This window comes from Desulfosudis oleivorans Hxd3 (genome assembly GCF_000018405.1).
GTDB classification, from domain to species: domain Bacteria; phylum Desulfobacterota; class Desulfobacteria; order Desulfobacterales; family Desulfosudaceae; genus Desulfosudis; species Desulfosudis oleivorans.
Genome location: NC_009943.1, coordinates 171,990 through 287,332, shown reverse-complemented (window position 1 = coordinate 287,332; position 115,343 = coordinate 171,990). Strand labels below are relative to the sequence as shown.

The window sequence follows — 115,343 nt, the reverse complement described above, 5'->3', positions numbered from 1 at the left end:
TTTGAATGGGGGGTGCCGCCGGCCAAGCAGGGCGATTACGCTTACCTGCTGCACATTATCCGCTCGATGAAAAGCACGGGCAAGGCGGCCTGCATTCTGCCGCACGGCGTGCTGTTTCGCGGCAATGCGGAAAACGTCATCCGCAAGCGGCTTGTCCGGTCCGGCTACCTGAAAGGCATCATCGGCCTGCCCGCCAACCTGTTTTACGGCACCGGCATTCCGGCCTGCATCCTGGTGCTGGACAAGGAAAACGCCACGGCCCGCAAAGGCATTTTCATGATCGACGCCTCCAGGGGCTTTATCAAGGACGGCAACAAGAACCGCCTGCGCGAGCAGGACATTCATAAAATTGTCGATACCTTCCGCAAGCAAGCCGAAACGCCCCGCTATGCCCGCATGGTGCCCTTTGACGAGATCGCTGATTCCAAAAACGACTACAATCTCAATCTGCCGCGCTACATCGACGGCACCGAACCCGAAGACATTCAGGACATTGACGGCCATCTGCGCGGGGGCATTCCCGACCGGGATATTGACGCGCTTTCTGATTACTGGGCAATTCTTCCCACTGTTCGCGCCGCGCTTTTTAAGCCCCTGCGTCCCGGCTATGCGCAACTCGCCATTCCCCATTCTCAATTGAAGCAAGCCATTCTGGGTCACGACGAATTTACGGCCTTTAAAAAGACCGTGACAAAAATCTTTGACAAGTGGCAAAAGGCGAACACTCCGGCCCTGAAAGGCTTTGACAAAAAAGGACACCCCAGAGCCCTGATCGAGGCCATTGCCGAACACCTGTTGACCGCCTTCCGCGGCGCCCCGCTGCTTGACGCCTATGATGTCTACCAGCACCTGATGGACTACTGGGCCGAGGCCATGCAGGACGACTGTTACCTGATTGCCGCCGACGGCTGGGTCGCCAAACCCCACCGCGTCATGGAAGAGGTCAAGGCCGGCAAAAAAAAGGGCGAGATGAAAGACAAGGGCTGGGCCTGCGACCTGATTCCCAAGCCCTATATCGTGGCCCGCTATTTTGCCAAGGAACAGGCCGAGCTGGATGCCCTGCAAAGTGAACTGGAATCTGTTACTGCACGGATCACCGAGCTTGAAGAAGAACATGGCGGTGAAGAGGGCGCTTTTGCCGACCTGGACAAGATCAACAAGGGCGAGGTCAACAGGCGCTTAAAAGAGATCAAGGGCAATTCCGACTATGCCGACGAAGAAAAAATTCTAAAACAGTGGGCAAAGCTGGAACAGCAACAGAGCGGCCTCAAGAGCAAGATCAAGGAAGCCGATACCGCGCTCGATAAGTTGGCCTATGAAAAATACCCCCGGCTCAGCAAGGATGAAATCAAGACACTGGTGGTGGATGACAAGTGGCTGACCACCCTGGCCGTGGCCGTTCAGGGCGAACTGGATCGCGTCTCGCAAACCCTCACCTCCCGCATTCGCCAGCTGGCCGAACGTTACGCCACGCCCCTGCCGCGTCTGGTGAACGAAGTGACGGACCTTTCCGGCCGGGTTGATGCGCATCTGAAAAAAATGGGGTATCAGCCATGAAAGAATCCCAGACCATTGTTAATCCTTATCCCAGCCCGATCAGCTACAAAGGGGAATATCATTATCGCAGCGGCAGCACTAAACAGCAGCTCAAAGGGGCGGCGCTGGAAACCTTTCTGCTGCGCAAGCAGGGCCGGCATTGGGACAGCGTGCCGACGCCCTATGCCAAAGAAGAGGACCTGGATGCCAATGCCTTCAAACAATTCCGACGGGCTGCGGCCAAAAGCGGTCGCATGGATGCGAGCGTCCTGGAAGACAGCCCGCGGCGCATTCTGGAAAACCTGAATCTGATTGAAGGCGGCCATTTGCGCCGGGCGGCGGTTCTGCTGTTTCACGAAACCCCGGAACGTTTTATCACCGGCGCCTATGTGAAAATCGGCTTTTTCCGCACCGACGCCGATCTGATTTATCAGGATGAGGTTCAGGGCAACCTCTTTGATCAGGCCCGCAAAACCCTCGATCTGCTCCTGACCAAATACATGAAAGCTTATATCCGCTACGAGGGCATCACCCGGGTGGAACGATTTCTTTTTCCTCCCGAAGCCCTGCGTGAGCTCATCCTCAACGCGCTGGTGCATCGGGATTACGGCAGCGGCGCGCCCATTCAGATTCGCGTGTACGAGGATCAATTGTGGATTGCCAACGATGCCATCATTCCGCCGGACTTTACCGTCGAGCATCTGCTTTCCCGCCATGTCTCCAAACCCCACAATCCGCTCATTGCCGGCGCCTTTTTTCGCACCGGCGATATCGAGTCCTGGGGACGCGGCATCGAAAAAGTCCGCACTGCCTGCGAGGAAAACGGCACGGATTTCCCCTCCTTTCGGTTTGAGCCGACTGGTCTCATGGTCATGTTCAAAGGCCGGATTCCTGTGGAAGAAGCAACCCCAACTGAAACAGAAGCGTCGGGAAAACGTCGGGAAAACGTCGGGAAAGTGTCGGGAAAGATTCTTGATGCCTGTCGGGAAAATCCATCCATAACCATACCTGAAATGGCAGAACTGATCGGCATTACCGAACGCTCTATCCAGAGGAATATTCAGAAATTGAAGACCGATGGTTTTCTTTGTCGCGTGGGTGGCAGAAAAGAAGGCCACTGGGAGGTGACGGGCGAGAATGGAGAATTGAAAATGGAGAATGGAGAATGAAAAGCAAAGAAAATTCTCAATTCTCAACTCGCCATTCTCCATCGGTTCCGCCGGGATACAAACAGACCGAGGTGGGGGTGATTCCGGAGGATTGGGAAGTTAAGCCTCTCGCTTTTGTTGTGAAATACACAAACGGAAAGGCGCACGAGCAAAGCATCACGGATTCGGGCAATTTTGTGGTTGTAAATTCCAAGTTCATTTCAACTGAAGGTATCATTCGTAAATTTGCTCAAATGCGTTTCTGCCCAGCGGAGAAAGGGGATGTGCTCATGGTGATGAGCGATGTCCCAAACGGAAGAGCCATTGCAAAATGTTTTTGGGTAGATTGCGAAGATACTTACACTGTCAATCAGCGTATTTGTGTCCTGAATCCTTGTGGGATAGATGGCAAACTTCTGTATTACAAACTCGACCGGAATCCGTTCTATTTGACATTTGATGATGGTGCTAAACAGACGAACCTCCGAAAGGAAGACGTCCTTTCTTGCCCTCTGTCAATTCCAAATACCGAAGCCGAACAACGCGCCATCGCTGCCGCCTTGAGCGACGTGGATGCCCTGCTGGATGGCCTCGACCGGCTGATCGCCAAAAAGCGCGACCTCAAACAGGCCGCCATGCAGCAACTCCTCACCGGCCAAACCCGCCTGCCGGGGTTTAAGGGGGAGTGGGAGATTAAACGGTTGGGGGATGTACTTATGGTCCGTCACGGCAAGAGTCAGCGCGGCATCTCTGTGTCTGACGGGAAGTACCCGATTCTTGCATCCGGTGGAGAAATTGGACGAACCAATACCTGCATTTACGACAAGCCCTCTGTTTTGATTGGGCGAAAAGGAACGATTGATTCACCACAGTATGTGGACTCTCCCTTTTGGACGGTGGACACGTTGTTTTTTACGGAAATTTCTACCGAAGCGAACGCCAAGTTCATTTTTTCCAAGTTCTCTATAATCCCTTGGAGAACTTACAACGAGGCTTCGGGTGTGCCCAGCTTAAACGCAAAAACTATCGAAAATATCGAGATTTTTTTACCCTCCCCCACCGAACAAACCGCCATCGCCCAAGTCCTCTCCGACATGGACGCCGAAATCGCCGCCCTGGAACAGCGCCGCAACAAAACCAGAGACATCAAACAGGCCATGATGCAGGAACTTTTAACTGGAAAGACGAGGCTGGTATGAGCGAATTCATTTACACGGTTGAAGAAATATTCGATTCTTCCACCATGAAAGGCTGTCTTACACAACATGGGTGTAGCGCCTTCAGGATTCCATCATACCAGCGGGGGTATAAGTGGGGGTCTGAAACCAACCAGCCGGTTGAACGCCTGCTGAGCGATTTGATAAAAGCCTGGAAGGCCGGCGCAAAAGAATATCTCCTGCAAGCGATAACTGTGAAAAAAAACTCATCCGGTAATAAAAATTATTTTTTGGAAGTTATTGATGGCCAACAACGCTTGACCACGCTTTTTATCCTTCTCTATGTGCTGGAACGACAGATCGAGCCGGAAGTTTTCGGAAAAACTATTGCGGCAGACAAACTCCTCTATAGTATACGCCACGAACAACAGAGTTTGGATGATCTGATTAAAAATTGTGTTGACACCACAAAAGAGAAGGCCATCCCATTCGAAGAACTTAAAGAAAAACAGAGGGTTGAAGAAGAAACCCAGCAGGATGTTTACTATCTTAAATGTGCATTTTTTCGCTGTGTTTGCGAGTTAGATTCCATTTCAGTGGAAAACAATGGCGGCCATGACAAGCTGAATGGTCTCAAAAATTTTGTACTTACAAAAACAAAACTGCTGGTAAACGCAGTAGAACCTCACATCAGGGGCGAGGATATTTTCTGCAATCTAAATTCCAACAGAGTCTTTCTAACCGAGACCGAACTCATCAAGGGGCTTTTGCTCACAAGGGTCGCACGCGAATCAGCTACGGCTCGTCCACGACAATACCGGGAAATTTTGGAAAAGCGTATTCATCTTGGCCGGAAGTGGGACGAAATTTCTCGATGGGCCAATCAGCCCAATATTCGTTCACTCTATTTCACAGCATTCAAAAACAGCGGAGATGACCACATGCATGACATCCTGGAACTGGTGGCTTTGCAAATGAAGAACTCGTATGAGCAAACCAGTAAAGGCAGCGTGGCCGAGAATCCGCTATTCGAATATTTTCTCGAACAAGGTGAACAAGGTAGATGGGAACCCATATTTTTATTGCTCAACAATACGTATGCGACTCTTGATGAATGGTATGAATGTACTGAGGATTATCATCTACTGGGGTACTGCCTTGTTGAAAAAAACGAAACCGAACAGAAAGTTTTGCTCAAGGATCTTCTTGGGAAATCAACAAAGGTCGAGGTAAGAAAGTGCCTTCTGGAGCAGCGAAATGAGATTATAAAATCTGATTCTGAAAAACAAATTTTGGCATACGGTGAAGACAATCAGCGGATCAAGTCTATTCTGCTGGCCTTGAGCGTGTTTAGAGGACGGGAGATTGGGGGGCGGTTTGATTTCTTTGCCTATCAGCACGAAGACTGGTCTTTGGAACATATATTCCCGCAAACCCCTTTTGGCAAGGAGGCAAAGCTCACACATGAGCAGGAAAAAACGGCTTTTGATGTTCTGATCAATAACGAAGGAAATATTCTTTCAGAGGAAGAGCGCAAAAATATCGAGATTGCACGCGCTTCTCAGGAAAATGCCGAGACAATGATGGCCAAGGTTAATGAAATTCTAATAAAAGTGCCTCTTCTACATCAACTTGGCAATCTCTGCCTGCTTAGCCGCAAAGATAACACAGCAATGGGGTGTCTAATGTTTGATGATAAGCGGAAGGTGATTCGCGACCGGATTGCCCGGGGAAGTTTTGTCCCCAGTCACACATACGAGGTGTTCAGCAAAATGATTGTCGGGAAAGACACCAGTTTACAAGTATGGTCAAAATCGGATATCGAGTCCCATCAAAAAGAGATCGTCAAACGTGTGAAAGAACTGATAGAGGAGAAGAGTTCATGAGGACAGGACGCTACAGCATAGCTGAACTGTTTGGCAATCGCCACATAGAGCAACTGGTGATTCCAGAGATACAACGCGACTATGTATGGAAAGCTGAGCAGGTTCAGGGCTTGCTGGACTCGATCCTAAAAAATTTCAATGATTGGAAACAAGCAAAGGGGACTCCTCGTTTTAAAGTTGTTCCAGAAGAACCTCAGGATATTGAAAAACATCCTTCCCTGGAAAACGACTTCACGGCGTTCTATGCACAGCGGTACCATGGCACTAATATCGGATTTGTCTACGCATACAGCGATGGCGATCTTCCTGGACAATATTATCTGATTGATGGGCAGCAACGTCTAACCACATTATACCTTGTTCTTTTAGCAGTAGCCTCTCGCAACGATGATCTTAAAGAGCGATTTCGAGCACGTTATTGCCTCCAGTCGACTGATGCCAATCCTGGTGCAAAGGCAATTCCAACCAAACTTGATTATCGGTTGCGGGAACATATTACCGATTTTTTCCACCATTGCGTACCTTATCTTTTGGAAAATCCGGAGCATGCCGAAACACTCCAACAACAAAGCTGGTACCGGAAGAGACTGGACGAGGATAAAACCGTCAAAAACCTGATCAATAATTTTACTAAAATCTATTCGCATTTAGAGAACGAACTGGATAGTGATTGTTCAGATGACGCTTTCAAATACCTGGATGATCTTGTGGATTGTTGGTATTTCGATACCAATGAAAGCGTTCAGGGTGAGGAACTTTATATCTATCTCAACGCCCGCGGCGAAAGTACCGCAACGAATGAGAACAAAAAAGCGGAGTTGCTTAAGTCCCTATCTGATGAGAAAAAGGAAGATTGGGGGAAAAAATGGGAAGAATGGCAGGATTTCTTCTGGCAGAAACGTCGAAAGGGACTTGAGGATAAGCATAATAACCCCAATGCCGACCGGGGATTCAACAGCTTTCTGGCATGCATCAAAAATCTTGAGAAGCTGAAGAACAAGGGAGGCAACGAGTGCGAAGAAACATCTCTCGAAGTCATAGAAAAATATTTATCCGCACTTAAATGGTTGGGAGACAATAAAGGCAGTTTCAAGAAATTATACTCTTACTCGGGGTGGGTCGATTCATGGTTTAATGAAATATGGAGCGTTTTTAACAATCCGGCGATGACGGATTGGGACGCTAATTTTAAAGACGATAAAAAACCCACAGAACGCAACAAGATGGTTTTGATATGGGGCAGTCTTCTTTCAATCTTCAGCTATTTTGAAAGAAATGACTGGGAACCCGTGAGAATTAATATTGATGATATTGAACGTATATTTCGAACGATTAGAATTTTTTGGCTTCGATACAAAAACTATAACCGCTCCGTTGCTTCCCTACCGGCGGCTGTAAAAGACATCCTGTTTAATGACTCTCCGGAGTTTATAGGTTCCGAATCCAAGGAGGAAGCATTAAAGTGGAACCTTCTTAAAAATACGGGAGACGAAGAACGCCGTCATTTTGAAGCGGTCATATGGGAAATCGAAGACCATCCTTTTAACATAGACGGCCGCGATCTTGACAACCAGAATATCAGCCATCTCGTCGATTTGAACGAACAGTTGACATTAGAAACACTTAATAATGTCAAAGAAACATTCTACAGGCTTTTCCCAAAAGATAACAAGAAACAAGAAGAGCGCACCATTGCCCAAATATTGCTTTATTACGGTGAATTCTGGCATCACATCAGCCCATGGTATCATAAAAACTACGATTTCAGTGATTGGAGACGAACCATTCGGGGTAAAGGTAATGTTGAGCAAAATGTCGCGGCCAGCACGACGGTATTCCGACTATTTTTCCAAGACTTTATGAAGAAGAATAAGAGCCCAAACGAGTTCTTGAAGATGAAACAGGACGAATGGCCAGAGAGTATTGATCCTGTTTCTGAGACATCCTTGAGAAAAGCCCTGATATGGTATAGCCAAAAATTGCAGGATAACTTCCTTAAGGAAGGGATGTATGTGGTGATAGACCGGCCTCAATACGAAGAGAGCGATGCCAATTTCCCAAAACTTAGTCCGATCTGGAATACATCAGGTTCCTTTAAAGGTAGGAACAAAAAAATGTCGGAGCAGAAGGAAAATGGCTAAAGTGGCGGCTGAATTCAAGCATCCTGTTCGCTCCTTTGAGATGGCCAGTGCTAAGTCGGAGCCGATCAAAGCAGGTATGCCGTGTTGCGTTGATCCACAAAAGGTGTGCCATAGGCAGGTGAAACCATGACCGAACAACTCCGCCCTGAGCGGGTTACCCAGAATCGCGTGCTTGCCCTGTTTACCGACAAGTCCCGGCCGGACTGTCTTGGGTATCAACACCTGGGTGACTGGAGCAAGCGCGACAACAACCGAAATGCAAGGCCAAATAAATCAAACATTTTAAGGGGTGGAAGGTAATTCTCAATTTTCCACTCTCCATTCTCCATTGGAATTGATACAGGAACTTTTAACCGGAAAGACGGGGCTGCTATGAAAATCTCCACAATTCTCGACCACATCGACAGCGGCCACATGGCACTGCCGGAGTTCCAGCGTGGGTATGTCTGGAATCGCGACCAGGTGCGTGCCTTGTTCGATTCTCTTTACCGTCGTCATCCGGTGGGTGGCTTGCTGGTTTGGGCCACCGAATCCAGGTCCGCGACCCATCGTGGCGACGGGCCACTGGCGGCTGGTGTTGTCAAGCTGCTGCTGGACGGCCAGCAACGGATGACCACCCTGTACGGCGTGGCGAGAGGTAAGCCACCGAAGTTTTTTGACGGCAATTTGCAAGTTTTCACCGGCCTGCGGTTTCATCTGGAATCAGAAATCTTTGAATTCTATCAGCCGGTTAAGATGAAGGATGATTCGCTTTGGATCGATGTGACCGGGTTGATGAAAAACGGCTCCGCCGGATTGGGTAAATTCATTGCCACGCTCAGCACCAATCCTGAGCTGGCTCCCAAAATCGGTGACTTTGCCGGCCGGCTAAGTCAACTGCTGGGGATTCTGGAAATCGAATTGCATGCCGAGGAGGTGACCGGTGCGGACAAGCCGCTGGATGTGGTGGTGGATATTTTCAACCGCGTCAACAGCGGTGGCACCAAGCTTTCCAAAGGGGACCTGGCCCTGGCCAAAATCTGCGCCGAGTGGCCTGCGGGCCGCGATGTGATGCGGGCTACGCTCAAAAAATGGGCTGACGCGGATTATAACTTCAACCTCGACTGGTTGCTGCGTTCGGTTAACACCGTGCTGACCGGCGAGGCGAAGTTCCTTTATCTGCATGAGAAGAGCGCGGATGAGATCAAGGATGCGCTGAGCCGGGCCACCAGGCATATTGATACCTGCCTCAACTTAATCAGTGGCCGGCTCGGGCTGGATCATGACCAGGTGTTCTTCGGCCGGTTCGGCGTGCCGGTGATGGCCCGTTATCTTGACCAGCGCGAGTGCAACAAGCTCGGCTCAATGAATGAGAAGGAACGCGACAAGCTCCTCTTTTGGTTTGCCCAGGCCGCAATGTGGGGGCGTTTTTCCGGTTCAACAGAGTCTTTCATCGACAAGGATCTTGAGGCGATTGCCGACGGTGACGGCAATCTCGATCCGCTTCTTGAACAATTGCGCCTCTGGAACGGGGGGCTGCGGGTCGAGGCCGGGCATTTCACCGGCTGGAGCCTGGGCGCACGTTTTTACCCGGTGCTTTACCTGTTGACCCGTATGGGGGGATCCCGGGACTGGGGCACCGGCCTGCCGCTCAAAGCAAATTTGCTTGGAAAAATGAACCGGCTGGAAGTGCATCACATCTTCCCAAAGGCCAGACTTTACAAAGCCAAAGCCCTCGACTTCCGAAAGCCGGAGGTGAACGCACTGGCCAACTTCTGTTTTTTAACCAAAGACAGCAACCTGAAAATAAGCGACCGGCTGCCGGAGGAGTATTTCCCCGAGATAGAAGCGGCTCACCCCGGTGCGCTGGCCTCGCAATGGATTCCCGATGACCCTGTACTGTGGACGCTGGATCGGTACCGGGACTTTCTGGTGGCTCGTCAAAAACTGTTAGCCGCTGAACTGAATCACCAGATGGAGACGTTGCTTCACGGAGATACACAATGGCTTTCCAGTGGCGTCTCTCCGAAGCTGGAACCTGCCATAGTAGTGGGGGGAATCAGCAGCGAAAATGAAGAGGCCGAACTGGACAAACTTAATGCCTGGATAGAATCACTTGGGCTGCCTTCCGGCGTGATGTCATACGACTATGCCGATGCCCAGTCCGGCCGGCAGATCGCGGTGTTTGATCTGGCCTGGCCCCTGGGACTGCAAGAGGAATTGAGTCAGCCGGTGGCTGTCTTACTTAATGAGGAGCCCGCCACCATCGCCCTGGCCAGTCAGGCCGGTTTTCGTTGTTTTACCGATGGTCAGGCATTCCGCAAATATGTTGAACGTGAAATGATGGCGGGAGATGCCCATGCCTGAAAAACCCCGCCCTGAGCGGATTACCCAGAATCGCGTGATTGCCCTGTTTACCGACAAATCCCGGCCGGATTGTCTTGGGTATCAATACCTGGGTGACTGGAGCAAGCGCGACAACAACCGGCCCGTTGAGGCGGAGTATCTCCGGGCGAACCTGAAAAAGCGCGGCTATTCGGACGCCCATATTTCAGCCGCTCTGCTGCAACTGGAAATCGCCGCCGGCACCACCGGGGTGACGCTTTACCAGGCCAATCTGCGCACCTACAATCTGCTGCGCTACCCGGTGAAGGTGCTGCTGGCGCCGGGCCAGCCGCACGAGGATGTGCATTTGATCGACTGGGAACATCCTGAAAACAATGATTTTGCCCTGGCCGAGGAAGTGACCCTTAAAGGTGGCTACGAGCGGCGGCCCGACCTGGTATTGTACATCAACGGCATGGCCATTGGCGTGATTGAACTCAAGCGCAGCTCGGTGGAGGTGGCCGACGGGGTTCGCCAGCTCATCACCAACCAGGAAAAGATATTCAACGAGGGTTTCTTTTCCACGGTGCAGCTTGTGTTTGCGGGCAGCGATTCTCAAGGCTTGCGTTACGGCACCACCGGCACGCCGGAGCAGTTCTTTGTTCAATGGAAAGACGAGGAAGGCGACAGTGCGCTTGCGCCCGGCACCCTGCTTGACAAGCCCCTGGCCCAGATGTGCAACAAAAAGCGGTTGCTGGACCTGATTCGCAACTGCATTATTTTCGATGCCGGGCAGAAAAAGGTGCCCCGGCCCCATCAGTATTTCGGTTTTAAGGCTGCCCAGGAGAGAATCCGCCGGCGCGAGGGCGGCGTTATCTGGCACACCCAGGGCAGCGGCAAAAGCATCCTCATGGTGTTGATCGCCAAATGGCTGATGGAACACGACCCTGACGCGCGTATTCTGGTCATCACGGACCGGGACGAACTGGACAAACAGATTGTGGATGTAATGCGAAACGCCGGGGTGGTCGGCGAGGACGCACCTTCGCCGCGCATTACCTCGCGGGCGCAGTTTGTCGAAAAGATCGGTGCGACAACGCCGCGCCTGCTCTGCGCTCTGATTCACAAGTTCGAGACGACCGACCTGAAAGGCAACCCGCCGCCGATTCACGGGCGCTTCTACATTTTTGTGGATGAATGTCACCGCACCCAGGGCGGGGACATGAACCGGCAGATGAAACGGTGGATGCAGGACGCGATTTTTATCGGCTTTACCGGCACCCCGCTTTTGCGCCGGGACAAATTGATGACCCGGGATGTTTTTGGAACCTACATTCACACCTATAAATTCCACCAGGGCGTGGCCGACAAGGTCATTCTGGACCTCAAGTATGAGGCCCGCAATGTGCCGCAGCGCCTCACTTCCCAAAAAGCCATTGACGCCTGGTTTGAGCAGAAGACAAAAAACCTGAACAATTTTCAGAAGGCCATTGTAAGAAAAACCTGGGCCACCATGGAAAAGCTGATGAGCGCGGGCGAGCGCAAGCAACGCATTATTGCCGATATCATCCAGGATTTCAGCCTTAAACCGCGCCTGAACAATGATCGCGGCACCGCCATTCTGGTGACGGCCTCGATTTACGACGCCTGTCACTATTTCCGGCTGTTTCAAAACACCGGCTTTGGCGCGTACTGCGGCATCATCACCTCTTACGAGCCGAACGCCAACGCCATTTCCAAAGAACCGGCCAACAGCAATGAGCGCTACAAGTTTGACACCTATAAGCAGTGTGTTTTGGATGCGTTTACCACAACGGAAAAATACGAGGCGGAAACCAGGCGGCGCTTTATTGAAGAGCCGGCCAACTGCAAGCTGCTGATCGTGGTCAGCAAACTGCTGACCGGGTTTGACGCCCCCTCCTGCACCTATATCTATCTTGATAATGAGATGCATGACCACACCCTGTTTCAGGCTATCTGCCGCACCAACCGCCTGGATGGTGACGACAAGGAGTATGGCCACATTGTCGACTTCAAGGAGCTGTTCGGCGATGTGCAGCAGGCCATTGCCGTTTACAATTCCGATGAGCTGGATATAGACGAGGGCGGCGGGGGGGAGAACAACATCCACCTGAAGGACTGGCTGAAAGAGGGCAAAAAGAAACTTGATGACACCCGCGAGGCCCTGAAGTATCTCTGCGCGCCGGTTCCCGAGCCGCGTGAAATGGAGCAGTATCTTTTCTATTTCTGCGGCAACGCCGATAATCCGAACGCGCTTACCGACACAGAGGCCCTGCGCGTATCGTTCTACAAGTCAGTGGCCACGTTTGTGCGGGCGTTTGCCGCTGTTTCCCAATACCTGGCCGAGGCGGGGTATTCGGCCGCTGAAATTGCCACGCTGAACAACGAGGTCAAATTCTTCAGTGATACGCGGGCGGCCATTAAAAAACATTCCGGCGAAGAGTTGGACATCAAGCCCTATGAAGCGGACATGCGTCATCTGCTCAACACCTATATTCAGGCTGATCCGGCCGATCCACTGGGCGAAATGGACCGGTACTCGCTGGTGGAACTTATCATCAAAACCGGCATTCATGACGCCATTGCAAAAAAACTCAACGAAAAGGGAAAGCTGTCAAAGACCGCGGTTGCCGAGGGCATTATCCACAACATCCGCAAGACCATCATTCGGGAGCAGTTGGCCGATCCCCGATTCTACGAAGAGATGTCCAAGCTGTTGGATGATCTGATCAAACAGCGGCAGGATGATACAAAGTCCTATGAAGAATTTCTCAAACAGGCCGAGGCCCTGGTTAAAAAAATGTCCAAGGGGCAGCCTGGGAAAAATATTCCCCAGGAACTTCACGGAAGGCCCGAAGCAACCGTGATTTACAATAACCTGCCGGATATTCTGATGCACCTTGCGTCCGAAGACATGGTTCAGGATCCGGTAACCGGCTTCGGCGCTACCCGGCTCGGGCTTGCCCTGGAAATCGACCGCGCCATGCGGGAACACGCACCGGCCGGATGGAAGGGGGATGACACCCGGGAAAAACAGGTTTTAAATGCGTTGTTTCCCCTTTTAAAACGGAATCGCAAGGCAACGATGGCGGCGTTTGAACTCATAAAAAACATGTCGGGTTACGCATGAATGAAAATATTCGGATAGGCAACATTTCGATTGCGGTGACGCGGAAAAAGATCAAGAACGTTCACCTCTCGGTCCATCCGCCCAACGGACGGGTGACCATGTCCATTCCCGTGGGAACACGTCTGGATGTGGCCCGCGCCTATGCGATTTCCAAGCTCGCCTGGATTCGCGACAAGCAGGAGAAGCTTGCCGGGCAGGCCCGGGAAACGCCCCGAAAATTCATAGAACGTGAAAGCCATTATTTGTGGGGCCGCCGCCATCTGCTGGCCGTTGTTGAACGAAGCGCTAAACCGTCTGTTTCAGTTGACCATAAACGGATTACGCTTTTTGTTCGGCCCGGCAGCGATCAGGCCAAACGGGCCTCGGTTATCCATGAATGGCACAAGTCGCTTCTGCACGAAACCGTTCCCCGGCTTATCGGCAAGTGGGAATCCAGGCTGGGTGTAAAGGTGAACGCCTACTTTCTCCAGCGAATGAAAACCAAGTGGGGCAGCTGTAACTGCACCAAAAGGCACATTCGACTAAATACCGAGCTTGTGAAAAAACCAAAAGACCTGGTCGAATATGTCGTTGTTCATGAAATGGCCCACCTGATTGAACCGTCGCACAGCGACCGCTTTTATGCCCTCCTTGAGAAGCACTATCCTTTCTGGCGTGAAGCCCGCGCGGAACTCAATGAACTACCCCTGACGGCGGAAGAGTGGAAAAGTGATTATACCAGCAAAGTTAATCCGGTAATCCGACGGATTTATCGTTAATTTATGAGTCCGCACACGAAGGTGAGGTGGATATGAGTAATCGTAAAAACAAAACCACGAAAAGCATTGAAATGGACCCGTCAAGGGGTGAACTGCTGGTTTATCAGGGCAAGGATGGCGACATGAAGCTGGAGGTGCGGCTTTACGATGACACCATCTGGCTGACACAGGCACAGATGTCGGAACTGTTTGCCACGGACCGTAGCGTTATCACCAAACATCTTCGTAACATCTTTAATTCCGGAGAGTTAGAAAAAGATGCAGTATGTGCAAAATTTGCACATACTGCCGAAGACGGCAAGCAATATCAGGCCCAGTTTTATAATCTGGACGCCATCATTTCCGTGGGATATCGGGTCAACAGTATCCGGGGAACGCAATTTCGCATCTGGGCCACCCAGCGCCTGCGCGAATATATCGTCAAGGGTTTTGCCTTAAATGATGAACGGCTGAAAGAGCCGGAAGGCGGGCGCTACTTTGAAGAGTTGCTGGCCCGTATCCGTGATATCCGGTCTTCGGAAAAGGTTTTCTGGCGCAAGGTACTGGATATTTATGCCACCAGCATTGACTATGATCCCACGGTTGAGACCTCTCAGTCGTTTTTCAAGCAGGTGCAAAACATGATGCACTGGGCCGCCCATGGCCACACGGCGGCTGAACTGATTTATGAACGCGCCGATGCCGCGAGAACCAATATGGGAGTGACCAATTATCCGGGCAATAAACTGATCAAGCGCGATGTGGAAGTGGCCAAGAATTATTTAAACGAAGAAGAGCTGGATCTGCTCAACCGCATCGTGACCGCATATCTTGAGGTCGCTGAAATTCAGGCATTGAACCGCAACCCCATGACCATGGCCGATTGGATAGAGCGCCTGCACCAGTTTTTAACCATGACCGGTCGTGATCTGCTTTCCCACGCCGGAAAAATCAGCCATGAAGAGGCGTTGCGCAAAGCCCACGAGGAATACGAAAAGTTCAGGGTCAGACAGTTAGCGGAACCGACCGAGGCGGAAAAACACTTCGTTGAGGCGGAAAAAAAACTAAACCAGATTGAAATTGCCAATAAGAGCGGCGGCAGAAAAAAATTATAATCCTTAGCGATGGTGCCGAGCGCCTTATGTTTAAGGCCCAAAGAACAAGACGCATAAGAAAAACAAAACCACTACCGGCTAATAGAGGATTTTATAATGAGGGAACGTAGCTTACTCGGCTCTTTTAGAAACTATATAGTTGAAAAAAAAAGGATAGATCCCGAAGGTCGATTCCTGGCTATTTGTCTGAAGTCACTAATAGATGAAAACAAGGACATTTTGAACCTTTTTAAATGTTACACGTCGCATAGCAAAAAAGAGATTAAAACCATTCTAGAGGTTCCCTTTCCGGTTCTCTGGAATGATAATAAAGAAAGAAGAAGATCTGATGTTACTGTTTTCGACGAAAGTCAACACCCACTTTTGATATTTGAGGTGAAAATGGAAGACGAGCTATCAGAGGATCAGCTCGATGATTATATTAAGTATGCTTTAGCAATGAATGCTGGCTTTATATTGATCACAAAATATCCAGCCGAAGATTGGATTTGTAAAACCCTGAAAACAAAAATGAGCAGGCAATACGATATAGTGACCATAAATGATTTATATAAAAATTTGCGTCGCCTCAAAAGCAAAGGACTGTTTCAGCAGGAGTTTATAAAATATCTGGAGGAGAGTTGCATGATATACAATCAAATTTTGCCGCAAGAGGTCGGTCTTTTTTTGCAGAGTCTTTTTCTCCGAACAAGTCAACAGAACAGGGCTACTACAGAGAAAATAACAAGAGGCATACCATATGCGCTTGAGATAATAAATAGCAATCTGGAGTTTCTAGGTAATAGTGTTAGAGAAAAGATAGAGGTGCGATACAAGAAAAGGATGGTCGTTTCAGTGTTGAATGTGTTTGAGCCGTTTGTAACCAAAGAAACACTGGAAAAATTACTTAAAGTGGCTACAAAAGACGAAGATCATGAAGTTAGAGTCAAAAAATATAGTAATGAAATATACGGCTATTATTGGTTTTTTTGTTCATTGCAGCTTAATGACAATATTAAGTATGTCGGTTTGGAGTTCGGCTATGTGGCCACGGTGGAAAAAGGAATAAGCCGTAGAGATGTTGTATTTAAAAATTATGTGCAGCTGAATCCAGATCCAGATGGAGCTTCATATTTGGAAAGCCCGCATCCCTTAAAATATAAACAAAACAAGGGATGGGACGCTGGAGATGAGATCAAGGCTTTTGATTGGTTCTATAAAAGCATAAAGGTTGCGGCAGAAAGATATCTCAAACATTACAAAATGAACAAAAACCAGAAATTTAAAATTGCTTGTAAAAAAGTTGAAATGCTTTTGGATGATTAATGTTGCTAAATTTTTCCCGGGCCCCCAGGCCAGACCAGGTCTTAGCTGGTGCTGCGGCCGCCGCCGGGATTTTTTGAAGAATGCCCATATTGACCAGTTGGGCCAGGTCGCGCAAGGAGACGCAACCGTTCCAGGCGCATCTGCCCGGTTTTGGGTCATATTTTGACCCGATTATGGCGCGTAAGTGGATCATTGAAATACGATTTTCCAAATAGTCCGGTTTGCATTCTGGCTGCATGGGCCAAGGAAAACCGGCAAGCCGGAAGATTACACCAGCCCGTACATTACCTCCAGCAGCTTTACCTCGGCAAGGGTGTCCTGCCCGCAGTAGACGCGCAAGTTATCAAAAACTTTCTGCTGTTCTTCGGCGGGAAGAGCGTCTTTGAGGCAGCTTAAGTAGAGCTGGGCTGCGGCGCCGCCGTCGCTGATCTCAAGGGTGTCGTAGCGCATGTGGGGCACAAAGGCGGGGAGCACGCTTTTTAATGAGGCTGAGCCGTTCATGTCCGGGTGGTAGAGGTGGCGGGAGCGGAAGGGCACCAGCAGGTCGACCATGCGGGTGGAGATGCGGTTTAAGGCCGGTTTGAACTGGGGAAAGTCCCGGCCCAGTTCGTCGTTGATCCGCTTTTCAAAAGCCTTGTTGTAAACGATGACCGAGCCTTTGGTGCCGCAGTGGGCGATCAGTTTTTCAATAAAGGCCGGCCGGGGGTCTGTTTTTTCGGTGGAAAGAAACTCCACGTGGTTGACCGGGCCGTTTTTTTCGTTTTGAACATGAAGGGAAAACTGAAACGGCACCTGCTGATAGGGCCGGGTGCGGTCAAACAGGGGCACGGCATTGTTTATGGTTTCATAATCAAGAAAATAGAGCGGGTATTTTAAAGACAAAAGAAACTTCTGGATTTTGGCCGGGTCGAGCTGCACCTGGCCGGTTTTGCAGGCTTGGACCAGCACCTGCTGGCGGTTTGTCATGCGAAAATCGTCGGGGATTTCGCTGATCAGGGTGATGTCCCGGGCCAGAAGGGCGTTAAGCTTCGGGCCAGTGGGGAAAAGGTCGTAAACCGACCGGGGTGGATGGGTGGGCCAGCAGTGGCCGGTATAGTCGCATTCAAAGGGGGAAAAGCAGTGGTCGCCCGGGGCCACGTCCGGCTCTTTTTGTTGCCGGATGACGTCCAGGAGCCGGGCCACATGGCCGTCAACGTCGGCCAGCCGGGAGGTGACTTGCTCTGTACAGTCGGCCAGGGTAAACAGGGCCAAAAGGTCCAGGTCTCCGGACCGGACATATTGGTTGTTGATGTGCATGAGGATCGATTTTCGAATGTTGTAGCCCGCGCCGGTAAAGGCATGGCGCTGAAGGGCCATGTCGTCTACGTGGTAATCCTTGACGCCGGTGGACATCTTGACCTCGACCAGGTCCCAGGCGTCGGATTTGCCGACCTTTTTCAGGATATCGATTTTGGAGAACGCGCCATCCGGGGCTGCGGCCGTGGCTTCAAAGATATGAATGTGGCCATCGGCAACCGCTTTTTGCGTGGAGCAGATGGCCTTGTCGGTTGCCAGGTAGTCTTCGGTGATCTCGATACCGGTTTTAAAATACTGTTGGGCCAGCACGCCCACCTCGTGGCCGGCGTCAAACAGGGCCTGGCGGCCGGGTGGGGTTTCCGGGGCCAGGTCCGGGCGGTGGCGGTAATACCAAAGGGACTTGGGGCACTGCAGGCCACGAAGGTACTGGGATTTGGAGATGCGGGGGGTGTGATTGTGCATGTTTTTTTCCTTTTAAAGAACAAGATTGCTTCGTCGCGTTGCTCCTCGCATTGACGGGGAATGCGGTGGAGATTGCTTCGTCGCTATCGCTCCTCGTATTGACGTTCACTGCGGGAAGATTGCCACGTGGAGTTGTTTCTGGCAATGACGTTTTTTTTGTTGTTATTAAAAGCCAATCGGCTTTTCTCCTGTTTGCTGCTGTTTGACGGTGGCTTCCTGCCCCAGGGCGTCAACCAGCATGGTATGGGTGATCTCTTCTTTCGGATAAAAGGCAAAGCGGTCCCGGACGATCTTAAAATCACCGGGGGTCAGGCGGCGCAGGTTTTTGACGGTCTTGATGTTCCGGTCATCCGGCGCGAGTTTTGCCAGGGGTGTCAGCATTTTGTTGTAAAAGATCCAGCTGCCGTCCGGCGTGAGAAAGTCGAATCTGATTTTATGGTTAAATCGCCGGATGGCGGCAGAATCTATTCCGTTCAGCCGGTTGGTGGTGCAGATAAGCAGGCCGCGAAACCGCTCCATGGCGGTGAGCAGTTCGGCCGTGTGGCTGATTTCCCAGGAGCGGCTGGCATTTGCCCGGGGAAACAGCAGGGCGTCGGCTTCGTCAATTAAAAGGATAGCGCCCTGGTGAGCGGCCTGGTCAAATGACTGGCGGATATTTTTTTCGGCCACACCTACATATGGGCTCAAGATGTCGCTGGAGCGGCGAACATGAAGTTCCCGGTCCAGGTGTTGCGCAAGGTAGCGGGCAAATTCGCTTTTGCCCGAGCCCGGTGGTCCATGAAGGAGCAGGTTGAAATTATAGTGGGTCATATTGGTGGTATTTTTAAGGTGCCGGCTGAATTGTTCCGCCTGGAACATTACCTGCCGAATGTCGGCGGATATGTTTAACCCATCCAGAGAATACCGGTGATCGATTGCTTCTTTGGGGGGTTTTTTATGGCCGCCATTGACCAGGGCCTGGTGGGCTTCAATCCCCTGCCGGACCGCCTGAAGCATTGGAGCCCGGCCGGCATGGCCGGCTTCTTTTGCTTTTTTTACGGCCATGTCAATGACACCGGCGCTGGCATCAAACTCCCGGGCCAGTTGCCGCAGGTCTTCGGTGGTAAAAAAACGCTTGCAGCGATTTTTCCGGATCACATTATCCCAGAGCTGTTCCCGCTGTTTGCAGGTAAACGGCTCAAAATGGCGGCTGTAGGCAAAGCGGCGCGCTACAGACGGTTCTATGGAATGGATGGCGTTGACAATCCAGATGATCCGCAGCCCCGGCTTGTCCATCAGCTTATTGAGCCAGCCCTTGTCCTGCACTTCACCGCTTATCATCCAGTGGCGTTCCGTGTTCAGCAGATTATCTGCCTCATCAACGATAAAAATCGCGCCCTGGCCCCGGTTCATGCTGTTGATTGAGACCGTCAGGGAGAGGCGTCGGCTTTTGCTGTCATTCTCCTGGGAGTTGTCATGCGTGATTTCATATACCGGATCATTCAGCTTGCGGGAAAGGCCATACGCAAAGCTTGTTTTGCCGGTACCTGGCGGGCCATACAGGAGGATGTGAGTGGCGGTATCGGTTTTTCCGCAGAGCAGAGAAAGAATATGGCTGATATCGGCTTCCGGCACAAAATGGTAAGACAGGGGAAGCGCCGGTTGTTTTTTAGCGTCTTTTAAATTGGTTTTCTGAAGTATGTCGCAGGCAGGATCAAAAAGGATGTTTTGTACTTCATCTGTCAAGCGGATGGTGCTTTTAAAGCCTCCGGAAATTTCCACCAGCCCGGCAGCCGTCAGCGTCTTGCCAATCGCCTGGTTAATTTCATGTTTGGATGCGTTCAGCGCGGTGCAGAGAAAACCACGCCCCTGAAACCTGTCTGTGTGCAGATGGTCGTCGAAAAATTTCTCCGGCGTATCGTAAGCGCTGATTATAAAGAGAAAAAGGCACAGCTCCGTCTCCAGGTCTGTGAGGCGGAAGATGGACTGGAGTTGATCAAAGCTTTTTTGCAGGCCGGAATTACCGTTGCCGGCCAGTGCTTTTCGCCGGCGCTGCAAAATCTGGCTGAAAAATTGAAAGCAGTCGGCGGCGATGCTTCGGTCTTTTGAGATTTGCAGCGTTTGCACAATGGTTATACCAAACATCCCGTCATCATGAGTATCCGGGGAGAGGAATTCATCAAAATATTCCTGCTCATCCTCCGGAAGCCGGGTCAGGATGAATTTCCTGATTTCCCTTCGCTGTTCACCGACCAGCCAGCAAATGAACTCCACGGTCTCTGCATCTAAAGAGAATCGTTTTCCCATCAGCCGCAGCATATAGTCACAGCATTTTCTGACAACAAAACGTCCGTTTTTGTCCTCTACCTGGGGGCGAGAGAAAAAAAAGGCTTGGTTCATCCCCATATTCATACTCCGCTTGCGTCGAAACTGTTTTGGTATTGCCATGGTCTTTCCTCCTGAGTGTGTTCTTCAAAAAATCTACTTTCAAAGTGGGGTCGTTTCGCTTGACAGGCCCACCGTAACAGGCTATCGTTCCATAAAACGGAATGATAATGGTTTTTCATAAGGAGGGGACATGCCCAGAAAAAAATCGGACAAAACCTATGGAGAAAACCTGATCTGGCTGTTTGCCGAGCTCTATTTTACGGGAAGGCGCCGGTCCCTGGTGGACCTGGCCAAAGAGATGGATTGCTCCAAGCAGACCGTGATTCGAATGGTGGACCATATCAGCCGGGCTTATGTGCCGATAGAGGAGACCAAGGATGGCCGGAAAAGCTATTACCATATTCAGCGGCCGGAGAAGCTGCCCGGCGCGTTGAGCATGTCGCCGTCGGAAATGGTCATGCTTCAGATGTGCCTGGCCTTTACGCGGCACCTGCTGGGAAAAGACCTGCTGATGGAATCGGAAAGGGCCATTCAGAAAAGCAGCACCCTGGCCGCCGGCGCCACGGGCGCGGACCTGTTTGACGCCTTTCTGCCCGGCACCATCGACTACACGCCCCGGCAGCAGGACATTCGCGTGCTGATGAAGGCCATGGAAGAAAAGACGGTGTGCAAAATCACCTATAAGAACCCCATGGAAAGCAGAGGCAAGACCTTTTACATCAAGCCTTACAAGCTGTTTGCCCACAACAACGCCCTTTACCTGCACGCGGGCATGGCCCGGTATCCCGGCTCAAAGAAAACCGAGTTTGAGTTCGACCCGCTGCTGGCCGTGCACCGGCTGAAGGCGGTGGAACCCACGGACCGGAAGTTTGTTTTTCCGAAAACCTACAATTTCGAAAAGCATTTCAACCAGGCCTTTGGCGTGATCAAGCAGGAGACCTTCCAGGTGGAGGTGTCGCTGACCGGGTATGCGGCGGCCTTTGCAGAAGAGCGGCGCCTGAGCCCGGACCAGAAGATAGAGCAGAAAAGGGATGGGATTGTGCTGACCTTTACCGCCTCGTCCGAACCGGAGGTGGTGTCGTGGGTGATGTCCTTCGGAGCCGAGGTAAAGGTGCTTTCACCGGACTGGTTGGTGGAGGAGGTAAAGGTCGCAGCAGAGAATATTCGAAAGCGTTATCAATAATGTGGGATCTACCGACTCCGGAATTGTTGGTGCTTGCAAGGAATAACATTGGATTGCAGGGCATAAAAATACTGGCCGGGGGGCGCTTTACCATCTGCCGGAAGTGTCCGGGCAGATATTAACTTTTACATTTAAAACCTAACGCTCCGCATAACCGGCTGGGAAAAGCAGCATAGCGAAGCGGGGCTGCTTTTCCCAGTCCGAGTTGATGCGGTTGTTAAGCGCTGCTGCTCATATCTTTTATTATTTGCTTTTCTTCATCTGTCAGCCTGATAAGATCAGGATTTGCATCATCTAGTGCAAACACAATTTTTTCTTTTGCAATATTAGTGGCTTTTGTAAGCTCGATAGATTCTTCTATACTTTCAAATAGGTCGATAACATCAGACTTTTGTTCAATAGAATACGGAAGATCATGTGCTTCATATCCAGTAAAAAATCGTTCAAGACGACGATAGTTATTGCGCAATTCTTGAATTCGAAGGATCCAATTATCCAAATGTTCTGGTTTCACAGGCTTAATCAACTTTTTATGAATCAGATCATTTTGTATTTCAAGCGCTTCTTTTTTTATTTTTGAAAGAATAGACTTTTTAGTGGCTTCTTTGAATTGTGCAACAAATTGTTTTGCTCCTTCAAATGTTGCGCTGAGAGTATTCCAAGCATCAGATGGGCACCATCTCCCCCAGTAAGTTTCAATGGTGAATCGTGTTATAAATGATCGTGGCACTTCCTTTTGTGGTAGGTCGCCAAGCTGCAAAACTTGCCTCGTAAAGGTATCACCCGTTTCAAATCCAACTGCGGCCAATTCAGGAGCTATTGTTCCTTTTTCTTTTGCGAGTTCTGTCAGTTTGTATTTTATACCAACGTCCTGACTCAAGCTTCCAGACCATTTATGAAGAAATAAACCAGAAGATAACAATGCAAACTGCAGTAGATATTTTTCTTGTCTGAAAATCGCTGCTCCTATATCTACACCCAAATTTTCCCAGAGATAATCGTATGTTTTTTCAAAATTTTGAACATCCGTTTTTCTATTTGAAGCATATCCTATCTCAATATTATCGCCTTTGAATCCTGGCTTCGTAAAGTTCGCAGAGGTTATGAGAACGACCCCTCCGGATACTTTATCACCTGATCTTTGAATTAGGGAATATCCTTTGCTGTGAACTAATTTGGAAGAGGCCAATACCCTCCATTCAAAATTGATATTTATATCGTTTAGATTTTTTTTAATGGAATTAAGTTTGTCTTCTGTTTCAATGGGGGCTGCTTTATAGATTTCTGCGAAATTGAATGCTAAAAAGACTTCTGTCAGCCGGATACTCTTCAGAAGATAATCAACGTATTTTTCTATTAAATCCAAATCGATATAACATGAGAGTATCCAAAGCTCATGTCTTCTTTGTTTTTTTCTATCAAGGGTCTGCGCAAATTCCTTGATGAGCTTTCCAGCCGACTGCCCATGATCTTTATTCAGTATTTGTATGCTCATGATCGTCCTTTATGGCGCTTAACATTGATTATACGGCTGCTGTATTTTCCCCAACCTCGGCCCATTATCATGACCGGGCATGCTTCTGTCAATACAAAATTGTTTATTCATCATAGTCGGTTATTGTAGTCCGGCAGGCCTTCTATTTTTTCCACCGTGAGTGTCACAGCCCCCCAATTGGTCTCCACCGTGCCCCAGAGGAGGAAGGGGCTTCCCCTGTCGATCATGTGGCAGAACCGGGTATACGTCTTTGGGAAAAAGGTGGCTTCAAAGATGTCGGTTTCATCTTCAAAGGTCAAAAACTCCATGGGATCGCCGTTTTTCGTGCGCACGACCTTGCCGGTGATCAACCAGCCGGCCACGCAGACGCGTTTGCCCGCGTATCGGCCCAGGTGTTTGGCCTTGATGGTCTGCCGGCCCTCCAGTTCCGTCTTATACAGCGTCATGGGGTGGGTGTCACACAAAAAGCCCAAAACAGAAAACTCCTGCCGGTATCTTTCCAGCGGGTCTTCGGTTATCTGCGGGGGCGGGACCACCGGCCCGGGAGCCGTGTCAAACAAAAGGGGCGAGGACGATGCTGGCGGGCGGTTGTTTTTCCAGCAGGCCCATTGCCACCGGATCATGCTTCTGGACCGGCCCGGGCACAACGCGTCAAAGGCGCCGCTCTGAATAAGGGCCTGAGCTTCAGGCTCATCCGGCCGGACCCGGTCCATGTAGTCTTCCAGGCCGGTAAAACGTGCGGCCTTGCGGTGGGCAAGCGTTTTTTCCATGGTTTTAAGGGACAGATGACCGACAGCAGAAAGCCCCACCCGGATGGTGTTGCCGTTGCCCTGCCATCGGATGTCGCTTGCATTGACGTCCGGGGCCAGGATGGTAATGCCGGAGCGACGGGCCTCGGAGACATAGGCAAAGGTGCTGTAAAACCCGCCCTGGTTGCTGATTACGGCGGCCATGAACGCGGCAGGATAGTGGGTCTTGAGCCAGGCCGCCTGAAACGACACCCGTGCATAGGAGGCGCTGTGGGGCTTGCAGAAGGAATACCCGGAAAAGCTCATCATCATCCGCCATATCTCGCGAATCTTCTCCGGGGTCACCCCGTTTTTGGCGGCCCCGTCCGCAAAGCGCCGGTAAAAATCGGCCAGAACATGGTCCTTGTCTTTTTTGGACATGACCTTGCGCAGGCCGTCGGCATCGGCGTGAGAAAACCCGGCCACGGACACAGCGGCCCGGGACACGTCTTCCTGGTACACCATGATGCCAAAGGTCTCGTCCAGCACATCCGCCAGAAGCGGGTGAATGGGGTCCCAGGACGCGCCGTGCAGGCGGCGGAGGTATTCCTGGATATAATCATTGGCTGCCGGCCGGATAATGCTGCTGTGGATCACCAGGTGTTCAAAGTCCCCCACCCGGGACTTTTTCTGCAACAGCCGGGTGGCCGGGCTCTCTATGTAAAAACAGCCCATGGTTTTGCCCTGGGACACCGCCTCCTGGGTGGCAAAGTCGTCCTCCGGCGCCCACGTGGATTCGTCGAGCAAGTGGTTGTTTGACCGCAGGTTGTAAATGGCGTCCCGGATCACGGCCAGGCTCCGGTTGCCCAGCAGGTCGATTTTCACCAGCCCGGCATCCTCGGCCTGGTCTTTTTCCCACTGGATAATCCGGACACCCTTGGCGGCCCTTTCCACCGGAACATATTCGCAGACAGGCCGGGGGGTGATGATCACGCCGCCGGGATGGACGGAAAGATACCGGGGCGCGCCGCAGATTTTCCGGGCAACGGCCATGATCCCGGGCCAGGGCGCGGGCAGGTCCAGATCCCGGGATTCCGGGCGCTCTGACAGTTCCCGCAGGATGTCCAGGCCGGCGGTGTCCTGCCGCCAGAACCACGGCATTTTTTTGGTCACCCGGCTGATTTCCGCTTCGGTCAGGCCATATACCCGGGCCACCTCCCGGACCGCCATTCTCGGCTGCATTCGCACGTGGTTGCAGACCATGGCACAATGATCGCCAAACCGCTCGAACACCGCTGCCAGGACGGTGTCGCGTTCATCCCAGGCAAAATCCACGTCAATATCCGGGGCGTCCTTTCGGCCCGGGTTTAAAAAGCGCTCGAAATACAGGTTGTGCTTTATCGGGCAGACATTGGTGATACGCAGGCAATAGGCCACCAGGGAGGCCGCGCCCGATCCCCGGCCGCAAATCCTGGGGCTCAGCCGCACAATGTCTTGCACCACCAGAAAGTAAGCGGCAAAGCGCATTTGAATAATGATACTCAGTTCGTGCTCCAAGCGCCGTGCGACAGGCTCCGGAAGGTCCCGGCCATACCGCGCCTGAGCGCCCCGGTAGGCGGCCTGCCGAAGGGCGGAGCCAGGGTCCGTGCCCGTTTTGCTTTCCCAGGGGGGCATGACCAGGCCGAATTCGGGGCCGGTAAACGTCAGGGTTTCCGAAAGGCGACGGGTGTTGGCCAGAGCTTCCGGGCAGGCTTCAAAACGTTTCTCATACTCCCGGGGGGATGCCAGCCAGGCTTCCCCGGGCGCCGCTTCTAACGGGCCAAGCCTGTCAACCGTGGTGTTCAGGTCAATGGCGCGCAGCATCCGGTGGGCATCCATGTCTTGCGGAGAAAGAAAAAAGCTGCCGGGCGTGGCCACCAGGGGAACATTTAAGTACCTGGCGGTCTGACACAGCGGGCTGGACAGCGACATCGGCCGCCGGGGCATGGCGCCATACACCGCCACACCGGATTCATGCCACTGCTTCAAATGGCAGGGATTGCGGGTCAGCACGGCCAGGCCATCAGCATGCCGGGCAATGGCTGTTTCCAGTTTAAAGTCCGGTTCAAGGTGCCGGGCGGTTATGAGCCGGCACAGGTTTTTGTAGCCTTCCGGGTTTTTTACCAGAAGAACGGCCCGGTCTGTTGTGGCGGGGTCGGTAAGTTCCGCCCCGACAACCGGCGTGATATCGTTCCGGCGGCAGGCGTCCAGAAAATGCCACAGCCCGTAAAGGTTGTCCGTGTCGGTCAGGGCCAGGCGATCATATCCCTGCTGCCGGGCCACGCGGCACACCTCCTTGATGGGGGCTGTGCCCCACATCAGCGAATAACCGGATCTGACTGTCAGGGGGATCATTTGTTTCACGCGTAAAACAGTTGTTGCAGGCCAGGCGCCTCCATGCGGCCGGGGTAGATGGCGCTGTCCCCAAACTTTGACCGGATGTTATCCATGGCGGTCAGAAGGCGTGTCTGGCGTTCCTGCCGGTCATGGTCAAAAAGGTCCAGCTGGACCGGGGGAAAGAGCAGCCTGCGCAGCACCAGCCGGATATACCTCACCCGGACCCGGCGGACCACCGCCAGGGACAACGCCCTGCGGGCCGCCTCAAACAGCGCCGGGTCATTGGCCGTAGGCGGCGCTATGGACACCTGCCGCGCGCACCGCCTGCCGTCCGAATAGTCCACCACCACACCGGCGATCCGGGCAAAGCGCTGCCGGGCACGAAGGGCGCGGCCTCCCTTTTCCACAAGCCCGTAGAGCACCTGTTCCATCTGGTCCCGCTGGTTGGTGTCTTCGGAAAACTCATGTTCCATGGCAACGGTTGGTTCCTTTTCGCGGCCGGACGTGACCGCAGAAAGATCAATGCCCCGAATGGTGTCAAACAGGAACTGCGCCCGCGTATCAAAGGCCACCTGCAACTGCGCAAGGCTCCACGGCCGCAGCTGGTTCACCCGGCCAATGTGATACATGGCAAACGCGTCCAGGTCGGACCGCTCCACCCCGGGCAGAATACCCAGGGGCAGGGGCTCCAGAAAGGGCGCCTCGTCACCGGGGCAGACAATATATTCGCCCACCGGTTTTACCAGGCGGGTGGCCACCTTGGCCACCAGCTTATTGGCGGCCACGGACCAGGCCGGCGCCAGGCCGAAGTCTTTTTTGATCTGCCGTTCCAGGCGCCAGGCGATGTCCGGCGGCGGCCCGAACAGCCGGCTGGTCCCGGTCACATCCAGAAACAGGTGGCCATCCCCGCTGCCCTGTTCAACCACCGGGGTATACGCCCCGGCGTATTTTGCGATGGTCTGCATGGCCCGTTCATAGCGGGCCGGGTAAAGCGGCACCACCTTGCAGTCCCGGCAGGCCTTCAGGGCGCCGGCCACCGGCATGCCCTTGCGGATGCCGGACGCAAAGGCCTCCTGGCTCATGTCGTACACGGGTGTTCGCGCGGCCCCGGCCGGCGCGATTAACACCGGCCGATCCCGAAGGCGGGCGTCCAGTGTCTGCTCCACGGTCACGGCAAAATGGGCCACATTGATATGGATGATGGATCGTTCCAAAAAACGGTGGATCATTGAAACAGGCCCTGCCGTATCAGCATCTGAATAAGCTGGAGCGCGTTGTTCGGCGCCTGGGCCCGGACATGGTTATTGAAAAACACCAGGCCGGCCCCTGCCTGCGCGGCCATCCGCGGAATGCGCTGGTCGGCCCAGGGGGACAGTTCTGCGGCGGTATAATCATAGTCAAACTGCTGCTGCATGCTGCCGGCGTTCCACCCTTTGGCGTTTCTGCCGTGAAACCGGACATAAAACAGGTCCGGGTTGGTCACCACATCCACCGAGGGATAGAGCCAGGCCAGGTCCGGCACATCCACCGCCACCAGGGTGACTTTTTTTTCGGTAAACGCGGCATATACCTTGTCTGTTGCCCAGGAGACATGCCGGAACTCCACGGCCAGGGGAAGGTCGCCCATTTCATCCAGCAGGGCGGCCAGGTATGATCTGTTGGCCGGCGTGCGCTGAAACGAGGGGGGAAACTGGACCAGCACGGCGGCCAACTGGTTGGACTGCACCAGGGGCGATATGCCCGCCCGGTATTGTGCGGCTTCCTGCCGCCACTGGTTGGGCTCCACTTCATGGGTCAGCTTGCGGTTCAGCTTGGCGGCAAACCGGAAGGTCTCCGGTACATTCCGGCACATGCGCTCCACCGCCGGGGCCTTGGGCATCTGATACCAGGTATAATTCAGCTCAGTTACGGAAAACCGCCGGGCATAGGCTTCCAGCATTTTCCCGGAGGGTGTGTCTTCGGCATAAAAGCCGGCGTCTTTCCACTCCGGATAGGAATACCCGCAGGTGCCGACCAGAATCTGTGCGCCAGATGCAACCATATGGAGTGTTACCGTTTAAAAATAAGGATGTCAGACAAGCCCTTGCTGATCCCTGTGCAGGCCAATGACCTTTCCCTGAATCAGCACATCACCAAACATCAGCTTAAGGGGGGCATAGGCAGGGTTTTCGGGCTTCAGCTCAATATGGTCCTGGCGTTTGAAAAACCGTTTTACCGTGGCTTCCTCGCCGTTCACCAGGGCCACCACGATCTCACCGTTTTCCGCAAATTGGCGGGGTTCGCAGATAACCAGGTCCCCGTCTAAAATAGCAGCGTCCTTCATGGAATCCCCTTTTACCCTCAGGGCAAAAAGGTTGTCCCCGGGAAAGCAGCTCCGGTCCAGAACCAGGGTGCCCTCCCATTCCTGCTGGGCATACATGGGCAACCCGGCAGTAATGGCGCCGATAACGGGAATTTCCCGCCAGCGGTGCATGCCGGCTGACTGGTTCATGGGGTTAAGCACATGGATATCGCGACTGTATCTCCCATGACGGGTAATGTAGCCTTTTTTCTCCAGCAATTTCAGTGCCTGGGATATGGCGGTGTGGCTGACGGACAGCGCATCCGCCGCCTGCCGCAGGCTTGGCGATGCACCGGTCTCAGCGATCTCATGCTGAAAATATTCCAGTACCTGCTGCTGCCGGGCTGTAAGGGAGTCTCTCATGCTGCCTCCATGCGATCATTGATGGCTTCGTAAAAAGCCCAATATCTGCGTTGCGCTGCACCCCTCGTCACTGCGGCGTACGACAAGTACGCCTCATTCCTCGGGATTTGCGACGCCTTGATCTTGAACTTTTTACTTTGCCATTCCAAATAGACTTTTTACGAGTTCATCATCATTGGTAAACCTGTCAATCTGGAGACAACAGTACCCCCGCCATAATGTAAATGTCAATGTAAATAGTTTTATTTACATTAATGGGCCAGATAAATACTACCGATTGTTTTTCTTGACACCTTATGTTGGGAAAATTTCTAAAGACATACAGGAGATTATCCGCAAGCGGCCGCAACTGTTCGCGCAGTTGATCCGGGAATTAAAAGACGACCGATTGATTTTTTCTTTTCCGGAAGTACATCCCGAGGCAAGGCTGACCCTTCGTTTTCAAAGAACCCTTCGGATACCGGACTGAACCTGAAGGGCGCGAAATTTTCAATCAGGAAGAGACAGACCGCCGCTGTCTGGAACTCCGGATTATAACCGGGGCCCCGCGAATCGCTTTTACCAGGGCGTCACAGATCGTTTGTTTATCTTTTGCCGGCATGGGTTCGCCTTTCCTTAAATTCCATATACAATTCTGATCGTCTGGATAACATCGACAACATTCACGTCCCTCACCCCAAGACTCTTTAATATTTCCTGGCTCAATGCCGGTTGGGTTTGCCGCAGAAAAGTATCCAGATCCCGGCGCATGGCTTCCGGCGCATCTATTTTGATCTCCGGCGACAGAATCTGGTATAGACGCAAGACATCGTTTCTATGTTTTTTAATATCGCGGCTGTCGATGTTTTCACCGGCCGCTTTTCTTTGCGTCAAGTCCAGCCAGGCCCGGGCCTTGAGAGGTATAAGGCCGTATTCGCTGACAAAGGAAATCCCCCCAATCGCCCGCTTGTGTCGATGAAGAAAGTCATAATAATTATCATCCAGCAGAATAGCCGAAAGGCTGGAAGCCTCTTCACTTGTGGGGATGGGTGTCAAATGACTGTCATCATGCAGTGTCAAGGCATCCGGCCGGCGGGCAAACAGCTCCAGCATCACCGGATAATCCGGTTGCGAAGGTTTCACAAACCGGTAGAAGTTTTTCTTTCCCGTGCTTTTTTCCTGAATTTTGTATCCCCCGGCTTTTATAAAATCCCAGAAAACCGCCCCGAAATCCGGGTCCAGGGCTTCCAGGCAAAGGACAATATCCAGATCCCTGGTGGCCCGCGGCTCAATACCCGCCTCCTCCAGAATCAGCCACACGGCCGCGCCACCAATGAGCAGATACCGGTCCCGATATCCGGAAAAGTGCGCGGCAAATTTATCAAGGCCGATGATCATAAGACCTGTTCCACCATTTTTTCTGCGGCGGATTCAACCCGCTCGTCCTGTTCTTCCCGCAGGCTGAGATAGAGGGAAAACGGGTCCACCCTCCCGCCTTCGGCAAACAGGGCTGGGTCATAGCGCCAGATTTCAACGCGGCAGGTGCCTTCGTCTTCCACGGGAATGCGTTCAATGCTTTTGGCCTGTTTTTTCCAGGCCTGCCGACCGATGGCATAGACCGGCTCTGCAGGGGCGACCAGCATACTCAATTCCGCCAGCGCTGTCTGTCCGGCTTTAATGCGGCTTTTCACAGGCCATGCTTTTTCTCTTATCCGCGTTGTTTTGCGCACTGGAGATCGCAGATACGGCAAGGCGGCCTGCCACAGATCACGGCGTTCACCCGGGAAATCAAGCAGCCGTTCCCGGCCTTGGCGGGCCACCCGGCCCACGTTATTGGCCTCGATCTCATCCAGCGCCCGGGACATGGTCATGCCGGCATATCCCAAAACCCCGGCCAGCACCTTGGGCGTGACCGGCCCGGTTATTTTCCCGTTTAACGCGTAAATAACAACCGCTTGCGCGGCCGGAGACAGGGCCTCCACCGGAACTGGCATTTTCCCGGTTTTTCTGGCCTGGGCGGCCAGGCCCAGGGCCGGCCAATACATCTGCTGGCCGGGCGTGACAAAGGGAATTTGTCGTTCCACCAGGCGTCGCCGGATATACCCCGGCAAATCCCGGGCAAACAGGCAATACCCTTCCTGACCGCCGGAATCCGCCAGAAGCTGCCGCAGGTGCTTTACAAACGCGGCCGGCTTAAATTCGCTGTTGTCCTTGAGCAGGATACCCAGAAAAATTCGTTTACCAACGATAACCTCATGCAGGGCATATTGCCGGGCCAGATATTGGGGCAAAGCTCTGGGCACAGGGGCGCCCCAGGTGACGGAAAGCCCGGCCACTTTTTTGACATAATCCTCAAAATCATGGGGCAGATTTTTCATGGCGCAATAACCTTTTTTTGTACGATAACATTATAATTGTTACCGTGCAATAAAAAGTTTTCATCCTGTTATTGCTTAAATTTTATTTGCTTTTTTGTAGCTTTTTTTCTGCCAACGTCAAATGATGATCATTAATGCGGTCACCTTTAAACAGGTGATACCAAGGGGCGGATTCAACGTCCTTGCCAATGAATTTTGTTTAGTTGCCAGATCAGCTCCCACGGGCCGGAAAAGACTTTAGTTGTTCTGGTACCGTGATAGTCGGGATCATTGTGTTGCTTTAACCGTCTGTCTAGATCGTCTGTGTAGCCGCAGTAATAGCGTTGAGTTGTAGTGCTTTGCAGAATATAGACCCAATACATATGGTATCAAATAAAAAAGGCAGCAGAGATTCCTGCTGCCTCGGATGATTTGGCTCCCCAGCGCGGACTCGAACCACGGACACGGTGGTTAACAGCCACCTGCTCTGCCGACTGAGCTACTGGGGATCAGTCTATTTATCCCAGTTTCGGTGCCGGACCTCCCGGCCACCGGCTCGGTGGTTAATCCCGCCGTGGCGGGACTCTGCCGACTGAGCTACTGGGGATCAGTGGGGTATGTGTATGAAAGTTTGCGGTAAATGTCAATCAAAAAGAGCATGCTTTTTTTCCGGATTTTACCTTTGCCCGGTTGCCGGAACGCAAAAAAAGGATATACTGTTTTCATGTGTCTTATCCTGATCGCCAACCGGTATCGTGCCGACTATCCGTTTATCCTTGCTGCCAACCGGGACGAGTTTTATGACCGGCCCACGGCGGTGCTGGACTTCTGGGAGGACGCGCCCCGGGTGCTGGCCGGAAGGGACAAAAAGGCCGGCGGCACCTGGCTGGGTGTTACCACCACCGGCCGGTTTGCCGCAGTGACCAACTTCCGGGATCCCCGGCTGGCAAATCCGGCCGCCCCTTCACGGGGTGCGCTGGTAAGCGACTTTCTTTCGGGGACTACGGCTCCGGATCAATACCTTCTTGATCTTCAGCAGGAAAACCGGCCGTACAGCGGCTTCAACCTGGTCGCAGGAACACTGGACGATGGCCTGTTTTATTACTCCAACAGGGAACAGCAGGTGCGCCGCATCTCCCCCGGCCTGCACGGCCTTTCCAACCACCTGCTGGACACGCCCTGGCCCAAAGTGGAAACCGGCAGGAACAGGCTCAAGGGCCTGCTGAGTAAGGGAAAAGCGTTTTCTCCGGACGACCTGCTGGAGATTCTGCACGACACAACGATGCCGCCGGACAACCGGCTGCCGGACACGGGCGTGGGCATCGCCTGGGAGCGGGTGCTTTCGCCCATGTTCATTCGCTCTCCGGATTACGGCACCCGCAGCTCGTCGGTGATCCTGATAGATGGCGAAGGCCGGGGCCTGTTTGTGGAGCGGACGTTTGAACCCGGGGCCGGGGACCGCCTGAAAACCCAGGATAAACGCATATCTTTCCAGGTGGGCCATGCATGATAACCGCCTGCAAACGGCCCTTGCCCGGCTGTGCAACGCGTGGGAGGCCCGGGGCCTTTTTTCCCGGCACCGGCTGATCACCGTGGGTAAACAGATGGCCCAATGGCGGCAGGACAAAAACATTCCCGGCCTGTGGCCCCGGCCCCCGGTTCTTGCCACCGCCACCCTGGACGATGGCATCGGCATGGGCCTTGACCTGATCGAGCTTTACGCCGGTGTGGCCGGCATGCGAATAGAGCGGTGGGGCCTGCTGATGGAGCCGGATGCTCTGGTTGAAAAGTGCAAAACCGGTTGTCCCGACCTGCTCGGGCTGACCGTGCTGCGGGAAGATGCCATGGACCTGCTGGATAAAGGGATTGCGCCGCGCATGCCGGGGGCTACCACCATTCTGGCCGGGGGCCCGGTTTTCAGGATGCTGCCCTTGAGCGAACAAAAGGAAAAACCCTACGTGATCCTGCCGGACCTCTCCGCCTTTGTGCGGTATGTGTTGGGTCTGAACCGGATATGTTGAAAGTGGGTCCGGTCCAAGATGCAATGATCTGGAAACGGTATGTCCGACTCGATTTCGATACCGATAGCGATACCGATACCGATTTGGATAGTGGTGTGGAACCATCATGATTCTTCATGTTGACATGGACGCGTTTTTCGCGTCGGTAGAGCAGCTGGACCACCCCGAGTGGCGAGGCCGTGCCGTGGTGGTTGGCAGAAGCTCGGGCCGGGGGGTGGTGGCAGCGGCCAGCTACGAGGCCCGGGTCTTTGGCGTGCACTCGGCCATGCCCATGTCCCGGGCCTTAAAGCTCTGTCCTGACGCGATTGTGGCGCCCCCGCGCATGGAACGCTACAAGGAGGTGTCTGCCCGGGTCATGGAGATCCTGGACGCGGTCTCTCCCCTGGTGGAGCAGGTCTCCATTGACGAGGCCTACCTCGACATCTCGGGATGCGAACGGCTGCACGGCACCCCGGAAACCATTGGAAAAAATATCAAGAAGCAGGTCTTTGACACGCTCGGCATCACCTGCTCGGTGGGCGTGGCGCCGATCAAGTTCCTGGCCAAGATCGCCTCGGACATGAACAAGCCCGACGGCCTGATGGTGATTTTGCCCGAAGCGGCGGACCGGTTTATCGAAACCCTGCCCGTTCACAAGGTGCCGGGGGTGGGGTCGGTCACAAAAAAACAGCTGGCCCTGATGGGCATTGAAACCCTGGGCGACGTGGTCCGGCTGCCAGACGGAGTGCTTTCCAAAAAGCTGGGAAAATTCGGCCGGCGATTAAAAGAACTCTCCCGGGGAATCGACGATTCCCGGGTGGTGCCGTGGCATCCGGCAAAATCGGTGAGCGAGGAGACCACCCTTTCCCGGGACACGGCGGAAAAACAGGAACTGCGGCACCATCTGCTGCGCCAGGCCGGAGACGTATGCCGCCATCTTCAGAAGCTGAACGCCCGGGCCCGGGTGGTGTTTATCAAGATAAAATATGCCGACTTTTCCCAAACCACCCGGCAAACCACCCTGGACGCTCCGGTCCAGTCCTCGGACACCATTTACCGGCAGGCGTCCGCCCTCCTGGAAAAACAGACCCTTGCCCAGAAGGTCCGGTTGATCGGCGTGGGCGTTACCGAACTGGTGGTGACCTCCGGGGGCGTGCAGATGGAGTTATTTGACGGGGAGGCGCGCCGCGACTCCCGGTGGGAGCAGGTGGACCGGTCGGTGTCGGCCATATCGGAAAAGTTCGGCAAGACCATGGTCAAGCGGGGCTCGCTGGATGAGTGAGGCAGTGGGGGTGTGCGCAACAAAAGATGTTATGCTGTCAAACAACCGGCCTCACAGTTTCAGGGATTCAGGAAGAAAGATGCCGGGCGCCAGCAGGTTGACGATTTCGTCGGTCATGGTGTCGATGTCGGCCCGGTCACCGGTTTTGGCCTTTTTCTGCATATAATAGGCCGACCGGAACGCGGCCCCGGCAATCATCTCGGCGGCATGATCGATGTTGATGTTTTTTCGAACATGATTGTTGTGAATGCCCAGCATGAAGTCGTTTACCGCAATATCCCGTATTTTGCTTTCAAGCTTGCGGGTTGCTTTTTCCAGGTCTTCGGGAAGACCGAATCCCATGGAGAGGACAATGCTGCAAATATCCGGATCAGCTAATAAAAACTCCAGTGTTGTTTGTATGCGCAGCCGAAAGTAATCCACCGGTTTGATGGTTTTCAGGTCAATGGCGGCCACGGCCTGGGAAACGGCCTGCTCCCACTGGGCATAGGCGCCTTCCAGCAGGGAAACAAAAATATCTTCTTTGTTTTTAAAATACTGGTATATCGTCCCCCTGGCAATCCTGGCTTCATCTATGATGTCTGAAATTTGTGTCCTGTAAAACCCCTGTTTTGCAAACAGTTTTTTCGAACATGCCAGGATCAGGTCTTTTCGTTTTTCCGCTTTCATGGTTGTCCTCTCAAATGCGGTCAACAGCGCCGCCGCTGACCGGCTTTCTATGCTACGCCCTTCTTATAAAAAAGCAACACACGCTTTTTGTTCTTGACATGCATGGTGGTTAATAATAAAACTGACATGTCAGTTTCTTTACTCCAAACTGAAAACATTGTCAACCGGCCTTTTTTGACCGGCTGCCGGTAACCCGAAACGAAAGGAGGTCCTATCGAAAAAACCACATTCTGAAAAAGCCCACCTTCACTTCTGGTGTGGCGGGTTTGAACCAGATTTTTGTTGACAGAAAACACATGGGATGAATATTAATGGTTGTTTAGCCGTCAGGACAGAGTGCCTGGCAGCAAGGAGATAATATTATGGATATACCTGCAGGAATCAGCGTAAAAGAACTTCTTCTGGACTTTTCCCCCAACCTGGCAAAAAAAACGATCGCTGAAAGCGGCGCCGCCACTGAACTGGCCGGCACTGAGTTCACCATGGTGGTCGAGGTTTCCGGGGACAAATTTGCCTACGTGGTGAAAGACGGCACCGAGTTTGACGTCAAGGAAGGCGACCTGGACAACCCCCTGGTCCGAATCAGCATTACCGCTGAAGACCTTCAGAAAATGATCGAAACCAACAGCCTGGACATGCTGCTGGGCATTCAGAGCGACCTGAACAAGCGTAAGTACAACACGCTTCAGACCCTTAAAGGCAGCTTCATGGCCCAGCTGGCCAATGACGACGGCAGCGCCGTATCGATCAAAACCGTTTTCAACGGTGCTGACACCCCGGCCGCAACCTTCAAGATGAAAACAGCGGACTCCATCGCCCTGGTAAAAAAGGAGACCAACCCGGTAAACCTGTTCATGTCCGGCGGCATGCAGATCGAAGGGGACATGGCCTTTGCCATGCAGACACAGCCCCTGTTTACCTAAGCAAAAAAGAGTAGACGGTACAATTTATATCCCATATAGTGGTACGACAAAAATTCTGGTATCAGCGGCCGAAAGGCACGAAAAGATGTTTCAAACCCACAAACGCCAGAGGGAGGTATATCGTTGAGCGCACAGATGCCGTGGTTTAAAGAGTACAAGGTTTTTGGTATTCCGCAATCCCTGGAGCCGTATCCGAACAAGTCCGTGGGTGACATTCTGGACGACACCGCCGCCCGGTTCAAGAAAACGGGGCTCATCCAGAACAACTTCAAGATGACCTATCCTGAAGCAAAGGACCACGCGGACCGGCTGGCCACGGCCCTGGCGGCCATGGGGCTGAAAAAGGGAGAACGGGTGGCGACCATCCTTCCCACAAGCATTCAGTTTGTGATCGCGGATTACGCCATTGCCAAGGCAGGACTCGTCCAGATTCCCAGCAGCTCGCTTGAGCCGCCCAGTACGCTCGAACACAAATTCTCCAAGGGCTCGCCCAGGGCGCTCATCTGCCTGGACGAGTATCTGGACATTGCCGTGGAGGTGATGAAAAGTACCGGAATAGAACACCTGATTGTGTCGAGCCTGGATGACTACTCTTTAAACCCGCCGGCCACCCATAAGGCCCTGGATATTCCCAACGCCGTATGGATGGCCGACCTGATCGCCAACACACCGCCCAATCCGCCCCGGGTAGACTTTGATGTTGAAAAGGACCTGGAGCTGCTGCTGTTTACCGGCGGCACCACCGGGCTGCCCAAGGGATGCATGCTGACCCATCGCAACATCTACGCCAACAGCATGCAGTCCTGCTGGGCCCAGGGAGCGGCGCACAAAATATTAAAAGGGGCAATTTCCGTTCTACTCGGCTTGCCCCTTTTTCATTCTTACGGCCACATGATCATGCATGTCATGACCATGCTGGGCGTCAACCAGATACTGATCACCGACGCCCGTGACTCCAAGGTCATGGTGGAAATGATCAAGGAATACCGGCCCCTCATGCAGATGGGGGTTCCGACCCAGTTCCTCAAGATCGCCCAGGAAGAGCTCCAGGGGATGGGCATGCTCGGGGTTTCCGGATCCGCGCCGCTTCCGCCGAGTACCCAGGAAAAGTTTGAAAAGCAGTCAAGCGGCGCCATCATGGAGGGATACGGATTGTCCGAGATGTCGCCGTGCACGCACCTGAACACCTCTTTTCTGTTGCGGCTGGCCGGCGGACGTATTCCCCAGCGCCTCAACAGCACGGCCCTCGGCCTGCCGGGGTCCGCGTTTCTGTTGAACCGGGGCATGCGGCTGATCGGCCCCAAGGCCGTAGGCAAGGCCTTTGGTGGGTTTGTCTCCTTTACCGTCAACCGCACCGGAAAAACAAAAGAAAAGAAAAAACCATCCATTGAAAAACGTGGTACGTCCGGTATTCCGTTTCCGGACACGGAAATCCTGCTGGTTGACGTGGATACCGGCGCAATCCTTACCCCCGAGGACATTATTGCCGGCAAGCGCGGTGAGATGTGCCTGAAAGGCCCCCAGCGCATGCTGGGCTACTGGCCGGATCCGGGCAGCGGAATGGATGCAGACGGTTATATTCACACCGGCGACGTTGTAACAGTGGACAAGGACGGTTACTTTTATATTGTCGACCGCACCAAGGACATGGTCAACGTCTCCGGCTACAAGGTGTATACACGGGAAATCGACGACATTCTCGCCGGTCACCCCGGCGTGGAGATGGGCGCCACCGTGGGTATTCCGGACCCTGAACGGGAGGGCAGCGAACGGGTGGTGGCCTATGTGCAGCCCACCGATGCGTATAAGGAAAAGCTGACCCCCGAGGAGATCATCTCCTTTCTTCGGGAACGGGTGCCCAAGTATGCGGTTCCCAAGGCCGTAAAAATAGTGGATGCCATGCCCCTCACCGAGGTGCAGAAGCTGAATAAAAAAGAGATCCGCAAGTTGGCGGAACAGGAGTTTTCAGGCAGTTTAAACAATTAATTCAAACATGAAGGAGAGTTTTGTTATGGAAGAATGTGTATTTATCGACGGCGTAAGAACCCCCAACGGCAGGGCCCATGCGGAAAAAGGCTGGTTTCGGAAGCTGCGTCCCGATGAGCTGCTCACCGCCACTTACGACGCCCTGTTTGAAAGAAACAAGGCCGTCAAACCCGAAGATATCGACGCCATCATGGTGGGCTGCGCCAATATTACCGGCATGCAGAACGATATCGGCCGGCTGGGCTGGCTGGCCGGCGGTTATCCGGAGAGTGTTCCCAGCAACACCATCACCAACCAGTGCCCGTCCGGCATGGCCGCCACCATGCACGCGGCCCGGGCCATCATTACCGGCGAGGCCGACATCATGATCGCCGCCGGTGCAGAAGACATGGAAAAGGTTCCCATGGCCGCCAACATGGACTTTCCGCCCCGGCTCTTCAGCCGTTACAATCTGGCCGACTTCCCCATGGGCTCCACCGCTGAAAAGGTGGCCGAGATGTACAAGATCTCCAGGGAAGACATGGACAACATGGCCATCTGGTCCAACAAGAAAGCCGCTGCTGCCCGGGATGCCGGCAAGTTCAAAAACGAAATCGTTCCGATCAAGGGCCTGGACGACGCGGGTAACGAGTTCCTGGTAGAGCACGACCAGTGGATCCGCGACAAGGTGGACCCGGCAAAAATGGCAAGCATGAAGTCCCCGTTCAAGCCGGACGGCAACGTGACCGCCGCCACCTCCTCCCCCCTGACCCAGGGCGCCTGCTGCATGCTGATGATGAGCCGCAAAAAGGCCGACGCGCTGGGCCTTTCCTACACATACAAGTACAGCTACGGCGTGCTGGGCGGCTGCGACCCCACCATCATGGGCATGGCCCCGGTACCGGCGGTACAGAAGCTGTTCGCCCGCACCGGCCTTGGCCCCCAGGACATCGGCGCCGTCGAGCTTAACGAGGCCTTTGCCAGCCAGGCACTGGCCTGCATTCGGGAACTCAAGCTGGACAAAGACAATGCGCCCTTTGACAAGGTCAACATGTGGGGCGGCGCCATCGCCCTTGGCCATCCCCTGGGAGAGTCGGGCGCCCGCATCATTGTCACCCTCCTCAATGTCTTAAAGACAGATGCGCCGGATGCAAAATACGGCCTTGCCTCCCTGTGCGGCGCCTTCGGCAACGGCGGGGCACTGCTGGTGGAAAAGGTCTAACAGATAAAAAAAACGGTTCTTTTGAACCGGCTTAAAAACACGAAAAGCCGGATGCGGGCGCTAGCGCTCGCATCCGGCTTTTTAACTACACCCCCCTGCTATTCCTGCTCCTCCCGTGCCCGGCGAAAAATCTTTTCAAACGCCCCCTCAATCGCCTGGTGCAGCACCCTGGCGTTGGCCGGCTTGCTCAAATAGCCGTCAAACCCGCAGGCATCCAGTTTTGCCTCGTCAAAGGAGGCGATATAACCAGACAGAGCATAAATGATGATGCCGGCATCCAGCTGCTTGATGCGGCGGCACAGCTCCAGGCCGTCCATGCCGGGCATGTTCAGGTCGGTAATCACCAGGGGGAAGGCTTCTTCCTTCAGCACTGCAAGGGCGGTCTCGGCCGAGTCGGCCACGCGAACCGCGTAGCCGAGCTTGGGAATAAACCGCTCCATCACGTCCCGCTGCGCGCCCTCGTCATCAATCACCAGAATCTTCTTGTCAATCATACAACACTGCTTCGCTGCACAAAACTGTGCTTCTGTCAAAATATGCCTTGAATTTCCGGGCACTCTCACCCATTCGATAACCGGACTGCTTGTCAATTAAGTATTTCAGCCACCGACACGCACCGGTCTCCCAGAATATTCACATAGCTGGCCATCTCATTGTCGTACCACCCGAAAATCACGGTCTGGGTCACCGGCACCCGAATGGTGGCGTTTTCCACGGCGGACAGAATGCGGTCGTCCAGGCCGGGCACATTGTGCAGGTCTATGGCCACCTCGGCGGTGCGCGTATGGGTTTCACTACCCTCGATCACGGCCGCGGCCCTGGGCGCGCCGATGATGTCGGCGGACACGTTCTGCTTGTCCGTATAAAGCAGGTATCCATTCGGGCTGCCCGCCGCGGCCTGACGGTAGATGTTGTTGATGCGCTCCCGCCGGATGGGATCGCCGGAAAGCTCCTCCTGAAGATTGACCACCAGGATAATCAGGGATCCGGAGGTCACGGGCACCCGCACCGACTCGGCAATAAAGCCGATCTGCCGCATCTCCGGAATCACCAGGCGCAACGCGTTGGCCGCGCCCGTGGTGGTCAGAATAATATTGTTGAGCACGCTCCGGTTCTTTCGCAGGTCGGTCTTTCCCGCCTTGGGCAGCCGGTCCAGCACCTCCTGGCTGGCCGTGGCCGCGTGAATCGTTGCCATGGAGGCGGACAGGATCTTTCGCGGCCCGAAGTGGTTGAGCAACGGTTTGATCATGTGGGCCAGGCAGGTGGTGGTGCAGGAGGCGTTGGAAACCAGAACGTGCCGCCGGGGATCATAATCGTTTTCATTGATGCCCATCACCGTGGTCACCGCATCGTCGGGCATGGCGGCCTGCTTGTCCTTGATCTTGAAGGGGGCCGACAGCACCACCTTCTCCGCGCCGGAGACGAGATGACCGCGCAGCGCGCCTTTGGGGGCGTCGGCGGGCACGGTGGGATCCAGGAATGACCCCGTGGTGTCCACCACCAGCTTGACGCCGAAGTTTCGCCACCCGATGTCGGCGGGGTTCCGCTCCTTGCGGAGAAAACGCACGTTGACACCGTCGATGACCATGGTGCCGGCCACTTCGTCCACCTCTTCAATGACCGGTGTCGAGCTGCAGCCGTGAAGGTAACTGTGCAGGTGACCGTAAGTGGAATCCCGTTCGATATAATGGGCGATGTCATTCATGGAAGATCCCGCCGATCGACCGATATTGACGACAATCTCCTGAAAATACTTGCGGCCCACATGATGCCACAGCGTCAGTTTGCCGATTCTGCCCAGACCGTTAATGCCGATCTTCACGGCGTCTTGCTTTTTCATGGTTCGTACTCCTTTGTTCAATGGCCCCCGCACGGCCCTGGTTTAAACCTCTAACCCGGATATTTCATGAAATATTCGGGCTACAGGTACGCCTCCACCTTCCGGGTCTTTAAAAATCCTGAATAAACCGATCCTTCGGCGCCGTCAAGGCTGATATAGTCTCCGGCGTTCAACACCACGTCATGGAACCGGCAGGTCTTTTTCACCTCGTCACAGACCAGTGCCCCGCAACCCACCACGCAAGTCTTGCCCAGGCTGTGGGCCAGCACCGCCGCATGGGAGGAAAGACCGCCCCGTGCCGTCAGCAGGCCGTCGGTGCCCGATATTTCCCGAATATCGTCGGGCACGGTATCGCCCCGTATCAGGATCAGATGGGTATCGGGCTCCACCATGGCCCACTTGTCGATCTCCTCTAAAGAAAAAACAATACGCCCGCTCATGGCGCCGCCGCTCACGCCGATACCCTGGCCCAGGAACCGGTCGCTCTCCAGCACGTCGTCCGGGTCGAAAATCGTGATGTTTTTGCTCTCCCGAATGGTCATGTCCCGGGTCTGCAGAAAGTAAAGCTGGCTTTTCGTGGGGCCCTCAAACGTAAACTCCATCTCCTGGGGGTTCCAGCCGTGCTCGTAGATCAGCTCATCCACCCACTGTTTCAGGGCGGCGTATATCTCGGGGAAATGGGTCTCCAGGGTGATGTCGGTCCGGCGTTGCTCCGCCTCTTTCTGCATCACGGAAATGGGCAGGGTGTTGACCAGGCCGGACACCACGTCCTCGCCCTGGTTGCCGATGGTAAAGTCGCCCCACAGCCGGGGCGTGTCCCCCGGCATGCGGGGGCTGTGAGTGAAAAAAACGCCGCTGCCCGACTGCCGGGAGAGGTTGCCGAACACCATGGACTGCACCGTTACCGCCGTGCCCCAGTCATCGGAGATGCCCACGATCTTCCGGTAGTTTTCCGCCTTCTGGGAATACCAGGAGGCAAACACGTTTTTGACGGTTACGTAAAGCTGATCAAACGGGTTCTCCGCAACCTTTATTTTGCAGTCTTCCAGCATTTTTTTATAGTCCAGGGCCACCTGCCGCATCTGGTCCCCGGAAAAATAGCGTTTCAGGGGAATGCTCCGCCGGGCCTTGTGTTCACGGATGATGGCGTCAAAATCGTCCCGCTTCAGGCCAAAGGCCATGCCGTAGTATTGCAGAAACCGGCGGTAGCTGTCCCAGGCAAACCATGCGTTCCGGGTCTGTTGCGCCAGCCCCTGTGTGATCTCCTCGTTCATGCCCACGTTTAAGGCCGTGTCCATCATGCCCGGCTGGGAGATGGCGGCCCCGCTCCGTACCGCCAGCAGCAGGGGGTTTGCCGGGTCGCCGAATTTTCGGCCCGCGGACTTTTCCAGGTGTTTCAGGTGATGGGCCATCTGCTGCCGGAAAATCTCCTCGGCCGGGGCATAGGCATCCATGATGTCCCGGCACCGGAACACCTCGGTGGTAATAATGAATCCCGGCGGCACCGGGTATCCGTAACCGGACAGCTTGATGATGTTAAACCCCTTGTTGCCCAGGTGAATGATGCCGTATTTTTTTGTTTCCCGGACATCGATGGCCGCGATGGTGCGGGCCGGGTCGTAGTTGAGCAGCCGCTCCAGCCGTTCGGCCGGAAGGGTGTTGGCCTGGTGAAACAGCACGTTGAGAACGCGGGTCAGCAGCAGGTCCAGCTGAGGAAGCCCCAGGGAGAGGGCGATCTTTTCCCGAAAAAAGATCTCGGACACCCGGTGGGTCAGCTTGTCGTGGTCCATGTCGGCGCTCCGGCTGCCGTCACCGGGAAGGTACTTGGGCAGCACCACGCCGGAGGGCTGGCCGGACAGGATGGTCCGCAGGTTCTTTGCGTGCCGGTTGTGAAAATGGTCGGCGATGATGTGCTTGACCGCGGTGGCAAACCGCTTGAAGATGTCCAAAAACTGGGTAAAGGAAAACCCCCGGGTGTTGATGCCCTGGGACAGGAGGTCCAGCTGGAGCTCGATCTCCTTGGTGGAAAAGCCGTCCACGGCCAGGGCCCGCACAAAAAGCCGCAGGCAGTTGTAAATCTGGAAAAAGGTGGTCTTGGTGATCAGGCCCAGGTCGATGTCGTTGACGATCTCTTCGAACAGCACGTTGAGCAGGGCCTCCAACCGGAAGGTGAGGCCCAGGGCGTCGAACTTGGTCTCCCGGTAGCTGCCGTACATGGAGGGGATGTCCACGGCGATATGGCGTTTCTCGTAGATGTTCTGCTCGATCTCAAACCGTTCGTCGGACAGGATCAGTGCCTTGAGCTGCTCCAGGTAGGTGATGAGCCGGGTTGCCTTGTTTTTGGCCTTGGATTCGGCAAAGGCCCGCTTGAGCTCCTTTAAGTCCGGAAAATCGACGGTGTTGAGCCGGGCCACGTATCCCTCGACGTCTGAGGGATTGATGGTGTATTTCTGGTCCAGCAGCTTGTAGAACTCGGTCACCAGCACCACCCGTCGCCGTTCCCGGTCCGGCGCGGCGGGCACCTTTTCGCACAGCGCGGCCACCGCTTCAGCGTCAAGGGCCAGCAGGCCCCGGGGAAGGTCCACGCCGCTGTCGGCCAGGTGTGAAAACAGGGCGTGCATCTGGTCCACGTAGGGACCGCTCTCCCGCACCTGTTCATACATGTCCGGCGGCAGAAAAGCCCTTAGACCGGTCTTGTCTTTTGTCAGCCAGAAAGCAATAGCCGCCTCCATAAAGGGAATCAGCCGGTTGCTGCCCTCCACGTGACCCTGCTTTCTTAAAAAATGAACCAGCACGTCCTTGCGGTGGCAGATTTCGTCCAGCTCGGTGGAGATATCCCGCAGGGCGCCTTCGGCCCCGATGTCGTTGAAAAAAACCGGCAGCAGGCGGGCAAACTGCTTGACCATGTTATAAACCGGGCCGATGTCACTGTTGAGCAGCTCGGTGATATCCCTTGGGAACAGGTCGGTGTCCCGGATGAATACCCCCTCCAGGGTGAGATGAACGATAAGCGCCGACAACAGCCGCGAGGAGCGCTGGGGGTTTTCCCGGATCAGGGCCAGCCAGGCCCGAATGTTCTGAATGTGGGCCTTGTTGGCTTTTATCTTCCAGTCGTTGTCCACCCCCTCCACCATGGGGGCATGAAACCCCAGGCCAATCACGCCGTCGATAAAATAGCTCACCAGCTCGGCGTCCCCGGTCTTGTAAACGCTCTCCCCCACGTTGCGCACGCAGTTTAAGGCCGTGGCCGGAAAACGGGCCGTCTGATCCTGCAGCACCTGAAAGGTCCGCTTGATCCACTCCCGGCTCTTCTTGATATCGCTGCTGGAAATCAGGTAGGTCAGGGTGGTGTTGATTTCCCGCAATGCCTCTTCGTGAAGGCCGGAAAGGCTTGACATGTTCAACACCAGAAACAGGGCCAGGAGTTTCCACTGGTGGCCGTTACCGGTGTCGACGCCGGCGGCATACAGGGCGTCGGGCAGGTTCCGGTAGGCGGACACAAAAAACTCGTAGCCGGGCAGTTGGGCCAGTTGCCGGCACCGTTCCCGGGAATCCGGGGTTTTGGTCTCCAGCTGCCGTATGCGCACAAGCATCTGGCTGATGGCGTTGTGGGACACCCCGGAAACCAGGGCCACCACCTCCTCCTGGGCAGGGGTGGCCGGAGCGGTCCAGCCGATCTCTTTTTTCAGCCAGGCAAGACTGTCTTTTTCCTGCTGCCAGCAGCGGCACACCGCCACCAGGTATTTTTCCAGCAGGCGGCCGAGACGCGCGGCATCCAGCAGGTCGGCGGCCCCGCCTTTGAGCATGGCGGCCGCCACATCGGTCAACTGGTAGTAACTGTTGATAAAGAAGGAAAAGCTCTCGCCCTCCAGGCGCGCAATCGTGTCAATGCCCGCCTGAAGCACCGGCGCCATGTCCGCCCCCCCCTCTTTTGCCGCCTTTTGCAGAAACAAAAGCAGGTTGTCGGCGGCGTCCACCTTTACCTGCATCTGCTGGGCCGCGCTGATGGCGCCGGCAAAAATCTTGACATACAGGTCAGCGGCCTGGGGGCCTTTTGCGTGGTTGCGAAGCTGGTAAAAATAGTCCAGGGAAAAGGTGCGGGCCTCGCTGACGATAAACCGCCAGTTCCGGTACGGGTGGGAGAGCTCTTTTAAGAAGGTGTCCAGCCGCTCGGCAAGACCCTGGAAGTCGGCCATGACATCACGCAGCACCATGTAGCGGTCCTCAATGGAGACATCCACATGATAGCTGGCCAGGTTGACTTCCAGGGCTTTTGATTTGAGCGTCATCTTCGTTTCCGTCGGCACCCGGCAGCGCAAACCGCCGGAGCAACCAGTGTAACGCAAAAAGCGGCATGCCCTGCAATCCCCTTAAGGGACCGGCAGGTGCCGCTGGTCCATACCCTATCAAACCATGCCGCTGTTTTCAAGAATGATCCCGGCTGCTGGGACGTTGTGGTGGGAAGGCAACAGGTCGTTTTACAACGCCGTCACCCGGACGGCTGTAAAACAAAGACAGCGGGATTACCGGCAGGCTTTGTTTGTCACGGCTGCCAGACGATTAGAAGAAAAAACCGGTATTCAGGCTACTGATCCCTGGCCGCCTCTTCCCTCATTCTTCTGATAAACGCCTTTGCTTCCTCCTCGGTGGCAAACCGGCGTCTTTCAATGGCGCCGTTCCGGTCAATAGAAACCGTGGCGGAAATAATCTCCCCCTTCTTGTTGCGCTCCTTTGAAAGCTTTACATCTACCATATCCGTTGTCCTTATCCGGGTTGTTCGGTAAACCGCGTTACATACCGGGCAAACATCCGTCGTACCTCCGGGTTTTTCTCCTCGTCGTAAAGGCGTTCCATGATCCCCCGCACACCGTGGGCTGAGCGTACCAGGTACTCGCCCTGCTCCTTGTACAGGCTGACCGCCGTCTGGGAAACCGCCGAGCACAGCGCGTCGAGAAACCGCTGCCGCACCCGGAACCCGCGGCCGTTTTTTGTGGGGCGAAAAAAGGAACGCGTAAAAATAATAGCCGAATTTTTCGCCGCTGTCATGGGAGAACCGACCCGGCTGGCAATTTCATACACCATGGCGGCGATCACCAGTGGGCTATTGTACAGCGAGTCCGGCGGCATCTTGTTGGTTTCGGCAAGATCGGTGATGGACAGGGAGACAAAATAGTCCATGGTGCCCCGCCGGCCGTACAGGAACCGGTTGTTTTCCTGGCTCTCGTTGAAAAACACCGAGCCGGGCAGGTCCACGATGGTGCTGGGCTGGGCGCCGATGCGGTTTTTGCTGCAGAACCGGGCGATGTCGATGCCGGTGTTGTCGGAAATCGAATGAAAGTAGTCATAGGGCAGGCCCACGATAAAGGAGCCGTGCACCGAAATGCCCTGGGCGTGAATCTTTCGAATCCTTTCGGCATAATAGTCCGACGCCGTAATGCCCCGCTTTTCGATGTCGCCCACGATATGCTTGTCGATATATTTCAGGTTGCGAAGGTCCAGGGATTCCAGCCCGATGAAAAAATGGGTGCCCCCGGACCGGCGGATCTTTTTCAGCAGGGCCTCGTCATTGGCCACGTCAATGGAGATCTGCACCGCGTAGTTGATGCACAGGTCGCTGGCAATGATCTTATCCAGCAGGTTGTGAAGGTTTTTCTTGCCCAGCAGCAGGTTGTCCGGGGTAAAGAAAAAATAGCGGTTCTTGAAATTCACCGGCCCCTTCTGGGCCAGCCTCAGTTCCTCGATAAAATCGTCCGGGTCCCGGAGGCGAACGGCCCGCTGCTTTTTGGGCAGGGTGGAGATGGAGCAGAACTTGCAGGAAAAAGGGCACCCGGTATAGGGCGCCACCGGGTTGATGCGAAAGTCCTTCAGCGCGGTCCACCGGATGCCTGGCAGCTTGTTGAGCATGCCGATTTTTAAGGGTTCCAGGGGCTCTACGTTGGGAAACTCCCCCCAGATGCCGTCTTCGATCAACCGGTAGCCGGTGTATTCCGGCTTGAGCCGGTGGCTGTCCAGGTCTTCCAGCAGTTCGGCCAGGGTGGCCGAGTCCCCGGAGCCCTTGACAATGGAGATGATTTCCGGATGGGGGGCATAGGCCCGGATAAAGGTGTCCACGTCCTCGGGCATGGTGGAGATGTGAATGCCGCCCAGCACCACGGGAATTTTCGCGTGGTTCAACACCAGGGCCGCGGCCGCGGCCGCCGGAAAGTTGGAGCTCATGGAGGTGATAAACACGGCCCGGGGCAGGCGCTTTTTTTCGCCGATCACTTGGGAAAACCGCCTGCGCTTGCCGTCCAGCATGATCACCAGGTGGTCTTTGGCAAGCTTTGCCAGCTGGTTCTGAATGTAGACGCCCGAATACATCTCAATGGCCAGGGTGTCCACCATGGTAACCCGCTGCTTTTCCAACTGAAAATCGATAAAGGCCAGAAAGTTTTCCTCGTCCAGTTCCCGGGCGTTTCTGCCGGAAAGGTAGGAAATAACCTCAACGGGCGTGATGTCTTTTGCCGGCATCAGGTCCATCAGCTTGTAGGTCAGCGGATTGTATACCACGAAATAGGGAGCGGACATTCCGGCGGTTCCTGCTGTGGCAAAGGGTTATAAGATTTCTATCTATAGCACACCCGGCCGGTACGCTTCAAGCCCCGGATGCGGGTCTGCCCCGCCCGGCGCCAAGGGCGGTCAGCACATCAAAAAACCGGCGGGCCTTTTGGGTTTTAAACCGGAATGCCAGCACCCCGCGCCAGTCGTCCCGGAAATCCGCCGCCTCAAAAGAAATGAGCAGGGTGTCCGGCGCGGGAACATCCACAAACAGGTCCGATAGCTTCGGATCATCCGCGGCGATATGAATCTGCCGTTTTCCATAGGTAAAGCAGGCCACGCGCTTTTGCGTCACCGCCAGGCACCCGGAAAACAGCTCTACCCGCCCGCGATACCGCCGGCCCGGGCCCTTGACGTTTTTTGCGACAAACCGGCCGGCCATGCCTTCATCGGCAACCACTATCCCTTCGGATTCAAGTTCCGGCCGCAGCTTTTTTGGAATGGCACCCAGCCTGAACAGCCTGTATGACAACGCTTTTTTCATGACCTCTCCATTTTACGCCCGCACATTTCGGGTTAAAACATATTCCGCCGGTTTTGCAAAGCCGGCGCAGTTGTCTTGCACCGGCTTTTTTTGCCGGTTTTGCTTGCATGCGGCCGGCTGGCGGCATATAAATATCCTCTTGGTCCGTGTCCGCGGGCGCGCCTGTTCCGGCGGCCCGCCAACATTGCAACAGGTAACGCTTTGTTCGGGTGGTATCATGCTTCAAAAATGCGGTGCGGCTGTTCTGGTTCTGTGGTTTTCTCTTGTTGTCTCTGCCGTTGCTTCTGATCCCCTGGAGGCCGGCGGCTGGAAACGGGTGATGGACAAAAACGGCATAAAGTCCTACAGCCGTCAATACCAGGGTACGGGGATCTTTGAATTCAAGGCGGTCACCGTGGTGGACGCCCCCATCTACGTGGTCAGTGAGCTGGTCCGGGACGTGGAGACCTATACCGACTGGATGCCCTACTGTTCCCATGGGTCCTCCATGGATTTTATCAACCGGGACGACAAAAAGGTCCGCATCGTTCTTGATCTGCCCTGGCCCCTTTCCGACCGGGAAATCATCATTCACGCCACGATAACGTACGACATGGACCGCGGCCGGGCCTTCTTTTCCCTGCAAAACGTGGACCAATGGCCGGAAACCGAGGCCAGGCTCATCCGGGTGCCCATGTTCTCAGGGCACTACACGTTCGAGTTTATCACTCCGGACAAAACCGGGGTGATCTACCAGTACAACGTGGACCTGGCCGGCAGCCTGCCGGACACCCTTTCCAAAATGATCGCCAACCGGTTTCTCTTTGACAAGCTTTCCAACATGCAGAAAAAGGCGGTAACGGAAAAATACATCGCCCTGGGAGAACAATCGCTGGACAAGGCGTTGTGCGACCGGATTCTGGCCGACAAGACCCGCACGCAGCAGATCGCCTCAGCCCGCCTGGCCGAGATCATTCAGTCAAAAGCGGTCATCGACCTCATGGCCGGCCACATGCCGCTCTACGACCTGGTCACCACGCAAAACGGCATCGTTTCACAGAAACTGCTCTATGCGTGGGGATCTGACGCTGCCCGAAAAGAGGCGGTTAAAATCCTTATCGGCGCCTACCTGAAGTCCCGCACCAGCGACCCGGCCATCGTGGAAAAAATCCTTTCAGACGACCGGCTGATTCACGCCATTCAGACAGGATCGGCCGTAGACAACCGGCCGGCAAACGTCGTTCTGGAAGCGTACCTGAACGGCTATGCCGGATGAGCATGGGCGGTCTCTGCCGGAACACGGCGGAGCGCTCTTTTGCAAAAAAAAGCCGGCAGATGCGAATTTTCACATCTGCCGGCGTTAACGGTTTTTTTAAATGGCCGAAGACTACAGGCCGACATTGTCCTTGAGCTGAGCGATCTGAATGCCAAGACCGATACACTGCTTACCGTCCATGCAGGTGTCGGCATCCTCCGGCTCCAGATAGGTTTTCAGTTCATGGTTGCCTTTTTTCAGTAACACCGTCCAGGCCTTCTGGCCTTCGTCATAATCGACCTTCACATCAATACCGCACTCCCCGATATCGGGGTAGATCTTTCGAATCTTGTCACACAGTGTTTGCTTGTCGTACATTTTCAGCCTCCTTGTCTGGTGAAGGGGGTTGGACTTCCGTCTGCGTTCTCTTCCGGCACAAACCCGGCGCCATCCGGGCCATATCTTTTGACCGGCGCGCCGGTTTCATGCCGTTCTGAAAAAGAACATCTGTCAAAACAATATTATGCTTTTCTGCTATAAGTCAAGCCATGCTAATGCGACCGGGCCGGGCGCACATCGGCCTTTACGTGCCGCAGGCGCAGAACCGGGGCCAGCCCATGAGTTCGGCGGCGCCGGCAATGGTGGTACCGTAGAAGAGCACCGGCGTGTCGGTGAGAAACTGTTCGATGGTGCCGTTGACCACGGTGGTGCCGGTGACCAGCAGCAGGTCGGCCCACTTTATGGCATCGGCCGTGGCGTCCGGGCCTTCGATGCGGGCGCCGCGCTTTTCAGTGCCGATATTGTCCGGGTCCATGTCCACGATGCGATAGTCAAACCGTTTGGCCAGGGCTTCCACCATGGCCGGCTGAAACCCCACCTGAAGAATTTTTATGTCGCCGTACTCTTCTGCCAGAAATGCGGCCAGGGCCGCTGCGCAGTCAGCCGGGCCTTTGTCTCTGCAGTGAATGGTTTTGTCGGCCAGGCCCAGGTGGCGCATCACCGCGTTTATGGTGGCCACGAAAATGGCCCGGCGGTAGTTGTTTTCCAGGGGCATGGCCAGAATCTCGCGCAACGGGCCTTTAAAATCCCCAAACCTGTCGGTAAAGGCCTGGCCCAGGGAGCCTGAAAAATCGGCCTGCATCAGCCGCTCCCGGCCCTGCTGCAAGGGAAAGTCGTCTGCCTCGGGATCGCCGATGGCCTCTTCTGTGGACAGGGTGCGGGCCTTGACCGTCACGTCCTGGTCCATCAGGTCATACTGATCGCAGATGCTTGCAAACCGCTCTTTTATCTGGTCGTAAAGTTTTGTGGACATGATGTGTTTCCTGTATTGTGGAGTCTTGAATCAATATTTTTCTTTGCGCCCTTTGCGGTGAATTTGATTTTTTGAAATCCGCTATCGTCTTGAGATGTTGTAAGCCTTTTGCATTTAAAGGTCAATTTGATCCGTCAAACAGGATAATGCTGGGTTCCCAGAAGGCCACCGATATTTCCTTTCCTTCATACAGGTCGTGGCGCTCCCGCAAGTAGGGGGGCAGCTTGATCTCCAGGTCGTGGATCTGGGGGCTGCCGCTGATCTGAAAGCAGACCATGCAGTACTCGGGAAAGGGAAATACCGAGACGATGCGGCCGGACAGCCTGTTGTGGGAAAGGGCCGGCTTTAAGGTCTTGTCCGGCTTTAAAATCTTGATGTCCTGCTGGCGAACGCAGAAGGTGGCCCGCGTGCCGGGGGTAATTTTTTTTGAAACCACCACGGAAAAGCGGTCGGTGTCGATGCGGGTACCGTCTGAATGGGTGTGGGCCGTACCGGTAAAAATGTTGCGGTAATTTAAAAACCGGGCCACGTCGCAGGTGGCCGGGCGTTCAAATATCGCCTGCTTGGGGCCACTCTGGTGAAGCTTTCCGTCCAGCAGCACGGAGAGCCGCTCGCCCATGCTGTAGGCCTCTTCCAGGTTGTGGGTGATGTGAAAGGCGGTGATGCCGATCTCCTGAATGATCTTTTTCATCTCCACCCAGAGCAGTCGCTTGGCCCCTTCGTCGATGGAGGAGAACGGCTCATCTAAACATACCATGTCCGGGGCAATGGCCAGGGCGCGGGCCAGGGCCACCTTCTGTCGCTCCCCGCCGGAGAGGTTTGCAATGGCCCGGCTTCGCAGGCCGTTGATACCCAGAATGTCGCAAAGCCGGTCCACGATGCGGTCGGCATCGGCGCCCCCGGCGCCGTGAAGACCGAACCGAATGTTTTTTTCCACGTCCAGGTGGGGAAACAGCGAGTAGTTCTGGGGCACATACCCGATGCGCCGCTCTTCAGGCCGGCGGCGGCTGACGTCCTGGCCGTTTAAAAAAACAGCACCGCCGTGGGAGGGATAAAACCCGAGAATGCACTTCATCAATGTGGATTTGCCGCTGCCCGTGGGTCCCAGCAGCACATGATATTCCCCCCGGCCGCAGGACAGGTTAATGTCTTTAAGGCAAAACTTTCCCAGGGCAAGATTCAGGCTGGCAATCTGAAGAAAGGTGGGGCTCATGATTTCCACCCCCCGGTCAACCGCCGCTCCAGCCAGGCAAACAGGTTCTCAAAGACAAGACACATGACGGCCAGCACGATGAGGCACACAATAATGATGTCGATGCGCATCAGGCTTTCGGCCCGCATCAGCAGCGCCCCGATACCCGTGGGAATGGCCACCATCTCGGCGGCGATCACCGTGCGCCAGGCCATGCCCGCCTCCAGGCGCAGGCCGGTAAAGATGTTGGGCAGGGCCAGGGGCAGCACCACGGCAAAAAGGATGCGGCCTTCGGAGGCCCCAAGGGTCCGGGCCACGAGAATGTAGTCGGCGTCCACCTGCTTGATGCCGGTGACCGTGTTGTAGAGGACAGGAAAAAAGGAGCAGATGAAAATCAGGGTGATGGGCAGCATCTCGTTGATGCCGATCCACAGCATCAGAAGGGGAATCCAGCCCAGGGCCGGAATGGGATAAAAAAGGCTGATGATGGGAGACAGGGTTTTGTCGATCAGGCGCCGCCATCCCATGGCCGTACCCACCACAATGCCGGCCACGGACCCGGCGAAAAATCCGATCAACACCCGGCCCAGGCTGGCGGCAAAGCTTTTGCCCAGCACGCCGGTAACGGTCAGGCGGTAAAACTCGGCCATCACCTCGGAAAAGGGGGGCAGAAAAAACCGGCCCGGCAATATGCCGGCCCTGGCCACCACTTCCCAGGCAACCAGAAAAATCGCCACCGGCAAAAACCCCCAGGCAGGCTTGAGTTTACTCTCCACCTCCGGCCTCCAGAAACCGCAAGTCCAAAATTTCCGCCGCCGGCGCCGCCTTTTTCAGGTATCCCAGGCGCGCCATAAAATCGATGGCGCGCTGCACCTCGGCGGGATTAATGGCAGTGGTAAAATCCATGCGGGTCATGGAACGCTCAACAACGGCGGGCGTAATGACCGTGCGGGTACCGGCCCCCAGGTCCGGGCCGTCGCCGCCACCCATAGTTTGAAGCTGCCGGGACACGATTTCGGCCGCCTCCCGGGGATGACTGTTCATCCAGGCGGTGGATTGTTCCAGCACGGCGATCAGTTGTCGCACCACGGCGGGTCGCTTGTCAATCAGATCCTCCTTGACCACCAGCACGCTGCCCTGCATGTTCGGCCACACATCCCGGCTGGTAAAAAGCATCTCAAAATCCCCGGCCTCGGCCATGGTGGCCCACTGCTCGGGCAGCACGACCGCGTCCAGTTGGCCGGTCTGAAGGGCCAGCAGCTGTTTTTCCGGGGGCATGCGCCGTATTTTTGGCAAAACAGCTTCCCTGTCCAGGTGGAAAACGTCAACGGCTTTATTCAACATCACATCCACGGCCCCGCCCTGCCGAATGCAGCCCACGCAAATATCCGGCCGCTCCAGATCCCTGGCTGTTTTGATTTTCTTTTTATTGACCACCACCCCGTAACCGTGCTTGTGCGTGCCGGCAACGATCTTGACGGGCACCCCGGCGTTGAACCGGGAGTTCACAGCGGGAACCAGGCAAATAAAAGCCGCGTCAATATCACCCCTGGCCAGGGCCGCGGCCAGGGCCATGCCCGTGGCATAGCTTTCATAGGCCGTCACGTCAAGGCCGGCCTCAGTAAACCATCCTTTTTCCCGTGCGACAAAGGCGGCGGCGGCATGGTCCATGAACTCCACGGCCATACGGACTTTCTCCTGTCCGTTACCAGGCAGGGTTTCAGCGACAGACAGGCCGGGAAACTGTATTATTAAAAACAGGGAAACCAGACAGACGGCGATACCGAATTTTCTACACACAGTACAGCTCCTTTCCTCTCGTCAATGAAAAGCAAAAAATTTTCGGCTGCCTCTAAAGTTGAATTTTCTTTCCGTTCTGGAAGACGGCCTTTTGATGTTGACGGTTTTCTTTTTTTGCGCCGCAAAGGCGAAACGTACGCAAAGGATTGTTTTTTCACCTTTGCGCGCAGTGTTTACGCTTTTTTTTGCGACCTCTGCGTCTTTGCGGTGAAACTAAACTTTTCGGTTGTGTCGTTAGCGACCTTTTTACCAAAGCCCGACCGAACGATTCTGCGGCCTTGTTAGTTTCCATCCAGAAACGTTTTTCGTGTCTTCATACCAGATGAATGGACTCTTGTTAGTCGGGAAACACAATGATGCTGGGCTCCCAGAAGGCCACGTCCGTTTGTTTACCGGCAAAAAGCTTATACCGTTCCCGAAGATAGGGCGGAAGTTTTATTTCCAGGTCATACTCCCGGGTGCTTCCCTCTACTCTGAACCAGACCAGACAATATTCCGGAAAGGGAAACAGGGAAACGATATGGCCATGAAGTATGTTATGCCGCATGGCCGGTTTTACGGCGTTGTCCTGCTTGACAATTTTGATGTCCTGCTGCCGGACGCAAAGGTTTACCCTTGTGCCGGGGGAAATCTTTTTTGACAGCACGACACTGAAGCAGTCGGTGTCAATCCTCGCGCCTTCAGGATGCGCATGGGCTACCCCTGAAAAAAGATTCCGGTAGTTCAGGTAGCGGGCCACCTCCTGGGTTGCCGGCCGCTCAAAAATATCCTCTTTGGGGCCGCTCTGATGAAGCTCGCCGTTTAGCAGCACCGAGAGTCGCTCGCCCATGCTGTAGGCCTCTTCCAGGTTGTGGGTGATGTGAAAGGCGGTGATGCTGATTTCATTAATGATTGCCTTCAGGTTAATCCACAGGCTGCGCTTGGCACCTTCATCTATGGATGAAAAGGGTTCGTCAAGCAATATAATGTCGGGTTGAATGGCCAGGGCCCGGGCAAGCGCGACTTTCTGTTTCTCGCCGCCGGAAAGATGTCGAACATCCCTTTTTCGAAGATGCTGAATCTGGAGCATGTCACACAGCCGGTCTACAGTTCTGTCGGCGTTTTGAGACGGGTACTTTCCGGATCGGAACCCGAATCTTATATTTCCCTCCACCTTCAGGTGGGGAAAAAGAGAGTAGTGCTGAGGAACATATCCCATATGACGGTCTTCCGGCAGTGTATGGGTAATCTCTTTTCCGTTCAAATAGAGGGCCCCCTGATTGATCCTGTAGAAACCCAGAATACATCTCATCAATGATGTCTTGCCGCTTCCCGTGGGACCCAGCAGGACATGGTACTCTCCTTTTGCACATAAAAGATGAATATCCCGAAGGCAGAATCCGCCCAGGGAAAGGGTCAGTCCATCAACCTGAAGATGGGCGTGATTCATATCGTTCCCACCTTTAATGTTCTTACAAAAAAAAGAATGGCCAGCGACATGGTAACCAGAAGCGTAATATAAATCAGGGCGCCCGTAATGTTGGCGGACTCAAAGCTTAAATAGATGGCAACGGGAATGGTTTCCGTCTTCATGGTCATGGCGCCGGCCAGGGTCACCGTGGCGCCAAACTCCCCGATGGACCTTCCCCAGACCAGCAAAAAAGAAGAGATAATACCTTTACCGGCCATGGGCAGCACCACGCGGAAAAACGTCCGCATTTTGCTATACCCCAGTGTTCGGGCCAGATTTTCATATTCCTCGTCGATCCCTTCAAACGTCGCCCGCAGCAATCGCAAGGACAGCCCGACCACCACAAAAAACTGGGCCAGAATAATTCCCTTCACCTCAAAAACAAAAGGGCCGAAATAATGGTTAAGCTGTTTTCCCAACGGCGTATTAAAAAAGATAAGGAGCATGGCCCCAAGGGCAATGGGAGACAGAACGATCGGCAAATCAAGCAGGGTATCAAAAAACCGTTTACCGAAAAAGGTATGTCTGGAAAAGAGATACGCCACGGGCACGGAAACTGCCAGGGCGAAAACAGAGGCGATTGTGGCCGTGAAAAGAGAAAGCTTTACCGCAAAAAGGACTCTTCCCAAATCGGGAGACGAGAGAACTTTTTCCTGTCCCAGTTCGACCAGCATGCCCGCGAAAAGGCCGATAAAAGCAAGAATAAGAAGCCCTGCGGTTCCCCAGATGATGGCATCAAAAACACGATTCATTTTTGCTGCCTTAAATCTTTCATGATGTCGAAATAGGCGGCTGGAAGGGTGTATTCGCCACCCACAGGCGCCTGTGGAGCGAATACCTGCGCCTTGTCCAGAGAGGCGAGATACCCGTATTTTTCATACGCCTCCCTTCCCACCGGAGAAAGCACGAATTCAATAAAAGCCTCTGAAAGTTTTATGTCCTTGGTATAGATGGGAATGGAAATAGGAATATGGGAAAGTCTTGGTATCTGATCCGGATCAATAGGCACAAACGCCATACGATCAGGATTCCAGTAATGAAACACCCGCCATCCCAGAATGGCGTCAACCTGGTTCATCGCGGCCAGGTTTGCCGTTTTTGAGCAGCTTCCGCCAAACGTTACTACATTTTTTAAAACCGGTGCCAGCAGCGAGTTCTTCTCCAGAAGCTCAATGCCATAGAGCCCCAGACACACCGTTTCCGGGTTCCCAATGCCTACGCGAACGCCGGGCCTGGCAAGGTCTTTCAGGGAATGAATATTCGCGGGATTACCCGCGGGGGTTATAATGGCAGGGACAAGATACGCCACGATCCGAGCGCTGTTTTCTACAATAAGTTTTTTCCGTTCGGCGATGATGATGTAATCCGGCGAGCCCGGCAAGTAGATTTCCCCTTTTTTGGAAAGCTCAATCTGGGAAAGCAGCGTGCCCGATCCGCCGAATATCATATTTACGTTGATGTTTTTCTCCTGCTTGAACTTGGCGGCAATCTCTTCCATTGCGGGCTTGTTCGCTGATCCACAAAAAACCGTTATAGAATCGCTCTCCGCCTTGACGGTTGCCTGCCCCCCCCCAAACAATGTAAGTCCGAGTCCGACCAGTAAGAAAAAAACCGTCTTTCGCATGTTTATTACCTCCTCTTGGACCGCCGTGCTGATTGTGATGAATATGTACCATCGGTTGTATTCCGCCAAACATAACGCAACACAAAAAAAACTACAGTTCAAGCTCCGCCGACCCCTGGGCGAGGAACGCCTTGAACTCTTTATAAGCAGACCAGAAACACGCTATTGCACGTTCACCCGCCGGGGTAAGTACCGCGCCACCGCCGCCTATGCCACCGGTACTCTTTTCCACCACCGGCATTTGGCTTTGACCGTTCATGAATTCCACCAGTTTCCAGGCGTGACGATAGGACATTTGCATGGACCGGGCCGCAGCGCTGATAGAGCCGTAGTCCCGAATCCTCTCCAACAGAACCACCCGCCCGTAGCCAAGAAAAGTGCCGTCCGGCCCCTCTATCCAGATTCGACCCCGCAAACGATAAGCCTTCGTTCTTTTCTTGTTATCATTGGCCATGGCGTTATATACAAAAGAACATAGCGATTGTCAAGAACCATACTCAATAACGATAAAAAAACAGGCTGCTTTTTTTCGACGCTACAGGCGCATCATGGCATCCACAATGGCGGCCACGTCGCGTCTGGGCCATACCGGCAGGCCGGTTTCAACCGGGTCGTCGGTGACCACGGCCAGGATGTCGTCTCTTTCCGGAAACAGCGGGTCCTTTCCATTGGCGGCCCGCCACACCTCAATGTTTGCGCCCGGGCCGTTTGCATACCCTTCCACCAGCACGATGTCGCATTCGGCAAACAGGTGGCCCAGCCGGTCAAAAGGATTTTCATCCACCTTGCGGGGCAGGTAAACCGCCATCTGGTCGGTGGTGGTTACGGCGGACGGCACGGCCCCGGCCTCCCGATGCCGCCAGGAGTCCTTGCCCGGTGTTTCCAGTTCATGGGCATGGCCGCTGTGTTTCAGGGTGCCCACGGCCAGGCCCCGTTTTCTGAGTTCCGCGATCAGCTCTAAAATAAGCGTTGTTTTTCCGTTTTTGGACCGGCCCACGATATGAAAGATTTTCATTTTTCTGCTCCGCTCAGAATAGAGGTTTATGAAAACTATTCTTAAGCGCAATGGGGGTCAAAGTCAATCGGTGTAAGGGCTCCATACTCTTTGAAGACGAAAACACCGGCGATCCAGTATGACATTGCCACCCACGCAGTCGTCACTACTCACCCGGCCGCATGCGCAGTCGTCATTGCCCGACTTGATCGGGCAATGACGGCGGTGACGAACCGGCTGGGCGGTGATGCGTGATTGTCGATTGCGATACCGATTTCGACCCCGACCCCGATACCGATACCGATAGCGATACCGATTACAAGGGAGAGGTCATACCTTGTACTGGCTCACCATGGTGGTAAGTTCTTCGGCAATGGCGGCCAGTTCAGCGGCCCGGCGATCGATGTCTCCGCTTTTTTGAAAAATGATCTTTGACCGGTCGTCCAGGGTCTTGATCTCCCTGGCCATTCCGCTCAGCCCGGCCGTGCTCTGGGAGATCCGCCGGTGAACGTCCTGAATGCCCTCTGATGCCTGCATGATGTTGGCGGCGATTTCCCGGGTGGAGGTGGACTGCTGCTCCAGGGCCGTGGCCGTGTTGGATACAACCTCGTCAATGGCCCGAATGATGTCCGCAATCTTGTCAATGGAATCGATGGTGGACCGGGAGGAGGTCTGAATGCCGCACACCCGGTCGTGAATGCTTTTCGTGGCCGTGTCGGTTTCTCCTGCCAGGGTCTTGATCTCCCCGGCCACCACGGCAAACCCCTTGCCCTGTTCCCCGGCCCGGGCCGCCTCGATGGTGGCATTGAGCGCCAGCAGGTTGGTCTGGCCGGATATACGGGCAATGGCATCGGTGATACCGCCGATGGCCTCCATGGCATCACCCAGGTCTTTCACGCTTTCATGCACCGTCTGGGTGTACGACACCGCCTGGTTGGTGCGTTTCATGGAGACCCCGGAACTCTGGGCGATCTGGTCGATGGTGGCGGTCATCTGCTCCGTGGCCGAGGCCATGGTGTCCAGATTGTGGGAGTACTGCTCCATGGTGGTGGCCACAGAGGCCATATTTATGTTCACGTCGTCGGTGGAGGCCACCACAATTTTTGACAGGTCTTTCAGCGACCCCGCGGTATGGGTCATTTCACCGGAAAACTCCTGCAGCGCACGGGCCGCCTCGCCCACCCGGGTCGCCTTTTTGGTAATGGTGGTGATCATTCGGCCCAGCTTTTCCACGAACCGGTTGAACCACATGGCCAGGCCGGCGATTTCATCCTCCCCCTTTACCGTCAGCCGCTGGGTCAGGTCCCCCTTGCCCTCTACAATATTTTTCAGGTTGTCGGTAAGGCGGTTGATCGTTTTCACCATCATGCCGGTGATCACCCAGGCCATGAGAGAGACCAGAAAAATGGTGGCCAGGCCCAGCAGCACCGAATAGAAAATCAGCCGGGGCAGATCCGTGAACAGCGCCTTTAACGGCACGGAGAGGCCCACCACCCACCAGCCGTCAAGGCAGGGCCGCACCACCGACAGGTAACGGGTGCCGGCGGCATTCTTGTGAAACAGGGACTCACTCTCTTTTACGCCGGTTTTTTTGGCCAGAAAAACCGCTGTGGCCACGTCTTCGCCCGAACGGGCCAGGGTCTTGCCCGCGGCATCGGCCAGAAACACATGACTGGTGCGCAGCGGTACAAAGGAAGCCACGCAGGAATCAAACAACCGGTTGATATCCACGTAGCCGCCCACCACGCCGTCGGCTTCCCCGCCTGACGGGTCCACCAGGCGGACCGGGGCCGCCACCAGAAAAACCGGGGTCATGCTGGGCGGAATGCGTTCCACCGACCCGACAAACACGGACCGGCGACCGTCCGGGCCAGGCGCCATGTCAAAGGTTTCAAACGGCGGCAGCACCACCTGCTCGGGAATGGCTTCTCCGACCGCCATCGCCAGGCCGCCGCCGGGGTCGGACAGAAAAAGGGCGAAAAAGGTGGGGGCCGCGGCATGGGCCAGCTCCAGCACGGCCGCACCGTCGGACCTGTGAACCGGGCGGCTGCTTAACACGGAGATGGCGTTCCGGGCTTCGCTGATGCGGGTGTCCAGACCGTCCGCCATGCCGACCAGGGCGGTCTCCATGTTCTCCCGCTGAAAATTGACCATGTTGGAAAGAATAAAGATATAAGCAAGAATGGTCACCAGCACCACGGCGCCCACCACCACGGGCAGCGTCAGCGCCATCACCCGGTTTCGATAGCTTTTTGTTATAAAACCAAGTGCCATGCGTGTCTCCCCCCACAGGGACGGTTATGAATATATCGGCTCCTGATATGCACGACAGGGGCGCGGCCTGTTGCCGTGCCCCCATCATATCCCGCGTATTGCATACGTACGGCCGGTTTTGCCGGCATACCTACAAAAGCTGACGTATGAAGTTGAGTTTTTTCATGGGCAGATAGCCCAGCAGGGTCTGAATATGACCCGCGTCCCGGAACCGTTTTTCCTGGCCGAAGTCCTTCATGTAGCCCACACCGCCCATGGCCTGAATGCCGTCGGTAACCACCGGGGCCAGGGCCGAAATCACGTGCAGGGCAGCGGCCTGGACGGAAAGCCGCCAGTTCTTCGCGTCTTCGGACAAGGCCCGGCAGGCCCGGGAGACCAGCATCTCGGCCACGTGGACCTGGACGGCCATGGAAGAGAGCAGCATCTGAAGCTCGGACCAGTCCTTGATCTTTCGGCCGCCCTGGCGCCGCTCCCGGCAATAGGCCAGGGCCTCCTCCAGGGAACCCCGCATCACACCGGCGGCCATGGCAGCGGCTGCCAGCTGCATGGTGTCGGCCACCTTTTTAAAATAGGCCGGGCCCTCTTCTTCCGCGCCCACCAGCCGGGCCGCGGCATCCTTTAAGGTCATATCGGTCGCCGGGCAGGCATGCATACCATGGCTGACCACCGGATCACTGACCGAAATCGCGCCGTCGGGCAGGTTGACCAGGAACCAGGCATGACCGTCGGCCAGGGTCGCCGGCAGCAGGGCATGGTTGGCCATGCCGCCCAGCACCACGTATTCCGCGGTCCCGGAGAGCACGTACCCATCGCCCTCTTTTCGGGCCGACAAACGGAGGGGCTGCTGGACCGGGTTGCACAGCACCGGGCAGGCGATCAGAAAATCGGAAGGCTTCTTGGCCCCGGCGGCCAGGTCCTTTAACTCCCCGGTACAGCCGGCGGCCAGCAGCAGGTTCTGGGCAAAGGCGTTGGTGAACATGATACCACCCAGGCTGCTGTCTTCCCGGCAGATGTTGGCCAGCACAATGCACAGGGCTTCAATGCCCTGGCCCACACCGCCCAGATCTTCGGGTAGCAGAATATGAAAAAAATCGAGATCAAAAGCCTTTTGAACCACCGGGTCGAAAAACGGCCCAAAGGGATAGTGGTCGTTTTCCTCCCGTCCCGGGGCCAGTATCTTTTTGGCAAACTCGGCGGAACTCTTGTCCAGCAGGCTCAACTCCTTGTTGTCCGATGCGTACACAGTGTGCCTCCTTTTATCCAAAACGGGCGCTGGTTGGCCGAACGCCCCGCGGCAAAGCGGTGATTAAAGATTTGCGCTGCAAAAGCATTCGGTGCCGGGGCAGGTGCGCGCCACCAGTCGCTTGAACACGTTGATCCGGTTGATCTGGTTGGTGCCCTCGTAAATCTGGAACAGCTTGGCGTCCCGCAGTATTTTCTCGGCATGTTCGCTGTGGCGCACGCCGGCGCCCCCCATCAGTTCCAGGGCCATGCGGCCATTCTGCATACCCATGTCCGTGGCCGTGAACTTGACAAGAGACCCCCAGCCGTCCGTGCGGTCAACGGCGGCGTCGTCCACCCAGTCAAAAGCGATTTTTCTTGATATCCAGGTGGTAAACCCCATTTTATTGATCGGCTTCATGATGGGATCAAGCAGGGAAACGGGCGTGTATTTCATCATGTAGTACAACGGCTTTATGTTCAACATCTTTACCATGCCGTCCATACCGTTGATATAGGCCCCCTCACTGTAAGCCATTCGGGCCACGGCCGCGTTTTTGTACATCTCGGCCAGCATGGCCTGGCACCACTCGTGGGTGACCAGGGGCCTGCCGTCCACCTCGGTCTCTGATGCAAACCGCAGGGCCTGCTCAAAGGCCCCCTTGGCCGCGCTCGAGCCAAAGGCGGCCACACCCACCCGGGAGGCGGCCCAGATGTTGGCCAGAATAAGCTCGGTGATGTCCCGGGGAGACCGGGAAAGACCGGCGGACTGCGTTTTGTCCAGCAGCACCATGTCGTCGGGGACAAAACAGTCCTTGAACACCAGTTCACTGGCCAGGGATGCCTTCTGGCCCATCTTCTTTTCCTTCTTGCCGAAGGAAAATCCCTTGGTGCCGTTTTTCACCGCCATCATCACCATGCTTTCCGATCCCTTTGCCGGATCGGTGTAGGCAAACAGAATGTGCCAGGTGGAAAGGTGTCCGCAGCTGATAAAGATCTTGGTGCCGTTGACCTTGTAACCGCCCTCCACCTTTTCCGCGTGGCAGGCAAGGGAGCCGGTATCCATGAACTCTACGTTCTGGGAGTCGGTGCCGGCGTCCGGCTCGGTCATGGCAAACGACATGAGACAGGGCTCGCCGGTCTTTTCACCGTTGACAACCTCCCGGCAGACCATGTCGGTCAGGCGCATGTTCCAGGAGGCGGCCAGCCCCACGAAGCCCAGGTAGTGCACGCCGATCAGATTGGCCACCGAGGCGCACACCGACCCGATCTCTTCTAAGAAAGGCCCGATGCCCGAAATGCTGTAGCCTTTTCCGCCGAAAATCTTGGGAATAAAAAGAGAATAGAAATTGAGCTCATTGGCCTTTTTCACCACCTCCCACGGCAGGTAATCCGGATCCTCATGCATCTTCAGGTCCAGCTCCCGCCAGTAGCCTGAGGTATATGAATCGTTGAACCGGCGGGCAACGGCCATCAGTTTTCGAACTTCACCGATGACCCCCTTGGGCTGCTTTCCGGTGGCCCGAAGGCTGCCCATCATGTCGTCAAACTTCGGTTCTCTTTCCAGAAGCGCCTTTGTCTGTGAGCGGGAAATCATGATGTTCCTCCTGACACGGCCGTGCGCCGCATCATTGTCAAAACGATTACAGGTAGTAAATCTTTACCGGGTCCCCTTCCCGGACCATCTTGGCGGCCTCGGACACCTCCACCAGCACCTCGGCGTCGACCATGGGACCAAACACGCCGGAGCGCTGTTCAGGAAAAATCCAAACCCCCTGCTCCGGGCCTTGCCGCAACTGGGCGCGCAGAAATTTTCGCCGGCCCGGACGGAAAATCATGCTGTTGCAGACCGTTGCATGACCGGTTTTCAGCCCCCAGGCGGACCGGCCCAGAAGTTTGTGAATGACCGGCAGAACAAACAGGTAAAAATTGTTGGCCGATGAGATGGGATTGCCCGGCAGGCCGAACACCAGGGTGGAACCCCGCCGGCCGAAGAACAGCGGCTTGCCGGGCTTGACTTTCACCCGCCAGAAGATCTCTTCCACACCGGCCCGCTGCAGGGTTTCGTGAACAATGTCGTAGTCGCCCACGGACACACCGCCGGACAGGATCAGGATGTCGGCATCGGTGTGCCGGTTGAGCAGGGCCAGCAGCGCGTCGCTTTTGTCCTCCACGGTTCCCAGCATGGCGACATCGCCGCCGGCCTCAATGCACAGCCCGTAGAGCAGGTAGCTGTTGACATCGTAAATCCGGCCCTCTGCCAGGGGGGTCCCCGGCGCCGTCAGCTCGCTGCCCGTGGAGATGATGCCGATGGCCGGTTTTCGCGAAACCGACACATTCGGGGTGCCGCAGTTGGCCAGCAGGCCCAGCAGGGACGGGGTGACCGTTGCCCCGGCCTCGGCCACGCGGCTTCCCGGCAGCAGATCCTGGCCTTTGTAAATAATGTAATTGTTCTCCTCCACGCCGCTGAGGATATGAACCTGTTCGGAGCCGGCCGGGGCCGTGTTTTCAAGTTTGATCACCGCGTCGGCGCCCTGGGGAACCGCCGCCCCGGTCATGATCCGGGCCGCCTGGCCGGACCGGAGAATTTTTCCGCAGACCCGGCCCGCGGGAATCTCGTCGATCACCTCCAGCGCCACCGGCGCCGTGTCCAATGCCCCGGCCACATCCGCGGATTTCACGGCATACCCATCCATGGTGGACTTGTCAAAAGGCGGCACAGAGATAGCGCTTTCCACGGACCGGCGCAGCACCCGGCCCAGGCTCTTTTCCAGGCCCACGGTTTCCGCGGGCAGGCTTTCCGTTACCGCCGACAGGCAGGTGTCCAGGGCCGTCTCGTAATCGAGCAGGCGACGGTCAAAGGCCGGCACCACGGTACGCTTCTCCGGGCACACCGGCTCGCTCTCTTCGACAGGGTCGTTTCGCAGGGGGTCTTTCTGGGGCATTATGTTTTCCATTGATTTTTATCCGTCAATCATTCAAATCTATTTTCGTCAAAACTTTGGTGACCTACTCCGGTTTGCTTTCCGCGTTTGTGATGGCGGCCTCTCTGGTTTTCGCAAGGGGCCGGAAATCGACAACGGACAGCCGGTCATTATCCTTGCCGTCGTAAATTAAACCGTCAACGGCCTTTTCCGACACGGTTCCCCAGTAGCACGACGGGGCGACAATGTCCTTCACGTCAGCCGCGTTAAGATTGTAAAGCTGAATACCGTTGTTGCCGGTGAGGCTGTTCTGACGGAAATCCATCTGCCCGTTCATCATCACTCCGCCCGTGGGTCTGGCCCCGGCGGCCGTGTTGTTTTCCACCCGGTTGCCCAGAAACTCCTTGTTGTGCTGGCTCAGGCCCCAGTAGTTGAGATAAACGCCCCCGCCCCTGGGGCTGGTGGCGGTGTTGTGGGAAATTACATTCCGCTTGAAGGAGCAGTTGGCCTCTGCAAACACCCCGCCCCCCTCGGCCGCACGATTTTCCGATATCCGGTTGTCCTCGATCAGGGCAAATCCGGCATACAGGCCACCGCCCTTGGCCTCTGTTTTGTTACGAATGATCAGGTTGTTCACCAGCGCGGACCGGGACATCCAGACCCCGCCGCCGTCCCCCTCGCTGATGTTGCCTTCGATCCGGTTGTTGCGAATATCCACGGCGGCGTTGGACTGGTAGCCGTAGGCAAAGATGCCCCCGCCGTCGGCGGCCCGGTTGTCGGCAATCCGGTTGCCCTCGATAAAGACGGTCCGGCTGCCGTAAACGTAAAGACCTCCGCCGTCGGAATCGCTGACATTACCGTAAATATCGCAGTTCTTGACCGATACCGACACCTCCTTGATCCGGGCGCCGGTGCCCCTGTGGTTTCTTACCACGCAGTCATACAGGTCCGCGCCGTGACCGTCCATCATGATGCCGCCACCGTTCTCGACAATGCAGTGGCGCAGGCGGCTGTCCGGCGGGCGGGTGGTTTCGTCTTCTGTCTGGGCCGGTCCGGTACTTCTGTTTTCAAAAAAGAGCTGGCCCCAGGGCGTTTTCCGGTCTCCGGTAAAGCGGACCGGCTGTTTTGCCGTACCTTCGGCGTTCAGGGTACCTCTCACGCGAATGGTAACATCCGGATTCAGTTTCAGCGTGGTGCCCGGCGCCAGAGTCAGGGTGTTCCCGTCCAGCACCAGCAGGTTGCCGACGACCGAGTAGGACCGGATACCATCTTTACCCAGCAGGGTATCTGCTTCCACCAGCCCCCGTATCGCGTTGGCCGGCATTGAAGGCACATCAACCAATACCGTTGTGTCGGCATTTTCGGGAATGGGACAGGCGTCCGGCGCTGGTGCCGACAGATAGGCGTTCCAGTTCACCAGCCCCACCCGGCTGTCTTCCAGCCAGTCACTTACCAGCTGTTCAACGGCCTGTTTGTCCGTTGTGCCCCAGTAGTTTTCATGGGCCTTTAAGTCCGGTGAAAGGCTGTGGGACTTGAAGGAAAGCGCATACCCGGTGCGGGCGAGAATGTTGTTGCGGGAAATCACCGGGCTGCCGGACAGGGTGATGGTGGCGCATGTTTCTTTTCCGGTGCAGGTGTTTTCCACAAAGGTATTGCCCAGAATCTCGCCGCCGCCCAGGTGATAAAGGCCGGCGCCGTTGTCGGACTGGTTGGCCCGCACCAGGTTCCCCTTCAGCCGACCGGCCTCGGAATAGATGCCCCCACCGTTGGGCGCGCGATTGCCGGCAATCACGTTTTTCTCGAGCCCCCCCTCAATGACGTGAATGCCGCCGCCGGTCATGGCAGCCTCGTTATCAATCACCGTGTTGCTGCTCACCCGGGCCGCATAGGCGAAAATACCGCCGGCCTTTCGGTCGCTGCGATTGTTCCGGACCCGGTTATTGACCACCTCCACCACACCATCGTTGTAGGCAAAGGCGTAAATACCGCCGCCGCCGTCCCGGCCGCCGTGGGAGTAATTGTCGTAGACGTCGTTGTTTTCCACCCGCACTGACTTGTCGCTGTACACGTTGATGGCGGCCCCGTTGCCCGATTCGGCCTGGCGCTCCGAGGAGTTCTGATAAAACGTGCTGTTCAGAATCGCCCCTTCGGCGTACTGGAACTTTAAGGCCGAATCGATGTTGTGACGGAACACGCAGGACTCAACCCTGCCCAGGCTGGAGTTGATGGCAAGACCCTGGCCATGCTCAATGATGCAGTGCTCGTATACCACCTCACTGGATTTGCCGGTTCTGCCGACACAGTTAAGGTTCTCAATGGCGTTCCAGTTTTCCCCTTCGGTCTGCCATGTGAACCGGATGGGGGCCTCCGGCGTGCCTCTGGCCACAATCACCCCCCGGTTGGTCACCAGAATATCCTTGGCCAGCCGCACTTCAACTCCGGGATCGATGGTCAGGTAAACACCGGGCAGAATAAAGGTGTTTTTATCGATCACCACCGGGCTGTCCGAGACCCGCCACCGGGTATCGGCGTAAATAATCGCGTCATACCCCGGCAGGTCCACGTCTTTGAAAACAAAATAGAGCTTTGCCCATAACGTATTGGATATCTCGGCAAAATTTTCATACTTGTCCAGGTGGGTCACCCGGTAGAGCGAACAGGCGGGAAGGAACATCACCATAAAAAGAACAACGGCCGTCAGCCGGACCACCGAAGCAGATATGTGAGCGCGGAAAAACATGGAAACCTCCTTTTTCACGCCGATTGTCCCAGCCCGGGGCATTACGGCAACAACAATCTTCATATACAGACACGCAACACGGAAAGCCAGCGGCTTTCCGGCGGCAAGGAAAAACAAAATCGTTTCGCGTACAAACCTGAATATTTTGGGCCCATATCCAGGTTAATAATTGCTGAAATCAAACTCCTCGACCTCTCGCTGTTTTTCCTCCTCCTGCACGGCCTCGGGCACCTCCTCCATAAACATCAGGAAAAGCGCGGTCCGGTCCAGCCACGCCTCGGGGTCGGGAATGCGGGGGACCTTGTCCGGCGTGTAAAACACGTAGGGCATCTTGGTGCCCACCCCGGCATAGGTGTTGGGGTCGCGCATAAAGTTCTTGATCCATTCAAACCGCAGCCGGGTCTTGGAAATCATCAGGTTGATGGAAAGGTCCTCCAGCTGCTTGCCCTCGGGCAGCTCGCCGGTAAAAGAGACCGGATGACACTGCATACACTTGTCGTTTCGGAACCGGTACTTGCCCATTTCAATGGTTTCCTCGTCATAGTCGGTCTGCACCAGGGCCGGCTCATAAGGAATGGGGCTCACGCGCCGGCTTTTTTCCGGCATCAGCGCGTGCAGGTGTTCGATAACCATGGGAACATCGTCATAGGTAAAATTGAACTCGGGCATGCGCATCTCCAGCCACGGCCGCATGGCACTGGGCCGCCGCAGGTAGTTGAAAAGCCATGTGGGCTGGGTCTTTTCCGCCTCGTTGACGATACGGGGCGGCACCATGGACTTTTTGGCGATAAACGTGTCGATGCGCGGTTTTTCACCGTCAAGTATCTCGTGGCATCCCTTGCAGTTGAAGTGGCGAATCATCCAGTCGCCCCGCTCGTTGACAACCTGCTGGCGGGAAGCCCGGACAATATAGTTTTCCGGCAGATCCAACAGGCGGTTGTACAGGTAAAAGATGACCAGGTGCTCCCGCTCCTCGTCGGTCATCACGTAATCGGGCATGTACATGGGCATGTCGTCAGTCTTGTAAATGTCCGGCTTGCGAATCTTGTTGTCCAGCCAGTCCCACTTGGTGAAAGGGACATCGGAATTGCCGAAGGGCAGCTCCTCCATGCGCTTGTCCGCCACGTCGGCCACGGAAACCCCCACCTTGGAAGGGTCCTCGGCCCCTTTCACGATATGGCATCCCAGGCAGCCGCGGGCCTGCACCAGGGCCTTGCCGTCCTCTTTTTTCCCATCCGCCATGTCAAAGTCGAGCCGGGTACCCACCTCCCCGTCTTTGACCGTGGTCAGATAGACCGCGAGGTTTTTTACGTCCTCCGGTGTAATATCAAGTTTGGGCATCCATGTATCCGGGTTGATCGACCGGGGGTCTTCAATCCACTTGGCCATCCACAGGGCGGTCAGCTTCTGGCCCGCATCGGAGAGCATGGGCACCCGGCGGGACTGTCCGGCCTTGTTCCGGTCCGGGCTGTGGCAGGCGATACACCCCTTGTCGGTAAAAACCGCTTTGCCTGTTTTGGCGCTGCCGCTGCGGGTATTAAATGCGGGAAGCCGAAGGTCCGGATCCTCCAGCGACCAGATATACTCCACAATACCGGCCAGTTCCTGAGGCTCCATCCGAAACGTGGGCATAAGGGTTCCGGGCCGCGTGGCCTGGGGGTCTTCGATCCACTTGTACACCCATTTTTTACTGGAAATCTTTCTGGCCATACCGGAAAACGGTACGGAAAACTTGGGCAGTCCTTCAATCACGTTGGCATCATGGCACCCGTAACAGCCCATTTCCGTAAAGGCCGTTTTCCCTTCGGCCGCCTTTTCAGCGCCTTTGAGCCCGTACACGTTCTCGTGGCATTCAAAGCAGGCGCTCTCGATATACTTGAGCGGAATTCTCGGCTTTTCCCAGTTCTCCTCAAACCCGTGGGCCTTTTCCGGGTTCAGCCCGGCCCCCTGGCCATGATGGCAGAGGGAGCATCCGTAGCGGGTGATCTTATGATCCGCCAAAATCTCCGGAGAATGGGCCTTCAAGGGATGTTCAGCCGTGGCAAACAGCGAATTTTCCATGCCCATGTGGCAGGACTGGCAAAGGTCCCGCACCTGGGCATCGGGCAAAAACACGGCCCGCATCTTGATATCCATGGACCGGTCATGGCCGTCCTTGAGCTTGGCCCATTTTTTTACCGCCTCTTCGTCTTCAGCCGCCTTTGCCCCGGCCAGCTTTTCCGCCAGCATGGCCGCGTACTGATCATTATAGGCCGCCTGATGCTGCTGCCACTGCTGCAAGTCCTCTTTTTCACCCATAATGACCCATGCGGTGACAATCAAAAGGGCCGCGGACACAACAACAAACAGAACCCGTATGCCGAAACTTGCCTGAATCGTTTTTTTTGCGTTCATATCGAGAAGTAGGGTGTCGCAATAATGTATTTTACATGAAAGAAGAGCCGGAGAACGATTTTAATAATCACTCCGAACATCAGCAGAAACAGCATCACCGTGGTGGCATAACGAATCAGAAACCCCGGCTCCCTGTGCCGCCCCTGCCGGATAAAGGCCGGCAGCCGGATAAAACCCAGGGCCACATAGGCGCCCATAAGGGCATACCCCAGGGTATTGGGGATATTGACCAGCTGTTCCTCGGCCAGCTTCTCCGTTTCCCAGCTCTCCCAGGGCCAGTAAAAATGCCAGTTGGGGCCACGGAAAAACTCGCCGATCACAATGAGGACAAACCACATCGTGTAGCCGATCATAAACATGGATACCGCGAATTTTCTGTCCTTAAAGTTATAAACCCCCACGCCACGGGGGTTGGTGTCTATGTACGGAATCACCATCAACCCCACCATGATGATGCCGGGCACCACCACGCCGGCAATCCAGGGATCAAAATAGACCAGGAGCTCCTGCAGCCCCACAAAGTACCAGGGGGCCTTGGCCGGATTCTCGGTCCAGTTGGGGTCGGCCATGGCCCGCAACGGCGCGTCAATCTCGATAGACCACACGCACAGAACGATCAGGGCCAGCAGAATGGCGACAAACTCCCTGGCCACCAGGTCGGGTACGGTAAACACATACCCCCGGCCGGCCGCCTCGGGCGGTTCCGGTTTAGTCTTTCGCCCTTTTTCTTCCTCCGCCATCGATATCCTCTCTTAACCCGGGTTACAGGGGCCGTGAAATGCCGCCGTCTTTTCGTATCCGCCAGAAATGAACCGCCATCAGCACCACGCAGGCCAGGGGCAGCAGCACGCAGTGAAGCACGTAAAAGCGCAGCAGGGCGTTTCCCCCCACCACGCTGTCGCCCAGCAACAGGTATTGAAGGTCGTTGTACGGGTGAATGCCCAGCAGCTGGTGAAACGGACCTTCGTTGCCCAGAAAAGGCGTGGCCCCGGCCATCTTGGTGCCCACGGTGATGGCCCAGAAGGCCAGCTGGTCCCAGGGCAGCAGGTAGCCGGTAAAGCTCAGCAGCAGGGTGATCACCAGCAGCAGCACCCCCACCACCCAGTTAAACTCCCGGGGCGGCTTGTAGGAGCCGGTGAGAAAGACCCGCAGCATGTGCAGCATCACCAGGATCACCATGGCATGGGCGGCCCACCGGTGCATGTTGCGCAGAAACATGCCGAACAGGACCGTATGCTCCAGCAGCTTCATGTCCAGGTAGGCGTACTCGGTCACCGGCCGGTAGTAAAACATCAGCAGCACGCCGGTAACGGTTTCAATGATGAACATCAGCAGGGTCAGCCCGCCCAGGCAGAAGGTAAACCGAAACTTGACGGCATCGGCCTTTGTCTGGACCGGGTGAACATGCAGAAAAATATTGGACGTAACAGCAAGTGCCCTGTTGCGGGGCGTGTCGGCAAGGCTGTGTCGAAACACCGACCGCCACAGGGCGCTTTCCCGAAGTTTTTTAAATTTCATGGGCTCTTATAAATCAGCGGGTTTGTGCTTCGTTCAAGTAAGCGTAGTCGGCTTCAATAAACCGGGCCAGCAGCCGCGCGACATTGGTGTAAAACGTTCCGGCATAATCCTCCGGTATGTCATTGACGACCTCAGCGACGCGTTCGGCCAGTTTGCCGGCCCACTTTAAAAGGTGGTGTTTCAGAAAATCGCGCTGGGCCAGCAGCAGATCCTCTATGGACTTCTCCTGCTGACCCGCCCGCAACGTCAAAAAACAAATATAGTGCATGAACTCCATTTCATAAATGACATGGTCCGGCCGGTCCTCATGAGCCCCTTCCGCGTAACTCAACCCGAAGTGGTTGTAGAAACGGATCAGGTCCTCAAAAATGGCCCGCCGGTTGCTGTCTTTCACGTACTTTCCTTCGATCAGCGGGCAGGGCGGGTCCCCCGGCCCTGCCTCAAACAGCCGAATAAAACCGGCCTCCACGCCATCTTCATCCAGGAGCGGGGAGAACTGGAGTTTTTCCGTCTCCCCATCACTCAACGCACAGGCAAAGGGAAGGTTTTCCGTGATGCCGACCAGCGCGTCCCGAAGCTCTCCGTTTCTGACAAATGCCTGGAACTCCTTGTCCGGATACCGGAACAGGTCGGCCATCAGCGCGTACATGTCACTTCTGGCCGCCGCCTGTTTGTCCGCATCCGATGTCAGCTCGGCGGAGCGAAACGCCGCCATCTGTGCATCGTCATACCCGTTTGCCATATCTACCGCCGCTTGATTCATGGTGTTCTCCCGTTCCTGTCTGGTAATGATTGCCATACAACCTATTTCGTGATGATGCCGTCCCGGACAAAGGTCACGCCCTTGGGCGGCTTGCGATCCATAACAGCCGGATCCTTGGTGAACTCGCCGAACATGCTCTTCCACTCCTTGGCCTTGAGGATCTCCATCAGTTCCGAGCGGCCGCCGGCCCGCACCTTGTCCAGCTCTTTCTGCATAATGTCCAGGGAGGCATCCACCTCAGGCCCGAACAGGTACCGCAGGTACTCCCTGGGAATACGGGGTTTGGAAGGATCGATCTTGCCATCCGGCGCCAGCCGATGGGGCGCCAGGGGGGGTACGTAAAACACGTTGGGGTTGGTGCCGTACTCGGCGTGAAGGGGCAGGGCCACCTTCCACACCTTGGTCAGCTTGTAGATAATGCTCTCCGGCTCCTCGGTGTAGCCGATCCATCGGACCCGGGCCGTACACTGACGGGCACAGGCATTGGCCACCTTCTCGTCCAGCCGGGGGTAGCAGAAGATGCACTTCATGCTGGTGTCGGTGAGAAAGTTGAAATAGATGACCTTGTAGGGACAGGCCTCCAGGCAGAAGCGGTACCCCTTGCACCGGTCCTGGTCGATGAGCACCACGCCGTCCTCGTCCCGCTTATAGATGGCGTTCCGGGGACAGGCATCCACGCAGGCCGGATAGGCGCAGTGGTTACAGATGCGGGGCAGATAAAAATAAAAGCCGTTGGGATACTGGCCGGCGCCCTGGTCCTCGTCCCAGTTCATGGACCAGTCCGGCACGCTGCCGTCGGTCTGGTTTTTGGCCTGCAGGTGGACCGCGCCGGCCTTGTTGTTCACCACGTCGTTCCAGTTGTAGTCCCACATGTCGCCGAACTCTTTTCGGGTGGGGTGCTTGCCCTGGACCGGTTCCATCACCTTGCCGCCGAACTTGACCTTGTAGCCGCCGCCCATCTTCTCCCAGTCTTTGGGCGAGCCCTTGCCCGGCATGGTGTTGACCTTGTTCCACCACATGTACTCCCGACCCTCCTTGCTGGTCCACAAGGTCTTGCAGGCCATGGAGCACAGCTGGCAGCCGATGCACTTGTTCAAATCCATCACCATGCCGATCTGGCGATTGGACTTGCGCAGCATCTCCTTGGTCTCCTCAAAGGCCGCGGCCAGCTCCTTTTCCCTGTCTGTAAGGACTTTTTCATCAACAGCCATGGGTATATCTCCTTTATGTTAAATGTCGAATATTCTGTCTGCGTCACATGCGCCGGTCTACGCCTCGATCACCAGCTCCCGCCACTCCTTGCTGAAGGCCTTGATGCCGCCGCGTTCGCCGTTGGAGCCTTCCCATACGGCAATGCCGAAACCAATGGCCTTGCCCGGCATCAGGTCCACGGTCTCCTCGCCGGGCTGCGTGGCTTTCATGGGACGGGCCATAACTACACACCACTTGCCGTTGGCCCACCGGGAATAGGAAGAAATCGAGCTTTTTTCCGTGTACAGGGACGTGGAGAGCCCATGGGAAACCTGGTTTTTGGGCTTTTCCTCGAAATCGGGCCGCCAGTACCATGCGTTGGTGGGATAGTCCTGGGTGCCCATTTCATTGATGGGGGTTTTGTCGATGTCCTTAAAGGGAAACAGCAGGGCCACCCCGTCGGGAAACACGTTAATGTCGCCGATCTCCTTGTTGGGCTTGCCGCTTTCCCACTCGCAATAAAAGACGATATCCTTGCCGTTGTGAACGGCCTTGATTGTGATTTTCTTTACGGCGCCGATTTTGGTCTCATCATAAACGCCCTTGATATACGGCGACGGCTGGTTGGCCAGCGGTGTGGCCGCTGTTTCAAGGACCGCCTTTCCGCTTTGCCATACACTGCTGTCACAGTTGAGCAACTCCTTGGTGGCGGTTGCAATCTTTTTGCATATTACTTTTTCCATAGCTCACCCCTATATTTTCGTTTATGCGAATTGGTATCGTTGGATCACGCCTTTTCCACGTTTACGGAGATGCCCCGGTCAATGGGCTGGGCGCACCAGTTCCACCGCCAGTAGTGCAGATGGCCGTAATTGTTGACCAGGTCCAGCCACTTGATCATGCCGGGAATGGCGATGTCGTAGCTCTTCCACTCGGGAAACATGAAAGGTTCCCACGCGTGGTAGATGATCACCTGGCCCGGCTTGGCCGCGCCCTTTTCCGGCCGTGCCGCCGGCGTCACCTTGACATGGATCTTGAACGACGCAAAGTCGTTGAACACTCTCACCAGGTCCCCGTCCTCGACGCCCCGCTTCTCGGCATCCTCAGGACTCATGAACATGAAGGGACGGCCCTGGTGGGTTCGCAGAAGCTGCTCGTTGGAAACCCAGATGGAATGGATGCTCCACCGCTGGTGACCACTGGTGAGCCGCAACGGGTAGTTGCCGCCGATTTTGGGATTGTCCTTGTGAACGGGCAGTTCTTCCTTGGCCTCCAGGAACCACGGATGATCAATATAAAACTGAATTCGCCGGTTATAGGTGGGATAGGGCACCTTTTTCTCGCCGGTATGCCAGGTCAGCGGAATAATGGGCTCGTCGGGCTTGATGTCCGTGGCCAGGTTCATGGTAACCGGGTCAAAGATGGACACATCCACGAACCGGACAATGCCGTGCTCCCGCATGTACTTGAGGTTGGTGCCGGGCGGCAGGTTGCCCAGCATCACGCTGGACTGAAGGGCGTCTTCCATGATCTCGTCAAAGTCTTTGCCGGAGGACCCCATGAGCTGCCAGTCGTGGAGCTTGCTGATCTCCACGTTGCCTTTCGCGTCCCGTACGGAAAACTGGTTCAGGAAGGGCATGTACTCTTCCTGGACCGGGGTCCGGGGCACAAAGTTGGTCTTGCCCCGCTTTTTGGCCGCCTCTTCGATCTTCTTGGCCAGCATCAGGCAGATCTCCCACTCGGTCTTGCACTCGCCGATGGGCTTGACCGCCTCGTCGGTAAGGGTCAGCCAGGGCACATGGGGCGTGGGGAACCGGGTATCCAGCTTTTCATAGAAACCGGCGCAGGGCAGGGCATAGTCGCCGTAAAGCAGGGTGGTGGTCCACCGGGTTTCAAACCCGAAAATGGTCTTGTACTTATCCCACAGGGAACCAAGGATGTTTTTCTCCCAGCCGCGGTTCTTTCGGGCCGGGTTGGTGCCCATCCAGCAGTAGACCGTGGGGGTCTGGTCCTTTTCCGGCTTGACATAGCCGTCCCACCAGCCGCTGTTCACCGCCTCGTCATAATACTCCTTGAACTCCCGTTTCATGGTGGGGCAGTGCCACGCCTTGTTGTCCCAGGCCTTCTTGTAGTTCGAATGGTTGTAGTAGAGGAAGGCGGGAATGGTGTAATTGACCATGTTCCGGTCAATGACCCGCTCCTGCTTGATGGAGGCCATTTCATCGGAGATGGTGGGATCCTCCTTCTTGAAGCTCTCCCACACCCGCCGCATGAGGGGCAGCTGCCGGGTCAGGTTCATCAGGCCGATCTTCTGCTTGAAGATCTGGGTAAAGGCCCCTTCAAACAGGGACTCGTTCCAGCCACGGATGCCGCAGCCCTTCTTGCCCAGGCTGCCGGTAAGGGTCAGCACCAGGCACATGGCCCGCTCAATCAGGTCGCCGTGATAGTACTTGGGCGAGTTCCACCCCACCATGACCTGAATGCCGCCGCTGGCCTTGTAGCACTTTTCCGCCATGCGCCGAATGGTGTCCGGATTGGTGCGGCACATCTCGGATGCCTGTTCCGGGGTATACTCGCTGTCCAGCAGGGCCTTGAGCTTGTTGAAGACCGGCTCTACCTCAACGGTCTTGCCGTCAAGCAGGGTCGCTTTATAAACGCCCTCCAGGGCCGGGTCACAGGGCAGCTTCAATGTTTCCAGCGGAGCCTTTACCACCTTGTTGTTTTTTGAATCCCAGAAACAGAACTGATCGTCCCGCGCGCCCTTTTCAATATCAGCGGCGGAGAGGAACCGGTCGGTGTCTTTTCGAACCAGCAGGGGCAGGTCGCTCTGCTCTTTTACAAAGGGGTAGTCCACCCACTTCTTGTTCATCAGCACCTGGCAGACGGCCAGGCCCAGGGCCGCGTCGGAGCCCATTTCCACGGGGATATACTCGTCGGCGTGCATGCAGCTGGGGTTGTAGTCCGGTGCGATGGAGATGATTTCAGCGCCGTTGTAACGGGCCTCTGATATAAAATGGTAAGAGGGAATCCGGGTGTAGACCGGGTTCATGTGCCAGATCAGGAGCAGCTTGCCGAAGTACCAGCCGTCCACCGAATCCATGAACATGAACTTGCCGAAGGTCTCGTAAATGCCCCGGTTGAAGTCACCGATGGTGGAATCCAGGTCCAGCACGGTAGCGCCCAGGGAGACCATGAGCCGGTGAACCGCCATGACATGCACATAACCGCCGTTGCCGGGTCCGGACTCGAAGATGATCGATTCAGGGCCCTGGGCCTCCAGGCCGTCCACGATGCCTTCGGCGATTTCAGCAAGGCACTGGTCCCAGCTGACCCGTTTCCATTTGCCGCTGCCCCGGCCCCCCACCTGCTTCATGGGGTATTTCAACCGGTCAGGGTTATACATCTGAAGGCTGTAGGAAGCGCCCTTCTGGCACCCCCTGGGATTGAAATCGGGTCCGGAGGGATCGATGACCGGGTACTTGGCGGCCTGCTCCTCACGGAACACCACCCCGTCCTTGGAATAGACCCGCCACAGACAGTTACCGGGATAGCAGTCCACCAGGTGCGTGCCGTAGGTGACCTTGTCCCATGTCCACTCTTCCCTGTGCAGGTTCTCCCATCCGGCATACTTCCAGTCTTCAAAAATTTTCTCAGTGGCATTCGCGATGGTGTTGCCGCCCAGAAAACCCAGTGAATTCAGGGAGAGCAGCGCAACCGTGGCGCTGGTGCCCTTCAGAAAGGTCCTTCGGGAGATTTTTACTTCCTTCATAGTGCCCCCTTTACTTGTGCATTAATTGTCTCAATTGGTTTATTCGTCTTTTTCCATATGCCTGTTGAAAAACCGGGGGCCGCAAGGGCCGTCCCGTGTATGAACATGCCGAAACCCGGCAATCTGCTTTTGTAACTTAGACGGCAGGCTGATCAGCACCGCGGGTCTCCTCTTTTTCAGAATCAGAATGCGGGTTGTTTTCCACCGGAACCAGCCGAATGGCGTTCCAGGGACACCCGGTCAGCACCAGCCCGTCCGGACCGCTGGAGATACATGCCCCGCACCCCACGCACCGGACTCTGTTCACGGTCATGCGTTTGAAGGGATAGTTGTCCGGATCATCGACCAGTTGCAGGGCATCGAACTTACAGTAGATACGGCATACCGGCACGCCGCCGCACCCGGTGCACCAGTCCAGGATCATGGCCTGCCGCTTGGGCGCGCGCGCCTTTTTCGGCAAAGCTGCCGGTGCTTCCTGTATGGCGGCAACGCTGCCGGTCATTATCCCACCTCGATAAAAATCTTCTGCTCTTCAAATTCGTCTTTTGAGTAAACACGGGCCGTGTCCACAATGATGTTGCCGCCGTTGTCCACGGCAATGTGGTGCCGGTCCAGGGGCCGGGGGGCCGGGCCGGCAAACTCCACGCCGTTGGAGTGAAACTCGCTGCCGTGGCAGGGGCATTTGAAAATATTGAGCTCTTCAAACCAGTTCACCGTGCAGCCCAGGTGAGTGCAGCGGGCAAACAGAGAATAAATGCGGCCGGCCTCGCGCACCACGAAAAAGCGGTGGTCCTTTTTAAATTTGGGGTCCACGAAAATCACGCCGTACTGGTCCGCCCGCTCATCAGTGACAAAGTCCTTGAGCTGGCCGATCACATAGGTGCTGGGCGGGTGAAACACCACGGCCGGGTATAAAAACCGGATGCCCTGGTAAAGCCCGGCCCCCAGGCTGGCAAACATAACGCCCCAGCCGGCAACGGCCAGGCCCTTGCCCAAAAACTCCCTTCGCGAAAACCCGCCGGCCGAAGCGTCTTTTTGGCCCGGCAGGGAGATGCTTTCACTGGTGGTTACACGAGAACTCATTTTTCCTTACCTCTTGCTTAGCGACCGGTACCGCCGGCCCTCACGCCCGGCGCATCCACCGCCCTGGCGGCCTTAACCGTTGCTCTTTCCACTGACCGCGCGAACGCCCTCCACCACAACAACGGTCACAACCAGAAGACCGATGACAATGGCCCAGTGAGCCACCGAGCGAAACATCATTTCCGTAAAAAAGAAATAATGAACAACGTTGGCGGCGATGGCCAGGTACAAAAAGGCCGCCACCACGCCATATCCGACGGCCCGGACCCCGTCCGCCAGCAGGCGGCGGGTTAGCTCAAAAAAGAAAACAGCGCCGAAAATAATGCCGGCGGAAATGACGTACTCCACCCATACATAGCCGTGCAGGTTGGCGAACATGTTTTCCCCGTGAAAAAGAAAGTAGCAGATGTTGGCGGCCACGGCATAGATGGCGGTGATCAGAACCGAATAGCCCACGGCCCCGAGAATGCTGACGATCATAAAACCCCCTGATGTTTGGTTGTGGTGGCAAACAGCCGGATGAACTTCATGAAAAGTCCAAAGTCACACTTTATACTTTTTACAAAGATCGACAAGGGATGTCAAGCTTTTTTTTATTTCAAAAAAATACCATAAAATAAAGTATGTTATAAAAATATACGGTTGTTTAAGTTTTGTTAAATAACAAGTTGACCTTTTTACTTTTTATATCTATACTGCTTTGCATTTATAACGCTTCACCAGAGGAGGCATCATGATTTGCGGGAGAACCCCGGACGAACTGATTCGGGACATTGAGGGCTTTCATGGTTTTGTGGCGCCGGGCCTGGTGATCGGGGCCTTTATGGTGGACCTGGCCCGGGAGCACATCGGCCAAAACACCGAGGCCGACGCCGTGGTGGAAACCCGTCACTGCCTGCCCGACGCCGTGCAGATTCTCACCCCCTGCACCGTGGGCAACGGCTGGCTCAAAATCGCCGACCTTGACAAGTTTGCCCTCACTTTATATGATCGCCACACTTTTGCCGGTTTCAGGGTATGGCTGGACCTGAACAAGGCCAAAGCCCACCCCAATGTCTATAACTGGTTTATGGGACTTGTGTCCAAAAAGGACCTGCCCAAAGAGATCCTGATTCCGGCCATCTTTGACGCCGGACGGGATATTCTCTCCGTTAAACCCGTCACCGTGCGGGCCGAATTTGCAAAACGGGAGAAAAAAAGCAAAATCGCGGTCTGCCCCGCCTGCAACGAGGCCTATGCCGCGGCCCAGGGCACGCCCTGCCTGGCCTGCCAGGGCAAGGACTATTACCACACAGGTTCATAGGAGCGCGAACCATGGAAAAAAAGACAAAACAGCCTGCTGCCAAAACACCGCCGGCTCCCCTCTCAATGACCGGCCTTGCCAAAGCGTCCGGAGTGTCGCCCAAAACCGTGCGGACTTATATTGATGCCGGCCTGCTGCCGCCACCTGAAAAAAAGCGGGGCACCACCGCCTACTACGACGCCCGGTGTGTCAACATGATCAACATGATTGACCGGTTTCACAGCAAATATTCCCTTCCACTTCCCATCATTCGGCAGGTGATAGATGAAATCGGCCATGAAAAAGCGCTTGAGGAGAGCGGTGAACTCACGAAAAAACTCAACCGGGCCAAAAAAATGCCATGGTTTGAACACATCGTGGACGCGAACAGCAAGCCGTTTCTCACCAAAAAGGCCCTGATCCTGGCCACCGGTCTCTCTCCAAAAGACCTGGACAAGGCCATCGCGCAAAAACTGATTATGCCGGATAAAAACGGCCTGTTCTGCAAAAACGACATGGACCTGGCCCTGCTGCTGTCTCAACTGAAGGGAACGGGCGCGGGAAAGGAAAAGATTCTGCTCGACTTTCTGAACATGCAGCTTCAGATGACCGAGTCCCTGGTGGAAAAAGAGTTTAACGCGTTTTTCAAAAACATTATCAACAAGAACATCACCGTGGAAGACGCCAATGAACTGGCGGAAAAGGCCATTGACGTGCTGACCACGCTGCTGCCCCTCTGCTACCGCCAGCTGTTGAACCGGAAAATAGAAGAACTGCGCAAAACCTGATTCCCGCTCATACAAAGAGGCTGCGGCGTCCCATTAAACTTATGCGGACGGGGTGGCCTCTTTCTCTTTTTTGCCCTCCTCCAGGGCGGTCTTTCCTTCGTGTTTTACCTCGGAAACCGATTTTTTAAAGTTCTGTATCGCGCTGCCCAGGCCGGACCCCAGCTCCGGCAGCTTGCGTCCGCCGAACACGATCAGCGCAATCACAAGAATGATAACCAGCTCCGGCATACCCAGTCCAAACATGGCGTGTTCCTCTCTTTGACGTGTCCGTCTCTGTTGTGGTTCAGCATTTTTTCTTATCAAAGGGCCAACGGTTAGCTGTTTGACTTGACCCCTTGAATCCTCGAACCCTTGGCCCCTTCTTAAAACCACCGCCAGTACTGAGGCGTTTACCGTTTCCGGTCGGGGGATGGACCAGGCAGTAGGCCTTTTATCCCCCAATGGCCGACATCAGCTCCGGCAGCCGGGCCCCGCAGGCCTGGTTTATGCCTGAGCTTCGGGGCTTGTAAAGCACCGCCAGATGGAAAAGCCCCTCAATCTCCCGGTCTGTCAACCCGTTTCGCATCGGTGTCTTGATATTTACAAAACGGTCCGACAGCAGACAGGGCCGCAGCATGCCGTCGGCGGTCAGCCGCAGCCGGTTGCAGGCGGCGCAGAAATGGCTGCTCATGGGGCTGATAAAACCGATCTCCCCTTTTGCCCCGTGATATTTGAACCGATGGGCGATATTGCTGGAGTCCGCTGTCTCGATGGGTATCAGGGCGCCATTGGCCTCCACCCGCTCCCGAATCTCGGGGGTGAACATCTGCCGGTAGCTGTCCAGGTGATACTTGCACGAGGGCATGTATTCAATAAACCGAATGTGCAGGGGAAACCGGAAGGTAAGGTCGGCAAACCGGGAGATCTCGTCATCGTTCACCTCCCGCATCACCACCACATTGACCTTTACCGGATCAAAGCCGGCATCCAGGGCCGCCATGATATTGTCCCAGACCGTGTGAAAAACATCCCGGCCGGTGATCAGCCGGTACTTTTCCCGTTTCAGGGAATCCAGGCTGATGTTCAGCCGCCGGATTCCGGCCTGCCGCAACCGGTCCAGGTACCGGCCCAGCAGCAGGCCGTTGGTGGTAACCGAGATATCGGAAATGCCATCAAAGGCCGCCACCCGGTCGATGAAGGAACAGGCATCCTTTCGAACAAACGGTTCGCCCCCGGTGATCCGGATTTTGGTAATGCCCAGGCCGGCGCCGATATGGATCAGCCGAAGCATCTCTTCGTAGGAGAGAATTTCGGAAGAGGGAAAGTACTCGGAAAAATCCCACCGCCGGCAGTACAGGCAGTTGAGGTTGCACCGGTCGGTGACCGATACCCGAAGATAGCTCAGGTGCCTGCCGAACCGGTCTGTCAGAAGATTGGGTTTCATCATCACTCCCGCTGAACAGAAAAACAAATAGCAAAAAGCTAGACTTTTCACTTTTAACTTGACAAAATGTTCTTGTCAAGCTTTTTTATGGGCATGAACGGCGGTCTCCCGGCGTGGCACACAGACCGTTCAAAAGCGATGGAAACACAAATAACGAGCTAAAAACATTTGTTTTTTTAACCTAACAAAATGATTGACACCCTGCGTGTAAAACTGTAAAGTAAAAAGGCATTGTTCGCAGTTTTCGGGGTGTGAGGGCCAGAAAAAAGGCGACGGACGATATTGACTTCAGGCAGGCCGGCGCCAGCAGAAAAAGACAAGGAACGATTGTTGTTATGCCGAGAAAACCCAAGACAGTAAAGGCTTCTCCCCCGCCCAGGGTCATGAAGATGAAGGAGCTGTCCGAAGCCACGGGCGTAAACAGCGCCACGATCCGCTACTACATCAACCAGGGCCTGCTGCCCCAGCCGCACAAAACCCACAAGAACATGGCCTACTATGACGAGCGCTATATCGCCCTGGTCAACCTGGTTAAAAAACTTCAGAAAGAGTATTTTCTGCCCCTGGACGTGATCAAGCAGGCCATTGAAGAGGTGGGCCACGAACGCGCGCCCTACATGATTCAGGAGATCGTGGAAAAACTGGTCCAGGAAAAAGAGGGTACCTGGTCCGAGGTGGCCCCCCCCAATCACGAGGCCGGCATGACCCGGGCGGAACTGGTCGCCGCATCCGGCCTGAGTACTGAAGACTTTGACGCGGCCGTGGAGGCCGGCTTTCTTTTAAAAGACGGAAACGACCGGTTTGACCGGGAAAACATTCAGGTAGCCATGCTGCTGGCCCAGATACGGAGCCATCTCACCAGGGAAAAAGGGTTTTCAACCGAATTTTTCATCATGCACTTCAAAACCCTGGAAACCCTGGTCAACAAGGAGCTCTCCCTCTTCATGAACAACATACAAAGCGGCAACCTCTCCATTGAGGAGGTCAACCAGTATGCCAACCGCTCCTTTGACCTGTTTCACAAAATCTCCCCCATTCTTCACAAACGGCTGATCAGCAAAAAAATAAAAGACTCCCTGAACCTGTAACCCCCCCACTCTTACTCGTGCCCCTGCTCGTGCTCGTGCCCGTACTCGTGCTCGCCACCCCTGCACACCCGGAAGCACCACACCCGAAATCGCGTATCATGTCCTCGGGATATGGAGCCCCGGGAGCGCCGCACACCAGTGCGGCAAATACAAAAGCCGGCCTGCACACCCAAAAACTTAAATGCTATCCCTCCCCCATCGCCATCACCACTTTTCTGCCAAACCTCTGAATCACCGGCGTGCCTGTGCCGTGGCGAATGGCCTGAATCGTACCCTGCGCATCCATCGGAACGGTGCCTGCCAAAAAATCAACAGGCAGGCCGGCAAACGCCTCTTTGACCAGGGGGGTGCTGGGTCCCAGCAGCACGGTACGCACGCCTGGGCCCGCATGGCCGAGAACGGCTTCCGTTGTGTTGTTCAGCAGCGTGGTGGCGGTAAGAATCAGCACATCGGCCCAGGTACCCAGCTTTTCATAAAAGTCCTGTTCATCACCGATTCCCTTGCCCGCGTCCATCAGCGACAGTTCGGCCTCTTTTTCCCGAATCACCTTGATCAGGGGTTTAAAGGCCCCCACCATGGCCACATGTGTTCCCTTTTCCACGCCCATCTGGGCCAGCAGGTCCGCGTTGTCCGGCCCCTGCGCCAGGGAAGCGGCAGCGCTGTAATTTAACGCATTGATGGCGGCCAGGGCCTGGGTGCGCAGAATCGGGCTGTCGGACAGAATATGTTCCACCAGGCCGATGGCAGGCGCCCCCTCCGGGTTTTCATAACTTTTTTGAACCGTGCAGGCGGTCTTGTTTTCAAAAAAGGTATAGGCAATACCGATGCCGCCGTCTGACGTGGTTACCACCGTATAGCCCAGGCCCATGCACAGATGGGTGACGGTGGTCTTCTTTGCCTTCTTTTCAAACAGCTCAAACAGCGTTGCGTTGATCTTCATGGGTTCTCTCCGGGTTTAAACACCCGCTGGTACGGCACATAATAAGCCGTGTGCATAGTGTCGGCAAGAGGAGCTAATCCTTTTCCGGCGGGATGAAAAAGACTGTACGGGTGGTTTTTTCACCGACAAACCCGTTGAAAAGGACTTCCAGGATTACGGGTACCTCATCGATCAGGGAGTAGTCCATGCCGCATCGAAACCATTTCTGAACAACACCGTCAATGAACCCCATGATCCCATAGAAAACCGTGTACAGGTTTGTTGTTTTCAGCTCTTTGTCCCGATTGAGGGAGACCAGCCGCTCTTTAAAAAGCGGCAGGCGGGATATCACATAATCATAAAACATGACGGTTCTGCCGGTCTGGCCGTACATGGCTTGCGTCTGAATGATTCTGTAGAGCTTGTGGTTATTGGAAATAAAAAGTATCCACGACTCGATCATTTCCTGCACCATCTGAAGGATATCAATATCCTTTGATGTGATTGTGCTGATACGCTCTACAACTTCCTGAAATGCTTTTCGGAGCAGTTCGTCAAGGATCTCTTCTTTGCTTTTAAAATGGCGGTAAACAGACCCTTTGCCTATTCCCGCGGTTTCCGAGACTTTATCTATTGTGGCCCGGTGAAACCCGTCTTCAGCAAACACATCAATGGCCGCCGCGAAAATCCGCTGCCGCATTTCATCGGCCGCCCCCTTCTTTTCTACCGGTGTTTTCTGCGGTTCCGGGAGTTCACTGACAATATGCTGCAGGCAGTCAACAGATACGGAAATGTTTTCAAGGCCATACAGGGAGGATTCGTTTATGGCGATTTTAAAGAGCTTCAGTGCGGGTTCGGAAATGCCCTTCTCTCTAAGATAGTTAAGGATCTCGTTAAGGTAACCCGACAGCCACTCTGTGGCCGGTTGAATAAAGCCATCCGGTGGGTTGCCGTCCTTCAGCGCTTTTAATTTTTCATGAAGCGCCTGCTTGAATGCGATTTCATCAAGCTGTCCGGCAGATGAAAAGTATTTTCCAACTTCAGCGTACAGGTCAAACTTACGGCCGCCGGACTTTTCAAGAATGACGTTTTTTTTGCTCATGGGATACTACATTATCGTTTCGCCATAAAAGGTCAAGGGTTTCCAGCCCGAACAGGTCATGAAAGTTTTCGACAGGTGTAAATTTTTATATAAAACACAAACTGTCATGACCGCCTTGAGGATAAAAATTGCATAAAATACGCGTATCAATGCCTTCGCTCTTTGTTGTGACGATCCCCCATATGAAGCACATCTATCTCAGGAACGGTGTCACGGACTTTCACCAGTTGAATGGCTTCATTGTCACAGGCCATGACACACACGCCGCACCCCAGGCATTCAGACTCGTTTAAGGCGATAAAATTATCGGAACCATCGTCTTTGTGGGGTTTGTGATGATACAGGGCGTTGACCGGACACTTATCCACACACGCCATGCAGAGATTGCATTCCTCGGTTTTTATGACAGGCTGAAAGTTGGATTTTGCTATTCCCTGTTGACCGCGTGTTCGCAAAACGCCCTGCAGGATAAAGCAGCAGCACGGGCAGCAATTGCATATCATGCCGGACATTCGTTCTCCAAACACCCGGTTGTTTGTGGTGCAATGAACAAGACCCGCCTCTGCAGAGCGCTGAAGCACATTCACGGCTTCTTCATGGGTGATGCGCCGGCCGATACCTTTTTCAACCCAGTATTCAGCGACGCTCTCAAACACAAGGCAGACATCCTTTGGCTTGTCGCAGCGGGGTTTGCCGTCCTGCATGGCAGCGTGATCACGGCACGCACAGTCACCAACCGCAATATACTGAGCTGAGCTTATATATTCAGACGCGATCTCAAATGGAAGGATTCGGGTTCTGGCGTCCACGCTCTTTTCAATACTTATTGTTCGTTTTACCGGGTGCTCTGCGGGAAGCACCCGGAACCATGGATAATTTGACGAATTAAACGCTTCAGGCACAAAGGTTTCAAAAAAATAGTCATCCAGCAGTTTGAGAATATCCTTTTTTGTCTCAAACGGATCGTTTTCACTCATGGTATAAAATTCGTAGATACCAGGAATAAAAGGAGGAAGACTGTAAAGGCGTTCACCATTGTCCCCCTTTTGAAAAAAAAGCGTTCCCTTTTTCACCATATTCTCAAAAAGCGCTTCAACATCTTCTTTGTTTCTGCCGGTAATTCTGACTGTTGTTCCTATCGGCTCCATGTGCATATAGGGGGTTCCGAAATGCCCGAGAAGTTCAGCCTCTTCCGGCGTGTACAACAGTTTCAGCAGCTTTGTAAATTTTCTGGATTTGGGGACCTTTAAATCGAACATATTCAATATATTATTTAGTTTCTTATATGGATCTGCTGCTTTCGGCATTGTTTTCTCCTTGATTGGTTTTTAGTTGTTGCCCGATTAGGACTGACCAGTCAGTCCTAAAAATTCTGCCTATAATGCAGTTCAAATTGGGGCTTGTCAAGAATTTTTTCTTTGCCGTCGATCAAACAACGGGAGGGGGAATGGGACGTCTTGCATCAAACATGATCGCAAACAGCCTCAAACGGCCACGCGCAAAACAGCCCCGGCAGCAAAGCCATAATTATTGCTGATGACGGGTGAGTTACTTCGGGGAGAGCCGAACTATTTCTGTTTCACCGGTATGCCGGATTCGCAGGGAACGCCGGTGGCGCAGATGCCGCAGCCATAGATGAAAATATGGTAGTTCTTCAGGCAGTATTTAAGGGAAGCCGCCACATGTTTATAGCAGGTTTCCTTGTTGTGGGCGTTTTCTTTGCTGATGGCGCCAACCGGGCACCGCCGGGCGCATTTAAGGCACTGTTTGCCCTGGTACTGAAGACAGTAGGCATGAATATCGTCGGGCCGGCGGCGGTTGGGCGCAAGCCGCCTGTGCACAACGAAACTGCCCAGCCGGTGGGCGCACCCCTTTTCCGTAATCAGAAAATCGTGCATGCCGAAGGTTCCCAGGCCGGCCGCGTAGGCAATATGCCGGTGAGACCAGGGCGAGGCCCAGCCCACATTGGGATAGCGCTTTTTATTAAACAACGGGGTTACATCCGGCGCAATGGCAAGAACGCCCCTGCTCATCAGGAAAGAGACGATTTCCCGGGTGAATTCCTGGCTGAATATCTCACCGGACAGCCGTGTCTGGGCCCAGCGCTCCGCCGGCCAATCGGTGCGTTTGGCGTTCTGCTGTTTTGTCGCTCGTGTTATCGGCATGACATAGGAGACCACGGACAGCTCTTCTGCCGGCGGGGGCGGCACATGGTTCTTTTTCGCCTGCCAGGCCATGATCTCCCGGGGTGTGTAATGATGGGGACCAATAACGGTTTTCAGCTCCTGAAAGATCGGGTCATCGCCTTTTACAAAACCCACCAGAGGCTCATCAAATATGGGTTCTGTGGGATAGGGATACTCCAGGCGATTTTCAGCATGGGTGGCAATTTTCTGCTTTATCTCATTGACAAACCATTGTTCGTCAAACACCGTCTCATGGTCAGGCGACGTCACTGCCCTGTTCAATGGCGGCTGTTTGGGAAAGCCGAGCCCGCGCATCTCGCCGATGGCGCTTTTCATGCCCGCGAAATCCGAAAGCCAGGGGAACTTGCGGTACCTGTCTTGCATTTTCCTGCGAATGGTCATGAGGAATTACTTTCCCGGATTTTTTGAAACTCTGTTTGTCGGTTAAAGAATACCCCGTTTCTGAGCCAATGCAACCATCTGGTCCATGCCGTCTTTGGGAAGCTGGTACTGTTGTTCCGGAGATTTTGCCTGCAGGCTAAGGGCTTCCGACGGGCAGGTAATGACACACAGGCCGCAGCCGATGCACCGGTCCGGGTTCAGCACGGCCAGCCCGTCATCATCCATGGCCAGCGCGTTGGTCTGGCACCGGTCCACACAGGTTTCGCACCCGGTGCAGGCGTCCCGGTCCAGAACGGCATAATGGTTGGTACTGACAGCCTCCGCCGGTTTGGGATGAAAATTGATGGCCTGCAGGACCCCGCAGCAGTCTCCGCAGCAGTTGCACATTCCGTCCGGATTCTGGGCCGTGGCCGGCTGGGTGACCAGCCCCTGTTCCCGGGCTTTTCCCAGGATATCGACGGCCTCATCAACCGTGACCTGCCGGCCCAGGTTATGGGCCAGGTAATATTCGGCCATGGTATCAAACATAAAGCAGGCCTCTACGACTTTGCCGCAGGCATTTTCAAGGATGGTCTGCTTTTTGCGGCAGATACACTCGGTCACCACGATGGTGCGCTTGCTCTTCAAAATTTCCAGGGCGTCGTCATAAGAGGCTACCTGGTTGTCCGGGGTCAGTGCCTGGTTCACCGGAATGGTCCGCAAAAAAGAGCCCCCGTGCTGAAGCATATTAAGGCCCAGGGCTTCCATGCCGTATTGATTCATCAGTTCGGCCAGTTCCTTGTCCATCCGGTTTACCTGGTATTCAAAGATACCGTGAACAAACGGCGTTGCCGCGTAAAGGGTTGTATCCCCCTTGGTCTTGGAAAACAGCAGGCCCCGGCCGGCCATATCCGCCAGCCGGGTCCTGGCCTCGTCTGCCAGTAATCCCAGGGTCTCTGCTATCTTTTCAGCCGGCGTCAGAAGGGGCGTTAATTTAAGGAAGAGGTCGGCGTCTTCTTCTGAAAACAGTCTCTTTAGAATCGTAATCTCCACACCGGACGGTGCGGGTGGAAAACCAATGGAAAAAAGGTCCAGTCTCTCCTGAAGTTCTCTGTAGATGTCTCTTGTCATTTTTTCTCCTTTTTCGTGTCCTCATAATAGATGGATGGATGGACACTTATTAATTCCCTTCAACAAAATTTCTGCTTTTGCCGGGATTTGATGACCCGGCTATACCCAATATCCTCAACCGGATATAACCGCTGTGGCTCTTATCTCTACAAGAAGGTCCGGCAGAACAAGTTCTGTCACGCCAACGGCGGTCCAGGCAGGATAATCTTTGGGAATAAATTTGGCTTTTACTTTTGAAAACCCCAGAATGTCCTTCATGGACGTGTGGTATGTGACCAGCTCCACAATATCTTCAAGGGTCGCGCCGGCTTCTGCCAGAACATGTTGAAGGTTTAAAAACGCAAGGTTGGCCTGTTCTTCAATGCCTGATCCGGGCTTAAAATTTTCGTCAACCCCCACCTGGCCGGATACATAAATCGTGTTGCCGGATTTAACGGCCTGGGAAAACTGCATTGACTTATAAATCCCTTCGGTGCCTGGCGGGTTGATCAGATGCTTTGTTCCACTCATTTTATCTCCTTCATTTTACAGGTGTTCATTTCCCACCCTTTTTTCTGATGGGGCTCTATTTGGTGGATAATTCCTTTTTTTCCCGCGCTTCAAGGATGATCTCCGTGGTCATGCGGGCCACTTCTCCGGCCAGCGTGGAGCACCTCTCCAGCATGCCCGCTTCCATGGCGGCATTCAGATCATTCGGGTCAAGCAGATTGAAGAACCGGCCGAAAAACGCGGTCTGCAAATCAGCGCATCTGCAGGTGCCGTATTTTTCCATAAACCGGTCCAGCAGTTTTTTGGAAAGCAGGTTGGCTTCCACCAGCTTGAACATGTCGCCGAAATCTTTTTTCTTCCTGCCAAAAAGATAGCCGATGGCCAGGACGCCGCCGGAGATCGCTCCGCAGTGGCCTTCTCCGGTCAGGCCGACTCCGTCGGCCAGGCCTGTGGCGGCCCTGAAAACATCATCGTTTTGAACCTCAAGGGCGTCAAAAATACCGGCCAGTGTACATTGGGGACACCCGCCGCTTTTCATCTCATACTGCTTGGCCGCGTTAAAGGCGGTTTCCAGGACCTGCTCTCTTGATGCTGCCATGCTGCCCCCTTTTGTTCTGTTATTTTATGCTATCGGCTTTTTTCGTCCACGATTTTTTTCAGATACGCAAAACCCGGTGTGATGTCCTCGGTCAGGTTGGTGGGAATCATGGTTTTAAACGGCATGCCGATGTTCATGGGACCGCCGGTTTTAAACAGGTCTTCCAGGACGACCGGAAACTTTGCCGCAGGAATGCCGATGCCGATCTCATCCGGTGTGATGCCGGCAAAGGCCCGGTCCCCCATACCGGGAATGACGATCTGGGGCTGTCCGGTCAAAAACGGAATCATGCCCCCCATCATGCAGGATTCGCCGAACCCTTCAAACACGGACATGATCGGGGCCTTGTAGTCGTAACAGAGGGCCTGAATGATGTGCGTGATATGCACCCCGTTGCCGAATACCAGCACCGTGTCCGGCACCATCAGGGCCTGGTGCAGGGGGGAGGCCACCAGACCGATCCGTGCTTTTGCCCTGGCCAGCCGGGCCTGGCCCTCCGGTCCGGCAAACAGCATGTTGTAGCCGTTGATGCGGTTGATTTCCGCTTCCCGGCTTTTATGCCAGCCCTGGGTGACCTGGCTTTCGATAAACTCCTCGTCGGTCACATCCACCCATTTATGCCCGGCTGAACCGGGAACACAGAAATTTTCCTCAGCCGTGATGGCCACATGGGCGCCCCAGGAGCGGGCATAGGTAAAGGTCTGGCAGATGCACATCTTCTGGCCCATGGCCGAGGGCCGCATGGCCTTGGCGGGAATTTCATCCTCGCTTTTGATGTAGGTGATGGCCACGGGATAGGTGGGCAGATGGAGTTTTTCGTATAATTCTTTTCCCAGTTGTTGAAAGTCGGTCAGGGTCATTTGCTTCTCCTTTATCGGTAAAGAGTGGTGTGTTCCGGGGGCATGCGCTCAAACTCCCGGGCCGCGTCTTCGGCGCCAAGCACCTCGATGGTTCCGTCCTCCCGCTGAATCACGCACCCGGAGGTGGTCAACAGGCGATAGTTTTCTTTTGTTTCTTCCCGGTCGCCCCGGCAGACCATCTGGCAGTTGCCGCAGGTCAGACGGATGTTGAGCCCGCCAAAGGCATTGTTTTCAAAGCCGCCGTCGCCATCGCTTCGACGGGGCCATTTTGTGTAGTTGCCCACGGCCCGCACCAGAGTTTCCATCTGGCTGTTTTCATCGGCCGGGTCAGGAATGACGTACCGTCCCGGTGACCAGGTGGACCATTTTTTGTTTTTAGACAAACCGGTAAACCCGCCGCACACCAGCTGGCAGGGCAGGTAGCTGATGCGTTCGCTGTACGAAAAGGTTTGTCCGCCCAGGGTCACCGAGGTTTCCCGGGAGTCGTGGAACATGCCCGATGGACACGATGCCACGCAGAGTTTGCACCGGTCGCAGAAACCCTCTTCCGGCGGCAGGGGCGGCGTGGGCTCAAGTGCCAGTTCCGTGACCACGCTTCCCAGGATGATGGCGCTGCCGTATCCCTTAATGCCCACGTTGCCCGACCAGCCAAAGGAGCCCACACCGGAACGCACCGCCAGGTAGCGGTGGGAGACATCCGGCCGCATGGCCAGCTGCCAGTTGGGCTCATCCTTGCGATAGACATTATTGGCGTGGATCCGTACGGATTTGTATCCTTTTTCCTCCAGCCACAGGGCCAGCTCTTTGGCGATTCTGCCGGCCTTCAGGTTGACGTCGATGTTGTGCTGCTCAAAGGCGAACTGGCTTTTTTTGGCCAGGCACTGGCGCATGATATCGCGGTCCAGGGGCAGCGCGAATGTCACGGCCGACCGGGCCGAGGGCAAGACATAGGTCAGGTCCGCGCTGGGCGGGCCCCCGGCCAGGGTTTCCCGGGTGCAAAACCCCACCCGCAGGGCTCCGCGTTCGGCCAGAAACTCGCGTATCGGTTCTTCAAATTTCATAATTGATGCCTCCATTCGGTATCATTCTGTTCCAAAGGATTGCTGAGCGCTCATATGATCCGGCCGGATATGCTTCCAGTGGCTGCCGATTGGGCAGACCCGCATGCATTCAATGCAATTGTCCACATCCGTTATATACGTCTGGCCCGTCTCTATCAGCATGTCCCGCCGTTTGTTGTGTCTGGCCAGCATTTTTAAGAACCCCGGAATCTCCCGGAGCTTTTGAGGGAAGCGGCGTTTAAACCCGTAGGCCCAGTAGTTGAAGCAGGGGTCCACATCATAGCCTTTATCCGTAAGCGCTCCGGAAGGGCAGGCTTTCCGGCAGGCCCCGCATTTTTTACAGAGATTCATGGTTTTCGGCGGATCGAACGCAAGGGGTGCTTCGGTGATAATGCCGCCCAGCCGCTGGTGCGGTCCGAACTCAGGTGTCAGCAGCAGGTTGTTGGCGCCGATTTCCCCCAGTCCGCAACTGACCGCGGCGTGCTTTAAGGAAAGATGGCCGACCACCCTGGTCTGGGGAAACTTTTTCCCGGTTTGCGGGTCGATCTTGTGAATTTCCACCGGCTTGTCAGCCGATACCGGCAGGGTTAGAAAGCCTTCGGCTTCCAGCATGCGTCCGATTTTCTCGGCAACCTCATCCAGAATCCGTGACGTCTGCATCTTGTTGCGCGTCCAGAGCATGATATCCGGTGCGTAAACCGCGCCCAGGCTGTGGGCCACCGCCATGACGATGACACTCCTGGCCGTGGGCATCAGGGCCGTGGCCGGTCGCGGCGGATACGCCGGCACCAGGTTTTGCGCATCGGCCACGGCCACCAGGTCGACGCCGCTTTCCGTGATTGTCTTTTTAATGGTTTCCGCGGTTATCATGGCGGGCTCCTGAATGGTTGTTGTCTTCCTTCATGTATTCCGGCCGGCGAAAGATATTTCGATGCATGTCATCGGCTGACTGAATAAACGTGTTGACTTTGCACGATCGTGTAAATAAGATCAGGCAAGCTGACACTAAAGTCAAGCAAAAATCTACACAATCGTCTAACCAGAATGTTTAATTGATTGTTTATAATATGAAAAAAACGATAGGCCCCGGCCAGAAAAAACCGGCCAAAAACACCGTGCCCGGGAAAAAGGGAGATGATACCCGGAAAATGATACTGGCCGCTGCCAGACAGATATTTGCCGCCCACCCTTACAATGCCGCCAGCATCCGCATGATCGCCACCCAGGGCGATTTTTACCACGGCCTTATCCGGTACCATTTTCCCAGCAAGGCCGGCATCTTTGAAGCGGTGATGGAAGATGCCTGCCGGTCCCTTGTCCAGGCCAACAAAGAGTGGCTGGTGGAAATATCAACCTTCCCGCCGGAAAAAGCGCTTTCCACCTATTTGGACAGATTCATCGAATATTTTCAAAAACAGCCCGCCGTGCTTCGCATCATTATCAACAACCTCTCCCACGAGAATCCGGCCACCTTGCCCGGCTATCACCACCTGACCGGTTTTCTGGCCGACACCCGCCGGGATTTTGAAGCCATATTTCCAAACCTGTTTGCAACCGGAGATGTCAGCCGGTTTTTAAGCAGCCTCAACGCCCTGATTCTTCATTTTCTGGGCGCCGGTTCCATAGAAGCCCAAATCATGGGGTTTCCCAGCCAGAGCCGGGACTACCTGCAGTGGGTTAAAGAGACCCTGTTTTTTATCTTTCTGCCGGTGCTGGAAACCGCGGTGCGCCAATCCTCTGAATCCGCCCTGGATACCGGCAAATAAAAAAGGCCCCGGACCATATCTCCCGAGGCCTTTTTTGTTTTTAGAAAGCGCTAAAGCCAGCCGCAGCCAAATCAACGTGTGAAATCTGCGGGCTATCCCAAATCAGACGAACACCCGCCTCCATCGCATCCGCACCCGCCGCCATCATCACATCCACACCCGTCATCGTCACAGCCGCACCCGCCGGCAAAGGACTGGGTGGCTGTTTCGCTGATGCCCACAACTTCAACTTCAAATGTCAGGGTTTCTCCGGCAAGGGGATGGTTCAGGTCCACAACGACTTTTTCATCCGTTACTTCAACGATGCGGGCGGGAATTTCCTGGCCTTCCGGCGAACTGAGAATGATGACCTGGCCTTCCTCTGGGGTCTCGTCCGGTGGCACCTCGTCCCGTGAAAATGTCTGGGTATAGTCTTCGTTCCGCTGTCCACAGGCCTCCTCCGGCTCAAGGGTAAAGGTCTTCTTTTCATTCAACGACATGCCCATCAGTGCCGCCTCGAAACCCTCAAACACCTGCCCGGCACCCACCTGTACCTCCAGGGGCGGGCGGCCCTCGCTGGAATCAAACACCTCCCCGTTTCCCAGGGTCCCTTTATACTTCACACTGACGAACAGGCCGTTTTTAACTGTAGTCATTAAAATCTCCTTTGGATTAAAATTGATAAGGTCTGTAATATTAACAGCAAAACCGCCGGTGTCAAGGAGACAGGGGCAACCAGGACCGGCCGGGCCGAATCCGAATGCCAAATATATAGACCAATGGTTGTCTTGACCGCGAAAACCGTCTATTTTAGTCCGCATACTTAATGTTCTCGTAAAAAGTCTATTTGGGATGGCAAAGTAAAAAGTTCAAGATCAAGGCGTCGCAAATCCCGAGGAATGAGGCGTACTTGTCGTACGCCGCAGTGACGAGGGGTGCAGCGCAACGCAGCCGGCCGCCTTGCGGCAATTGGGCTTTTTACGAAGCCATCATATTTCAGGAGAACCGCATGCGGTACGAAGGACAGATTTACAGGCCCTTTTCCGAGGCGAACAGTTATCTTTTACAATGCACCGTCGGATGCTCGCACAATGGGTGCACCTTTTGCGGCATGTACAAGGACCGCCGGTTCCGGGTCCGGTCTACGGATGAGATTTTAGAAGATATTCGCATGGCCGGGAATCATTACGGAGATGTGGAAAAAGTCTTTTTGTGCGACGGGGACGCGGTGTGCATGGAGACCGAAACCCTGCTGGCCATTTTAAAGGCGCTGTACGACACCTTTGCCTCCCTTCGCCACGTGGGCACCTATGTGGGCCCCCAGAGCACTTTGGAAAAAAGCATGGCCGACCTTGCGCGCCTGAGGGGCGCGGGCCTGACCAAGGCGTACCTGGGAGTGGAGTCCGGTGATGACGCGGTGCTGACGGATATCAACAAGGGAGTAACCGCAGCCCAGATGCTGGAGGCGGGCAGACGGCTGGTGGAGGCCGGCTTCAACCTGTCGTCCATGGTGCTGCTGGGTATTGCAGGAACAGGGGAGCCGGCCAGAAGGCACGCGGCCCTTACCGCTGATATCACCAACCGGATGAAGCCCCGGTACCTGGCGGCCCTGACCTATACCCCGGTGCCCCACACCGCCCTGTTTAAAAAAGTCGAATCCGGAAAATTTGTGCTGCCCGATCCTTTTGAAACATTAGAAGAGATGAAGGTGATGTTTGAAAACATCACCATCGACAACCTGACCTTTGTCGGCGCCCATGCCTCCAATTACCTGCCTGTCAGCGGAAAACTCCAGAAAGACAAGGCCGCCATGCTTCAGACCGTCAATGCCGTGCTCACATCCCGGAACATGAACGCGCTGCGGCCGGATGCCATGCGGGGGCTGTGATTTTGCCATGAACTCTTTTGCACCGCCCGTGCTTTTCAGAAACCCGCACCTTCAATCCATTGCCGCGTCCATCAAGCTTCGGCGGCCCCTGGTCCGGGGCCGGGCCGCAGCCATGCTGAGGGCCGGCCGGGAGATGATCGTGGATGCCGGCGACGGGGTCCGGCTCCAGGGTTTTTATTCCCCCCAGCCCGACGGGCCAAACAAAGGGCTGGTGATTCTGATCCATGGATGGGAAGGCAGCAGCGACTCCATGTATCTTGTCTCTTCGGCGGGCCATCTCTACAACCAGGGCCTGAACGTGTTCCGCCTGAACCTGCGGGACCATGGCGAGAGCCACCACCTGAACCCCGGCCTTTTTCACTCCTGCCGGATTGATGAGGTGACCGGGGCGGTCAAACGGATTTGCGCCGACCTGTCCGGCGGGGGAAAAACCTTTCTGGCCGGTTTTTCGCTGGGGGGAAACTTTGCCCTGCGCGTGGCCCTGCGGGCGCCCGGCCGGGGATTTGGCCTGGACAAGGTGGTGGCGGTCTGCCCGGTGCTGCATCCGCCCACCTCCATGGCCTCCCTGGAAAAGGGCTGGTTTGTCTACCACCACTACTTTATCCGCAAATGGAAACAATCACTGCGAAAAAAGCAGGCCCTGTTTCCTGATATTTACGATTTTGGCGATGCGGCCATATTCAAAAGCCTATCCTCTATCACCGCGCACATGGTCGAAAGGTACACGGATTTTCCGGACATGCTCACCTACCTGAAGGGTTATGCCATCACCGGCGACGTGCTGACCGGGCTGACCGTTCCCGCCCATATCATCGCCAGCCTGGACGACCCGATCATTCCGTCGCTGGATTACAAAAACCTGGCGCGCCCGCAAAGCCTGACACTGACACTGACCGACCAGGGCGGGCATTGCGGCTTTTTAACCGGCCCCGGCATGCGAAGCTGGGTGGATATGACCATGGCCGGGCTGATCTGCCGGGGCTGAATTTAAGGAAAAACACTTTAATGGCTCTCATCAGTATGCAGGATGTCCGCTGGGGTTTCGGCGAACCGTACCTTCTGGACGGCATCAGCTTTAATATTGAAAAAGGGGAACGGGTCGGGCTTTTGGGGCGCAACGGCGTTGGAAAGTCGAGCCTGTTCCGGTTGCTGACCCGGGAAATCCTGCCGGACAGCGGGGAAATCGTCATCGGCCAGGGGATTCAGGTGGCCGCCCTGGAGCAGGAGGTTGCAGCGGGGAGACCGTGTCCTTCCAAAATGTCCCCGGAAGTCAAAGAAACCGTTTTTGAAGTGGTGGCCCGCGGCCTGGGCCCTGCCGGACAAAACCTGGCCGACTTTTACCGGGTGTGTTCCGCCATGGCGTCCTCACATGAACCGCGCCTTTCCGACGAACGGGAGCGTTTACAGCATGCGCTGGACACCGGGGGCGGATGGGTGCTGCAACAACAGATCGAAAACATTCTTTCGCGGACCGATCTTGATCCCAAAAGGCCTTTTGCCGATCTGTCGGCGGGCATGAAACGGCGGGCCCTGTTTGCCCGGTCCCTGGCCCTGTCGCCCGACCTTCTGCTGCTGGATGAACCGACCAACCACATGGATATCGACAGCATTGTCTGGATGGAATCGTTTCTCCTGCGCCATGTCAAAACCCTTCTGTTTATTACCCATGACCGTGTTTTTTTAGAACGGATCGCCACCCGGATTATGGTCCTGGACCGTGGCCGGCTGTTTTCCTATGCCTGCGACTACAAGACCTACCTGCAGCGCCGCGAGGCGGAGCTGGCGGCAGAAGCCGAGCACCAGCGCAATTTCGACAAAAAACTCTCAAAGGAGGAGGCCTGGATCCGGCAGGGCATCAAGGCCCGGCGCACCCGCAACGAAGGCCGGGTGCGCGCGTTACAGGAGATGCGGGCCAAAGTTCGCCAGCGCCGCGCCAAAACAGGCCAGGTGCGCCTGGCGCTGCAGGAGGCCGAACGCACCGGCAAGCTGGTGGTCCAGGCGGAGGGACTGACGTATGCCTACGACCAGACGCCCATTGTGCAAAATTTTTCCACCACCATCCTGCGCGGTGACAAGGTCGGCATTATCGGCCCCAACGGCGTGGGCAAAACCACACTGATCCGGCTGCTGCTGGGCGCCCTTGCACCGGACAGCGGCACGGTCCGCCACGGCACACACCTGGAGCCGGCCTATTTCGACCAGCTCCGGACCCAACTGGATGAGCAGAAAACGGTTGTGCAGAACATTTCCATGGACAATGATTTTATCGTGTTTAACGGCCAGAAGCGGCACGTGATCGGTTATCTCCAGGATTTTCTGTTTTCGCCCGAGCGGTGCCGCACCCCGGTTCACGTACTTTCCGGCGGAGAGCGCAACCGGCTGCTGCTGGCCAAACTCTTTATCCGCCCGGCCAATCTGCTGGTGTTAGACGAGCCGACCAATGACCTGGATGCCGAGACCCTGGAATTATTAGAAGAACTGTTGTTTTCCTATGACGGCACCCTGCTGCTGGTCAGCCATGACCGAAGCTTTTTAAACCATATCGTGACCAGCACGCTGGTTTTTGAAGGCAACGGGCAAGTGGTTGAATATGCCGGCGGATACGATGACTGGCTGGCCCAGCGCCCCCAACCGGTCGCCCCGGAAGCGGCCGTGCCAAAACAGGCGCAACCCCCCAGGCAGGCCCCCCCGGCCAAACCCAAAAAGCTGACCTTTGCCCAGAACCGGGAGCTTAAAGAGCTGCCGGCCATGATCGAAGCCCTGGAAACCGAACAGCGCCTTCTCCAGGCCGCCATGGCTGACCCTGCTTTCTACAGGCAGGCAAAAGAAGAGATCAAGGCCCGGCAAAAACGCCTTCAGGAAGTCGAAGACAAAATCAGCGCCTGTTACCGCCGCTGGGAAGAACTGGAAGATCTAACGCCATAGCGAATTACCTCGTCATTCTGTCTCTCGATTTCCTACGATTTTGCGAACTCCAAAAGGGGAATATAGTTCCCAATGTCCCAAAGAGTTGAAGGAAGCGTTTGTATGAGTTCATCAACCAGGGCTGATAAGGCTTGCTCGTTCTCTCTCCTGCTGAGTGATTGATTCTCCAAGCTCATGGTTTGAGAAGCTTGAGAAAGGCGCTTGATCGCGACTTGTTTCGCCTGACGGGCGACAGCCTCTCCCTGGCTTGTTCGTGGCACTAACCCGTAAACAAATACGCAATCAAGACCGTCTGCGATTCGGCGCATGGTCTTGATGGTGACTGAACCTGAGAGTTCTTCTTTTTCAATACGCGCCACAGCTTGCTGAGCAACACCATAGCAGATATATTGCTGCTGCCATACGTTTGCGGCTAACCGTTCATTTCGGCTTTATAAATTTACCCAACAATACCATGCTTTTGCTGGCAAACCAGTCCATCATCCAGGTGGGCGTGATTGCGTGGCTGTAGACTAATAATCGGGCCTCATAACCCACCAGGTAGCGGGCTTTCGGGCTTCTTGCGCTGAGGGCGCGAATGATCACCCTGACAGCCTTTTTCATGGATATCCCCATTTCCGCCTGCCATTTAGGAAAAACGCTCAGGGTCTTCAGCTCATTGCGGTAAAGGTCCCTGGCCTTCTGCGGGAGAGACGCAATCATTTTCTCGGTGCTGATGTCTATCTTCTCCCACATGGGTGTTTTTATGGTCTGCAATTCCACACAAGAGACCCTGATTTTCCACGGGCGAAGTTCTATCCTCAGAGCGCTGGCCACAGCCTCCAGCGCGAATTTTGACGCGGAATAGGGCGCCATCAGCGGCAGCGTCATCCTTCCGCTCTCGGAGCTTGTGAATACGATTCTCCCTTTTGCCTTGCGCAGGAGCGGCAGAAAGGTCTGCGTCACGAAGACGTGACCAAAAACGTTGACTCGTATCTGCTGTTCAAACAGTTCGATGGGTATTATTTCCAGTGGTCCCTGAACCGAGATCCCCGCGTTGTTGAAGAGCGCGTCCAGGCCGGCCCCGCCAAGGGCCTTTTCGATCTCCTGAGCGCCGTGCTTCACGCTTTCATAGTCGACGATGTCCATGATCACCGTCGTGATTTTGCCGGAGGAGGCGTCCCGCAGTTTTTTGGCGTCGGCTTCTTTTCTGACAGCGGCAAACACTCGCCAGCCCTTTTCAGCCAGTTCAAGCGACGTTGCCCAGCCGATGCCGGTTGACGCGCCGGTTACCAGTATTGATTTATTCATAGTTAACCTCCTTTTATGAAACATCAGTGTTTAAATTTATAGAGTTTGCCTTTCTCCATATGCTCTACTGTTTCCTGCACGATATGATTAAGATCTTCAGTGGTTATTTTTTGACGGTCGATAGGGTTAATATGTTCATCCAGATAACGGATATAGGCCTGCATGGCGTTGATCATGTCCTCCGTATCCAGACAGCGGATGTTTTGCTCCATCTCGATGCTCAAGCCGTGTCTTAAGGTGGTTTCCATGCCGTCATGAACACACTTCTTAATCGCGTCCACGGCTGTCAGGGGGCGTTTGCTCATCAGATCGGCAAATTCCTGTACTTTGTTTTTGAATTCTACCTTATTGAAAAAGTCCGTAATTAGTCCGATGCGCCAGGCTTCCTGAGCACCCCACTGATTGCCGCGTAACATAAATTCCAGTGCTTTGGCTCGGCCGATCAGCCGCGGCAGCCTCTGCGTTGAACCGCCGCCGGGTACGATATTAATCAGCACTTCCGGTTGCCCAAGGGTGAAACCCTGATCGCCCACCATGAAGCGCAAATCAAAACAGGCGGAAAGTTCAGTGCCGCCTCCGTTGCAGTTGCCGTTGATCGCGGCGATGGTTATTTTATTAAGACGTTCAATGGCAAAATAAGTTCTTTGCATGATAAACCACAGATACAAACTCGACGAATAACCACTCATTATTTTGGCGAGTTTCAGCACCAGCGTTTCGTACCAGCCGAACCAATCCATCAGCCAGTTGGTGCAGGTTGTAAAGTATTTTAAGAAGGCGCCTGTTATTTTGGATTTTACGAAAAGATTAAGAAGCAATTTTTTATTGTCTTTTGATAATTGAAGAAGTTCAGGAATGGAGAAGTGCATGATGTAGACATCTTCAATGCCGCCGGTGAGAATGAAAACTCTGACAGAATCGTCTTTGGACACCTGCTTGACCAGAGCAAACAGTTCCTCGAGCATAGCCCCGGTCAGGAAATTTACCGGCGGATTATTTATTTCAACCCAGAGCGTATAATTTTCTTTCCGTGTTTTCAGATATTTATATACCATGCTGACGCGTCCCCCCTCGCTTTTGACATCGCAAAATTGTTAATTATTATAATGGCAATATGAATACGATATCTGTATCATATTATCAATAAAAACATGATACGAATATCATATTTTTATTGATCCTTAAATTAGGGTTGCATAATAAGGTGTTTTTTTATAAAAGGTTAAAATAATTCAACTTCGGAGAGCAATTGTGACTATATCAAAAAATAAAGCTCGAATACCGGTACAAAAGCGCAGCATCGAAACCAAGGAAAAAATCCTAAACGCAGCTTGGGAGCTTTTTGCTGAAAAGGGATATTTTAAAACTAATACGAATGAGTTGGCCGAACGAGCCGGGATAGCCACGGGATCCTTTTATGGATATTTCAATAACAAGAAGGAAGTTGGCATAGAGTTAATGATGCGCTTCTATAAAGAAGTATCTAAAAAGGCACTCTCCAATTTTTACATACAGATCGGCGACAACGTTGCGGAAAACCTTGATACGGGAAGAAAGCTCGTTCGATTTATAATTAAATCTTTAAAGGAATCCCATGCCATCAATCCGCTGCTTCACAAGGAAACCACAGCTTTGATTCTTCTGGATGAAGATGTTAGAAATATCAGCAGCGAAGAAGACAAAAAGATAATCGCATTTTTAATCACTCTCTTACAACAGCATAAGCAGTTAATTCGTGTGGATGATATTGAAGCCGCTGCCGTCTTGCTGTTTAGGACAAGCGATGAGATTATCCACCGGATCATGATTCATAAAGACGCAATCGATGAAGACCGGCTGCTCAAAGAGCTTGAAGACATGATTTGCAGCTATCTTTTTATCACCGTCAGTTGAAATTCATTGAAAAGCTAATTTAACTCAAATCCGTGCCGGGTGTCGGAACTGATGTTGTCCCTGGAATTTGAAAGCGCACAAGAGGCGGAAAAATTCTGTCGAAGCTCGATTCAACAGGGGGTGCTGCTAAAAAGCGGAGAGGTCGTGAAACACAGCGTCGTCATACGCCCACCGCTCACAATCACGGATCAGGATGTGGAGGACATTATTAAAGGCATAAAAGCTTGTTTGAATAATTTAATGTAGTCCTGGCCGGATACTATCCCGGCCCGGCCTGTTCAGTATCTATAACAGGAAATTGCGGCCATGGTTGGGCCTGTTCCAGTTCAAACGCCAGCTCCAGCAGTGTCTGATCCTGTCCCATGGGAGCGGCAAATTGAACACCAATGGGCAAGCCCTCTTTGCTCATGCCCAAAGGCAGGGAAATGGCCGGTTCTCCGGTGATGTTCTGCAGTGCGGTAAAGGGCGCATAGTTGCGGATGCCTTCAAAAACCGTGTCAAAGGGTAACGTAGGGTCGAGCAAAGTTCCATTCCTGACGGTTTTTGCGGCAAGCACCGGACAAAGCGCCACATCATATTTTTTATAAAAAGATTGTGTCACCTTTATCGCTTTTCTTAACCGCCGGGTTGCAAAAGGAAATGAAAAAAGATGTTTCGTAAAATGCCGGCTCATGCCAAGGGTCAGGTGTTCAAGCCGGGCCGGATCAAAATCAGGCGAAAGCAGCTTTTTGCCGAACCGGTGAAGCATGAAAAACAGAAACGCATAATACAATGTAAAATCATCACCGATCTGGTCTGTAAAGGGAAGGTCAAGCGCCTCCGTACGATGACCGAGCTTCTCGCATAACGCAGCCGTGGCGTGAACGGCTTCAAGCACCTCTTCGTCAACAACAACATTGTTGATTGCTTCGGTAATGACAGCAATCCGCAGTCGCTTTTTTCCCGGTTTGGCAATCAGCCCCAGCGACGGCAGGCGGTGGTTGGCATAGTACGTTTCCGCTTCAGCCATAAATAAAGCCGTATCTCTTACCGTTCGGGTGATAACCCCTTCAAACACGACATTGATGGGCAGCATCTTGAGTTCCGGCGCTGTTATCAGGCGACCCCCGGTGGGTTTTAATCCAACCAGGCCGCAGCACGCGGCCGGAATACGAATCGACCCCCCGCCATCATTGCCATGGGCCATGGGCACAACGCCGGAAGCCACCATAGCCGCCGATCCGCCGGAAGAGCCGCCCGCGGAATACTGGATGTTCCAAGGGTTGGCAGTCGCACCGTGGAGCAGTGATTCCGTGGTTGGCGGAATGCCGAACTCGGGCAGGGCGGTCTTGCCCAGGCTGATCATGCCCAACGATTTAAACTGCCGGATAAAGGCATGGTCTTTGTGCGCCGGATGTCTGGGCAAAGCGCGGGTGCCGAACAGTGTGGGAACCCCCTCCACCTCGACATTGTCCTTAATGAATGTGGGGATGCCGCCAAGTTTTCCTTTCCGGGGCATTTTGGACTGCTTCCGCGCCGCATCAAAGGTCTCTGTCACAATGGCGTTCAGCTCGGGGTTTGCCCGCTTTGCCCGGTTGATCGCTGCTTCCACCAGATCTGTTGGTGTTATCTCACCTTTTTCAAGGCGCCCGGCAAGCGCGGTGGCATCCGAATCTCCCAGGGCATCCTCACAAACGGTATTTACTTTGAATTCATTCATAAACACTCCTTAATGCGTCTGGATTTTCTTCGGTCCCAGAACAAGATAATAGATAAAACTGTAATTCACTTCTTCTTTTTTCTGCTCTGAACAGCCAGCGACCGGGCGGCCCAGTCAATCAGTTCTTCCGGAACCTCCAGAACATCGGGTGGTACCTCATAATAGGACAGGCTGACGGGTTTATCGGCAAACGGTTTGAAGGCCGATGACCCGGCCCGGACAAACGCCTCGCGATTGGAGTCATCAACCTTGAGGTAGACCACGTCACCGGCAATCAGTCCGAACATCCGGCCGTCCCGGTACAGCCCGGCTCCGCCGAACATCTTGCGGGCGGTAACGCCGCCCCACTCGGCCAGCTGGTCCAGCACAAAGATGAGAAACTCATTTGAGACCGGCACTGTCAACCCCCTGACCCGAAGCGGTTACGAATGATTCCGGACGCCGCCGTCATGCCGCATGTTGTACACACAAGTAAAAAAGCCGCGAAAAGGTCCGCGGCTTTTTGGGGTTATTATATCAGATGTCTTATGCCATTTATTTCCGAGCATACATTTTTTCGATTTCAGCTGCATACGTGTCAAGAATCACCCTCTTCTTTGTTTTCTGCGTAGGTGTCAGCATGCCGTTTTGCTCTGTGAATCTTTCACGGAGAATGGTGTACTGTTTTATCTTCTCAAACCCTTCCAGTTCCTTGTTTGCTCTTGCAACCTCTTCAGCAATAAGGCCTTTGATGTTTCCTTTTTCGATAAAATCCGGACCGACCTTCACTACAATCGGGGTCCCCGCTGACGTATCTATAACAACCTGACTGTTATCGTATTCAACACCTTCTTTGTCAAACCTGTCTTTAAAGTATGTAAGGCTTGGGACCAACAGTGTGCTTATTACGGCCCGTTCATCACCAACAACAAAAAGCTGCTCAATATATGGGCTTGTGGTAAAAAGCGCTTCAATTTTTGCCGGGGCGATATTCTTTCCGTTGGAAAGACAGATAATATTTTTAATGCGGTCAACAATTTTATAATAACCGAACCTGTCAACCTCAACCTTGTCCCCTGTTTTAAACCATCCGTCAGCAGTGAAGGATTCGGCCGTCTCCTGGGGCTTATTCCAGTATCTTTTAAAAATACCGGCGCCGGAGATCTCAAGCTCACCTATGCCTGACACCCTGAGCCTGCTTCCATTTGACTCAAGACCGATAGATCCGGGTTTGCAGGCCACAAGGGGCATGTTTGAACAGGCGTTAAAACTTTCGGTTGATCCGTAACCTTCGCTTACTCTGATTCCAATGATATAGAAAAATTTTAGCAGCTCGGGGGAAATTGATGCACTGGCTGAAAAAGAATGCTTAAAGTTTTTACCAAACAGTGCCCTGACCTTTGAGAACAGCTTGTCGGCAATTTTATACTTTATTCTCATTCCAAACGAAAGATTGCCGGTAATATCAAAATCATGCCCCATATTATAAGTGCCTGTTTCAGCATCATACCGCTGCATGAAAACCGCTTCGCCGACCTTAAGCGCCCAGTTAAAAAGTTTTCGTTTCGGGCCGCTTTGCCCCATTTTCTCCTGCAGCTGAATATATATTTTTTCATAAAGCCGTGGCACACAGTTGATCCAGTGGGGGTTGTATTTCTGAAGGTCTTCTAAAAGCGTTCCCGGAGCGTCCGCGTAGGCAATTGTGCAGCCGTTGAAAATGGCAACGCCCTGGCATGATCCCCTGTCGAAAATATGCGCGAGGGGAAGAAAGCAGAGGGTTGTATATTCCGTCTTGAACCCCATGCCGCAGTAATCAAAGAATTCATTTACACCGTTCATTCTGGCTGAGCAGTTGTGGTGCGTAAGAACAACACCTTTACCCCGGCCGGTTGTGCCTGAAGTGTAGAGAATCGTGTAGATGTCATCAAGAGAAACCCCATCTCTTCTTGCCACATAAGCGTCAAAATGATTGCTGTCTTTTTTCCACTCGATGCCGGCTTTTTCAAGATCGCCCATGCTGATAACTCTCGCATCGCTGCTCTTGTATTCCCTGTCCATAACGATTATCTTTTCGAGCCCGGGCATATGGTCAAAGCCGTTGAGCATCATTTCAAGAATGGTGTCGCCCCTTAGAAAAAGGAATTTGCTCCCTGAATCGTTGACGACATACGATGCTTCCTTAAATGACAGGGTCGGGTATATGGCGACACTGACACCATTTGCGCAGGCAAGCGCAAGGTCGGCATGGGTCCAGTAGGGGCCGCTTGCGGACATCAGTCCCACCATTTCCTGCTTCCCGAGCCCCAGGCTCATTAACCCGCAGGCATAGTTTTCCACTCTGGCGGCAGTCTCTGCCCATGTCATTTTACCGTTGCTGTCACCATTATAGAGTGCGGCATTAAACCGCTGAAAATCCTTATTGGCGTGCTTTTTGGCGTTTTCAAGAAATTTCCGGGTTAATGTCGGCAAATTAACCCTTTCCCACTCCCACTGGTCTTTCCAAGGCAGATTAAAATAATCGATATTTGTCATGTCGGTCCCTCTCTTTATGTTTTTTTGTGGAATGCATTGTTGCTGAAAAAGAATGCACTTATTCTTCCACAATGCATCTTATCGGTTGAAAAAACAATCCTTTTATGAAGCGTCTAGACAGATGGATGGGCACGAGGGAAAAAGAACGCCGCAAAATGGCGAAGAAAAAAAGAGGGTCGAAAAATGACAATGCCGGGGGAAAATCAGGTCAGGCCGCTTTTTCGCAAGGCTTCGGCCAGGGCCGAATTGGCGGGGATATTTCTCTTCTCTTTTTTCTCCGGCTTTTTCCCTTTTGCCTTGCCCGGGGTGTCGGGCCTGGGAGAGGGTCCCGCGGTCTCCTCCCGGGCCGCCGTGGGCGCCGGGCGTTCGGCTTTCATGGAGAGGCTGATCCGCTTTCTCTCCTTGTCCACTTCCAGCACCGTGACCATAACCCGCTGCTGGACCTTGACGATGTCTGCCGGAGATTTGACAAACCGGTCCGCCATCTGGCTGATATGGACCAGCCCGTCCTGGTGCACGCCGATGTCCACAAAGGCACCGAAAGCCGTGATGTTGGTGACAATGCCCGGCAGTTTCATGCCCGGCTGCACGTCATCAATGGTGTTGATTCCTTCGATAAAAGAGACCGACTCAAAGGCCTGCCGGGGATCACGGCCCGGCTTGGCCAGTTCGTCCAGAATGTCGGTCAGGGTGGGCAGGCCCACGGTGCCGGTGACATAGGCGGAAAGGTCGACCTGTTTACGCAGGTCCGTCTGGTGCATGATGTCGGCCACCTGTTTGCCAAGGTCTTTGGCCATGGCCTCGACAATGGCATAGCTTTCCGGGTGAACCGCGCTGGCGTCCAGGGGATTGGCCGCATCCGGTATGCGCAGAAAACCGGCGCTCTGTTCAAAGGTCTTGGGCCCGAAACGCGGCACGGCTTTTAATGCCTCCCGGGAGGCAAACGGGCCGTTTGCTTCCCGATAGACCAAGATGTTTTTAGCGATGCCGGCATTCAGGCCCGATACATAGGTCAGCAGCTGGGCGCTGGCCCGGTTCAGGTCGACGCCCACGCGGTTAACGCAGCTGACCACCACGTCATCTAAGGACTGTTTTAATTCGGCGGGGCTTACGTCGTGCTGATACTGGCCCACGCCGATGGATTTAGGGTCGCTCTTGACCAGCTCGGCCAAAGGGTCCATGAGGCGCCGGGCAATGGAAACGCTTCCCCGCACGGTCAGGTCATGGTCCGGAAACTCTTCTCTGGCCACTTCGGAGGCCGAATAGATGGAGGCCCCGCTTTCATTGACCATGACCACCTGCACCGGCCGGGAAAAAGCGACGGCTTTTACAAACGCCTCGGTCTCTCTGCCGGCGGTGCCGTTGCCCACGGCAATGGCCTCCACCTCGAACTGGTCGCACAGCGACTTTATCCGGTCCGCCGCCGCCTGCTCCCTGCCTTCGGAAAAATGGGGATACACCGTGTCCCAGCAGAGCAGCTTTCCCTGCCGGTCCAGGCAGACCACCTTGCAGCCGGTCCGGAATCCCGGGTCAATGCCCATCACCCGTTTCGCGCCCAGGGGCGGGGCCAGCAGGAGCTGGCGAAGGTTTTCGGCAAAGATCCGGATGGCTTCGGCATCCGCTTTCTTTTTGGCAGCAAGGCGGGTTTCGGTTTCCATGGAAAGGGAGAGCAGCCGCTTGTAGCTGTCTTTTACCGCCAGGGCCACCTGGACCGCGTCTTCGGTATCTCCTTTGACAAACAGTCGCTCTAAAATGGCAATGGCGTCCGGCTCTTCCGGGGCGATGGCAAGAACAAGAAAACCTTCCTTTTCCCCGCGCCGCATGGCCAGCATGCGGTGGGACGGCACCGTGGCCACCGGCTCTTTCCAGTCAAAATAATCCCTAAACTTGGCCCCGGCCTCCTCCATTCCCATCACGACCCGGCACGAGACCATGCCTTTGGTGAAAAACAGATCCCGCAGGGCCGACCGGGCGGCCTCGTCTTCACTGGTCATCTCCGCGATAATGTCCCGGGCCCCGGCCAGGGCCTCGTCAACCGAGGCCACGCCCTTTTCCGGGTCAACAAAGGGCAACGCTTCGGCCTGAGGGTCTGTCCCTTTTTGTTCCAGAAGAACCAGGGCCAGGGGCTCCAGGCCCTTTTCCCTGGCCATCACGGCCCGGGTCCGGCGCTTGGGCCGAAAGGGAAGATAGATGTCTTCCAGCACGGTCAGGGTGTCTGCCGCCAGGACCCGCTGTTTTAATTCATCGGTCAGGTGGCCGTTTTTTTCAAGCGACGCCAGAACCGCCTGGCGCCGGTCGTCTAATTCCTTGAGCTGGTGCAGGGTGTCGCGAATCCGGGCAACCGCCACTTCATCCAGGCTGCCGGTGGCCTCTTTGCGGTAACGGGCGATAAAGGGGATGGTGGCACCGTCTTCCAGCAGGGCGGCCACGGCCTGAACCTGTTTTTCGCTAATGCCCAGCGCCGTAGCGGTTGCAGGGATCATTCAGCCGTCTCCACGAGAGGTCTGCTATGTTCTCCATTGGCCCGAAGCGCCCCTTCTCGTTTTAAAAATTCATACCGGTCGGCCAGCGCGGAAAACACGTTGACCACGTCATGGGCGGTTGGGTACAGCATGATGTCTTTTTGCAGCAGGTTTAAGATGGCCTCATACTCCCGCCGAATGGCCAGGCGCGCGACCTTGGAACAGATCAGCAGGGGCAGGCCCCATTTGCCGGAATACTCTGCCAGAACATGGCTCAGTTCGACCTCTTTATCAATCACGCGCTGGGCCCCTTTGCGGACCATGTTTGTTTCCTGGGGGTTGTTCACCGGATCCACCATGGAGTAAATCCATCCGATCCCGTTGAATATGATGCCGTCAAAATCATCGCTTTCCATCAAAATGGGAATGATTTCGGTGGGGCCGCCGTAACCCAGACCAGCCACCATGTCCACCGGATTGTTCGGGTGCCACCAGGCGGGAAGCTGCTCCCGGAGCTTTTTAACGGTGGCTTCGGAAAGGGGTGGCAGGGTAAGGCCCCGCGCGGCAAGAGCATCGGCGGTCAACACGCCCTGGCCCCCACCGCCGGTCAGCACACAGACCCGCCGGCCCCTGGGCAGCGGCGTGGTGACAAAGGCGGCGGCAAGAACAACGGCCTCCTCCAGGGTTTTTGCCCGAATCAGGCCGGCCTGTTTGCAGACACCGTCAAACACCGCGTCCGATCCGGCCATGGACCCGGTGTGGGAGGAGGCAGCCCGGCCCCCCTCCTGTGTTCGGCCGCTTTTAATGAGAATGACCGGCTTTTCCAGGGCGGTTTTTTTCGCCTCGCGAAAAAACGCCCGGCCGTCTTGCGCCCCTTCCATGTACAGCAGCACCACTTTGGTGGACGGGTCCTGCCGAAAATAGGCCAGATAGTCGGGCCAGGAGAGATCGGCGCAGTTGCCGGTTGAAATGACCTTGGAACAGCCGAAACCGAATTCCGCCAACTGCTCGGACAGTTCGGTTGAAATGCCGCCGCTCTGGCTGGCAATACCGATGACGCCGGGATCGGGCCGGAACGTTGGAAACCAGGGATAAAACTTTGATTCCGGCGCGGCAATACCCTGGCCGTTGGGGCCCACCAGCACCATGCCCCCGGCCCTGGCCCGCCTGAGCATCTCATTCTGAAGGCCTTTTCCCTCTTCGCCCAGTTCCCCGAATCCGGAGGTGATTACAACAGCCGCGCCAATGCCTTTGTCCACGCAGTCGGATATGATATCCGGTACACCGGCGGCCGGAACAATAATCACGGCCAGGTCGATTTCGTCCTGTATGTCTTTTACCGAAGCAAATGCCGGAACGCCGTGGACCGACGCTTCTTTGGGGTTGACGGGATAGAGCTTTCCCTTGAAACCGCCCAAAATCAGATTAATTGCCACAATCCCGCCCCATTTGGCCACATTGTTTGAGGCCCCGATCAGGGCCACGGACCGGGGGGAAAATATCTTTTCCATTTTTTCAACGCGTTCGTTCATTACCCATACCTTTTTGTCTGTTTTGCCGGTCCTCATCACGCGGGACCTGAAAAACAAGCATTCTAGTGCATGGCCGGCATAAATAGCAACACCCGTCTTGCCCCGACCCGTCGGCCGGGAACGAAAAGCACTTCACTCTGAGGGTGTTTCTCTTTACAATGGAACAGGTGATTTGCCGAACCCTATAAACTCAGGAGATATGCCAATGAAAACCATGGCCACGCAACTCTCGCTGCTGCTTCAGGCCGACCGGCGCAGAGGGAATATCCGGCTGCTGGTAAAATTCTGCCTGATGCTGGCCTGTTTTTTTGTTTTATACAGTGTTCTGTTCCATGTGCTCATGGTTTACGAAGGCCGCTCCTATTCCTGGATAACCGGCTTTTACTGGACCCTGACCACCATGTCCACCCTGGGGTTCGGAGACATCACCTTCACCAGCGATATCGGAAAGGTTTTTTCCGTGGTGGTGCTGCTCAGCGGCATTATCTTTCTACTGGTAATGCTGCCCTTTACTTTTATTCAATTTTTTTACGCGCCCTGGCTGGAAGAGCAGAACAAGGCCCGCACCCCGAGGGCCGTGGCTGAAGCGCTGTCCGGTCACGTGATTTTTACCCATTACGATGACATTACCATCCACCTGATCCGAAAGCTGGAGCAGCACCATATCCGCTATGTTCTTCTGGTGGCCGACCTGCAGGCGGCCCTGAACCTGCACGACCAGGGCTACCATGTCGTGGTGGGCGACCTGGACGACCCGGATACCTATCCGCGCTTAAATGTCGACCGGGCCGCCCTGGTAGTGGTTCTCAATGACGACGTGGTCAGCACCAACATCATTTACACCATTCGTGAAATAAGCCCTGACGTGATAACCGTAACCAACGCCGACCGGGAGGAGTCGCTGGATATTCTCAAGCTGGCGGGCAGCACCCATGTGCTGCAGATGACCCGAATGCTGGGCCAGGCACTGGCCCGACGCGTGTACGGGGTCAGCATGACGGCCAATGTCATCGGCCGGTTTGACGAGCTGCTGATCGCCGAGGCGTCGGCCATGCGGACCTGGCTTCAGGGAAAAACCCTGGCGGAAAGCCGCCTTCGCCAGGTCGCCGGCGTAACGGTGGTCGGCATCTGGGAGCAGGGGCGCTTCATCATGCCCGGCCCCCACTCCCGCATCGGAGAATCCACCGTACTGGTGCTGGCCGGAACCGAAGAACAATTGAACCTGTTTGACCGTTCCATCGCCGGCAAAATGGCCGACAGCCATCAAAAGGGGCCGGTGCTGGTAATCGGCGGGGGGCGGGTGGGCACGGCAGTGGCCGATACGCTGAAAGGCCGGGAAGTTGAATTCCGGGTGGTGGAAAAACGGTCGGACATCGCTTCCCGTCATGCCCATTACATCGAGGGCAGCGCCGCGGAACGGGAGGTGCTGGACCGGGCCGGCCTTCAGGAAACACCCGCGGTGATCATCACCACCCATGACGACAACCTGAACATTTACCTGACCATCTATATTCGCCGTCTTCGCCCGGATGTTCAAATTATCAGCCGTTCCAGCCTGGACCGCAATATCACCACCCTGCACCGGGCCGGTGCCAACCTGGTCCTGTCCTACAGCTCCCTCTTGAACAGCACCATTCTCAACCTGCTGCAGCCCCAGAAAATGCTGATGCTTTCCGAAGGGCTCAACATGTTTCGCGCCGCCCTGAACGAAAAAATGGTAAGTCAGGCACTGGCTGATCTCTCCATCCGCGAGCAGACCGGGTGCAGCGTCATGGCTGTAAAACGGGCCGGAGAGCTGATCGTCAACCCGGATCCCGCCATTGTTCTGGAAGCGGGGGATGAACTCCTGCTGATAGGGCTGACCGAAGCGGAAAAGACCTTCATGGAACGGTATCCGCCGGACAAAAAATGAACATCTCAAAAAAGGAGCGCTCCTGTTTCAGGAGGGCCGGTGATTTATTGTAAGCACGGGGCAGGGGGCCTTTAGAATCAGGTACTGAGCGGTTGAGCCGAAGATGAGTTTGCCCACCTTGGATTTTCTGCGAATACCAATGACGATTTCGTCGATGTTGTTCTCCCTGGCGTAGGCCACCATGTCTTCACCCGGGGTAAGCCCGCGCACCAGCAGGTGGGTTGTACAGGCAAACCCTTGTTCCTCCAGTTTCTCTTTGGCTTTGGCCAGTTCGCTTTCCAGGTGATCGATAAGCGGCTGCTCGGCGTCGGTTCCCTTTTCCAGGGAGGCCACAAGGTAAAGTTCGGCATCAAAGACTTTGGCGTGCTGAATCGCCAACGTCAATGCCCACTGCGAGCCGTCGCCTCCGTCGTAACAGACCATGATTTTCATTTACCGTTCTCCTTTGATAATAATATGCCTTTTAAATATCACATTTTCGGCCGCCTGTATAAATCAGGATCTGTTTTTTACAACAGCCGTGGCAAAATGCCATGAAAAAATATGATAACCCGGTATCAAAAATCAAGAAAGACAAAAAGCCGGTGCAAAACGCGGCCCAATCAACTCGTGAAATATGCGGGCTAGTCGACCAGCAGAACCGACGCGTTTTTGACGCCATGCAGGACTTTCTGGGTGATGCTGCCAAACAGAAACTCCCGGACTCCTGACAGCCCCTTTTTGCCCATGACCACCAGGTCATACTTGCCGGTCCTGGCCTCGCTGATAATAACCCGGGCCACGCCTTTTTTACGTTTTACCAGCTTGACGTCTACCCTGTTTGCGGCAAAGCCTTTTTTTACCAGCACTTTTTTTGCTTTTTCCATGGCCTCGGCAACCAGCTCCTTTTTCTTGTCTTCCAGAGTACAGAAACTGGTCTGCTGAGCAACAAAATAGGGCGTCAGCTCCGGTGCCTGCATGGCACACATGGTTTCCGTATTCTGCAACACACTGAACAGTGTCACCGAGGATCTGGTGTCAAAGTTGCCGCCGACAAACTCGACCGCTCTTTTTGAGTTTTCCGATTCATCCATTGCGATTAAAATTTTTTTGGCCATGGGATTATCCTCCTGAAACGTTAAAAATTGAGAACTGTCTTCAACCTAACGCCATTTCAAAAAAGTTGCAAGGTTATCACGGTGTCACCGGACAAAACAACGGCGCGCAGGAAGGTTCTCCAGCCAAGACCCAGGACCAGATGAGGGAGGAAGGCTGTCTCCGGTGGTTTTAAGATGGGTGTGCTTCAGCACCGGAAGACTCGGCGGCTTGCCTGATGGCTTCCAGAAGCTGAGTCGTGAGCGCGTGGAGCCTGGAAGGAACCCCGATCATCCTGGCGACAATCAGCAAGGGGCCGCTGAAGTTCTCGATGCTGGTCAATTCCACGCCGCCATTTTTTTCCGCAAAATAAAATTCATGAACCGCGTGAATACCCAGCCGAAAACCCTCCCAGACCACTTTTTCCCCGGGCTTGCAGTGGGTCACTTTCGGTGCGATGCGCAAAGGAAGAATCAGGGGGTTGAGTTCAAAAGAGATGCAGGCCCCTTTGACAAGGGCGTTTCCCGCTTCAAATCGGCATTCCCGGCATACCGGGTTCCACGCTTTCCAGTTTTGAATATCCGCAAACACGTCCCAAACCCTTTGCCGGGGGGCGTTGATCTGAACAACAGCTTTGATGATCATGCCAGGTCTCCCGGCAGAAAGCAGGCCTGCTGAGACAATAATTTTCCCGGGCCTTCTGTTTCTTCGGCAAGGGCATTGCAGATGGCGGTTTCCATGGGGGTCAGGTGAATGGGGATCAGATCCCGAATGCTGTTTTCCCGGCAGATGGCCCTGTTTCTGAGCCCTTCGGCCAGGGGCAGGACGACACCGACGGGCACGGGGGTGATAAAGTGGACCCAGTAGGCGGAAAGCCGGATGGGCACCAGGGGCACCCCGATAATGGTGCGGGACAGCCCCCGGACCCGGGCGTACATTCCCATGAGATCGGCATAACTCAAAATCTGGGGGCCGCCGATGTCAAAGGTCCGACCGGCGGTTTCCGGGGTCTCCAGGCATCCGCAAAGATACGCCAGGACATTTTCCACGGCAATGGGCTGGGATTTGGTGTACACCCACCGGGGACCGAGGAGCACCGGCAGCCGCTCCACCAGGTACCGAATAATTTCAAAAGAGGCCCCGCCGGCCCCGATGATGACCGCGGCCCGCAGCACGGTGGTTTTCACCTTTCCGGCCTGAAGAATCCGGGCCACCTCATGGCGGCTGGCCAGGTGATGGGACAGCCGGTCTCCGGCATCCCCCAGGCCCCCGAGATAAATAATGCGGGAAAGGCCGGCCCGGTCGGCGGCTTCCCTGAAGTTGCGTGCGACGGTGCGGTCTTTTTCCACAAAGGCCCGGGTCTGGCGGATGCTTCTCCCCCCCATGGAGTGCACCAGATAGTAGGCGGTGTCCATACCGTCAAGCGCCGTTGGCAGGGAATCCGGATCAAGAAGGTCCGCGTAAACGATTTCCGGTTCCTGCCGCAGCGGAAGATTCAGGTCCAGGGTTTCGCCGGCCCTTACCAGGCACCGGACCTGATACCCCCTCTCATCCAGCTGATAGAGCAGCCGCTTGCCGATAAACCCGGTGGGGCCGGTGAGAAGAACTTTTTGATGGGCCATGGCGTTCATTCCTTTCATGCTCTCAGGAGATCTTTCATTTTCCAAAGCGCCGAAAAACCCCGTCCTTCTTCCACCGCCATCGGCACATTGATACCGATCCCCCTGCTATAGCAAGGCCGGTATTTTCCGTCAATGTTTTTGAAAAAACCCTATATTCAAACGGCTTCCTGAAGGACTCAATAAAAAAGCCGGGCCTTCCCAGGACTTCAGGAAGATCCGGCTTTTGGTGTTGCCGTTTTATTCAGCGCTTAGTCACACAGCTCAAACAGGCCGGCCGCGCCCATGCCGCCGCCGATGCACATGGACTCCACGCCGTACTTGACGCCCCTGGCCTGCATGTTGGCAAGCAACGTGGCGCAAAGCTTGGCGCCGGTGCAGCCCAAAGGATGGCCCAGGGCAATGGCGCCGCCGTGAATGTTGACCCGGTCCATGTACTTGTCAATCCCCAGCTCCCGGATAGAGTACAGGGCCTGAGAGGCAAAGGCTTCGTTGATCTCCCACAGGCCGATGTCCTCGACCTTCAGACCGGCCTTGTCCAGCAGCTTGGGAATCGCATACCGCGGGCCCACGCCCATCTCGTCGGACCGGCACCCCACCGTGGTGTAGATCTTGAGCTTGGCAATGGGCTTGAGGCCCAGCTCCTTGACCTTGTTTTCGCTCATGATGACGGAAACGGCAGCCCCGTCCGTTGTCTGGGAGGAGTTGCCCGCCGTGACCGAACCGCCGGCCGCAAACACGGGCCGCAGCTTGGCCAGTCCTTCCACGGTGGTGGCCTCCCGGATACCGTCGTCAAAGTCCTGCAGAAAGGTCTCCTTTTTGACGGTGCCGTCGGCCTGCTTCACAAATTTGGTGGCCGGGGTGGGAACGATCTCAGTGTACTGCTTTTCCGCCTTGGCCTTGGAGGCCTTCATCTGGGACTGGTAGGCAAACGCGTCCTGATCTTCTCTGGAAATTTTGTAGCGGTTGGCCACGTTTTCCGCGGTGATGCCCATGGACACGTAGTAGTCGGCCCGCTCGCGAGACCATTCCGGATGAGGGCGGGGCAGGTTGCCGCCCATGGGCACGTAGGTCATGGACTCGACGCCGCCGCCCAGGGTGACGTCCGACCAGCCGGACATGACCCGCAGCGATGCCAGGGCAATGGCTTCCAGGCCGGAAGAGCAGAAACGGTTGACCGTGGCGCCGGACACCTGGTCCGGAAAACCGGCCATCTGGACGGCAATACGGCCGATATTCAGGCCCTGCTCGGCCTCGGGAAAGGAACAGCCCAGCATCAGGTCGTCCACGTCTTTTTTCTCAAGACCCGCGGTTTTTTCCATGGCCGCGTTGATGATAAAGGAAATCAGGTCCTCGGGGCGGGTGTCTTTCAGGGCGCCCCGCCGGTTCTTGCAGCCCGGTGTTCTGACCGATGTAACAATATAAGCGTCTCTCATTTTAAATCCTCCTTAGTTGCGAAGCGGTTTGCCGGTTTTGAGCATGTGTTCGATGCGGGCCATGGTCTTTTCCTGCTTGAGAAATTCGATAAACATGGATCTCTCCAGGTTGAGAATGGCCTGCTCATCCAGCTCGCTGTTGGTCCGGGCGTCGCCG

The 115,343-nt window shown here is 54.9% G+C and carries 96 protein-coding genes and 1 tRNA gene (2 of these 97 cut by a window edge); 27 read left to right on the top strand and 70 right to left on the bottom strand.

All coding sequences use genetic code 11. The annotated features are described in order from the left end of the window. The 10 genes from DOLE_RS01250 to DOLE_RS01205 all read left to right on the top strand — a co-directional run. Nucleotides 1-1,557: the 3' portion of a type I restriction-modification system subunit M gene (locus DOLE_RS01250; RefSeq protein ID WP_012173680.1), read on the top strand. The gene continues 870 nt to the left of window position 1, outside the view; the window shows 1,557 of its 2,427 coding nt (coding positions 871-2,427); its start codon lies beyond the left edge, outside the window; it ends in the stop codon at nucleotides 1,555-1,557. Further along, nucleotides 1,554-2,705, top strand: a complete 1,152-nt coding sequence (locus DOLE_RS01245) for an ATP-binding protein (protein ID WP_012173679.1) — start codon at nucleotides 1,554-1,556, stop codon at nucleotides 2,703-2,705. The genes DOLE_RS01250 and DOLE_RS01245 overlap by 4 nt, the downstream gene beginning before the upstream one ends. Then, entirely contained in the window at nucleotides 2,702-3,883 is a 1,182-nt protein-coding gene (locus DOLE_RS01240; protein WP_012173678.1) for a restriction endonuclease subunit S, read from the top strand. The genes DOLE_RS01245 and DOLE_RS01240 overlap by 4 nt, the downstream gene beginning before the upstream one ends. After that, a complete protein-coding gene (locus tag DOLE_RS01235) occupies nucleotides 3,880-5,727 on the top strand; it encodes a DUF262 domain-containing protein (protein ID WP_012173677.1) in 1,848 nt (615 codons plus the stop codon). The genes DOLE_RS01240 and DOLE_RS01235 overlap by 4 nt, the downstream gene beginning before the upstream one ends. Next, nucleotides 5,724-7,868, top strand: coding sequence for a DUF262 domain-containing protein (locus tag DOLE_RS01230; RefSeq protein WP_012173676.1), 2,145 nt, complete (start codon nucleotides 5,724-5,726; stop codon nucleotides 7,866-7,868). The genes DOLE_RS01235 and DOLE_RS01230 overlap by 4 nt, the downstream gene beginning before the upstream one ends. A gap of 372 nt (nucleotides 7,869-8,240) precedes the next feature. After that, on the top strand, nucleotides 8,241-10,214 hold the full coding sequence (locus tag DOLE_RS01225) for a GmrSD restriction endonuclease domain-containing protein (RefSeq protein ID WP_012173675.1): 1,974 nt from the start codon (nucleotides 8,241-8,243) through the stop codon (nucleotides 10,212-10,214). Then, nucleotides 10,207-13,323: a type I restriction endonuclease subunit R gene (locus tag DOLE_RS01220; protein ID WP_012173674.1), complete on the top strand. Its 3,117-nt coding sequence runs from the start codon at nucleotides 10,207-10,209 to the stop codon at nucleotides 13,321-13,323. The genes DOLE_RS01225 and DOLE_RS01220 overlap by 8 nt, the downstream gene beginning before the upstream one ends. After that, on the top strand, nucleotides 13,320-14,081 hold the full coding sequence (locus tag DOLE_RS01215) for a M48 family metallopeptidase (RefSeq protein ID WP_012173673.1): 762 nt from the start codon (nucleotides 13,320-13,322) through the stop codon (nucleotides 14,079-14,081). Before DOLE_RS01220 ends, DOLE_RS01215 begins: the two co-directional genes overlap by 4 nt. Before the next feature lie 176 nt (nucleotides 14,082-14,257). After that, nucleotides 14,258-15,175 (top strand): virulence RhuM family protein, encoded by a 918-nt coding sequence (locus DOLE_RS01210; protein ID WP_232362721.1) that lies wholly within the window; start codon nucleotides 14,258-14,260, stop codon nucleotides 15,173-15,175. Nucleotides 15,176-15,271: 96 nt separating this feature from the next. Continuing rightward, nucleotides 15,272-16,480, top strand: coding sequence for a hypothetical protein (locus tag DOLE_RS01205; protein ID WP_041280278.1), 1,209 nt, complete (start codon nucleotides 15,272-15,274; stop codon nucleotides 16,478-16,480). 267 nt (nucleotides 16,481-16,747) lie between these two features. Here the strand turns inward: DOLE_RS01205 and DOLE_RS01200 are convergent, their stop codons facing one another. Both DOLE_RS01200 and DOLE_RS01195 read right to left on the bottom strand, forming a co-directional pair. After that, nucleotides 16,748-18,238, bottom strand: coding sequence for a DUF2779 domain-containing protein (locus DOLE_RS01200; RefSeq protein WP_012173670.1), 1,491 nt, complete (start codon nucleotides 18,236-18,238; stop codon nucleotides 16,748-16,750). Nucleotides 18,239-18,403: 165 nt separating this feature from the next. Beyond that, the gene (locus DOLE_RS01195; RefSeq protein ID WP_041280277.1) at nucleotides 18,404-20,623 is read right to left on the bottom strand and encodes an AAA family ATPase; all 2,220 of its coding nucleotides are present in this window, start codon (nucleotides 20,621-20,623) and stop codon (nucleotides 18,404-18,406) included. A 172-nt stretch (nucleotides 20,624-20,795) separates the two neighbouring features. On the opposite strand from DOLE_RS01195, the gene DOLE_RS01190 reads away from it, so the two are divergent. After that, nucleotides 20,796-21,788: a helix-turn-helix transcriptional regulator gene (locus DOLE_RS01190; RefSeq protein ID WP_012173668.1), complete on the top strand. Its 993-nt coding sequence runs from the start codon at nucleotides 20,796-20,798 to the stop codon at nucleotides 21,786-21,788. 217 nt (nucleotides 21,789-22,005) lie between these two features. Here the strand turns inward: DOLE_RS01190 and DOLE_RS01185 are convergent, their stop codons facing one another. The 9 genes from DOLE_RS01185 to DOLE_RS01150 form a co-directional block, all read right to left on the bottom strand. Next, nucleotides 22,006-23,283 carry a phospholipase D-like domain-containing protein gene (locus DOLE_RS01185; protein WP_012173667.1) on the bottom strand — a complete coding sequence of 426 codons (1,278 nt, stop codon included), beginning with the start codon at nucleotides 23,281-23,283 and terminating at the stop codon, nucleotides 22,006-22,008. A 110-nt stretch (nucleotides 23,284-23,393) separates the two neighbouring features. Next, nucleotides 23,394-26,405, bottom strand: coding sequence for a DNA polymerase III subunit alpha (locus DOLE_RS01180; RefSeq protein ID WP_012173666.1), 3,012 nt, complete (start codon nucleotides 26,403-26,405; stop codon nucleotides 23,394-23,396). 5 nt (nucleotides 26,406-26,410) lie between these two features. Further along, on the bottom strand, nucleotides 26,411-27,616 hold the full coding sequence (locus DOLE_RS01175) for a DNA polymerase Y family protein (RefSeq protein WP_012173665.1): 1,206 nt from the start codon (nucleotides 27,614-27,616) through the stop codon (nucleotides 26,411-26,413). Beyond that, nucleotides 27,613-28,428, bottom strand: coding sequence for a DUF72 domain-containing protein (locus DOLE_RS01170; RefSeq protein WP_012173664.1), 816 nt, complete (start codon nucleotides 28,426-28,428; stop codon nucleotides 27,613-27,615). The genes DOLE_RS01175 and DOLE_RS01170 overlap by 4 nt, the downstream gene beginning before the upstream one ends. Before the next feature lie 30 nt (nucleotides 28,429-28,458). After that, nucleotides 28,459-29,091: a transcriptional repressor LexA gene (lexA, locus tag DOLE_RS01165; RefSeq protein WP_012173663.1), complete on the bottom strand. Its 633-nt coding sequence runs from the start codon at nucleotides 29,089-29,091 to the stop codon at nucleotides 28,459-28,461. Nucleotides 29,092-29,706: 615 nt separating this feature from the next. After that, a complete protein-coding gene (locus DOLE_RS01160) occupies nucleotides 29,707-30,468 on the bottom strand; it encodes a hypothetical protein (RefSeq protein WP_012173662.1) in 762 nt (253 codons plus the stop codon). Then, a complete protein-coding gene (locus tag DOLE_RS01155) occupies nucleotides 30,465-31,448 on the bottom strand; it encodes a hypothetical protein (RefSeq protein ID WP_012173661.1) in 984 nt (327 codons plus the stop codon). Before DOLE_RS01155 ends, DOLE_RS01160 begins: the two co-directional genes overlap by 4 nt. Nucleotides 31,449-31,621: 173 nt before the next feature. Next, nucleotides 31,622-31,810: a GIY-YIG nuclease family protein gene (locus DOLE_RS18730; protein WP_083766492.1), complete on the bottom strand. Its 189-nt coding sequence runs from the start codon at nucleotides 31,808-31,810 to the stop codon at nucleotides 31,622-31,624. 50 nt (nucleotides 31,811-31,860) lie between these two features. Continuing rightward, nucleotides 31,861-31,936: transfer RNA gene (locus DOLE_RS01150), tRNA-Asn, on the bottom strand. Between the two features lie 215 nt (nucleotides 31,937-32,151). On the opposite strand from DOLE_RS01150, the gene DOLE_RS01145 reads away from it, so the two are divergent. The 3 genes from DOLE_RS01145 (at nucleotide 32,152) to dinB (ending at nucleotide 34,709) form a co-directional block, all read left to right on the top strand. Beyond that, nucleotides 32,152-32,937 (top strand): NRDE family protein, encoded by a 786-nt coding sequence (locus tag DOLE_RS01145; protein ID WP_012173660.1) that lies wholly within the window; start codon nucleotides 32,152-32,154, stop codon nucleotides 32,935-32,937. Beyond that, entirely contained in the window at nucleotides 32,930-33,448 is a 519-nt protein-coding gene (locus tag DOLE_RS01140; RefSeq protein WP_012173659.1) for a hypothetical protein, read from the top strand. The genes DOLE_RS01145 and DOLE_RS01140 overlap by 8 nt, the downstream gene beginning before the upstream one ends. Before the next feature lie 106 nt (nucleotides 33,449-33,554). Continuing rightward, on the top strand, nucleotides 33,555-34,709 hold the full coding sequence (gene dinB / locus DOLE_RS01135) for a DNA polymerase IV (RefSeq protein WP_012173658.1): 1,155 nt from the start codon (nucleotides 33,555-33,557) through the stop codon (nucleotides 34,707-34,709). A gap of 51 nt (nucleotides 34,710-34,760) precedes the next feature. Here dinB and DOLE_RS16920 read toward each other — a convergent pair whose 3' ends face one another. Continuing rightward, complete coding sequence (locus tag DOLE_RS16920) at nucleotides 34,761-35,378, bottom strand: TetR/AcrR family transcriptional regulator (RefSeq protein ID WP_012173657.1); 618 nt, start codon at nucleotides 35,376-35,378, stop codon at nucleotides 34,761-34,763. Nucleotides 35,379-35,740: 362 nt separating this feature from the next. On the opposite strand from DOLE_RS16920, the gene DOLE_RS01125 reads away from it, so the two are divergent. From DOLE_RS01125 to DOLE_RS01115, 3 genes are all read left to right on the top strand, one after another. After that, complete coding sequence (locus DOLE_RS01125; protein WP_012173655.1) at nucleotides 35,741-36,301, top strand: SCP2 sterol-binding domain-containing protein; 561 nt, start codon at nucleotides 35,741-35,743, stop codon at nucleotides 36,299-36,301. 123 nt (nucleotides 36,302-36,424) lie between these two features. Further along, entirely contained in the window at nucleotides 36,425-38,287 is a 1,863-nt protein-coding gene (locus tag DOLE_RS01120) for an AMP-binding protein (protein WP_232362720.1), read from the top strand. 25 nt (nucleotides 38,288-38,312) lie between these two features. Then, a complete protein-coding gene (locus DOLE_RS01115; protein WP_012173653.1) occupies nucleotides 38,313-39,488 on the top strand; it encodes a thiolase family protein in 1,176 nt (391 codons plus the stop codon). Nucleotides 39,489-39,586: 98 nt separating this feature from the next. Here DOLE_RS01115 and DOLE_RS01110 read toward each other — a convergent pair whose 3' ends face one another. From DOLE_RS01110 to DOLE_RS01090, 6 genes are all read right to left on the bottom strand, one after another. Then, nucleotides 39,587-39,982 (bottom strand): response regulator, encoded by a 396-nt coding sequence (locus tag DOLE_RS01110; protein WP_012173652.1) that lies wholly within the window; start codon nucleotides 39,980-39,982, stop codon nucleotides 39,587-39,589. A gap of 92 nt (nucleotides 39,983-40,074) precedes the next feature. Further along, the gene (locus DOLE_RS01105; protein ID WP_012173651.1) at nucleotides 40,075-41,328 is read right to left on the bottom strand and encodes a type I glyceraldehyde-3-phosphate dehydrogenase; all 1,254 of its coding nucleotides are present in this window, start codon (nucleotides 41,326-41,328) and stop codon (nucleotides 40,075-40,077) included. A gap of 80 nt (nucleotides 41,329-41,408) precedes the next feature. Then, nucleotides 41,409-45,617, bottom strand: a complete 4,209-nt coding sequence (locus DOLE_RS01100; RefSeq protein WP_012173650.1) for a PEP/pyruvate-binding domain-containing protein — start codon at nucleotides 45,615-45,617, stop codon at nucleotides 41,409-41,411. A 296-nt stretch (nucleotides 45,618-45,913) separates the two neighbouring features. After that, nucleotides 45,914-46,081 carry a hypothetical protein gene (locus tag DOLE_RS18100; RefSeq protein WP_012173649.1) on the bottom strand — a complete coding sequence of 56 codons (168 nt, stop codon included), beginning with the start codon at nucleotides 46,079-46,081 and terminating at the stop codon, nucleotides 45,914-45,916. An 11-nt stretch (nucleotides 46,082-46,092) separates the two neighbouring features. Then, complete coding sequence (locus tag DOLE_RS01095; protein ID WP_012173648.1) at nucleotides 46,093-47,895, bottom strand: B12-binding domain-containing radical SAM protein; 1,803 nt, start codon at nucleotides 47,893-47,895, stop codon at nucleotides 46,093-46,095. 67 nt (nucleotides 47,896-47,962) lie between these two features. Beyond that, nucleotides 47,963-48,409 carry a hypothetical protein gene (locus tag DOLE_RS01090; protein ID WP_012173647.1) on the bottom strand — a complete coding sequence of 149 codons (447 nt, stop codon included), beginning with the start codon at nucleotides 48,407-48,409 and terminating at the stop codon, nucleotides 47,963-47,965. 217 nt (nucleotides 48,410-48,626) lie between these two features. Here DOLE_RS01090 and DOLE_RS01085 point away from each other — a divergent pair, with 217 nt between their 5' ends. After that, the gene (locus DOLE_RS01085; RefSeq protein ID WP_012173646.1) at nucleotides 48,627-49,664 is read left to right on the top strand and encodes an START domain-containing protein; all 1,038 of its coding nucleotides are present in this window, start codon (nucleotides 48,627-48,629) and stop codon (nucleotides 49,662-49,664) included. 111 nt (nucleotides 49,665-49,775) lie between these two features. On the opposite strand, the gene DOLE_RS01080 is transcribed toward DOLE_RS01085, so the two are convergent. The 25 genes from DOLE_RS01080 to DOLE_RS00960 all read right to left on the bottom strand — a co-directional run bounded on the left by DOLE_RS01080 (nucleotide 49,776) and on the right by DOLE_RS00960 (nucleotide 78,372). Then, on the bottom strand, nucleotides 49,776-50,021 hold the full coding sequence (locus tag DOLE_RS01080; protein ID WP_012173645.1) for a hypothetical protein: 246 nt from the start codon (nucleotides 50,019-50,021) through the stop codon (nucleotides 49,776-49,778). Between the two features lie 205 nt (nucleotides 50,022-50,226). After that, on the bottom strand, nucleotides 50,227-50,955 hold the full coding sequence (locus DOLE_RS01075) for a Rossmann-like domain-containing protein (RefSeq protein WP_012173644.1): 729 nt from the start codon (nucleotides 50,953-50,955) through the stop codon (nucleotides 50,227-50,229). A gap of 121 nt (nucleotides 50,956-51,076) precedes the next feature. Beyond that, nucleotides 51,077-52,168, bottom strand: coding sequence for an ABC transporter ATP-binding protein (locus DOLE_RS01070; RefSeq protein ID WP_012173643.1), 1,092 nt, complete (start codon nucleotides 52,166-52,168; stop codon nucleotides 51,077-51,079). Further along, complete coding sequence (locus tag DOLE_RS01065) at nucleotides 52,165-52,923, bottom strand: ABC transporter permease (protein ID WP_012173642.1); 759 nt, start codon at nucleotides 52,921-52,923, stop codon at nucleotides 52,165-52,167. Before DOLE_RS01065 ends, DOLE_RS01070 begins: the two co-directional genes overlap by 4 nt. After that, nucleotides 52,913-53,947, bottom strand: a complete 1,035-nt coding sequence (locus tag DOLE_RS01060) for an ABC transporter substrate-binding protein (protein WP_153304324.1) — start codon at nucleotides 53,945-53,947, stop codon at nucleotides 52,913-52,915. The genes DOLE_RS01065 and DOLE_RS01060 overlap by 11 nt, the downstream gene beginning before the upstream one ends. Before the next feature lie 337 nt (nucleotides 53,948-54,284). Then, nucleotides 54,285-55,376, bottom strand: a complete 1,092-nt coding sequence (locus DOLE_RS01055) for an ABC transporter ATP-binding protein (RefSeq protein WP_012173639.1) — start codon at nucleotides 55,374-55,376, stop codon at nucleotides 54,285-54,287. After that, nucleotides 55,373-56,149, bottom strand: a complete 777-nt coding sequence (locus tag DOLE_RS01050; RefSeq protein WP_012173638.1) for a molybdate ABC transporter permease subunit — start codon at nucleotides 56,147-56,149, stop codon at nucleotides 55,373-55,375. Before DOLE_RS01050 ends, DOLE_RS01055 begins: the two co-directional genes overlap by 4 nt. Continuing rightward, complete coding sequence (gene modA, locus DOLE_RS01045) at nucleotides 56,146-57,021, bottom strand: molybdate ABC transporter substrate-binding protein (protein WP_012173637.1); 876 nt, start codon at nucleotides 57,019-57,021, stop codon at nucleotides 56,146-56,148. Before modA ends, DOLE_RS01050 begins: the two co-directional genes overlap by 4 nt. 91 nt (nucleotides 57,022-57,112) lie before the next feature. Beyond that, nucleotides 57,113-57,436 (bottom strand): winged helix-turn-helix domain-containing protein, encoded by a 324-nt coding sequence (locus DOLE_RS01040; RefSeq protein WP_232362719.1) that lies wholly within the window; start codon nucleotides 57,434-57,436, stop codon nucleotides 57,113-57,115. 120 nt (nucleotides 57,437-57,556) lie between these two features. After that, on the bottom strand, nucleotides 57,557-58,036 hold the full coding sequence (mobB, locus tag DOLE_RS01035) for a molybdopterin-guanine dinucleotide biosynthesis protein B (protein WP_012173635.1): 480 nt from the start codon (nucleotides 58,034-58,036) through the stop codon (nucleotides 57,557-57,559). 309 nt (nucleotides 58,037-58,345) lie between these two features. After that, complete coding sequence (locus DOLE_RS01030) at nucleotides 58,346-60,289, bottom strand: methyl-accepting chemotaxis protein (protein WP_012173634.1); 1,944 nt, start codon at nucleotides 60,287-60,289, stop codon at nucleotides 58,346-58,348. A 130-nt stretch (nucleotides 60,290-60,419) separates the two neighbouring features. Beyond that, nucleotides 60,420-61,532 (bottom strand): acyl-CoA dehydrogenase family protein, encoded by a 1,113-nt coding sequence (locus DOLE_RS01025; protein WP_012173633.1) that lies wholly within the window; start codon nucleotides 61,530-61,532, stop codon nucleotides 60,420-60,422. A gap of 63 nt (nucleotides 61,533-61,595) precedes the next feature. Continuing rightward, nucleotides 61,596-63,107 (bottom strand): acyl-CoA dehydrogenase family protein, encoded by a 1,512-nt coding sequence (locus DOLE_RS01020; protein WP_012173632.1) that lies wholly within the window; start codon nucleotides 63,105-63,107, stop codon nucleotides 61,596-61,598. A 46-nt stretch (nucleotides 63,108-63,153) separates the two neighbouring features. Next, the gene (locus tag DOLE_RS01015) at nucleotides 63,154-64,467 is read right to left on the bottom strand and encodes a molybdopterin molybdotransferase MoeA (RefSeq protein WP_052294226.1); all 1,314 of its coding nucleotides are present in this window, start codon (nucleotides 64,465-64,467) and stop codon (nucleotides 63,154-63,156) included. 52 nt (nucleotides 64,468-64,519) lie between these two features. Continuing rightward, on the bottom strand, nucleotides 64,520-67,174 hold the full coding sequence (locus DOLE_RS01010) for a right-handed parallel beta-helix repeat-containing protein (RefSeq protein WP_012173630.1): 2,655 nt from the start codon (nucleotides 67,172-67,174) through the stop codon (nucleotides 64,520-64,522). Nucleotides 67,175-67,336: 162 nt separating this feature from the next. Continuing rightward, a complete protein-coding gene (locus tag DOLE_RS01005; RefSeq protein WP_012173629.1) occupies nucleotides 67,337-69,568 on the bottom strand; it encodes a c-type cytochrome in 2,232 nt (743 codons plus the stop codon). Further along, a complete protein-coding gene (locus DOLE_RS01000; protein ID WP_012173628.1) occupies nucleotides 69,565-70,308 on the bottom strand; it encodes a cytochrome b family protein in 744 nt (247 codons plus the stop codon). Before DOLE_RS01000 ends, DOLE_RS01005 begins: the two co-directional genes overlap by 4 nt. 22 nt (nucleotides 70,309-70,330) lie before the next feature. After that, entirely contained in the window at nucleotides 70,331-71,086 is a 756-nt protein-coding gene (locus DOLE_RS00995; protein WP_012173627.1) for a cytochrome b N-terminal domain-containing protein, read from the bottom strand. 13 nt (nucleotides 71,087-71,099) lie between these two features. After that, complete coding sequence (locus DOLE_RS00990; RefSeq protein ID WP_012173626.1) at nucleotides 71,100-71,849, bottom strand: molecular chaperone TorD family protein; 750 nt, start codon at nucleotides 71,847-71,849, stop codon at nucleotides 71,100-71,102. Between the two features lie 41 nt (nucleotides 71,850-71,890). Then, nucleotides 71,891-73,060: a 4Fe-4S dicluster domain-containing protein gene (locus DOLE_RS00985; RefSeq protein WP_012173625.1), complete on the bottom strand. Its 1,170-nt coding sequence runs from the start codon at nucleotides 73,058-73,060 to the stop codon at nucleotides 71,891-71,893. 57 nt (nucleotides 73,061-73,117) lie between these two features. Next, entirely contained in the window at nucleotides 73,118-73,783 is a 666-nt protein-coding gene (locus DOLE_RS00980; protein WP_012173624.1) for an ethylbenzene dehydrogenase-related protein, read from the bottom strand. Between the two features lie 44 nt (nucleotides 73,784-73,827). Next, nucleotides 73,828-76,809: a molybdopterin-dependent oxidoreductase gene (locus tag DOLE_RS00975; RefSeq protein WP_012173623.1), complete on the bottom strand. Its 2,982-nt coding sequence runs from the start codon at nucleotides 76,807-76,809 to the stop codon at nucleotides 73,828-73,830. 136 nt (nucleotides 76,810-76,945) lie between these two features. Beyond that, the gene (locus tag DOLE_RS00970) at nucleotides 76,946-77,311 is read right to left on the bottom strand and encodes an ATP-binding protein (RefSeq protein WP_012173622.1); all 366 of its coding nucleotides are present in this window, start codon (nucleotides 77,309-77,311) and stop codon (nucleotides 76,946-76,948) included. Then, entirely contained in the window at nucleotides 77,311-77,892 is a 582-nt protein-coding gene (locus DOLE_RS16915) for a ubiquinol-cytochrome c reductase iron-sulfur subunit (RefSeq protein WP_012173621.1), read from the bottom strand. The genes DOLE_RS00970 and DOLE_RS16915 overlap by 1 nt, the downstream gene beginning before the upstream one ends. Nucleotides 77,893-77,964: 72 nt before the next feature. Continuing rightward, nucleotides 77,965-78,372 carry a hypothetical protein gene (locus DOLE_RS00960; RefSeq protein ID WP_012173620.1) on the bottom strand — a complete coding sequence of 136 codons (408 nt, stop codon included), beginning with the start codon at nucleotides 78,370-78,372 and terminating at the stop codon, nucleotides 77,965-77,967. Between the two features lie 253 nt (nucleotides 78,373-78,625). On the opposite strand from DOLE_RS00960, the gene DOLE_RS00955 reads away from it, so the two are divergent. Both DOLE_RS00955 and DOLE_RS00950 read left to right on the top strand, forming a co-directional pair. Continuing rightward, the gene (locus tag DOLE_RS00955) at nucleotides 78,626-79,195 is read left to right on the top strand and encodes an FmdE family protein (RefSeq protein WP_012173619.1); all 570 of its coding nucleotides are present in this window, start codon (nucleotides 78,626-78,628) and stop codon (nucleotides 79,193-79,195) included. Nucleotides 79,196-79,206: 11 nt separating this feature from the next. After that, entirely contained in the window at nucleotides 79,207-79,962 is a 756-nt protein-coding gene (locus DOLE_RS00950; protein ID WP_012173618.1) for a MerR family transcriptional regulator, read from the top strand. Nucleotides 79,963-80,001: 39 nt separating this feature from the next. Here DOLE_RS00950 and DOLE_RS00945 read toward each other — a convergent pair whose 3' ends face one another. After that, nucleotides 80,002-80,205 (bottom strand): twin-arginine translocase TatA/TatE family subunit, encoded by a 204-nt coding sequence (locus DOLE_RS00945; protein ID WP_012173617.1) that lies wholly within the window; start codon nucleotides 80,203-80,205, stop codon nucleotides 80,002-80,004. A gap of 187 nt (nucleotides 80,206-80,392) precedes the next feature. Further along, a complete protein-coding gene (gene moaA, locus DOLE_RS00940; RefSeq protein ID WP_012173616.1) occupies nucleotides 80,393-81,385 on the bottom strand; it encodes a GTP 3',8-cyclase MoaA in 993 nt (330 codons plus the stop codon). A 335-nt stretch (nucleotides 81,386-81,720) separates the two neighbouring features. On the opposite strand from moaA, the gene DOLE_RS16910 reads away from it, so the two are divergent. Further along, on the top strand, nucleotides 81,721-82,473 hold the full coding sequence (locus DOLE_RS16910) for a MerR family transcriptional regulator (RefSeq protein WP_012173615.1): 753 nt from the start codon (nucleotides 81,721-81,723) through the stop codon (nucleotides 82,471-82,473). A gap of 184 nt (nucleotides 82,474-82,657) precedes the next feature. On the opposite strand, the gene DOLE_RS00930 is transcribed toward DOLE_RS16910, so the two are convergent. The 10 genes from DOLE_RS00930 to DOLE_RS00885 all read right to left on the bottom strand — a co-directional run bounded on the left by DOLE_RS00930 (nucleotide 82,658) and on the right by DOLE_RS00885 (nucleotide 92,070). Next, nucleotides 82,658-83,413 carry a DUF364 domain-containing protein gene (locus tag DOLE_RS00930; RefSeq protein ID WP_012173614.1) on the bottom strand — a complete coding sequence of 252 codons (756 nt, stop codon included), beginning with the start codon at nucleotides 83,411-83,413 and terminating at the stop codon, nucleotides 82,658-82,660. 73 nt (nucleotides 83,414-83,486) lie between these two features. Beyond that, entirely contained in the window at nucleotides 83,487-84,494 is a 1,008-nt protein-coding gene (locus DOLE_RS16905) for a TetR/AcrR family transcriptional regulator (protein ID WP_012173613.1), read from the bottom strand. A 146-nt stretch (nucleotides 84,495-84,640) separates the two neighbouring features. Further along, nucleotides 84,641-85,801, bottom strand: coding sequence for a 4Fe-4S binding protein (locus tag DOLE_RS00920; RefSeq protein WP_012173612.1), 1,161 nt, complete (start codon nucleotides 85,799-85,801; stop codon nucleotides 84,641-84,643). 261 nt (nucleotides 85,802-86,062) lie between these two features. After that, nucleotides 86,063-87,064 carry an epoxyqueuosine reductase gene (locus DOLE_RS00915; RefSeq protein WP_153304322.1) on the bottom strand — a complete coding sequence of 334 codons (1,002 nt, stop codon included), beginning with the start codon at nucleotides 87,062-87,064 and terminating at the stop codon, nucleotides 86,063-86,065. A gap of 60 nt (nucleotides 87,065-87,124) precedes the next feature. Beyond that, nucleotides 87,125-88,192 (bottom strand): 4Fe-4S dicluster domain-containing protein, encoded by a 1,068-nt coding sequence (locus tag DOLE_RS00910; protein WP_012173610.1) that lies wholly within the window; start codon nucleotides 88,190-88,192, stop codon nucleotides 87,125-87,127. Nucleotides 88,193-88,306: 114 nt separating this feature from the next. Then, on the bottom strand, nucleotides 88,307-88,702 hold the full coding sequence (locus DOLE_RS00905) for a RidA family protein (protein ID WP_012173609.1): 396 nt from the start codon (nucleotides 88,700-88,702) through the stop codon (nucleotides 88,307-88,309). A gap of 55 nt (nucleotides 88,703-88,757) precedes the next feature. After that, the gene (locus tag DOLE_RS00900; protein WP_012173608.1) at nucleotides 88,758-89,279 is read right to left on the bottom strand and encodes a C-GCAxxG-C-C family protein; all 522 of its coding nucleotides are present in this window, start codon (nucleotides 89,277-89,279) and stop codon (nucleotides 88,758-88,760) included. 29 nt (nucleotides 89,280-89,308) lie between these two features. Continuing rightward, entirely contained in the window at nucleotides 89,309-90,139 is an 831-nt protein-coding gene (locus tag DOLE_RS00895) for a DUF169 domain-containing protein (RefSeq protein ID WP_012173607.1), read from the bottom strand. A gap of 11 nt (nucleotides 90,140-90,150) precedes the next feature. Then, nucleotides 90,151-91,200 carry a 4Fe-4S ferredoxin iron-sulfur-binding domain-containing protein gene (locus DOLE_RS00890; protein WP_012173606.1) on the bottom strand — a complete coding sequence of 350 codons (1,050 nt, stop codon included), beginning with the start codon at nucleotides 91,198-91,200 and terminating at the stop codon, nucleotides 90,151-90,153. 21 nt (nucleotides 91,201-91,221) lie between these two features. Beyond that, entirely contained in the window at nucleotides 91,222-92,070 is an 849-nt protein-coding gene (locus tag DOLE_RS00885) for a 4Fe-4S binding protein (protein ID WP_012173605.1), read from the bottom strand. A gap of 197 nt (nucleotides 92,071-92,267) precedes the next feature. On the opposite strand from DOLE_RS00885, the gene DOLE_RS00880 reads away from it, so the two are divergent. Further along, complete coding sequence (locus tag DOLE_RS00880; RefSeq protein ID WP_012173604.1) at nucleotides 92,268-92,966, top strand: TetR/AcrR family transcriptional regulator; 699 nt, start codon at nucleotides 92,268-92,270, stop codon at nucleotides 92,964-92,966. A 92-nt stretch (nucleotides 92,967-93,058) separates the two neighbouring features. Here the strand turns inward: DOLE_RS00880 and DOLE_RS00875 are convergent, their stop codons facing one another. Further along, nucleotides 93,059-93,601 (bottom strand): FKBP-type peptidyl-prolyl cis-trans isomerase, encoded by a 543-nt coding sequence (locus DOLE_RS00875; protein WP_012173603.1) that lies wholly within the window; start codon nucleotides 93,599-93,601, stop codon nucleotides 93,059-93,061. Nucleotides 93,602-93,954: 353 nt separating this feature from the next. On the opposite strand from DOLE_RS00875, the gene DOLE_RS00870 reads away from it, so the two are divergent. From DOLE_RS00870 to DOLE_RS00860, 3 genes are read left to right on the top strand one after another with little or no spacing between them, the layout of a single operon-like run. After that, nucleotides 93,955-94,833: a radical SAM protein gene (locus DOLE_RS00870; protein ID WP_012173602.1), complete on the top strand. Its 879-nt coding sequence runs from the start codon at nucleotides 93,955-93,957 to the stop codon at nucleotides 94,831-94,833. 7 nt (nucleotides 94,834-94,840) lie between these two features. Continuing rightward, nucleotides 94,841-95,818, top strand: coding sequence for a YheT family hydrolase (locus DOLE_RS00865; protein ID WP_012173601.1), 978 nt, complete (start codon nucleotides 94,841-94,843; stop codon nucleotides 95,816-95,818). Nucleotides 95,819-95,838: 20 nt separating this feature from the next. Continuing rightward, a complete protein-coding gene (locus DOLE_RS00860; protein ID WP_012173600.1) occupies nucleotides 95,839-97,758 on the top strand; it encodes an ATP-binding cassette domain-containing protein in 1,920 nt (639 codons plus the stop codon). Nucleotides 97,759-97,790: 32 nt separating this feature from the next. Here DOLE_RS00860 and DOLE_RS00855 read toward each other — a convergent pair whose 3' ends face one another. The 3 genes from DOLE_RS00855 to DOLE_RS16900 all read right to left on the bottom strand — a co-directional run bounded on the left by DOLE_RS00855 (nucleotide 97,791) and on the right by DOLE_RS16900 (nucleotide 100,103). Continuing rightward, entirely contained in the window at nucleotides 97,791-98,117 is a 327-nt protein-coding gene (locus tag DOLE_RS00855) for a helix-turn-helix domain-containing protein (protein WP_012173599.1), read from the bottom strand. A gap of 61 nt (nucleotides 98,118-98,178) precedes the next feature. Then, nucleotides 98,179-99,048, bottom strand: coding sequence for an SDR family oxidoreductase (locus DOLE_RS00850; protein WP_012173598.1), 870 nt, complete (start codon nucleotides 99,046-99,048; stop codon nucleotides 98,179-98,181). A 23-nt stretch (nucleotides 99,049-99,071) separates the two neighbouring features. After that, a complete protein-coding gene (locus DOLE_RS16900; protein ID WP_012173597.1) occupies nucleotides 99,072-100,103 on the bottom strand; it encodes an enoyl-CoA hydratase/isomerase family protein in 1,032 nt (343 codons plus the stop codon). A gap of 196 nt (nucleotides 100,104-100,299) precedes the next feature. Here DOLE_RS16900 and DOLE_RS16895 point away from each other — a divergent pair, with 196 nt between their 5' ends. After that, the gene (locus tag DOLE_RS16895; protein WP_012173596.1) at nucleotides 100,300-100,941 is read left to right on the top strand and encodes a TetR/AcrR family transcriptional regulator; all 642 of its coding nucleotides are present in this window, start codon (nucleotides 100,300-100,302) and stop codon (nucleotides 100,939-100,941) included. Nucleotides 100,942-101,200: 259 nt separating this feature from the next. On the opposite strand, the gene DOLE_RS00830 is transcribed toward DOLE_RS16895, so the two are convergent. The 5 genes from DOLE_RS00830 to DOLE_RS00810 all read right to left on the bottom strand — a co-directional run bounded on the left by DOLE_RS00830 (nucleotide 101,201) and on the right by DOLE_RS00810 (nucleotide 109,145). Then, nucleotides 101,201-102,640: an amidase gene (locus tag DOLE_RS00830; protein ID WP_012173595.1), complete on the bottom strand. Its 1,440-nt coding sequence runs from the start codon at nucleotides 102,638-102,640 to the stop codon at nucleotides 101,201-101,203. A gap of 65 nt (nucleotides 102,641-102,705) precedes the next feature. Continuing rightward, nucleotides 102,706-103,038 (bottom strand): TfoX/Sxy family protein, encoded by a 333-nt coding sequence (locus DOLE_RS00825; RefSeq protein WP_012173594.1) that lies wholly within the window; start codon nucleotides 103,036-103,038, stop codon nucleotides 102,706-102,708. Nucleotides 103,039-103,174: 136 nt separating this feature from the next. Continuing rightward, complete coding sequence (locus DOLE_RS00820) at nucleotides 103,175-105,151, bottom strand: AMP-dependent synthetase/ligase (protein WP_012173593.1); 1,977 nt, start codon at nucleotides 105,149-105,151, stop codon at nucleotides 103,175-103,177. Between the two features lie 203 nt (nucleotides 105,152-105,354). Further along, nucleotides 105,355-107,634, bottom strand: coding sequence for a Tex family protein (locus tag DOLE_RS00815; protein WP_012173592.1), 2,280 nt, complete (start codon nucleotides 107,632-107,634; stop codon nucleotides 105,355-105,357). Then, entirely contained in the window at nucleotides 107,631-109,145 is a 1,515-nt protein-coding gene (locus DOLE_RS00810) for an acetate--CoA ligase family protein (protein ID WP_167320824.1), read from the bottom strand. The genes DOLE_RS00815 and DOLE_RS00810 overlap by 4 nt, the downstream gene beginning before the upstream one ends. Nucleotides 109,146-109,350: 205 nt before the next feature. On the opposite strand from DOLE_RS00810, the gene DOLE_RS00805 reads away from it, so the two are divergent. Then, nucleotides 109,351-111,057: a potassium channel family protein gene (locus tag DOLE_RS00805; protein ID WP_012173590.1), complete on the top strand. Its 1,707-nt coding sequence runs from the start codon at nucleotides 109,351-109,353 to the stop codon at nucleotides 111,055-111,057. Between the two features lie 27 nt (nucleotides 111,058-111,084). Here DOLE_RS00805 and DOLE_RS00800 read toward each other — a convergent pair whose 3' ends face one another. The 6 genes from DOLE_RS00800 to DOLE_RS00775 all read right to left on the bottom strand — a co-directional run. Further along, on the bottom strand, nucleotides 111,085-111,489 hold the full coding sequence (locus DOLE_RS00800; RefSeq protein ID WP_012173589.1) for a universal stress protein: 405 nt from the start codon (nucleotides 111,487-111,489) through the stop codon (nucleotides 111,085-111,087). Nucleotides 111,490-111,680: 191 nt separating this feature from the next. Beyond that, entirely contained in the window at nucleotides 111,681-112,154 is a 474-nt protein-coding gene (locus tag DOLE_RS00795; protein ID WP_012173588.1) for a universal stress protein, read from the bottom strand. A gap of 169 nt (nucleotides 112,155-112,323) precedes the next feature. Continuing rightward, nucleotides 112,324-112,776, bottom strand: coding sequence for an SRPBCC family protein (locus DOLE_RS00790; RefSeq protein ID WP_012173587.1), 453 nt, complete (start codon nucleotides 112,774-112,776; stop codon nucleotides 112,324-112,326). Continuing rightward, nucleotides 112,773-113,753 carry an NAD(P)H-binding protein gene (locus DOLE_RS00785; protein ID WP_012173586.1) on the bottom strand — a complete coding sequence of 327 codons (981 nt, stop codon included), beginning with the start codon at nucleotides 113,751-113,753 and terminating at the stop codon, nucleotides 112,773-112,775. The genes DOLE_RS00790 and DOLE_RS00785 overlap by 4 nt, the downstream gene beginning before the upstream one ends. Before the next feature lie 248 nt (nucleotides 113,754-114,001). Further along, nucleotides 114,002-115,186: a thiolase family protein gene (locus DOLE_RS00780; RefSeq protein ID WP_012173585.1), complete on the bottom strand. Its 1,185-nt coding sequence runs from the start codon at nucleotides 115,184-115,186 to the stop codon at nucleotides 114,002-114,004. A gap of 12 nt (nucleotides 115,187-115,198) precedes the next feature. Further along, nucleotides 115,199-115,343: the final stretch of a 3-hydroxyacyl-CoA dehydrogenase/enoyl-CoA hydratase family protein gene (locus DOLE_RS00775; protein ID WP_012173584.1), read on the bottom strand. Its footprint extends 2,261 nt past the window's final position; only the last 145 of its 2,406 coding nucleotides appear in the window; the start codon falls outside the window, past its right edge — the gene reads right to left on this strand; its stop codon occupies nucleotides 115,199-115,201.

What these genes read in the sequence shown, in the direction of transcription:
- DOLE_RS01210 (WP_232362721.1), top strand. Translation starts at nt 14,258, where the DNA reads ATGTCGGAACTGTTTGCCACGGACCGTAGCGTTATCACCAAACATCTT.
- DOLE_RS18100 (WP_012173649.1), bottom strand. Translation starts at nt 46,081, where the DNA reads ATGGTAGATGTAAAGCTTTCAAAGGAGCGCAACAAGAAGGGGGAGATT.
- DOLE_RS01140 (WP_012173659.1), top strand. Translation starts at nt 32,930, where the DNA reads ATGCATGATAACCGCCTGCAAACGGCCCTTGCCCGGCTGTGCAACGCG.
- DOLE_RS16915 (WP_012173621.1), bottom strand. Translation starts at nt 77,892, where the DNA reads ATGAGTTCTCGTGTAACCACCAGTGAAAGCATCTCCCTGCCGGGCCAA.
- DOLE_RS01190 (WP_012173668.1), top strand. Translation starts at nt 20,796, where the DNA reads ATGCCCAGAAAAAAATCGGACAAAACCTATGGAGAAAACCTGATCTGG.
- DOLE_RS00960 (WP_012173620.1), bottom strand. Translation starts at nt 78,372, where the DNA reads ATGATCGTCAGCATTCTCGGGGCCGTGGGCTATTCGGTTCTGATCACC.
- DOLE_RS01225 (WP_012173675.1), top strand. Translation starts at nt 8,241, where the DNA reads ATGAAAATCTCCACAATTCTCGACCACATCGACAGCGGCCACATGGCA.
- DOLE_RS01015 (WP_052294226.1), bottom strand. Translation starts at nt 64,467, where the DNA reads ATGGAAAACATAATGCCCCAGAAAGACCCCCTGCGAAACGACCCTGTC.
- DOLE_RS00895 (WP_012173607.1), bottom strand. Translation starts at nt 90,139, where the DNA reads ATGACCCTGACCGACTTTCAACAACTGGGAAAAGAATTATACGAAAAA.
- DOLE_RS00850 (WP_012173598.1), bottom strand. Translation starts at nt 99,048, where the DNA reads ATGAATAAATCAATACTGGTAACCGGCGCGTCAACCGGCATCGGCTGG.
- DOLE_RS01075 (WP_012173644.1), bottom strand. Translation starts at nt 50,955, where the DNA reads ATGTCCACAAAACTTTACGACCAGATAAAAGAGCGGTTTGCAAGCATC.
- lexA (WP_012173663.1), bottom strand. Translation starts at nt 29,091, where the DNA reads ATGAGAGACTCCCTTACAGCCCGGCAGCAGCAGGTACTGGAATATTTT.
- DOLE_RS00955 (WP_012173619.1), top strand. Translation starts at nt 78,626, where the DNA reads ATGATTTGCGGGAGAACCCCGGACGAACTGATTCGGGACATTGAGGGC.
- DOLE_RS01010 (WP_012173630.1), bottom strand. Translation starts at nt 67,174, where the DNA reads ATGTTTTTCCGCGCTCACATATCTGCTTCGGTGGTCCGGCTGACGGCC.
- DOLE_RS00995 (WP_012173627.1), bottom strand. Translation starts at nt 71,086, where the DNA reads ATGAAATTTAAAAAACTTCGGGAAAGCGCCCTGTGGCGGTCGGTGTTT.
- DOLE_RS01170 (WP_012173664.1), bottom strand. Translation starts at nt 28,428, where the DNA reads ATGGTTGCATCTGGCGCACAGATTCTGGTCGGCACCTGCGGGTATTCC.
- DOLE_RS16920 (WP_012173657.1), bottom strand. Translation starts at nt 35,378, where the DNA reads ATGAAAGCGGAAAAACGAAAAGACCTGATCCTGGCATGTTCGAAAAAA.
- DOLE_RS01095 (WP_012173648.1), bottom strand. Translation starts at nt 47,895, where the DNA reads ATGTCCGCTCCCTATTTCGTGGTATACAATCCGCTGACCTACAAGCTG.
- DOLE_RS01220 (WP_012173674.1), top strand. Translation starts at nt 10,207, where the DNA reads ATGCCTGAAAAACCCCGCCCTGAGCGGATTACCCAGAATCGCGTGATT.
- DOLE_RS00870 (WP_012173602.1), top strand. Translation starts at nt 93,955, where the DNA reads ATGCGGTACGAAGGACAGATTTACAGGCCCTTTTCCGAGGCGAACAGT.
- DOLE_RS00860 (WP_012173600.1), top strand. Translation starts at nt 95,839, where the DNA reads ATGGCTCTCATCAGTATGCAGGATGTCCGCTGGGGTTTCGGCGAACCG.
- DOLE_RS16905 (WP_012173613.1), bottom strand. Translation starts at nt 84,494, where the DNA reads ATGAGCAAAAAAAACGTCATTCTTGAAAAGTCCGGCGGCCGTAAGTTT.
- DOLE_RS01160 (WP_012173662.1), bottom strand. Translation starts at nt 30,468, where the DNA reads ATGATCATCGGCCTTGATAAATTTGCCGCGCACTTTTCCGGATATCGG.
- DOLE_RS01240 (WP_012173678.1), top strand. Translation starts at nt 2,702, where the DNA reads ATGAAAAGCAAAGAAAATTCTCAATTCTCAACTCGCCATTCTCCATCG.
- DOLE_RS00880 (WP_012173604.1), top strand. Translation starts at nt 92,268, where the DNA reads ATGAAAAAAACGATAGGCCCCGGCCAGAAAAAACCGGCCAAAAACACC.
- DOLE_RS00790 (WP_012173587.1), bottom strand. Translation starts at nt 112,776, where the DNA reads ATGATCATCAAAGCTGTTGTTCAGATCAACGCCCCCCGGCAAAGGGTT.
- DOLE_RS01005 (WP_012173629.1), bottom strand. Translation starts at nt 69,568, where the DNA reads ATGAACGCAAAAAAAACGATTCAGGCAAGTTTCGGCATACGGGTTCTG.
- DOLE_RS00905 (WP_012173609.1), bottom strand. Translation starts at nt 88,702, where the DNA reads ATGAGTGGAACAAAGCATCTGATCAACCCGCCAGGCACCGAAGGGATT.
- DOLE_RS01155 (WP_012173661.1), bottom strand. Translation starts at nt 31,448, where the DNA reads ATGAAAAATCTGCCCCATGATTTTGAGGATTATGTCAAAAAAGTGGCC.
- DOLE_RS00945 (WP_012173617.1), bottom strand. Translation starts at nt 80,205, where the DNA reads ATGTTTGGACTGGGTATGCCGGAGCTGGTTATCATTCTTGTGATTGCG.
- DOLE_RS00985 (WP_012173625.1), bottom strand. Translation starts at nt 73,060, where the DNA reads ATGGCTGTTGATGAAAAAGTCCTTACAGACAGGGAAAAGGAGCTGGCC.
- DOLE_RS01180 (WP_012173666.1), bottom strand. Translation starts at nt 26,405, where the DNA reads ATGATCCCCCTGACAGTCAGATCCGGTTATTCGCTGATGTGGGGCACA.
- DOLE_RS00930 (WP_012173614.1), bottom strand. Translation starts at nt 83,413, where the DNA reads ATGAAGATCAACGCAACGCTGTTTGAGCTGTTTGAAAAGAAGGCAAAG.
- DOLE_RS01000 (WP_012173628.1), bottom strand. Translation starts at nt 70,308, where the DNA reads ATGGCGGAGGAAGAAAAAGGGCGAAAGACTAAACCGGAACCGCCCGAG.
- DOLE_RS01175 (WP_012173665.1), bottom strand. Translation starts at nt 27,616, where the DNA reads ATGATCCACCGTTTTTTGGAACGATCCATCATCCATATCAATGTGGCC.
- DOLE_RS01235 (WP_012173677.1), top strand. Translation starts at nt 3,880, where the DNA reads ATGAGCGAATTCATTTACACGGTTGAAGAAATATTCGATTCTTCCACC.
- DOLE_RS01050 (WP_012173638.1), bottom strand. Translation starts at nt 56,149, where the DNA reads ATGAATCGTGTTTTTGATGCCATCATCTGGGGAACCGCAGGGCTTCTT.
- DOLE_RS01070 (WP_012173643.1), bottom strand. Translation starts at nt 52,168, where the DNA reads ATGAGCCCCACCTTTCTTCAGATTGCCAGCCTGAATCTTGCCCTGGGA.
- DOLE_RS16910 (WP_012173615.1), top strand. Translation starts at nt 81,721, where the DNA reads ATGCCGAGAAAACCCAAGACAGTAAAGGCTTCTCCCCCGCCCAGGGTC.
- DOLE_RS01125 (WP_012173655.1), top strand. Translation starts at nt 35,741, where the DNA reads ATGGATATACCTGCAGGAATCAGCGTAAAAGAACTTCTTCTGGACTTT.
- DOLE_RS01115 (WP_012173653.1), top strand. Translation starts at nt 38,313, where the DNA reads ATGGAAGAATGTGTATTTATCGACGGCGTAAGAACCCCCAACGGCAGG.
- DOLE_RS00810 (WP_167320824.1), bottom strand. Translation starts at nt 109,145, where the DNA reads ATGAACGAACGCGTTGAAAAAATGGAAAAGATATTTTCCCCCCGGTCC.
- moaA (WP_012173616.1), bottom strand. Translation starts at nt 81,385, where the DNA reads ATGAAACCCAATCTTCTGACAGACCGGTTCGGCAGGCACCTGAGCTAT.
- DOLE_RS01185 (WP_012173667.1), bottom strand. Translation starts at nt 23,283, where the DNA reads ATGAGCATACAAATACTGAATAAAGATCATGGGCAGTCGGCTGGAAAG.
- DOLE_RS00800 (WP_012173589.1), bottom strand. Translation starts at nt 111,489, where the DNA reads ATGAAAATCATGGTCTGTTACGACGGAGGCGACGGCTCGCAGTGGGCA.
- DOLE_RS01205 (WP_041280278.1), top strand. Translation starts at nt 15,272, where the DNA reads ATGAGGGAACGTAGCTTACTCGGCTCTTTTAGAAACTATATAGTTGAA.
- DOLE_RS00970 (WP_012173622.1), bottom strand. Translation starts at nt 77,311, where the DNA reads ATGACCGGCAGCGTTGCCGCCATACAGGAAGCACCGGCAGCTTTGCCG.
- DOLE_RS01245 (WP_012173679.1), top strand. Translation starts at nt 1,554, where the DNA reads ATGAAAGAATCCCAGACCATTGTTAATCCTTATCCCAGCCCGATCAGC.
- DOLE_RS16900 (WP_012173597.1), bottom strand. Translation starts at nt 100,103, where the DNA reads ATGGTATATAAATATCTGAAAACACGGAAAGAAAATTATACGCTCTGG.
- DOLE_RS01215 (WP_012173673.1), top strand. Translation starts at nt 13,320, where the DNA reads ATGAATGAAAATATTCGGATAGGCAACATTTCGATTGCGGTGACGCGG.
- DOLE_RS00980 (WP_012173624.1), bottom strand. Translation starts at nt 73,783, where the DNA reads ATGGAAAAAGTAATATGCAAAAAGATTGCAACCGCCACCAAGGAGTTG.
- DOLE_RS00830 (WP_012173595.1), bottom strand. Translation starts at nt 102,640, where the DNA reads ATGAATGAATTCAAAGTAAATACCGTTTGTGAGGATGCCCTGGGAGAT.
- DOLE_RS00795 (WP_012173588.1), bottom strand. Translation starts at nt 112,154, where the DNA reads ATGGCCAAAAAAATTTTAATCGCAATGGATGAATCGGAAAACTCAAAA.
- DOLE_RS01030 (WP_012173634.1), bottom strand. Translation starts at nt 60,289, where the DNA reads ATGGCACTTGGTTTTATAACAAAAAGCTATCGAAACCGGGTGATGGCG.
- DOLE_RS00990 (WP_012173626.1), bottom strand. Translation starts at nt 71,849, where the DNA reads ATGAATCAAGCGGCGGTAGATATGGCAAACGGGTATGACGATGCACAG.
- modA (WP_012173637.1), bottom strand. Translation starts at nt 57,021, where the DNA reads ATGCGAAAGACGGTTTTTTTCTTACTGGTCGGACTCGGACTTACATTG.
- DOLE_RS18730 (WP_083766492.1), bottom strand. Translation starts at nt 31,810, where the DNA reads ATGTATTGGGTCTATATTCTGCAAAGCACTACAACTCAACGCTATTAC.
- DOLE_RS01020 (WP_012173632.1), bottom strand. Translation starts at nt 63,107, where the DNA reads ATGATTTCCCGCTCACAGACAAAGGCGCTTCTGGAAAGAGAACCGAAG.
- DOLE_RS01055 (WP_012173639.1), bottom strand. Translation starts at nt 55,376, where the DNA reads ATGAATCACGCCCATCTTCAGGTTGATGGACTGACCCTTTCCCTGGGC.
- DOLE_RS01105 (WP_012173651.1), bottom strand. Translation starts at nt 41,328, where the DNA reads ATGAAAAAGCAAGACGCCGTGAAGATCGGCATTAACGGTCTGGGCAGA.
- DOLE_RS01110 (WP_012173652.1), bottom strand. Translation starts at nt 39,982, where the DNA reads ATGATTGACAAGAAGATTCTGGTGATTGATGACGAGGGCGCGCAGCGG.
- DOLE_RS00785 (WP_012173586.1), bottom strand. Translation starts at nt 113,753, where the DNA reads ATGGCCCATCAAAAAGTTCTTCTCACCGGCCCCACCGGGTTTATCGGC.
- DOLE_RS01090 (WP_012173647.1), bottom strand. Translation starts at nt 48,409, where the DNA reads ATGAAAAAAGCGTTGTCATACAGGCTGTTCAGGCTGGGTGCCATTCCA.
- DOLE_RS00890 (WP_012173606.1), bottom strand. Translation starts at nt 91,200, where the DNA reads ATGAAATTTGAAGAACCGATACGCGAGTTTCTGGCCGAACGCGGAGCC.
- DOLE_RS00900 (WP_012173608.1), bottom strand. Translation starts at nt 89,279, where the DNA reads ATGGCAGCATCAAGAGAGCAGGTCCTGGAAACCGCCTTTAACGCGGCC.
- DOLE_RS00910 (WP_012173610.1), bottom strand. Translation starts at nt 88,192, where the DNA reads ATGACAAGAGACATCTACAGAGAACTTCAGGAGAGACTGGACCTTTTT.
- DOLE_RS00820 (WP_012173593.1), bottom strand. Translation starts at nt 105,151, where the DNA reads ATGACAAATATCGATTATTTTAATCTGCCTTGGAAAGACCAGTGGGAG.
- mobB (WP_012173635.1), bottom strand. Translation starts at nt 58,036, where the DNA reads ATGAAAATCTTTCATATCGTGGGCCGGTCCAAAAACGGAAAAACAACG.
- DOLE_RS01080 (WP_012173645.1), bottom strand. Translation starts at nt 50,021, where the DNA reads ATGTACGACAAGCAAACACTGTGTGACAAGATTCGAAAGATCTACCCC.
- DOLE_RS00805 (WP_012173590.1), top strand. Translation starts at nt 109,351, where the DNA reads ATGAAAACCATGGCCACGCAACTCTCGCTGCTGCTTCAGGCCGACCGG.
- DOLE_RS01230 (WP_012173676.1), top strand. Translation starts at nt 5,724, where the DNA reads ATGAGGACAGGACGCTACAGCATAGCTGAACTGTTTGGCAATCGCCAC.
- DOLE_RS00865 (WP_012173601.1), top strand. Translation starts at nt 94,841, where the DNA reads ATGAACTCTTTTGCACCGCCCGTGCTTTTCAGAAACCCGCACCTTCAA.
- DOLE_RS00975 (WP_012173623.1), bottom strand. Translation starts at nt 76,809, where the DNA reads ATGAAGGAAGTAAAAATCTCCCGAAGGACCTTTCTGAAGGGCACCAGC.
- DOLE_RS00815 (WP_012173592.1), bottom strand. Translation starts at nt 107,634, where the DNA reads ATGATCCCTGCAACCGCTACGGCGCTGGGCATTAGCGAAAAACAGGTT.
- DOLE_RS01195 (WP_041280277.1), bottom strand. Translation starts at nt 20,623, where the DNA reads ATGGGGATGAACCAAGCCTTTTTTTTCTCTCGCCCCCAGGTAGAGGAC.
- DOLE_RS00780 (WP_012173585.1), bottom strand. Translation starts at nt 115,186, where the DNA reads ATGAGAGACGCTTATATTGTTACATCGGTCAGAACACCGGGCTGCAAG.
- DOLE_RS00915 (WP_153304322.1), bottom strand. Translation starts at nt 87,064, where the DNA reads ATGCAAGACAGGTACCGCAAGTTCCCCTGGCTTTCGGATTTCGCGGGC.
- DOLE_RS01145 (WP_012173660.1), top strand. Translation starts at nt 32,152, where the DNA reads ATGTGTCTTATCCTGATCGCCAACCGGTATCGTGCCGACTATCCGTTT.
- DOLE_RS00920 (WP_012173612.1), bottom strand. Translation starts at nt 85,801, where the DNA reads ATGCCGAAAGCAGCAGATCCATATAAGAAACTAAATAATATATTGAAT.
- DOLE_RS01100 (WP_012173650.1), bottom strand. Translation starts at nt 45,617, where the DNA reads ATGACGCTCAAATCAAAAGCCCTGGAAGTCAACCTGGCCAGCTATCAT.
- DOLE_RS00950 (WP_012173618.1), top strand. Translation starts at nt 79,207, where the DNA reads ATGGAAAAAAAGACAAAACAGCCTGCTGCCAAAACACCGCCGGCTCCC.
- DOLE_RS01085 (WP_012173646.1), top strand. Translation starts at nt 48,627, where the DNA reads ATGCTTCAAAAATGCGGTGCGGCTGTTCTGGTTCTGTGGTTTTCTCTT.
- DOLE_RS00875 (WP_012173603.1), bottom strand. Translation starts at nt 93,601, where the DNA reads ATGACTACAGTTAAAAACGGCCTGTTCGTCAGTGTGAAGTATAAAGGG.
- dinB (WP_012173658.1), top strand. Translation starts at nt 33,555, where the DNA reads ATGATTCTTCATGTTGACATGGACGCGTTTTTCGCGTCGGTAGAGCAG.
- DOLE_RS01200 (WP_012173670.1), bottom strand. Translation starts at nt 18,238, where the DNA reads ATGCACAATCACACCCCCCGCATCTCCAAATCCCAGTACCTTCGTGGC.
- DOLE_RS00885 (WP_012173605.1), bottom strand. Translation starts at nt 92,070, where the DNA reads ATGATAACCGCGGAAACCATTAAAAAGACAATCACGGAAAGCGGCGTC.